A 115,343-nucleotide genomic window follows, 5' to 3' on the forward strand; every position below is an offset into this window, starting at 1 on the left:
ATGTAGTGCCAGCGATTATTTCACCAACACTGGTACGGAGATGCCGGAGTACTGCCCTGGCGAGCGATAAACGCGTTGCGTCGCTTTTTGGAAATCGTCAGGATTTGCCTTAGGAATATCCATAAATTTTTGTGGATTTAAGTCAATCAACGGGAACCATGAGCTTTGTACCTGCACCATGATCCTGTGCCCACGGCGAAACGTGTGGTTGATATCCGGCATACGATAGCTCACTGTATCGACTTTACCCGGCGCAAACGGCATAGGTTTTTCAAAACCGTGACGGAACTTTCCACGCAAAGGCTCGCCACGGACTAATTGCTGATAACCAGCCATTTTTATCGACGGAGGCGGCACATCACTACCTCGATCACGCGGCGCTTGTCGCTCAGGATAATCATCAGGATAAACATCAATCAGCTTCACGACCCAGTCAGCATCGGTACCGGATGTCGAGACAAATAAACGGGGACTGACCGGCCCCGCAATCGTCACATCTTCTTCCAACACATCAGTCTGATACACCAGCACATCGGGGCGGGTAGAAGCAAAACGTTGATCTGACACCATATACTCACGCGGCACACCCGTTGCCACATACGAGATAAACGGCACAGGCTTTTTCGGGTCGCTGATATATTCGTCAAAGGTGTTGAACTCTTCCTGTGGCTCTTTCCAACTCAGCTTCCCATTCGCAGAAAAATACAAAGTACGATTTTGTGCCTGCTGTGGCGGCCAACTGGCGTATTCGCGCCAGATATTCGTTCCGGTTTCAAACACGGTCGCTTCCGCCCGTGCTTTGCCCTTCTCGCCTTTCAGATGCTGCTCAAAAAACGGAAACAGAATATTTTTACGGTAATACTCGCCGGTCTTCACATCAAAGCTGACATTGCCTAATGACTTACCTTCTGCGCCAGCCCATCCGCCATGCGCCCACGGCCCCATCACGATGCCATTAAAACTGCCTTTATTATTCGCTTTGATCGCCTGATAGGTTGTGAACGGGCCCTGCGCATCCTCGGCGTCATACCAACCGCCAACCGTGAGTACCGGCGTTTTAACGTTTTTCAGATGCGCCGCAATATTGCGCGACTTCCAGAAATCATCGTAACTGGTATGGGCAATTGTCGGCATCAGTAATTCGCGCTGTTTGTCGCTGAGTTGTGCCGTGATATTTCCCAGTGTCAGATGTTGCAGAAAATACTGATAACTATCCTGCGTTCCATAGTCAAACTGACTCCAGGTTTTAGGTAGTCGGGTCGGATTTTTTTCTGCCGTGAAATTGGAATAAAAATCAAAATTTGCCGATAACATAAAGGCGCCACCATGATAAGAATCATCGCCCATATATAAATCTGTTACTGGCGCCTGCGGTGATGCCGCCTTGATTGCCGGATGCGAATCGATGACGCTGGCAGAGGTATAAAAACCGGGATATGAAATACCCCAGATGCCAAGCTTACCGTTATTACCACGTACGTTCTTTAACAGCCATTCCACGGTGTCATACATATCCTGGCTTTCATTGCCTTCGCCGGGAGCACGGTCAGATTTCGCATGGGGCGTCATCTCCTGCCACTTTCCCTCGGACATGTAGCGCCCACGCACATCCTGATTCACGAAAATATAGCCGCTGTTTTCAAACTCCTTTGATGGACCGACAGAACGCGGGTAAAAATCCACACCATAATGCGACTCTTCACCGTCATGCACACCGCTACCGTAAGGCGTTCTGACCATCAGAAACGGATACGCTTTAGATGTATCTTTGGGAACATAGACCACGGTAAACAGGTGCACACCATCACGCATAGGAATCTGGTATTCATATTTGGTGTACAGCTCACGCACCGAGGGCTTGCTGTCAGCTTTTTCCGTTGCATCTGCTGCAGCCTGCGCAGAACTAAGCGGATTAAACGCCAGCAGCGACGCGCATAACAATGCAGAAAGTTTTAAACGAGTCATCACAGATCCTTTTTCTTATCGGTTTTTCACGGAACATCATTTCTTTTGACTGCCATTTACACGCATATTCTGTTATTTCTAATTTAAAAAGCACGCTTCATCGTGCAACATAAGGAAACAATAGATTTTCAGAATACTGCTAATATGCAGTATATGAACATGACAGATCATAGTTATCTGTTACTGAGTGTTTTTTTTGCATTAAGTTTCGGAATTTTACTGAAACAGCCATTTATATGCTGAAGGTTGACATCATGAAGGTATTTAAGCTGCTTTGCGTAACCGGATTTGCTCTTTGTTTTTCCGCCAATGTGCTGGCGCAATCGCACTCCAGCCCGGTCAGCTCTGTTCGCCACGGCTACTACGCCGGACGCCCATTCCCCGGATACACTTATCATAGTCCCCGCCCTTATTACGGCAACCATGGCTATTACCGGGGGCATTACTCTTATTTTCCGGAGGTTCTTCTGGGCTCAGTAGTCGTGGGTGCCATGCTCAGTGCGCCATCTGTCGTGTATAGCAACCAGACGTACACAACGTATGCGCCCTACCCATCATACGCAACGACATATAGCACCTACTCCAGTCCAGCGTATATCAGCGAACCGGTGACCAGTTATACCTATTCCGATCCCATCCCGGTAACAAGCAATAACGGCGACTGGCTGTACTGTAATCAGCCAGACGGCTTTTATCCTGCAATTAAAGATTGTCCGGGCGGCTGGAGAAAAGTCCCCGCGCAAGGATGCTAACTTTATTAGCCATGTTCAATTCCAAGGTAGCGACATCGGTCACGATATAAAGACGATATAAAAAAAAGGACGCCAACCCGGCGTCCTTTTTACATAGCAAACAAGCGCTGACTTACTATTTATTTTTCAAAATTTTCCTGATTGCTGCTGCCAACTCTTCTGCGACAAACTTGGCGACATAGGCATCTGCTCCAACGCTCTTAATGTGCTCTTCGTTCGTGGAACCGGAGAGAGATGAGTGGATAATCACGGGCAAATTCTTATAACGGTCATCCTGCTTGATCTTACGTGTCAGGGTAAAACCATCCATTTCAGGCATTTCCAGATCGGTGAGTATCATCGCCACTTTGTCGCTGGCAGGTTTTCCATCCGCAAGCGAGGCTGCCGTCATTGATTGCAATTTATCCCAGGCCTCTTTACCCGTTTTAGTCATGATAAACGGCGCACCTATCGCATTCAGCGCCTGTTCGATCAAGCTGCGAGCTACGCCAGAATCATCCGCCGCCAGAATGACGGCGCCTTCTTTCATCAGCAACTTATCGCCAATCGTATCCGGGTCAACATCTTTCGTGTCGGATGGCGTAATCTCACGCAGGATCTGCTCCACATCGAGCACCTGAGCCAGACGGGTATTCTCAACATCACCGTCAAGACGTGCAATGCTTGTTACCATGCCACCTACAGCACTGTTTTCTGCTGACAGTACCTGACTCCAGTCAAGCCGCACGATTTCCTCAACAGATTCCACTGCGAATCCCTGAGTGGTGCGCGCATATTCAGTGACCAGCATAATATTCAGGCCAGTTTTCGGCGTACATCCGACAACCGCAGGCAAATCAATCACTGGAATTATTTGCCCGCGCAAGTTCACCACACCCAGCATATGGGGAAGAGAGCCAGCAACAGCAGTAATCGCAGGCATCGCAACGATTTCGCGCACTTTAAACACGTTGATACCAAACAATTCAGAACGATCGCCATTTGTATCGCCACCCAATCTGAACAGCAGCAATTCAAATTTATTCGAACCGGTGAGATTGGTACGCTCATCCACTTCCTGCTGTACTGTACTCATAGATATTTCCTTCTAAATTAAAGAGAACTGGTTCGATGGTATGTTACCAATTTCAACGGATAAGCCAAACAAATTTATCTTTCAAGACGGGGAATTCACATCTTTTTGCAGTTCCTGAACAAAAATAAGACGATAAAAGCGCAAGTCCCCCGCATCTGCTTTATTTGATAATCCGATAACAAGGAGTGTACGCTTTCCCCGGCAATTTCATACGATTTTGTGCAACAAATGAGCTTAATAAAGCATCCATGGATTCCATGATGGCGGGGTCACCACAGATTTCAAAATTCCCATATTGTTCTATCGCCCTGATTCCCTGATTCTTCACATTACCGGCAACCACCCCAGAAAATGCACGGCGCAGGTTGGCGGCCAGTATGTGCTGCGGCTGATTTTTATGAATTGCCAGATTGCGCATATTTTCATGACTGGGTTCAAATGGTCGCTGAAACTCTTCATCGATCTTCAACATCCAGTTGAAATAATAAGCATCGCCCTTTTGCTTTCTGAATTCTCGTACCTGCTTTATAGCTAGCTCAACTGCACTGGCAACAGCAACGGGATCATTGACGATAATCTGATAAAGCTTTTGCGCCTGCGAACCCAAAGTGCTGGCGATAAACTGATCAATCTGATGAAAGTAATCAGCCGCACCATCAGGGCCTGTAAAAATCAGAGGGAACGGAATTCCTTCATTCTCAGGATGCAGCAAAATACCGAGCAAGTAGAGAATCTCTTCAGCCGTGCCAGCGCCACCTGGAAAGACGATAACCGCATGCCCGATACGAACAAAAGCTTCGAGCCGCTTTTCGATATCGGGCAAAATCACCAGATCATTAACGATAGGATTCGGCGCCTCGGCGGCGATAATTCCCGGCTCGGTCAAACCTATGTAGCGGCTATGCGCAATACGTTGCTTCGCATGACCTATCGTCGCTCCCTTCATCGGTCCCTTCATCGCACCTGGGCCGCAACCGGTGCAAATATCCAGGTTACGCAAGCCAAGCTGATAACCGACTTGCTTGGTGTAGTCATACTCATGACCAGAAATAGAGTGACCGCCCCAGCACACCACCAGATTCGGGTTCACCTGAGGGCGTAACAAATTCGCGTTACGCAAAATATGGAACACCGCGTCAGTGATTCCCTCGCTGGAATTCAGATTGAATTTATTTCTGTCTGCAATTCCAGTCGTGGTGCTGTTCTCCATTTCTGCATTCATGAACAAAATATCGCGCAATACGGCAAACAGATGCTCTTGAATTCCTTTGATCATGACGCCGTTGACAAAAGCCAGAGCAGGTGCGCCTTTGATATCCAGTTTAATTCCACGCTCACGCTGAACAATGCTGATATCAAAATTCTTATAACGTTCCAGCAATTCCTTGCCATCATCCAGACCGCTGCCGCAATTCAATACCGCTAACGCACAACTACGAAACACCTGATACAAACCACCATGGCTGTTATCAAGCAACTTACTGACTTCCGCCTTAGACAATACTTCCATGCGACCTTCCGGTGCAATCTGACTATCAATCACTTCATATTCCATCACTGCTTTTCTCCGCATCAATCAAATTAATCCCGCACATCAAACTCTCGACACAATGTTATTTCAGTACTAGCCTTCATACGTTCCCCATTATGCCTCGCAGTAAACCATTTATATCTTGCACATGATTTTAATCATTGAATTTCGACCAGCAACAACTTTACGGAGCTCGCGGAATTTATTTTCATTGCGCACTTGTATATGGGCCACTTGCCATGTATCATTCGCCCTCTTCAGACGCGGGGTGGAGCAGTCTGGCAGCTCGTCGGGCTCATAACCCGAAGGTCGTAGGTTCAAATCCTGCCCCCGCAACCAATCAGCCTATCTCAGACCTGTCGAACCGACAGTTACTCGATTCAATCGAAAAATCCCTGTCCAATCTTAGTCTGAGATATTCGGTACGCAACAGCATTGTTCTGGTGTATCACTTGTTTTTATAAATATCCTATTAAAAAATCAGGGCAGTCATTCGTTTATCAATGCGGCATTCCTTGGTACAGCTGATTATTTTTAAAAAAACTGACGCTACTGATTCAGACGAAGTCCGATGAAAGATTATAAAGATAACGCGACAATGGAATTACCCGGATTTGGTGAGCCTGCGTTTGAGGCTCCGGAGGTCAGAAAGGGAAATACCAAATCCCGACAAGGAAAGAACATCCGGCAGGAACAACTTGATTTGCTTGCGGCGCTGGGCCCGACAGATATCAGTGGACTGCCGGCTTGGGTAAATGATGAAAATACCGACCTGACGGGTCTTCCTATCTGGCGCTGAAGACACTCAACGAACCAATGCCTTGATCAACGGCCATTGGCGTCTTGAGATAGGCAGGCGTTCAACAGAACCAGCGACGATCACCTGCCAATTTTCACTTACCTTCTCGTTTTCGCCATCCATATCGACAATGTGAGTCGCTCGCTCGACACCTGCAATCGCCGCTTTCGCAACCAACGCATTTCTGTGGATGCGTACAAATTTATCTTTTAACTCTGCTTCTAATGAAGTCAGGGATTCCTCCAGCAAAAATTCCTTTTGCGACGTATATAAAGTCACGTATTTCTGCTCCGCCTTCAAAAATAAAACATCACGAACCGGAACCAGCAAAATACGTCCACGCTCAGGAACAGAAAAATTCTCGCGGCAAACATGCGCAGGTACCTGCTCAATGGTCGCGTTCACAGACATTGCCATCGGAAGGCGATTCGCTACCCGGGTAACTGCATCAGCCAGACGATTCGCCCTCACCGGTTTAAGGAGATAATCTACTGCTTGCACACCAAAAGCAGGGAATGCAAACTCATCATAGGCCGTGATAAAAATAATTGCCGGCACTCCGGAAACGACTGCGTGATCGCGCAAATACTGGGCCATTTCCATTCCACTCATTTCCGGCATCTGCACGTCCAGCAAAATAATATCCGGCCGCAATTCTGCAATCTTTTCGAGACCCGACTTTGCATCGGATGCTTCACCGACAAGCTGATGCGGGCATTCGGCCTGTATATCAGACAATAAAGTCGTCAACCGCTCCCTAGCAGGAGCTTCGTCATCAACAATAAAAATGGTTGGAATACTCATCTTTGAGCCGGGAAATGTAATATCACTTCAAAACTATCATCTGATTTTCTGATACTTAATTGCGCCTCAACGTCATACAATAATTTTAAGCGCTGCCGGATATTATCGAGCGCCATTTGATTTCCGGAAGATAATCTGGCGTCCCGATGTACAGAATTCCGCACACGGATTTCGATTTTATCCAATCCTTTCTGAATGTCGATGAAAATCGTTGCCGCTCCGGACGATGGCTCGACACCGTAGTGAACCGCATTTTCCAGTATCGGTTGCAGTAACAGCACAGGAATTTGTATCTGGCGCATATCTTCGTCCGTCAACTGCTCTGTGTTCCAGGCTAACTGCAGACGCTCCCCAAGTCGCAAAGACTCAATTGCCAGATATTGTCTGCAAAGATGCAACTCGTCATGCAAACTTGTCATGGTTCGGGTATCGCGCATCAGTACCCGAAACAAATCAGATAAGTCCTCTATCACCGATTCAGCCCGACGCGGGTCTTTCCGTATCAACGACAACGCGGTATTCAAACTGTTAAACAAAAAATGCGGTCGTATCCGCGCCTGTAACGCCTGCAAGCGCGCCTCACCTAATGCAGGCGAAAAAGCACGGGTACGCAGCTCAAAATACTGTTGCAGGCAAAATCCTGAAACAGCAGTGAAGATAAGAATGAAACCCGTGTTCAGGCGTGGAAAAGCAAGCAAAAACCATTCAAACTGACCGAAGAAGGCGAGCAGAAAAATACTGACAGCAGCGGGAATCAATACGCAGGCCAGCCGCTGTAGCCAGACTGGGGAGGCATGTGAATAGGCATAGCGGCGACAAGCACATAACAGGAAAAGCGAAAGCAGACAAATCGCTTCTATCAGCATCGACGCTTCAATGAAATTCTCCAAAACCAGCGCCCAACCATCGCCACGCGAGGCCAATCCCAGCAAAACAACTACACTGACACTCACCAGCACACGGAAAATCACGCCGATATTGCAGCAATCGGGAATCACAGGTTCATTCTTTGGGACAGATAAAACAGTCGTCATCGTGGTTTTGCTCGGGGAAAAGTGGTGCGGTGTTTTATAATCGGAGAATATTTATCGCTAACCGCAGCCAAAACGGCAATCAATCCATTATGACATCACAATTCAATAAAAAAAGCGAGGCATGGTCTGCCCGTTTCTCCGAGCCAGTTTCCGATCTCGTCAAGCGCTACACCGCTTCGGTATTTTTTGATAATCGCATGGCGGCGGTGGACATTCAGGGTTCTCTCGCGCATGCGGAGATGCTGAGTGCACAAAATATTATCAGCGCTCAGGATTACGCTGATATTCAACGCGGCATGGCACAAATTCAGTCAGAAATTGAATCGGGCAAATTTGAATGGTTACTGGATCTAGAAGACGTGCATCTGAACATAGAAAAACGCCTGACCGAGCTGGTCGGTGACGCAGGGAAACGACTGCATACCGGACGCTCACGTAACGACCAGGTTGCCACCGACATCCGCCTTTACATGCGCTCTGCGATTGATAATATCGTCGCCCTGCTGCGTGCGCTGCGTAGCGCGTTGATCGATCTGGCAGAAAAAAATGCAGCGACGATTTTGCCGGGTTTTACGCACATGCAAGTCGCACAACCGATCACGTTCGGGCACCACATTCTCGCTTACGTAGAAATGTTCGGACGTGATACCGAGCGTATGCTGGATTGCCGCAAGCGCGTCAATCGTCTGCCATTGGGCGCCGCAGCACTGGCAGGCACCACCTTCCCGATCGACCGTGAACGTGTTGCTAAAACACTGGGCTTTGATGAAGTCTGCTACAACTCCCTGGATGCAGTTTCTGACCGCGACTTCGCGATTGAGTTCTGCGCCGCTGCCGCGCTGGTGATGACACATATCTCACGCATGTCTGAAGAACTGGTGATCTGGATGAGCCCGCGGGTCGGCTTTATCGATATTGCCGACCGTTTCTGCACCGGCTCATCAATCATGCCGCAAAAGAAAAATCCAGACGTGCCAGAACTTGCCCGTGGCAAGACAGGCCGCGTCAATGGTCATTTGATTGCGTTGCTGACGCTGATGAAGGGTCAGCCGCTGGCTTATAACAAAGATAATCAGGAAGACAAAGAGCCGCTTTTTGATACGGTCGATACCCTGATCGACACACTGCGCATTTTTGCCGATATGGCGACTGGCATCAGCGTCAAACCTGAAGCCATGCGTGCCGCTGCTTTGCAAGGCTATGCAACTGCAACCGATCTCGCCGATTATCTGGTGAAAAAAGGTTTGCCGTTCCGTGATGCGCATGAAGCTGTTGCACACGCCGTCAAAACTTGCGTGGAAAAAGGCTGCGACCTCAGCGAAATGTCGCTTGAAGAATTACGCGGCTACTCTGCATTGATTGAACAGGATATTTTCCAGGTGCTGACACTGGAAGGTTCTGTTGCTGCACGCGATCACATCGGCGGCACTGCACCAAATCAGGTGCGGGCAGCAATTGCACGTGCACGCCAGTCGCTCGCATAAACTCTCGTATTAACAACAAGCATCAGGCGCAGCCCAAGTCCATATTAGGGCTGCACCTTCCCACCTCAAGACCCACTCCCACCCCAGCTCTGCCGATGCTATAAGTAATTCTACTTAAGCAGCGGATATTGCACCGCAACACCATGTTATATTGCCCTTCTGCTTGGCAGCCAATACAATATTTGGCGAAAATAAATATTTATCTAATAAAAATTCTACGGCGATTATTCTGGGCCGCCAGTTAATAGAGACGCATGCTATTTCACGCTATCGGTGACCAGTAAATCCTTTTCATCACATTCTTTCAGGAACCCTTTATGTCACACCAACTAAAACTGATGGTTGCAAGTGCCTTGCTCGGATGGACTGTCATCGGCAATGCCGCCGATATCAAAGTCGGCATTGCCGAAGCACTGACTGGCCCGGCGGCGAAATACGGCGTAGCAATTAAAAACGGGTTCACTCTGGCAGCCGATGGCATCAACGCAAAAGGTGGCGTCAACGGAAACAAAATCGCTCTGGTTGTGGAAGACGAACAAGGTAAGAAAGAAGAAGCGATCAATGTTTTCAAAAAACTGATCTTCCAGGAAAAAGTTTTACTGGTTTTCGGCCCTACTTTATCCAATTCTGCATTTGCTGCCGATCCTATCGCCAATGCAACTAAAACCGTGGTTTTTGGCACCAGCAATACTGCTGATGGTATTACCAATATGGGCCCTTTCACTTTCCGTAACTCTGTGATGGAGGCCGACGTCTTGCCAGTCACCACTCGTGCGGCAGTAAAAAAATTCAATATCAAAAAAGTTGCGGTGTTGTATGGCAATGACGATGCCTTTACGAAGAGCGGCTACGACGTTTTCAAGTCAGCACTCGCAGATCAGAAAATCAGTGTCACCGATACCGAAACCTATGCGAAGGGCGACGTTGATTTCAAGGCGCAACTGACCAAAATCAAAGCGTCGAATCCTGATGCGATTGTTTGCTCCTGCCTGGCAGAAGAGGCCGCCAATATTATTCTGCAAACCCGCTCACTGGGCATGAAACAGCCGTTTATCGGTGGTAATGGATTCAACTCACCTAAGCTGTTTGAAATCGCCAAAGACGCCGCTGACGACACTTTGATGGGCAGCCCATGGTCGATAGAAAATACTTCTGCAACAAACAAAAAATTCATCGCCGATTACAAAGCAAAATTCGGCAATGAACCTGATCAGTTTGCGGCACAGGCTTTTGACGCACTCAATATCGTTGCCGAAGCATTGAAAACAGTAAAACTGACCGGCAGCATCGATAAAGACCGTATCGCCTTGCGCAATGCCCTGCCTGCGATTAAATTTGAAGGTGCTACCGGCAAATTTGCTTTCCGCCGCGCTGCTGCAAAAGATGGAAAAGAAGCAGGTTACGATGCACAGCAAGAAGCCATTGTGAATATTGCTAAGGGCGGTAAATTTATACTGCTGAAATGATATTCTTCTTTAAAACACAGCGGTTCCGCTACCGATAGCGCGAACCGCTGATGTATTTCTAAGGAATGAATTTTTATTCTGTGTGAGTTTTCTTTTTTTCAGCAGATTTTTTCCTGCTTAGCATCTGTGTTTTTTGATCTGAACTTTCTCTCATTTCCTTAAAACGCTTTTCTGACAAAACTGATACGCAACTCAACAGCGGCAAGAGTTGCAACGGTTTTTCGCCTGGATCATCATGTTTGAACAACAACTTATCAATGCCCTTTCACTCGGTAGCGTGTATGCATTGTTCGCCCTCGGTTTTACTCTCGTCTTTGGCGTGCTGGGCGTCATCAATCTCGCTCATGGCGCAATATTCATGCTGGGCAGCTATGTAGCCTTATTGCTGGTCAATCAATTTCAGATGTCCTTGTGGCTGGCCATGCTGATCGCGATGCTGACCTGCGGTGTGATTGGCGTGATTGTCGATTTCCTTGTACTTCGACCTTTGCGTAAACGAAATGCCCCGCATCTGGCACCGATGATCGCCACCATCGGCGTCGCCATCATGATTACGAATGTGGCACAGGGTTTCTTTGGCGCAGAAAACAAACGCTTCCCGTTTGGCACGATACCGGAAGAAAGTTTTACTGTAGGTAATCTGCACCTGACCGCCGTGCAATTGGCCATCGTCCTGATTTCATTTGCGCTGATGGTCGTGCTGCTGATCATTATGCGTCGCACACAACTGGGCAGAGCCTTGCGGGCCATCGCAGAATCACCTAAAGCTGCGTATCTGCTCGGCATTAATGTTGAGGGTCTGTTCCTGTTCACCTCTTTTGCTGCGGCAGCACTCGGCGGCGCAGCAGGTGTGCTGGTCGGTCTGTCTTTCAACGCGATTTCACCATTCATGGGACAACCCATGCTGCACAAAGGTATTGCAGTGATTATTCTGGGCGGTATGGGCGATATCCGTGGTGCACTCATCGGTGGTTTATTTCTTGGTTTTGCCGAAGTCATGAGCGTTGCGTATTTATCCAGTGACTTCCGTGATGCCGTGGCATTTGGTTTATTGTTTGTGATCTTGTTGGTTCGTCCTTCCGGCATGTTTGGCAAGATTTTAGAAAGAAAGGCATAAGATCATGCTCGAATGGTGGGATGGTTTCTGGGCTATTTACAGCACTGTTATTTTTGGTATTGGCATCAACGCGATGCTGGCACTGTCAATTTATCTGACCCTGTCGTGCGGCTTGCTGTCGCTTGCCAACGCAGCGTTCATGGGCATAGGCGCGTATGCCGCGTCGATGATCAGCATGCAGACCGAGCTTGCGTTCCCGGTCGCCTTGCTTGCAGCGGCTGTGGTTCCCGCACTCGTTGCCCTCGTGATCGGGATTCCGACCCTGCGTCTGTCGGGTGTTTATCTGGCAATGGCGACACTTGGTTTCGGTGAAGTCGTCCGCGTCATCGTCCTGAATATGGAAATCACCGGTGGCCCTATGGGTCTGAACGGCATTCCACTTAAAACAGAGTGGTGGCACATCGTTGTTATTTTAGGCATCACCTTATTTGTGCTGGCGAGATTGCGTCGCTCGAAAACCGGACGTGCATTTGAAGCGATTAAGGAAGATGAAATCGCGGCGCGCTTAATGGGTGTCAACGTTGCGGGCTACAAACTGCTGGCGTTTGTGCTCGGCGCAGTGATCGCCGGTGTCGCAGGCGGTCTGAACGCCCATTACACCTTCACGATAGGCCCGGGAAATTATGCGTTTGAAAATGCCGTCGAGATTCTCACCATGGCTGTCTTTGGTGGCACCAGCAATCTGATTGGCCCGGTGCTTGGCAGCACCATCCTGACATTGCTGCCTGAAGTGATGCGTTCGCTGAAGGACTACCGACTCGCCGCGAATGGCCTGATTCTGATCATCGTGATTCTGTACCTGCCTAAAGGCATCTGGGATCCGGCTAAAATCCGCGCGCTGCGCCGCAAATTCACATCCAGCAAGTCTGAAGAGGTTGCTTAAATGTTGCAGTTACAAGCTATCAGTAAAAATTTCGGCGGCTTGCAGGTCTTGCAGGACGTCAGCTTCACCATGCCTGAAGGCAGTATTTTCGGGTTGATAGGTCCTAATGGTGCAGGCAAAACCACCATCGTGAATCTGATCACAGGTCTGTTGCGCCCATCTAGCGGAGAGATACGTTTTAACGATCAGGATCTGAGCGTGGTGGAACCCCACAAAATTACGCAGCTCGGCATCGCCCGCACGTTTCAGAATATCCGCATTTTCAAGGAAATGAGTTTGCTGGAAAACGTCGTCGTTGGCATGCATGAGCACCTCAATTACAGCATCGGCAGCATGTTGTTTAATCTTGCCTCGTTTAAAAATGCAGAAGCGAAAGCGCGTGAACGTGCGCATGAATTGCTGACCTGGGTAAGACTCGATCACAAAGCACACATGCTGGCCGACAATTTATCGTATGGCGAACAACGCAAGCTGGAATTCGCGCGAGCACTCGCGACGCAGCCTAAACTATTGCTGCTCGACGAGCCGGTCGCCGGCATGAATCCCGCAGAAAAAACAGAGCTGATGGCAGAAATTAAAAATATCCGCCAACGTGGATTCTCGATTTTTATGATTGAACACGACATGCGCTTTGTAATGGAACTCTGTGATCGCGTCGCGGTACTCAATTTCGGCAAAATCATCGCAGAAGGAACACCGGATGAGGTGCGAGCCAATCCTGACGTCATCGAAGCCTATCTCGGTAAGGAGGATGCGGCATGAGCGCTATATTAAGCATCCAGAACCTCAGCGTATCGTATGGCCACATCCGCGCCGTCAAAGACATACAACTGGAACTCAACGCCGGCGAAATCACTGCCCTCGTCGGTGCCAATGGCGCGGGCAAGAGTACCTCATTACTGGCGGTATCCGGCCTGATCAAAGCGAATGCAGGAAAAATCCTGTTTGAGGGCGAAGATCTGACCACACTCTCGCCGCATCAGATCGTGCAAAAAGGTGTGGTACAAGTGGCCGAAGGACGCGCCATTCTGACCACATTAACAGTGCAGGAAAATCTTGATCTCGGCGCTTACACCCGCAAAGATAAAGCGCAGATCAACAAGGATCTGGACTACGTATTTCATCTGTTTCCGGTGCTGAAAAACCGCGCTTCCGGACTCGCAGGTAACTTATCTGGTGGCGAACAACAAATGCTCGCAATTGGCCGCGCCCTCATGGCTAAACCCAAAGTGCTGCTGCTGGACGAGCCGTCGATGGGGCTCGCACCGCTAATGGTGCAGGAAATTTTCCGCGTACTGAAAGAGATCAACCAGACCGGACTGACGATTTTGCTGGTAGAACAAAACGTCAGGCAAGCACTGAAAATCGCCCAACGCGGTTACGTTCTTGAAAATGGCGAAATTGTGTTGCAAGACAGCGGTCAGAATCTGCTGAACAACCCTAGAGTAATCGAAGCTTACTTAGGCGCTTAACTTTCGCTGGCAACATCCGGGCTGCACAGAAAATATTCTCAGCATAAAAAAACGACCATCTGTGATGGTCGTTTTTATTTGCGCAGTCAGTGAACTGATCAGTTGCCCGCTATCGTCATGCTCTCTATCAGTATCGAGCCAGTCTGCTTGGTGCCGCGTACCAGCGTATCCGCACCAACCGCGACGATTTGCGTGAACATGTCGCGCATATTGCCTGCGATGGTGATTTCTTCGACCGGATATTGAATCACACCGTTTTCCACCCAGTAACCAGATGCGCCGCGTGAATAATCCCCCGTCACGTAATTCACACCCTGCCCCATCAGCTCGGTCACCAGCAAGCCAGTGCCCATTTTTTTGAGCATGGCGGCAAAATGATCGCTCTTTTTTGTATTGGATGACAGCAAACTCAGATTATGCGAGCCACCCGCATTGCCGGTTGTTTGCATCCCCAGCTTACGCGCCGAATAGGTCGACAGAAAATAACCCTGCAACACGCCATTGCTGACCACATCACGGCGCTGGGTGCGGACACCTTCATCATCAAATGGCGACGAACCAACCGCGCCCGGCACATGCGGATCTTCGAGCACCTGAATATGTTCAGGGAAAATCTGCGTCCCCAGTGAATCGAGTAAAAATGAGGATTTACGATACAAAGCACCGCCGGAAACCGCCTGCACAAACGATCCCAGCAAGCCTGCTGCCAATGGCGCTTCAAACAGAACCGGGCATTTACGGGTAGTCAGTTTGCGCGCATTCAAACGCGCCAGAGCGCGTTCAGCGGCATAACTGCCGATGGCTTCAGGCTGGGCGAGTTTTTTCGGATTGCGTTGCGATGAATACCAGTCGTCACGCTGCATCTTAGCGCCCTTACCTGCAATCGGTGCCACAGCGATCGTATGACGCGACAGCGGGTAACCACCAATAAAGCCACGCGAGTTCGCAGAAACGAAATGCGATTGCTGCACATGGACGCTGGCACCTTCACTATTCGTAATCCGTTTATCGACGGCAAACGCCGCCGCTTCGGTGCGCTTGGCAATATCGATCGCCTCTTCTGCGCTGATATGCCACGGATAGCACAGCTTCAGATCAAGCGGCGCCATTTCAAACAGTTCCGCATCGGCCAAACCAGCGCAATCGTCTTCTGCCGTAAACCGGGCAATGTTGTAAGCCGCATCAACCGTATCTTTCAGTGCCTGACGGGAAAAATCCGAAGTGCTGGCATTGCCGCGTTTCTGTCCGATATAAACAGTAATACCAATACCTTTATCGCGGTTCTGCTCTATCGTTTCCACCTTGCCTTTGCGCACGCTGATCGATAAACCTTCACCTTCGCTGATTTCGACGGCCGCGTCGGAAGCGCCTTTTTCTTTAGCAAAAAGCAACATATCCTGCGCAATTTGTTTCAGTTGATCTTGGGAATGGGTAAAAACTGGCTTGCTCATAGATGAGGTTTCTTTGGAGACGGAACTAAAACGGTTATCATATCAGCCGTTTCATTAAGTTTATAGTAAAGGCGCAGAATTATGCCAAATCCAAACCGGGGCTCATGTGGCTACCAATCGAGCGAATTTGAAGAGGAATACGAACGCCCTTCAAAATCTCAGCTCAAACGCGAAATGACCGCGTTGCAAAAACTGGGACAAGAACTGGTCGAACAGGCGCGTGACCGCGTCAAACGCGTTCCTATGCCGGAAGATGTGCGCGACGCGATTCTCGAATGTCAGCAAATCACGAACCATGAAGGTCGTCGCCGTCAGATGCAATTTGTCGGCAAAAAAATGCGCACACTGGATGAAGCTGAAATCGCGCTGATCCAGAAAACCATCGACAGCTGGAAAGGCTCATCGAAAGCGGAAACTGCGGCGATGCATGCACTCGAACGCCGTCGTGACAAACTGCTGACGGATGACAATGCGCTGACAGAGTTACTGTCTGAACATCCGCATCTCGATGTGCAGCAATTGCGCACCCTGATCCGCAACGCGCGTAAGGAACAGGCAGAAAACAAACCGCCAAAAGCCTACCGCGAGATTTTCCAGATTCTGAAACAATTGCAGAAAGCGCCTGCGGGCGGTGACGCATTGGATGAAGAGGATGCAGAAGATCAAGAGGATGAGGACAATGAGTAATACGGATACAGCCGACCGCGCATTGCGCATAGGCCTGGTCTCCATCTCTGACCGCGCATCAGCCGGTGTCTATCAGGATCAGGGTTTGCCCGCGTTGCAGGAATGGTTCAGCACTGCCATGGCGAGCAATTGGGTGATGGAAACCCGCCTGATTCCAGATGAACGTCAGGCGATAGAACAAGCGCTGACTGAACTGGTGGACGTGGCACGCTGCAATCTGGTGATTACTACTGGCGGCACCGGCCCTGCGCGGCGCGATGTGACGCCGGAAGCCACGCTGGCGGTCGCCACCAAAGAGATGCCGGGATTCGGCGAGCAGATGCGTCAGATCAGCCTGCAATTTGTGCCAACCGCGATCTTGTCGCGGCAAGTGGCTGTGATACGTGAAACCGCTGATCACGCCGCATTGATTCTGAATTTGCCGGGGCAACCGAAGTCGATTAAAGAAACGCTGGAAGGCTTGAAAGATGCGGATGGCAAACAAATTGTCTCTGGTATTTTTGCAGCGATTCCTTATTGCATCGACCTGATCGGCGGGCCTTACATAGAAACGCACGAATCCGTGTGCAAAGTCTTCCGCCCTAAATCGGCGTTACGACAAAAATCCTGATTGTCTCTGTTAAATCGGGTCGCCAGCAATGTACGCAGACAGATGAACAAAGCAGATTTTCCGCCATCAGCAAGACGATTATGGATTACTGCTTTGCTCGGCACCTCAACGCTGTGCTTGCTCGATAAGACCTTTGCTGCAACTGTGAACGCAGTGAATGCAATCACTCCAGGTGCAGGCAAGAAACAACAGAAATCATCCGACATCCGCAATTCCCCTTCAACCAAGAAAAATACTCCGTCAGCCATGAGCAATTACCTCGACACCGTAGAAATTGAAAGCGCCACCAATCCCAGCGTCGCCATTATCTGGATGCATGGTCTGGGCGCAGATGCCAATGATTTCGTTCCTATCGTTCAGGAACTCAATCTGAGCGGCTTACCCGGCATACGCTTCGTGTTCCCGAACGCGCCAACGATGCCGGTGACGATCAACAATGGCTACGTGATGCGCGCCTGGTATGACATTCTGGGCACCGACATCGCCCGCCGCGAAGATGAAAAAGGCTTACGCGCATCGCAAGTGGAAATTGAAAAACTGATCGCGCGCGAAGTCGCACGCGGCATTCCGGCTAATAAAATTTTCCTCGCGGGCTTCTCGCAAGGTTGCGCGATGACCTTGCAAACCGGCTTACGCTATCCGCAAAAACTGGCAGGCTTGCTGTGTTTATCCGGCTATGTGCCATTGCGTGATGTGGTTGCTGCCGAACGCAGTGCGGCGAATCAGGAGACACCGGTGTTTCTGGTGCATGGTCGCGCCGATCCTGTGATTCACATTCAACGCGCAGAGCAATCGCGCGATTTGCTGAAAGAGCTGGGCTATCAGGTTGAATGGCATGAATACATGATGCCGCATTCGGTCTGCGCCGAAGAAATCCGCGATATCGGGCTGTGGTTGCGCAAGGTGTTGGCAGCGTAAATTTGCGTTTGTTGCCCGTTGCAAGAGGCAAAAACGCCTTAAATATACTCCCCCCAGTATTTTAAAACGTCCTTATTTTCTGCCGAGAATAAGGCGTTTTTTGCATATACTCCCCGTTTTTCGTCATTTCTTTATAAAATCAAAGCGCAAAACTGAGGCTTGCCTGAGTTCAGCAGCAATGGCGATCAGCGCATCAGAACGACCGCACCATGCCCACATTCACTGATTGCGATGTATAGTACGCGCACATCCTGAGCAGCAAAAAAGTATGACGAAAGGAAAAGCGTCGACCCTCTTTTTTTACATATCGATATACGCAAAAAATGTAAGGAAGCACGCTTGATAAAGATCAATCACGCGGCATCACCTGACTCGTAGTATCCATACACCCAACTTCTGAGAGACCATCATGGCACTTTATTTGAACAACGCAGATTCCATCGGACGCACACCATTGATTCGCCTCAACCGCATCACCGCCGGTGCAGGCGCAACGGTGCTGGTGAAAGTCGAAGGCCGCAATCCCGCCTACTCCGTCAAATGCCGTATCGGCGCGGCGATGATCGCTGACGCCGAAGAACGCGGATTGCTTGGCGCTGGCAAAGAACTGATAGAATCCACCAGCGGCAACACCGGTATCGCGCTCGCTTTCGTCGCAGCAGCCAAAGGCATACCGCTGACATTGACGATGCCGGAAACCATGAGCATAGAACGCCGGAAATTACTCGCTGCCTTCGGCGCGAAGCTGGTACTGACCGAAGGGCCTAAAGGCATGAATGGCGCGATCGCCAAAGCCGAAGAAATCCGCGCCAGCGACCCGGATCGTTATGTCTTGTTGCAGCAGTTTAAAAATCCGGCGAATCCGGCAGTACATGAACGCACGACAGGCCCGGAAATCTGGGAAGACACCAAGGGCAACATCGATATTTTTGTCGCTGGCGTCGGCACCGGCGGCACCATTACCGGCGTTTCCCGTTACCTGAAAAAGACGCAAGGCAAAGCACTGCACACCGTTGCGGTAGAGCCGACTTCCAGCCCGATACTGACGCAGCAACGCGCAGGCCTGCCTTTGCAACCAGGTCCACATAAAATTCAAGGCATAGGCGCTGGCTTTGTGCCTGATGTACTGGATTTATCGTTGATCGATCAGATTGAACAAGTCAGCAACGAAGACGCGGTGCTGTTCGCGCAGCGACTCGCCAAAGAAGAAGGCATACTGGCCGGTATCTCCTGTGGTGCAGCGGTCGCCGCCGCAAGCCGACTCGCGTTTTTGCCTGAAAATGCAGGCAAAACCATCGTCGCGATTTTGCCGGATTCAGGCGAGCGTTATTTAAGCTCCGTCCTGTTTGAAGGTTATTTTGATGCTGCGGGTGTGGCTGTATAAGAAAGTCGTCGCATCAATGTAAAAACGGCTTGCGGAAAAACAGAGTTGTCTCTGCTTTTATCCGCAAGCCGTTTTTTTATGTAAACAATTAAAAAAAATAGATCAGCCAAAATCCTTCAGCATTTCCAGATCGATCTGCACCGAGGCGTCGCCTGCCGACATCCAGATTTGCCCGTCCTGTATCGTGCATTGCAATTGCATGGATCGTTGTGCGAGTTTTTCCAGCGCCTGACTTTGTGCTGACGGCACATTCATCACCTTCAGATTTTTTGCGCGATCGAGGCGGCTGTTCATCTGCTTCCACCAGATATCGCTGGCACTGGCAAAGCTGTAGACGATCACCTTCTCTGAGCGGCCGCAGGCCTTCAGCAAACGGCGGTCATCGGGTTGACCGACTTCCACCCACAGTTGTATCGCGTCGGTATAGTCTTTTTCCCACAGATCCGGCTCTTCCGTATCGGAAATGCCTTTGCCGAATTCCAGACGCTCAGCGGCGTGAATGGCAAACGCCAGCACGCGTATCATCATGCGTTCATCGGTTTCCGATGGATGGCGGGCAATCGTCAGACTATGGTCGGCGTAATAGCCACGATCCATATCAGAGATATTCAGATCGGCTTTGTAGATAATCGATTTCAAGGCCATTATTTGAACACCACTGTTTTGTGACCATTCAGCAAAATGCGGTGTTCAACAAACCATTTCACGGCACGTGCCAGCACCACGCATTCAACATCACGACCGATGGCTGTCAGTGTTTCCGGTTCCATCGCATGATCAACGCGCTCAACATCCTGCTCAATGATAGGGCCTTCATCCAGATCGCCAGTGACAAAGTGCGCAGTCGCACCGATCAGTTTCACGCCGCGTTCATGCGCCTGATAATAGGGTTTCGCGCCTTTAAAGCTGGGCAAGAAAGAGTGATGGATGTTGATCGCTTTACCTTTGAGTGCATCACACATCTGCGGCGATAAAATCTGCATATAGCGCGCCAGCACCACCAGATCAGCGTGATTAGCGGCGACGATTTCCAATACTTTTTCTTCCTGCGCACGCTTGGCCTCAGCGGAAGCACCTGCCGCTAACGGTAAGTGGTGGAAAGGAATATTGTAGCTGGCCGCAAGCTGATAAAAATCGGTGTGATTGGAAACGATGGCTTTAATTTCCACCGGCAATAAACCACTCTTGTAGCGGAACAGCAAATCATTCAGGCAATGACCGATTTTTGAAACCATCAGTATCACGGCAGGTTTGTGGTGCGCGTCATTGAGCTTCCAGCTCATTTGCATGCCGTGAGCGAGTTCCGCAAATTCTTCGCGTAATGCTGTCTCTTTGACGCCCGCATCTTCAACAGCGAAATGCACACGCATAAAAAACGTGGCGGATTGTTCATCGCCAAACTGCGCAGAATCGATGATATTGCAGCCATGATTGGCTAAAAATCCTGAAACGCTGTGTACGATACCGCGTTGATCAGGACAAGAAAGGGTGAGAATATATTCTGGTCGTATGGTCATCATGTTATTTTTTCGCCCGAATACACATGACATTCGGGGGTGAGGCAAATTTAATTTGGAATAACCCGCAATTTTAAAGCAAAACAAAGCTAAAAACCGTAACTGACTATTGTCGCACGTTCATCGCAGGTACGTCGCGCATCGGTGCCAGATTAGCGAGAATCCGCCCTGAATTTCACAGCGTTTTAAAATAGCGGCAACAAAAAGCACGTACGTTCTATTTCGTGTATATTAAGGCTGGCGCAAAAACAGCGATAGCCACCATCCGTAAGACGTAAGACATCACCAAAAACACAGGAGACACTATGAGCAGCTTCAGCAATCAACAATACCGCCTCGCCGCCCGTCCGGTCGGCACACCGAAACACAGCGACTGGAAATTCACCACCGAACAAGTCAGAGAGATCAACGATGGTGAAATCGTCGTCCAAACGATCTACATTTCGCTGGACCCTGCGATGCGCGGCTGGATGAATGAAGGCAAATCCTATATCCGCCCGGTCGCGATTGATGAAGTCATGCGCGCTGGCGGTGTCGGCAAGGTGGTGGCATCGAAATCGCCTTTATTTGCGGTCGGCGATTATGTTTCCGGCGGCACCGGCGTGCAGCAATACTGGGTTGGCGCGGCGAACGATAAAACAGCAGCCTTCTACAAAATTAATCCAGCACTCGCACCTTTACCGAAATATCTGAACGCGCTCGGCATGCCTGGCATGACTGCGTATTTTGGCTTGCTCGATGTCGGTCAGCCGAAAGCGGGCGAAACCGTCGTCGTTTCTGGTGCGGCGGGTGCGGTCGGTCAAACGGTCGGTCAGCTTGCCAAACAAAAAGGCTGCCGCGTCGTTGGCATCGCTGGCGGTAAAGACAAATGCGATTTCGTGGTGAATGAGCTCGGCTTTGATGCCTGCATCGATTACAAAACCGGCTCGGTACGTGATGGACTGAAAGAACATTGCCCGAATGGCGTAGACGTGTATTTTGATAACGTTGGTGGCGACATTCTCGATACCGTGCTGACCCGCATCAATATGAAAGCGCGCATCATCATCTGCGGTGCGATCTCTCAATACAACAACACGACACCGGTTAAGGGGCCAGCGAATTATTTATCGCTGCTGGTCAATCGTGCGCGCATGGAAGGTATCGTCGTTTTTGATTACGCAGCACGTTATGGCGAAGCGGTCGCAGAAATGAGCAAGTGGATGGCAGAAGGCAAATTCCACACCCGCGAAGATATCGTCAAAGGCATAGAAACTTTCCCTGACACGCTGATGATGCTGTTCGATGGAAAAAATTTCGGCAAGCTGATACTGCAAGTCGCAGACGAGTAATTTTTCATCTGAACTGACACAAAAAAACGGCCTGAGAAAAACACAGGCCGTTTTTTTATTCTGCTTACCGACGATGAAATGAAGACGCCATCAGCGGAGAATTACATCGTCGGGCTATTTCGATCACACTCGCCGCGCGATACGGAAGCGATTTACTTTGCAGCCTGCCAGGGTCTGATCCAAGCCAAGCCTTCTGAGGTTCCCGCTCGTGGCCGGTATTCGCAACCTATCCAGCCGTCATAGCCCAAATCATCCAGCAGTTGAAACAGATACGGGTAATTTACTTCGCCTTCGGATGGTTCATGGCGATCCGGCACACCGGCGATCTGTATATGGCCGATGCCGGCCTGCGGCCGGCGCATATCCCGCTGCAACTTGCGTGTGATATCGCCTTCCATAATCTGGCAGTGATACATATCGAACTGCACTTGCAAATGGCTGACGCCAATTTCTTCGCAGATTTCCTGCGCCATATTTTGCTCAGATAAAAAATATCCCGGCATATCACGGGTATTGATAGGTTCAATTAATACCGTCAGATTTTCACGCGAGGCCAGCAATGCCGCATACGCCAGATTACCCAGATAGACTGCGCGATGACGCGCCCTATCCTGCTCAGGCTGTATCAGCCCTGCCATCACATGAATATGGCGGTTGCCCAGCACGCGGGCGTATTCCAGCGCCTGATCAAAGCTACGCTTAAATTCGTCTTCGCGCCCCGGCAACGACGCCAGGCCACGTTCACCGGTTGCCCAGTTCCCCGGTGGCGCATTGAACAACACTTGCTGTAAATTATTCGCGTCCAGCAATTCACGTAATTGTAGTGCCGGATAATCGTAAGGAAACAGATATTCCACTCCAGTGAAACCATCTTTTGCCGCAGCAGCAAAACGTGCAGGAAAATCGACTTCGGCATACATCATGCTGAGATTGGCAGCAAAACGAGGCATGTATTTCTCCTTAAAAAACCCAGCATTCAGGCAGGCCTGACATTGACCGGATTCTGTTGATTTTTATTTTGGTCTATTTGCGTAGCGTTGCGCCAGTACGGCGCAGACCATCAGTTGCAGTTGATGGAACAGCATCACGGGTAACAACACCATGCCGACGGAACCGCTGGAAAATAAGACTTTCGCCATCGGTACACCGCTGGCCAGACTCTTTTTAGAACCACAAAAAACAATGGTGATTTCGTCTTCCTTACTAAAGCCAAGACGACGGCTGATCAGGGTAGTAAAACCCATCACCAATGCCAGTATCACCGCACTGATCAGTAGCAGGCCCAATAACATCAGCGTTGGCACCTGATGCCATAATCCTTGCACGACCGCTTCACTGAACGCCACGAATACCACCAGCAGAATCGAGCTCTGATCGACCATTTTTAATACGCTCGCATGTTTAGTGATCCATGCCTGTAAATACGGGCGCATGATCTGTCCAGCCACAAACGGTAACAGCAATTGATAAACGATCTTCAGCATCGCATCGGCAGACGAATGTCCATCACTGTTGGCTTTAATCAGCAGGCTGACCAATAAAGGCGTGATGAAGATGCCGAGCAGGTTACTCGCAGAAGCGCTGCAGACGGCGGCAGGAACATTACCACGCGCAACCGAGGTGAAAGCAATCGATGATTGCACCGTCGATGGCAGCAGACACAAATACAAAATTCCCAGATATAAATCCGGGGTTAATATGGTCAGCAAAGCTGGCTTGAGCAGCATCCCCAGCAAAGGAAATAAGGCGAATGTCACTCCCAGCACCAGCAAATGCAAACGCCAGTGCGTCATTCCTGCCACCACCGCCTCACGCGATAATTTAGCGCCGTGCATAAAGAACAGCAGCGCAATCATCAGTGTCGACAGATGATCAACGCTGACTGCAAGTTCTCCTTTTACCGGGAAAAAACTGGCGATCAGAATCACGCCCAGCAAAAGTAAAGTCATGTTGTCAGGTAAAAAGCGGGGGCGTTTCATAGGCGGCAATAGAAATAAAAACGAGCTTCATTGTACTTGAATCATCTGAAAATATTCCCCTCATCAAAATGCAATTCTGCTGTTCGCAAAACTATGACAGTCAAACTGCACCCAAGTACAACGCCGGGCACAAAAAATTGCGTTTTCAAATCAGAAAAAGGGAAATCTAAATCGTATAAAAAATAGTCAAACGAAGCAAAACCAGAAGATTCTCCGGAATTGCACGGGTTTTATCAAATCTGTGATTCATCTGCCTGTTACCTGAATTCATGCAATAGATTTACCTGTATATTTTTGCTTTTATCGCATCAACTATCACATTGTTCGTTACATCGTTTGTGATTACCTTTACCGGCTTTTGCCGGCAATACTCAACACCGGAGACTCTATGCAAAAACATCTGATCGCCAGCTTACTGGCACTCGCATTTGCCTTTCCTGCCAGCGGCTTTGCAGCGCACAACAACGACACTGAAGCGCAACGCTGGAATCTTACCGATCTGTATGCCAATCGCGCTGCATGGAACGCTGATGCAAAAAATCTGGAAACACAGTTAGTCCAGCTGCAAAAATGCAGCGGTCATCTGGGCGACAAGATCAGCAGCTTTAAATCCTGTCTCGATCTGAATGCGGATATTCTGAAACGTTATGCACGCCTGGCGACCTATGCGTCGCAATTCCGCGATCAGGATACCGGTGACAACGAGGGACAAGACATTGCGCAAAATGCGGATATCATCGGCAGCAAGCTCGAAGAAGCGAGTTCTTTCTTCCGTCCGGAGATACTGAAGCTGGGGCAAAAGAAAATCGATGCGTATCTGAATCAGGACAAATCACTCGCCGCCTACCGCTTTGGCCTGCACGACATACTGCGCGGCGCGCAACACACGCTGGATAAAAAAGGGGAAGAACTGATCGCAAGCTTTGGCATGGCAATGAATGCTCCCGCTGCTGTCTACTCAACATTGTCTAATGCAGAAATGCCGTGGCCAAAAGTCACGCTGTCGGATGGTCAGCAAGTCACCATCGATCAGGCCGCTTATACCAAATACCGCGCTTCACCGAACCGTGCTGACCGCAAGCTGGTGTTTGATGCGTTCTGGGGCAAATGGAAAGAGTTTGAACGCAGCTACGGCGTCACGTTTTACGAACAACTCAAGCGCGACGCCGTGTATGCCAAAGTGCGCAATTATCCTGATTCACTGACCCATGCGCTGGATGGCAACAATATACCGCGCGCTGTATATGACACGCTGGTCGATCAGACCCGCGCCAATTTACCTACACTGCATCGCTACTTCAAATTACGCGCGAAAATGCTCGGCGTACAAGATCTGCGCTATTTCGATATTTACCCGCAACTGGTTTCCGGCAATTTCACTTACAGCATCGACGACGGTGTGAAACTGATGCTGAGTTCAGTCAAACCGCTTGGCGACGATTACGTCAATGCGATTACCAAAGCGAGCACTGCGCGCTGGATGGACGTCTACCCTCGCCCACGCAAGCGTTCAGGTGCCTACATGTCTGGCGTCGCGTATGACGTACACCCATACATACTGCTGAATTACAACGACGATTACGAGTCAGTCTCTACACTCACGCATGAATGGGGCCATGCGATGCATTCGTATCTCGCCAATAAAAATCAGCCTTTCAGCACCGCTGACTACCCTATTTTCACCGCTGAAATTGCCTCGACCACCAACGAAGTATTATTGCTTGATCACATGCTGAAAATCGCGAAGAGCGACGATGAGCGTCTGCTGTATCTGGGTTCCGCACTGGAAAATTTGCGCGGCACATTCTTCCGTCAGGCCATGTTTGCTGACTTTGAACGCGAAGTGCATGCGCGTGTGGACAAAGGTGAATCACTGACTGGTGAGGGCCTCACTAAAATCTACGGCGACACCCTGAAGCGCTATCACGGCGATAAAGAAGGCGTCATGAAAATCGATGATGTCTATGCCACAGAATGGGCTTACATCCCGCATTTCTATAATCGCTTTTATGTCTTCCAGTATGCGACCTCGATTGCTGCCGGTTCTATGTTTGCCGATGAAATCCTGAAATCGCAAGCAGGCGCACGCGACAATTATCTGAATATCCTGAAAGCTGGTGGCTCTGCTTACCCTTACGATCTCGTAAAAAAAGCCGGGGTCGATCTGGCATCGCCAGCGCCATATCAAGCAGTGTTTAAACGCATGAACAGCATCATGGATCAGATTGAAGCCATCGTTGCAAAACGCTGAAACGCTGAGAAAGCGTAGTCAGTCAACCTCGTTCCCTGCTAATGGGAACGAGGTTTTTTTATATAAACAGGGCAATAAAAAATACTCATCAAACGAGCATAAGTGGAGAGTAAAACAAGAGCCGAATGCGGACGCGAACACCGATCAACCTAAAAAATCAGCGGAAGTCAACGAAATCCGTTGGTACGTCTCGCTTTATTTGATCGGCATCAAACAGCGAATAAGGTGCACAGAGTACAGTATAAAAAAATTCTGCGGAGACCGTTATGTGCGCCAGAAACTTCCATCCAATATCCATCGATATCATTCAGCAAGAACATCAGCATTTGTCTGCCGTCATACAGACCATGCTGGAATTTGTGCGTTCGACAGATAAAGGAGACGCGCCACCTGATCTTAAATTATTCCGCGCCATTCTTTTTTACATCAGCGAATATCCGGAAAAAGTACATCATCCTAAAGAAGACAAATTTCTGTTTTCCAAGATTAAAGAGCGTACACACCAGCTCGACAATGTGCTGGATGCGTTGATCGAACAACATGGCAACGGCGAATGTCTGGTACGCAATCTGCACAATGCGTTGCTGAAATACGAGTTTTGCGGAGCCCCGGCTTTTCGGCATTTCAGAGATCTGGCGGAGCAATATGCTCTTTTCTATTACGCGCACATGCACGCTGAGGAAAATGATGTGTTACCGGTCGCCAAACTGGTATTGAATGTCACCGATTGGCAGGAAGTCGATCAGGCATTTATGGAAAATCGCCATCAGCTTGACGACACAGGTGAACGTTATCGCTACGAACAATTGTTTTCCTACATCGTCAGTAACGGCTCTATCGCTGCGGGCGCTCCTGACCCACTGTAAAACACAGCTAATCTGCAAGGCGACGTCAACGTCTAGAAGATAAAACGATACCGGCAACAATCAGCAAAAACGCTACCGCATGAAACAGTTGTGGCGTCTCACCTAAAAATAACGATGACAGCAAAGCGGCAAACAAGGGCGTCAGGTTACTGAAAAACGCAGCGATACTTGGTCCGACCCGTTGTACGCCCATGCCCCAGCAGCGAAAGGCGATCAGCGCCGGACCGACTGCGACAAAAATGATCGCAGCGATCAGCGCACCGCTCCAGTGAATCACAGGAGCAACAAGCATCCATTCACCCGCCGCAAACAAACCCGACCACACCAGCCCGAAGCTGACCTGCGCCAATAAAAAATGTGACCAGTGATCACGCAACTCACCGTCGCCGCCACGTGTCAGCAGCCAGCTGTAAAGTGACCAGCAAATCGCTGCCAGCAGCATCAGCATATCGCCGGGAACCAGACGCAGCGCCATTAAATGCTGAAGCTCACCGCGACACAGCACCAGCAATACCCCAGCTATCGAGACGACCACACCGGCTACAGCAGAGCGGGAAATCGGCGCATGAAAAAATAAGCGCCCGATCAATAACATCCACACCGGCATGCTCGCTGCCACCAGCGTCACATTGATCGGCGTCGAACTTTGTAAAGCAAGATATTGCAAGGCGTTGTACATACCCACACCGAGCAGCCCGAGTAATGCGTAGCGATACCAGCGAAACCAGAATATGCTGCCACGTTTAAAAATACTGGCGGCCATCGTCAGCAAAATCAGAAAAGCGATTGCCCAGCGAAAGAAATTCAAGGTCACCGGCGGCACCATCGTATGTATCATACGTCCGACAACCGCATTACCTGCCCATAGCAGTGGTGCCAATACCAGTAAAAAAATGGTGCCGGGGGTCAGTTTATGATTCATACAAAATCGGAACAGGAAAGAAATGGCGGTCAGCAAAGTCCGACAGCATACCACCCTGACACAGGCCGCGGCGACCAGCATGATGGCTGCAATATGTCCGATTCACATCTAAAATACCGGCAGACGCTGCCATCGCTAAGTTGATGGCACAGCAAAAAGAGAGAAGGTGAAAAGTGAAATTATTAATTCTGGGCGGTACCGGCTTAGTGGGGCAGCAATTAATTGCGCAAGCCCTGGCGCACAATGATGTAACTCAAGTGATCGCGCCGACGCGCACCGCGTTGGCGCCGCATCCTAAACTACACAACCCCATCGTTGACTATGCCCACTTGCCACAGGATGCAGACTGGTGGCAGGCAGATGCGGTCTTATGTGCGCTCGGCACGACGATCAAGATCGCCGGATCAAAAGCCGCATTTTCCCGTATCGATCACGACTATGTAATAGCCGCTGCCAGCCTTGCCAAAGCCGCAGGTACACGGCATTTTGTGTATAACTCGGCACTCGGCGCGAATGCAGATGCCGGTTCCTTTTATTTACAGGTTAAAGGCCAAGTGGAAAATGATTTGCGTGCTTTGGGATTTTCAGCGCTGACAATAGTACGTCCATCACTGCTTAGCGGCGGCACCAGAAAAGATAAACGCCCGGCAGAAGCCTTTGCGATCTTCTTATCCCGCCTATTTGGCTCGCTGATACCGCGCCGTTACCGCGCGGTAGATGTCGCTGATGTTGCAGCCGCGATGCTGCATGCAACCATGAATGCAAGCTTTACTGCAACCGATGGCGTCGCGATTCTGGAGTCAGATCAATTGCAAGGTGCGCTGACACGCAAGACAGAAAAATCTAGGCAAGTCCAATAAAAATATGCCTCTCCAGCCAAAAAGCACTGGAAAGGCACGTATTTATTCAGGTATTCACTGCAATTTCCACAGCAATTAACGCTGCATACTTTCCCAGACTTTCTGCAAGCGCTTCACCGACACCGGCATCGGCGTGCGCAACTCCTGCGCAAACAAGGACACCCGCAACTCTTCCAGCAACCAGCGGAATTCCAGCAACTTAGGATCAGCATCGGCTCCCGTTTTGCGTGGCACGCGCTGCCAAGGCTGGGCAACGCTGTTCCACTCGGCCATCAATTTAGCGTCACGCGCCGGATCGGCACGCAGCTTATCCATACGTATCGTGATCGCTTTCAGATAACGCGGAAAATGCGCCAGCTGGCTGAAATCCGTCTCGGCGATAAAGCGTTTAGTGATCAGCATCTGCAACTGATTCTGGATATCGGCTGCTGCTTGCGCGTGGGCTTTGATGCCTTGAATTTTCTTCGGCAGGCTGTGATATTCCGCCAGAATCTGCCCCGCCATGCGGGCGATTTCATTCGCCAGTAAATTCAGACGCGCCTTTCCTTCCTCGCGGCGGATATTGAATTCACCCGAATTGCCTGGCAGCGGCTGCTGCAGACACGCGCGTTCAATCGCCGTCTGGATAATCTGTTCGCGCAATTCTTCCTGCGAGCCCAGCGCCATAAATTGCATGCCCATTTGCTGAAGGCCGGGAATATTTTTCTCAAGGAACTTCACCTGCTCTTTGAGTTGCAAGGCAAACAGACGGCGCAAGCCTATGCGGTGCACCCGCGCTGCTTCGTCAGGATCGTCAAATACCTCGATATGACAATGCGTGAGCTTGTCCACCAATGCCGGGTACCCGATCAGGGTTTGCTTACCCTGCTGTACTTCCAGCAATTCCGGCAAGCTGTCAAAAGTCCAGCCAGTGAAATTTTCCTGCTTCAGCGCTGGCATTGCGCCTGCAGACGCTGCGCTTCCATTTTTATTCGCTGCGGAGGCGCGTGAGGTCTCTGCCGCTGCGGACGCTTTACCCTGATTTGCACCACGCACATTTGCTGCCTGTGCATCCAACAGCGCCAGCTTTTCTGCACTCGCAATCTTCTGGAAACTTTCACGCGCCTGCCCGCCAAATTCAGCGCGCAGATTCGCCAGATTCCGCCCCATTTCTAACTGGCGACCATGTTCATCCACCACTTTAAAATTCATCGTCAGATGCACAGGCACGGTTTCAAATTTAAAATCCGTGGTTTTGCACAGCAAACCTTTTTGCTCGCGGATATCGGCAATCACGGCATCCAGAAAATTGCCCTTACCAAAGTCATTGCGCTCACAAAATCCTGCCGCATATTCCGGCAAAGGCACGCAATGACGGCGTATTTTTTGCGGCAATGATTTGATCAGCAAATGCACTTTTTCTTTCAGCATACCGGGCACCAGCCACTCACAGCGTTCTGCCGACACCTGATTCAGCGAAAACAAAGGCACAGTCAGCGTCACACCATCACGTGGGCTGCCGGGTTCAAAATGGTAGCTGAGTTGCAGCGCCACACCGGATACCTGCATGGTTTTCGGGAATAAATCCGTCGTCACGCCTGCTGCCTCGTGGCGCATCAGATCGTCTTTATTCAGATGCAGCAGTTTGGGATTGGCTTTGATCGCTTCTTTATGCCATTCTTCAAACAGCACTGCGTTATACACGTCAGGCGGAATCAGCTTGTCGTAAAACGCGACGATCAGTTCAGCATCGACCAGCACATCGAGGCGGCGCGATTTGTGTTCCAGATTTTCAATCTCACGCACCAGTTTCTGGTTGTGGGCAAAAAACGGCGCACGCGTCTCGAACTCACCTTCCACCAATGCTTCACGGATAAAAATCTCACGCGCCTCGACCGGGTGATACAAACCATACTGAATCCGGCGCTGGCTGTAGACGACCAATCCATACAGGGTCGCTCGTTCAAACGCCGACACCTGACCCGTCCGCTTTTCCCAACGCGGCTCGCCATAGGATTTTTTCAGTAAATGACCGCCGATTTTTTCCAGCCATTCCGGCTGTATCTGGGCGATGCAACGGCCATACAAGCGCGTCGTATCGACCAGCTCTGCCGCCATAATCCAGCGTCCGGCTTTTTTCGCCAGACTGGAGCCGGGCCAGATATAAAATTTGATACTACGGGCACCGAGGTAATGCGCTTCTTCCTCGGATTTATAACCGATATTCCCGAGTAAGCCAGTCAGTAAAGACAAATGCAGTTGTTCATAAGTGGCCGCAGTTTCATTTAGGCGCCAACCCTGCTCTTTCACGATGGTCAGCAATTGCGAATGCACCTCGCGCCATTCGCGCAGACGCATCTGGCTCAGGAAATTGCTACGGCAATTATCCTGCAACTGACGGTTCGTTTTTTTGTGCTCTATCGCGTCTTCAAACCATTTCCAGATTTTCAGATACGAGATGAATTCAGATTTTTCATCGGCAAATTTCTTATGCGCCTGATCGGCAGCCGCCTGCGCGTCCATCGGCCGGTCGCGTGGGTCTTGCACCGATAAAGCGGCAGCAATGATCAGCACTTCCTGCAATGCCTGATTATCACGCGCTGCGAGGATCATGCGCCCGACTCGCGGGTCCAACGGCAACTTTGCTAATTGCCGCCCGACTGCTGTGAGCTGATTGGTATCGTCCATCGCCCCCAACTCTTGCAAGAGCTGATAGCCATCGGCAATCGCCCTGCCCGGCGGTGGTTCAATAAACGGGAAAGTTTCCACATCGGTGAGTCGCAAAGACTTCATCCGCAAAATAACGGCAGCCAGCGAAGAACGCAAAATCTCCGGTTCAGTAAACCGGATACGCTGATTAAATTCCTGCTCGTCAAACAGGCGTATGCAAACACCGGCTGATACACGTCCGCAACGACCTGCACGCTGGTTCGCCGCCGATTGCGCAATCGATTCAACCTGTAACTGCTCTACCTTGTTCCGGTAGCTGTAACGCTTGACGCGCGCCAGGCCGGTATCAACCACAAAACGGATGCCCGGCACTGTCAGCGAAGTTTCAGCCACATTCGTCGCTAGCACGATACGGCGTGAATTCGATACCTTGAACACCCGCTCCTGCTCTTGTGCCGACAAGCGTGCAAATAAAGGCAGTATCTCGACATGTGGCGGATGATGTTTGCGTAAGGCTTCCGCCGCATCGCGGATTTCGCGCTCGCCCGGCAAAAACACCAGCACATCACCAGAACCGATACGACACAACTCATCGACAGCATCGGTGATCGCAGTCATCAGATCGCGCTCTTTATCTTTATCGGTGTCTTGTACCGGGCGATAACGCAATTCCACCGGATACAGCCGCCCCGATACTTCTATGACCGGCGCAGGTTTAGGTTCTGCTCCACGCGGATTGCCAGCATCGTCGGCAAAATGCTTGGCAAAGCGTTGCGCATCAATCGTCGCGGACGTGATAATGATCTTCAGATCGCGGCGCTTCGGCAGCAATTGCTTGAGGTAACCCAGCAGGAAATCAATATTCAGGCTGCGTTCATGCGCCTCATCAATAATGATGGTGTCGTACTGGCGCAGCAAGGGGTCGGTCTGCGTTTCTGCCAGCAAAATACCGTCGGTCATCAGCTTGACCGACGCACCTTTGCTCAGGGTATCGGTAAAACGCACTTTAAAACCGACATGCTCGCCGAGTGGTGAATTCAGTTCCTGCGCAATCCGTTTGGCCGTCGAGGATGCCGCAATCCGGCGCGGCTGGGTATGACCGATCAAGCCTTTGCGCCCACGCCCGAGTTCCAGGCATATTTTTGGCAACTGCGTGGTTTTACCGGAACCGGTTTCGCCGCAGACGATGATCACCTGATGCTTTTGCAAAGCTTCTGCAATCTCGGCACGCTTACCGGACACAGGTAATTCTTCCGGAAACGTAATGACCGGCAGAGGGTTGCGGAAAGGCAGACTGCTTTCATCAGCTACTACAGCAGCCGTGGCAGCGCTAGCAGCTTTAGCATTGGCGGGCTTCGCGCCAACACGCACCGGCGACTGCCCGGCAGGCTTAGCTGCGGCTCGCTGAGAACGCCCACGCTGATCTGGCGATGATGCTGACGACGCCGACGATGCTGATGACGCTGCTTGTCGCACCTGCGCGACCGGCGGCTTCGCTGCCGGCGTTGCCGGTTTTTCTGCCACTGGTGCAGCTTGCCGCAATTGTTGACGTAGCTCACGCAACCCCGACAAACCATCTATCGTGGTGGACGTTGCTTTTTTTTGGGAATTTTTAGGTGTTTTATTTGAAGACATAGCGCTGCGCATTATCCCTGATTTTTACGCTGCACAGGAAATGTTGCACTGCTCACCACAACACTGCGGTTTCACCCCGATCAAAACAAAATTGTGAATCGATACGTATCAGACTTGCAACAAGCATCAAATCATATAAATAAATCCTTGCATTATTTCTTTGCCTATAATGAAGAAAACAAAAATTTGAGACCATCACCTTACGTCTACGACCCATTTTGCGTAGCTATTTCGCAATCCAAAGTAGCCTAGATTGCTGTCTAAATGAAGAACCTGTTTCATCAACAAAATTGAAATGTGTTTCAGTCAAAATACAGACGCGTGAGGATTAAAATGAAAACTTGGATTATTCTGCTCTTCGCCAGTTTGCTGAGCGCCTGCGCCAGCCAACCCAACCAAAAATTAAGTAACCTACAACTTCACGATCAGGGCTTTGGCCCGGCACCGACATCCATCAATGCAGAAGATGTCATGGCGGTCAGCAACGAAATGCATACGTACATAAAAAATGAAATTGCTACCCAGCTACGTGGAAAATCCCCACAAAAAGCCCTGTTTGAAGCACTTTCCACCAAAGGCCAGATCAAGCTTGAATACGATGCGGAAATGACCCGCAATGCGGCACAGGCCTTCAACGCCCGCTCCGGAAATTGCCTGTCGCTGGTGTTGATGACTGCAGCACTGGCAAAAGAACTGGGCATGAGTGTGCAATTTCAAAATGTCATGATGAATGAATCCTGGAGCCGCAACAAAGATATTTATTTTGCGGTAGGACATGTGAATATCGTACTGGGAAACAAATCGGTATTTAGGAACTCCGCGCAGGAATATAGTCAATCCATGGTGATAGATTTTCTCCCTCCCAAGGATCTGCGTGGTCAGCGTGCGGAACTGATAGCTGAAGCCACCGTCATTGCCATGTATTTCAACAACCGCGCCGCTGAATCGCTGGCACAACATCAGGTCAACGACGCTTACTGGTTTGCCCGTGCCGCACTGATGAGCGACCCTGATTTCATGGCCGCCTACAATACCCTTGGCGTGGTATATCACCAGCATGGAGATCTGGCGTTATCTGAAACTGTCTTCAAGCAGATTCTAAGCAAAGAAAAAGAAAACACGATGGCGCTCAGCAATCTGATCGAAGTATTGCGCAAAGTCGACCGCCAGTCTGAAGCACAGGTATATGCCGACAGGCTGGCAAACCTGCAACCGAATGCTCCCTTCCACTACTTTAACCGTGGCATGGCGGCCATGGATCGTGGTGAATACGCCGAAGCCAAAGCCCTGTTCAAACGGGAAATAAAACGCGACCCAAATTATGACGAATTCCATTTATGGCTTGCACTGGCACATTTAAAACTGGGTGAAACCAAGGACGCGATAGAAGAACTTACACTGGCACAGGCCAACAGCACCACGCGCAAGGCCCGGAATTTATATGCAGGCAAACTGGAAAGGATTAAAGCCACGTACCATTAAGCCATTCAAATATTAGCGATCAGGCACTTACCGATACGAGATCCGGCGTCTGATTGACAACAATGTGGAAATTCGACCACGTTGCAAGGTCATCTGCTTTCTCGTCTAAGATTATAATTGGCGGATGGAAAATCCTGTTCAATTCGTTCAATGGCTGCGCTCAGTCGCGCCGTATATTCACGCCTTTCGTGGCAAAACCTTTGTGGTCGCCTTTCCCGGCGAACTGGTCATGGCAGGTGCACTGCCCGTGCTGGCACAGGATTTGTCTTTATTGCACGCACTTGGCATCAAAATTGTCATCGTCCACGGCTCTCGCCCACAGGTCGCTGAACAACTCGCCTTGCGTAACGTGGAAGGTCGTTTTCACAATGGTATCCGGATTACCGATATCGCCGCACTCGAATGCTCGAAAGAGGCCGCTGGCGAATTGCGTCTCGATATCGAAGCAGCATTCAGTCAGGGCTTGCCTAACACCCCGATGGCGCACGCCGCCATACGCCTGATTTCCGGTAATTTCGTCACTGCTAAACCGATAGGCATCGTTGATGGCATAGACTTCGGCCTGACAGGCACCGCGCGCAAAGTCGCTTACGACACCATAGGCCGTATTCTGGATGGTGGCAGCCTGGTTTTGCTGGGGCCACTCGGTTTCTCTCCTACCGGCGAAGCATTCAACCTGACGATGGAAGATGTCGCCGTCTCAGCCGCCAGTGCGCTGCGCGCCGACAAGCTGATTTTCATTTCAGAAACGCCGATGATGATGGATCGCGAAGGCGCTGAAATCCGCGAGCTCTCCTTCATTCAGGCAGAAAAAGAATTAGCTGCCAATTACCTGCCGCCGGATTCTGCGTTTTATCTGGAGCATGCAGTCAAAGCCTCGCGCGGCGGCGTGCCGCGTATTCATATCGTGCCGTATGAAATGGACGGCTCCGCATTGCTGGAACTGTTTACGCATGATGGCGTCGGCACGATGGTATCGTCAGAAAATCTGGAAAGTCTGCGCGAAGCGACGATTGAAGATGTCGGCGGCATTATTAAACTGATAGAACCGCTCGAAGCCGACGGCACGCTGGTGAAACGTGGCCGCGAACTGATAGAGCGCGAAATCAATTACTTCTCGGTGATTGAACATGATGGCGTGATTTTCGGCTGCGCTGCCTTATATCCATTCCCGTTTGAAAAAATGGGCGAAATGGCCTGCCTGACGGTCAATCCGGACGTACAGAGTCAGGGCGACGGTGAACGTATTCTGAAACACATAGAAAAACGTGCACGCCGCGCTGGCTTTCATTCACTGTTTGTGCTGACAACCCGTACCGAACACTGGTTCCTGAAACGCGGTTTTGTCAAAGCAACCGTTGATGATTTGCCGAAAGACCGGCAAAAAATGTACAACTGGCAGCGCAAGTCATTGGTGCTGATCAAGCAGCTCTGATCACTTGGCTTTATAATCCACGGCGATTGAATTACTGTGACGTCCGCTGTGTTTTGACGAATTACTAAGGAGTATTACTATGGCCCGTATGGTCCACTGCATCAAACTGAACAAAGAAGCCGAAGGCCTGGATTTCCCGCCATATCCGGGTGAGCTGGGTAAAAAGATCTATGAAAGCGTATCCAAAGAAGCCTGGGCTGGTTGGATGAAACATCAGACCATGCTGGTCAATGAAAACCGCCTGAACCTTGCCGACACCCGCGCCCGTAAATATCTGGCGACGCAGATGGAAAAACATTTCTTTGGTGACGGTGCCGATGCCGCTGCCGGTTATGTACCTCCAACGGAATAATCACCTTCCGCTCAGATAAAAAGCCCGCAACCCGCGGGCTTTTTTCTTAGTAACGCATAAAAATCAGCACGCAACGTATCGATATCGGCATGATGGTATTTCGTCATACCAAAGAATCACAGTTATTTAAAAAGTCAGTTTTTGCTGTTTTTATGGGAAACCTGTGCATTTTTGTGTTTTCTTAAGATTTTGTTCAGAAATGCCATCTATGCTGAGCATTCTCACTGATATTTCTATTCCAAAATGCACCTAACCCTGGGTTCAACGATGAACATCTACAAAAAACGGGCAGCACTCAGGATAGGACTGGTCAGTCTGCTGCTGGCGATACTTGGCAGCCCTCTGGCCTGGCTGATTTCACGCGAAAATGCCGAAGAAGAAGTCGTTTTGTTTGCCATCGAAGAAAGTCGCCGCCCGCTAGCGTTTCTGAACGATGCAAGCAAATCTGATACCGATAACGCCAGACAAGCACAAAATGGCGCAAACATTCTGACCAGCGGCATATTCGACATTGCCGAAGTCTACGATGCGCAAGGCAAAAAATTAGCTGAACAAATGACACCGACCGGAAGTCTGGTTGAAAACCAGTTGCCACATCATGCACGCCCAAACTATCAGGATACGCACTACGAAAATAATGCGATCAGTCTGGAAGGAGAAAAAAGAACGGCCATCCGCGTGTTCGTTCCGCTGTTTGACAAGCAAAAGAAACTGAGTGGCTATTTTGAAGGTGTGCGCGTGATACCCGAATGGCAAATGCAGCAAATTTCTGCCGATGCCAGCATCGTTGCGCTGATGGTGGCGATTGCGTCATTGCTGTGCGGGACGACGATTTACCCGGTGGTCACCTACCTCGCGAAAGAAAACGAACGCAAAACGCTGCAGATCTATGAATCGCACATTTCGATGATGGAAGCGCTCGGGCGCGCCATCGCAAAACGGGATTCAGATACCGGCGCGCACAATTATCGGGTTGCCTGGATGTCGGCGCTGATGGGCGAGAAGCGTGGCTTGAGCGGCGAACACATGCAAGGCCTGATCATCGGCAGTTTTTTGCACGATGTCGGCAAAATCGGTATTCCGGATGCGATCCTGTTAAAGCCGGGAAAACATACGCCGGAAGAAATGCAGATTATGCGCACCCATGTTGAACATGGCGAACAGATCGTCAAAGGAGCAGGCTGGTTACTCAGCGTAGCCGCCGTGGTCGCGGCCCATCATGAAAAATGGGATGGCCAGGGTTATCCGCGTGGGCTACAGGGCGACGCCATTCCTTTGGAAGCCAGGATATTTGCGATTGTGGATGTATTTGATGCCTTGTGCTCAAAACGTCCGTACAAAGAACCGTTCAGCTACGAGCAAGCAATAGCGATTTTACGGGAAGGCGCAGGCAGCCATTTCGACCCAGATCTGCTGGCACAATTTCTCGACATCGCCAGTTCAGTCTACAACACGATCTCGTCCATGAACGAAGAACAAATACACGCATTACTCAGAGAAACCATGACACGCCACTTCGTCATCACTGCATGAGCGGCGTCAAAACTCTGCTTCATCTTACAGATGCGGTGAGTGTCGTATCAGTGCAACCTCAGCCAGCATTTCAATGTCAGCACAATCGAGAATGCTAAAATATTAAGCACGATTTGTTCTGACAAGGTTGACATCATGTACCGGACTATCCTCACCGCTCTCAGCCGCTTGTTCAGCATTTTCATGTTACTGGCACTCGTTTCCTGTGGATCAGGCGACACCTCTGCAAATAAAGAAACGGTCGCACCAGTTGCCGGCATTCGTGCCATCACGGCAAGTGGTGCGGTCAGCGACACAATCTATGTTTTGCCCGAAACAGGCTGGTACTGGAACCCGGCAGAAGGCGGTCGTGGCTTTGCGATTGAACGTCAGGGAGACAAGATATTTTTGTCTGGTTTTCTGTACGAAAGCAATGGCCATCCGACCTGGTATGTCACCACGATGGAAATGCAGTCGAACAAACAATTTATAGGATCGCTGGCGCGTTTTGCCGGCGGGCAGAGTCTGAGTGGCGACTATAAAGGTGCGACGCAGAGTCAGGTTGGATATGCAGTACTCTCGTTTACGTCCGCGACTGAAGGTACGCTGTATGTCACGCCGGATACCGGTGAAAACGCGATTACGGTCAAACTGCAGCGGTTTCCGATTTCCACTCCGACGCCGTTTCAGGCTTCGGCAGCCAGTTTTCAGAATGGCTGGTGGTGGAGCGACAAAGAAGGCGGGCGCGGCTATTTTATTGAAGTACAGGGCAATCAGGCCTTTATCGGCAGCTTCATGTACGACAACGCTGGCGAACCGACCTGGTACGTCAGTTCCGCCACATTATCCGCACCGAACAAACTCAGCGGATCACTGCAGGAATATGCTGGCGGTCAGACCTTAATCGGCGGCTACAAATCAGCGGGACTAAAAGCCAATGCAGGTGATATGAGCTTCAACTTCACTGCCGCCGATGCCGCGACGATGACACTGCCAAACGGAAAGCCGGTACAACTCAGCCGTTTTGGATTCAGCACCTCAACCAGTTCTGCACCGCCGTCAGTCAATTGCACCTCACCGCAAATACTGCAAAATGGCAATTGCGTCACCGCCACCGCGCCGGTTCCGATTCGTCCTGTGTTTTATTTCACCATCACTCCGGTTCAAAGCGGAAACTATTACGGTGTCATGCTCTGCTATGCAGGCCCTTACGATTGCGACACACTGGTCAATTCCATTTTTGTCAGCAATGAAGAGTTACAAGACCCGGATACCGCCGAAGCCTTAATTTATGCCAAAAGCGTTGCGGAAGAATTCCGCCAGATCATCGACCGGCTGTGGCGGGCAAAAACCTACCCGAGCAATACAGCCCTGGCAACGGCCTTCCGCACAGCGATACAAAACAATCTCGCAAACCGTGGTAAAACCGCTGTCAATGACGCGACCAATTATCTGATGACGGCTGGCTATCCGGCCGCTTCCACCGCAACCCCAGTCACGCCAACCTGCTATGCACCACAAATACCGCAGAATGGTGTGTGCGTCACGCCGCCGACACCAGTGACCTGCAAAGCGCCACAAATACTCTCTAACGGTTCCTGCGTCACGCCACTACCTTTGGATGTGAGACCAATATACGGCGCCTACGGCATCGCTACGCCGCAAAATCATAAACAGTTTTCAGATGCAATTTGCGATAGCTGGCAAGTCATCGGCGCGCCCGTGGTGCTCAGCACTTGCACGACCAAATCGGGTTACTGGGGCTATGAAGTCATCGAAAACCGCAGCGCCACAACGGCCAGAATTTGCTACAAAGCGTATTTCCATAGTGGTGCAGCGCCAGATAAAGGCTGTTACTCCTACATGAAATCGATGGAAATAATGACGCCATATTGCCCTGACTGCGCCAGCAAAAAAGGAGGCGCAAGACAAATCGACTTAACCGAATTCACACCGCAGTAACATGGTCACCCCAACCTCATGCCTGCGGCATGCCAAAAGGATGCCTGGAAGCTTAAAATATACTCCCCCCAGTATATAAAACAGCCCTTTGTTTATAAGGAGATGATGGTGGTTTTATTAAATTATTGGGGGAGTATGCAAAAATGGCTGTCATTGACAGCCATTTTTATGTTCACCGATCTGTTTGAGTCCATTGCGAATCAATTGCAAATCAGTCGCAGGTCTGTCGTGAAAATTACCGCATTTCACTCAGAATGAGCACTCAGAATGAGCACTCAGAATGAGCACTCAGAATGAGCACTCAGAACGCGTGCTCAGAATTGCAGTGTTTTCACGCCTTCTGCCGTTCCCAGCAGGCAGACATTCGCGCCTTGCTGCGCAAACAAACCCACCGTCACGACACCCACGATGTTATTGATCGTCGCTTCCAGTGCCACCGGATCAACGATCTGCAGGCCATGCACATCAAGAATCATATTGCCGTTATCCGTCAGCAAAGGTTTGCCGTCTTTCAAGCGCAAACGTGCCTCACCACCCAGCGCATTGAGCTTACGCGTCACCACTGCATGCGACATCGGAATCACCTCAACCGGCAACGGAAACTTGCCCAGTTGATCAACGAGTTTAGAGCCATCGGCGATACAGACGAATTTATCAGCCACGGAAGCCACAATTTTTTCGCGGGTCAGCGCAGCGCCACCGCCTTTAATCATCGCGCCTTGCGGCGTAATCTCGTCTGCACCGTCGATATACACGGGCATGGATATCACCTCATTCAGATCGAGTACGGTGATGCCGTGATCACGCAAGCGTTGCGCAGTGGCTTCCGACGACGCGACGGCCGCCTTGATTTTATGCTTCATTTTTGCCAGTTCATCGATAAAGAAATTGGCAGTCGAGCCTGTGCCGACGCCGACAATCTCATTTTCAACAACATAGGCAACCGCTGCCTGGGCAACAGCGCGTTTCAGTTCATCCTGGGTCATGTGATTTCCAATCAAGCGTGGACTTTAGTATTGCAGTCCAAAAGTTCAAAAAATTTGCGCTATTTTACCGGACAGCAGAGCAGTACATAGTAAAGCTCAGACCGGCCACAATGGCGCGTCATCCATCAGCGCAATCTGCTCGCGCAATTCGAGTATGCGATCCTGCCAGTAACGTTGACTGTTAAACCACGGGAACGCCGCCGGAAACGCCGGATCGTCCCAGCGTTGCGCCAGCCACGCCGAATAATGCAGCAGACGTAGGGTACGCAGCGCTTCAATCAGATGCAGCTGGCGCGGATCAAAGTCAAAGAAATCTTCATAGCCAACCAGAATATCGGTCAACTGGCTCTGCATCTCGGCACGGCTACCGGACAACAGCATCCACAAATCCTGTATGCCTGGCCCCATGCGGCTATCGTCAAAATCGACAAAATGCGGCCCGGCCTGCTCGCCAGATTCCAGCCACAAGACATTGCCCATGTGGCAGTCACCATGCAAACGCAGCATCTGCACATCCCCTGCCCGCTCGTAACAGCGCGCAATACCATCGAGCGCCTGTTGCGATACCGAGGCATACGCCTGCAGCAAATCTGGCGGAATGAAATCATGTTCCAGCAACCATTGCCGCGGTGCGATACCAAAGGTGTGCTGATCAATTGCGGGTCGGTGACAATACGTCTGCATTGCGCCAACGGCGTGTATGCGTCCGATAAAGCGCCCCAACCATTCCAGCGTGGCGGCATCGCCGATTTCCGGCGCCCGTCCGCTCTGACGTGGGAACAAGGCAAAACGATAGCCGTGATACTGATGCAGACTGTCGCCAGCTGCATTCACGATCGCAGGCACAACGGGTATCTCTTGCTCAACCAGCTCGCGCACAAACTGGTGCTCTTCGAGAATCGCCGCATCACTCCAGCGCTGTGGCCGGTAAAACTTAGCGATCACAGCAGGCGCGTCATCCAGCGCAAGCTGATACACGCGGTTTTCATAGCTATTGAGCGCCAATAAACGCCCATCACAATGCAAGCCGCAACTGTCAACGGCATCAAGCACCAGATCGGGCGTCAGGTCGGCGAAGGAAACGGCCAAAGTTACGGGGGAAATTTGTTCTGTCATAGCCGAATTGTACGTGCTTATCCAGCATAGGCTTTGATTTACGCGCCTCTGAGAACGATTTAATTCCACGGAAAAACGCAGAAAACACCTGCACAGCCTGACGACAAAGCGCTACACTTCCGGTATTTTCATCACACCAACAGGTAACACCATGCATCTCGACGAACCGCTCAGCGACAAAGAATTCAATGAACTCGATAAATTTCTCATGTCCGATAAGGTAGGCGATGAAGGTATGACGATGGACGCCTTGCACGGCTATCTGACAGCGATTGCCCTTGGGCCTGAAATGATACCGATGGCGGAATGGCTGCCGAAAGTCTGGGGGCTGCCGGAACAGGGCGAACCTAAGTTCAAAAACGAAAAAGAAATGCAGCGCATCACGCAACTGATCGCGCGCTTCATGAATGAAATACAAATCACGTTTGAAGTCGCACCGCAGGAATATGAACCTTTATTCTGCGTGATGGAACAAAACGGCAAAGAACTCATTGACGGCGAAACCTGGGCCTGGGGCTTCTGGGAAGGCATGCAGTTACGCGAAGAAGCCTGGGAAGCCGCCTGGGAATCCGAAGAAATCGGCCCTTTGCTGCAACCTATCTATTTGCTCGGTGCTGAAGAAATCGAAGAAGAAGAAATGCGCTTCGTTGACACACCAGAAAAATGCCACGAACTGGCGCTGACGCTGGAAGCTTCGATTCCCGCGATACGCCGCTTCTGGGTGCCTTTGCGCAAATCCGGTGTCACAACCGTAAAACGCGAAACAGCGAAAGTCGGTCGCAACGATCCTTGCCCTTGCGGCAGCGGTAAAAAATATAAAGTCTGCTGCGGTGCTGAACCAACTATCCATTAATTCGGGTTCACGATAACAGACAGGCATCAGGAAGAAAATATTGTGTTTGTTTTCTTCCTGAAAGCGACCAAACCGCTAGTCAATACTGAACCCAGCTTCACTCCTAACGCAGCAACGACGAAGCAAATACTTGAAAGGCCGCCATGGGCATAGAATATTCGATAGAATTTTCCTTTACTGATGCACATCGCGTCGCCAGTTTATTCGCCGCCATCGGTGCGTTAACCGTCACATTACCCACTGGTGCCCGTTACGATTTTCAATCCGCTGTCTCCGGAAGAATGCCGGATGGCACCGCAAAAATAACAGAGTCAGGCGTGATTTTTTATTCGCACGGTGGCCAAGGCGAAGAATATTTAGGTAAAGTCGTCGCTTCGCTGGTCAGGGAGTTCGGTAGTGTCAACGTACGGAAAACTCAGTAAATTATCGTCCCTGATTCAACTGGTGCCGATCCAGTACTAAGGTCATCTTGCTGGAAGGAACCCTCTAGCAGTAATGCTGGCGAACACATCTTCAGCGTGCTATTTTTTGCGCTTTCGTTTAAAGACCGCCGGAGACCCGCATGAGCTTGCAAGAACAATTCAACCAGGCATTGGCAGATTCTAAAAATTTGCCGGAACGTCCTGACAATATGACGCTGTTAAAAATCTATGCTTTGTATAAGCAAGGCAGCACCGGTGACGCAACTGGCGATCGCCCGGGCATGACGGACTTTGTCGGTCGCGCCAAGTTTGATGCGTGGGCTGGCCTGAAAGGCACCACGCAGGAAGCCGCGATGCAACAGTACATTGATCTGATTAACTCACTGAAATAAACAATAAAAACGCAATTAAAAAAAAGCCCTGATCTGGGCTTTTTTTGCGTCATTTTGTGGCAACCAGCGTCAGAGTTTCAGCAAGTTCGGCGGCACCTGCCCGCTCAGACCGGCAATCAGATTATTGGCAGCACAATTCGCCATTGCCAGACGTGTTTTTTCTGAAGCACTGGCGATATGCGGGGTCAGTACGACATTGTCGAGCGTCAGAAAATCCGGGTGAAACTTCGGTTCGTTTTCAAACACATCCAGCCCGGCAGCAGCGATACGTTTTTCGCGCAGCGCTGCAATCAGCGCCACATCGTCCACAATGCCGCCACGTGCCAGATTAGTCAGCGTTGCGGTCGGCTTCATCATTGCCAATTCAGCCGCCGCAATCGTGTGGCGGGAAGCCGGTGAATACGGCAACACCAGCATCACATGATCGGCCTGGCGTAAAAGCTCTTCTTTGCTGACATAACTGGCGTTATTCGCCTGCGCTTCCAGCTCTGGTGTAATCCGTGAACGATTGTGATAAATCACCCGCATATTAAATCCAGTGGAACGGCGCGCAATCGCCTGTCCGATACGTCCCATACCGATAATTCCCAGGGTGGAACCGTGCAGATCCGGCCCCAGGAAATAGTCGTAACGCCATTTATTCCATTTCCCTGCCCGCAGCCAGTGTTCTGATTCGGTAATACGCCGCGCTGTCGCCATCATCAGCGCCCAGCCAAAATCGGCAGTCGTTTCATTCAGCACGTCAGGTGTATTACTCGCCATCACGCCATGCGCAGAGCAAGCCGGCAAATCAATATTGTCGTAACCGACCGCCATATTCGCGACCATTTTCAACTCCGGCACTTGCTGCAACAAAGCAGCATCGATGCGCGCGCTTCCTGTCGCCAGTATCCCTGCTTTGCCAGCCAGACGCTGCGCCAACTCTGCAGGCGTGAAAATCACATCATCCTGATTCGACTCAACCTCAAAATGCTGATGCAAACGGCTCAATACTTCTGGAAATATCGCTCTGGCAACCAAAATCGCTGGTTTCATAGTTAACAACTTTCTTTACATTAAAGGCGGGTAGTTGCTTATCTTAACCTCGAAAAAGAAGTTTTTCCGGGTTCCTCTGCGTCCTTAAAAACTTTCATCTCAGCAATGAATGATATAGATGATTTTCATCGATAGTGACCCATATCAATAACAATGACCGTGAATCCACTTAAAATAAGATTTTGCGTTTCCGCTGACAAAAGCGCACTTCCAGAATCGCTTTTAATCCCTGTTCGCATTTGCTTATGCGCAAACGATATAAGTGCAGTTTGTGAGAACTCTTAAATTGCCTTAAAATACAAGGCTTTGCAGCCTAAGCATGTGTTTTTCTGCGATCTGGCTGCGCCAACATCCCGAATTTTTTAGATTGGACTGTTATGACCCACGTTGTGACCGAATCCTGCATCCGCTGCCGTTATACCGATTGCGTGGATGTCTGCCCAGTGGACTGCTTCCGTGCTGGCCCGAATTTCCTGGTTATTGATCCGGACGAATGCATTGATTGCGCCGTTTGCGTTGCAGAATGCCCGGCAAATGCAATTTATGCTGAAGAAGACGTACCGTCTGACCAGCAACAATTCATCAAGATCAATGCGGATCTGACACGCAACTGGCCTTCCATCACCAAAACAGTGGCACCGCTCACTGATGCGGATGACTGGAAAGATGTCAAAGACAAACTGCAATATCTGGAGCGCTAATCTGGCGCGGATAACTCCGCCCAGCTTATCCACGTAATTTTAAGCAATATCAGGAACTATCTAGTCGTATGGAAAACAAACAAACTACCCAGGTAAATGGCGTTATTGAAGCAGATGCCGTCATCATTGGCGCAGGTCCGGTTGGCCTGTTTCAGGTGTTCGAATTAGGCCTGCTCGAAATCAAAGCCCACGTCATTGATTCTCTGCCAGTAGTTGGCGGTCAATGCGTAGAGTTATATCCTGATAAACCGATTTATGACATCCCTGCTGTTCCTGTCTGCACAGGCCAGGAATTAACTGACAATCTGCTCAAGCAAATCGAACCGTTTGAACCTACTTTCCATCTGGGTCAGGAAGTCACGCTGGTTGCGCGTCGTGAAGATGGTCGCTTCGACCTCGAAACATCGACAGGCACCCGCTTTATCACCAAAACGATTTTTATTGCGGCAGGCGTTGGCTCATTCCAGCCTCGTACCTTAAAAGTCGATGGCATAGAAGCGTTTGAAGGCAAACAGGTGTTCTACCGCGTCAAAGATCCTAGCCAGTTCCACGGCAAAAATCTGGTCATCTGCGGCGGCGGCGATTCCGCGCTAGACTGGGCATTGAATCTGGTGGGCAAAGCAGAATCCATCGTGCTTCTGCATCGTCGCGACGATTTCCGCGCAGCGCCTGCCTCTGTCGCCAAAATGAAGGAGCTGTGCGACAACTATGAAATGCAACTGACTATCGGTCAGGTTACCGGCATTGAAACCAAAGATGACCTGTTATCAGAAATCAAAGTGACAGGTGCAGACGGCGTCACACGCCGCATGCCGCTGGATAATTTGCTGGTGTTCTTCGGCCTCTCACCAAAACTCGGCCCTATCGCTGAGTGGGGTCTGGAAATCGAACGCAAGCAATTGAAAGTCATGGACACTGAGAAGTTTGAAACCAATGTTCCGGGTATTTTCGCGGTGGGTGATATCAACACTTATCCAGGTAAGAAAAAACTGATTTTGTCTGGCTTCCATGAAGCGGCGCTGGCGGCTTTCGGTGCAGCACCGTATATTTTCCCTGAAAAGAAAATTCACATGCAATACACGACAACATCGCCAAAACTGCACAAGATTCTGGGTGTGGATACACCGACATTCGACTAAGTCGTATCGTTTCTAAAAAAAGCGCAAAGGTAAAAACTTTGCGCTTTTTTATTGGAAAAAAATGATCGAATCATACTTATTCGGCAATAAATTTATATCCTGATCACGTTTGTAACATTAATTTGCACACGAACGATCAGCAGCAGCAACAGAAAAACCAAAAAATTCAAAACTGGTTTATGATGCAATGCAATATCCCTATAAAAATACTGCCATAAGCAGAGAGAACTTTTCCTAAAATCCAATCAGTTGTAAGAAAACGGACTATCCGTCTTTGACCAGAAAGATGTCATCATGCTCTATCAACTTCACGAACTTAATCGCGCTTTCCTGACCCCGCTCACTCAATGGGCAGAAGCATCATCCAAGTTATTCACTAACCCGGTTTCTCCCCTTGCGCATACACCTTACGCGCAAAGAGTTGCCGCTGGTTACGAGTTAATGTTTCGCTTAGGAAAAGATTACGAGAAACCAGAGTTTGGCATCACATCAACGACCATCAACAAACAAGTCGTTGAAATTACTCAGGAAACGGCGGTCATTAAACCTTTCTGCAAGCTGCTGCACTTTAAAAAAGTATTACCAACAAAAGATCTGCAAAAATTAAAGCAGCCGACAGTATTGCTGGTTGCGCCACTCTCCGGGCACCATTCAACCCTGCTGCGCGATACGGTTCGTGGCTTATTGCCGCTTCATGATGTCTACATCACCGACTGGACAGACGCCCGCATGGTGCCACTGTCGGAAGGCCGCTTCCATTTACATGACTACATCTACTACGTGCAGGAATTTATCCGCACTTTAGGCCCGGACGTACACGTTATTTCTGTATGCCAGCCTACTGTGCCGGTACTGGCAGCGATTTCCCTGATGGCGACGGATAACGATCCACATTTACCGAAAACAATGACGATGATGGGTGGGCCGATAGACCCGCGCAAATCGCCGACACAAGTCAATAACCTCGCCACCGAAAAGAAATTCTCGTGGTTTGAAAATACGGTTATTTACAGCGTACCGGCAAACTACCCGGGCTACGGTCGCAAAGTCTATCCGGGCTTTTTGCAACACACTGGTTTTGTTGCCATGAATCCGGATCGCCACGCGCAAAGCCACTGGGATTTTTACCAGCATCTGGTGAAAGGCGACGACGAATCTGCCGAACAGCATCGCAAGTTTTACGACGAATACAATGCGGTGTTGGACATGCCGGCCGATTACTACCTCGAAACCATTAAAACCGTGTTTCAGGAATTCCATTTACCTAAAGGAACCTGGGAAGTCGAAGGCAAGCCAGTGCGTCCGCAGGACATCAAAACGGTGGCTTTATTCACTGTTGAGGGTGAGCTCGATGATATTTCCGGCGCGGGGCAAACCCAGGCCGCACACGAGCTTTGCAGTAGCATCCCGGCAAACATGAAACAGGATTTCGTCGCACCCGGCTGTGGACATTACGGTATTTTTTCAGGACGTCGCTGGCGCGAAATCATCGCGCCAAAAATTGCTGAATTTATTCAGAAACACGCCTGATTTGATTGCCATTCACAAGGCGTCAGGACTGCGAATCAGCAGCCACTATTCTCACGGATAGTGGCTTTTTCCATTGTTGTTCCTGAAATTTGCGTAGATAATCTCAGCTTCGCACAACGTATTTATTTGTTTACTTCATTTCCCGTGTCCACTTCCATCGCAGCACAAATCGAAGATCTGCTTCCACAGACGCAATGCACCAAATGTGGCTATCCATCCTGCCACCTTTACGCCACCGCAATTGCCTCTGGCGAAGCCAGCTACAACCAATGCCCTCCGGGTGGTCAACAAGGTGTGGAACGTCTGGCACACTTGCTGGGTCAGCCCGTGATCGCACTCGACGTCAGCCGAGGTGCTGAACGGGAACGCCCGGTTGCGGTCATTGATGAAGCCTACTGCATAGGTTGCACGCTTTGCATACAAGCATGCCCCGTCGATGCGATTATTGGTGCGCCTAAGCAGATGCATACCGTGATCGCCAACCTGTGCACAGGCTGCGATCTCTGCGTTGCCCCCTGCCCTGTCGATTGCATCGCGATGTTACCGGCGACTGCGGGAAAAACCGGTTGGGAGGCATGGAGTCAGGAACAGGCAAATAGCGCGCGTCAGCAATTCGAATTCAGAACCATGCGTTTAGCGCGTGAAAAGCGTGAAAATGACGAGCGCCTGGCGGCCAAGGCCGCAGCAAAACTAAAGGCGCTGGAATTGGAACCTGCGCTGAGCGAGGAAGAAATACGCAGCAAAGAACGTAAAAAGGCGGTGATTGCCGCCGCAATGGAACGCGCCAGATTAAAAAAAATTGCAGCAGAAGCGGAGCAAAATAAATCATGAATGCAGAAAAACGGCATGCCATTTTTACGCGTCTGCAAAAAGAAAACCCGCATCCAACAACAGAACTTGAATACAAAACGCCTTTCGAGCTACTGATTGCGGTCTTATTATCGGCTCAGGCAACCGATGTTTCCGTCAACAAGGCTACCCGCGTGCTGTATGCAGTCGCCAACACCCCTGAAGCAATTTACGCTCTCGGTGTTGATGGATTAATTCCGTATATTCAGACGATAGGCTTGTTCAGGACCAAAGCAAAAAATGTGATAGCGACCTGTCACCTGCTGATGACGGAGCATCATAGCGAAGTGCCGCGTAACCGCGAAGCGTTGGAAGCCTTGCCCGGTGTCGGCAGAAAAACCGCCAACGTGGTGATGAATACTGCGTTTGACGAACCAACCATCGCGGTCGATACGCACATTTTCAGAGTATCAAATCGTACCGGCCTCGCGCCTGGCAAGAATGTCGATATTGTCGAACAAAAACTGATGAAATTCGTACCAAAAGAATTCCGTCAGGACGCCCATCACTGGCTGATCCTGCATGGACGATATACCTGTATCGCCAGAAAACCCAAATGCTGGAATTGTATGATCGCTGACTTATGCGAGTACAAACAAAAAACGCCCTTACCCGACAAAGTGTAAAAAATAAGGGCGCAGTGAATAGTTAAACGATTTTGCAGGCTTCTTCAAAACTGAGACGTGGCGAACGTGGAAATAATTTCTCTGCATCGCCATAACCCAGATTACAGATAAAATTAACTTTCACTTCCGTTCCAGCAAAAAAACTTTGATCGATCTTCTCTGCATCAAAGCCAGACATAGGCCCACAATCGAGACCAATCGCTCGTGCCGCCAGCATCAGATAAGCGCCTTGCAATGACGAATTACGAAATGCCGTCGACTCAATCGCCGCCTGATTCCCGACGAACCATGAACGCGCATCGGTATGCGGGAAGAGTTTAGGCAATTGTTCATAAAACGCCATATCCATACCGATAATGGCAGTCACCGGTGCAGTTTTTACCTTATCGACATTGCCCGCAGAGACGCAGGCTGCTAACTTTTCCTTTTCAGCGTCCGACTTTACAAAGACTATGCGCGCCGGCGTTGAATTCGCCGCAGTCGCGCCCCACTTCATCAATTCATAAATCTGATACAACTGCGCGTCGCTGACTGGCTTGGCGAGCCAGACATTATGCGTGCGGGCGTGGGAAAATAGAGTGTCGAGAGCGTCTTGATTCAGCATTGTTTTTCCTTTTTACTGTGGCAGATGAATAAATGAAGTCTGAAAATGTTCAGGCTTCAAAGCGATAAATGAAAAATCCCCTACAATAGCAAACTTCAAATTTAAGCTCCGGTATCAATGTTATGTTTAACCCCAGCCAACAAGATGTCAGACGTTTTTTTTGCGAAACCTACAGAAAAAACCAGGCACGTGAGATTCTGACACCACTGGAAGCGATTGCTTCAGACTGGATCAGGCAACACCCTGAATACGATGAGACTTTACACGATGCAGAAGAAGCGCTGCAGGCGAATTACAGCGTCGATCAGGGGCAAACTAATCCTTTCCTGCATTTATCGATGCATCTGTCGATTTCAGAGCAAATCTCTGTCGATCAGCCACGCGGCGTAAAAGCAGCATTTCAGACTCTCGCCAACAAATATAACTCCGAACATGAAGCGCACCATCAGATCATGGAATGTCTGGGTGAGATGATCTGGAATTCCCAACGAACCGGGCTGCCGCCGGATGGTCAGGCCTATATTGAGGCATTACAACAACGATGCCGATAAAAAAAGCCACGTTCTACGTGGCTTTTTATCTTTTTACGCTTTGCACTCAATGAACGACTGTTGTTCTGGCTTATTTTTTCAGTACCAGACTGCCAGGCAAACTGTGCAGGTAAGCGGCGATATTCTGAATATCGGTATTTGACAAGGCTTTTGCCTGTCCGCCCATAATCGCGTTACCACGACCATTCGGGCCATCCGCACCGCGCTGATACGCTTTCAATGCCTGCACAAGATAATCCACATGTTGCCCGGCCAGTTTAGGGTAAGCAGGATCAATCGGCGAGTTGTAATCTTTACCGTGGCAAGACGCGCAGTTATTTTTTTCAGTGGCAGCTTTGCCCGCCTCAATATTCCCTGCGGCAAAAGCAGAAACAGAACAGAGCGAAAGCAGCAACGCCAGTAATTTGACTTTTTTCATCTTGATCTCCGACTCTTATTTTTGTTGTGAATAGTAAGCAGCTAAATCAGCGATATCCTGATCACTCAGGCTGCCGGCAATACCGCGCATAGACGGATGTTTGCGTTCACCCTTTTGGTATGCTTTCAGCGCACTTTCTATATATTTCGCAGACTGGCCACCGATCATCGGGACTTGAAAAACTTCAGGATAAGTTGCCTTGTATCCGGGGATGGCATGGCAACCTATGCACATGGCGATTTTTTTATCAGCAGCATCTTTAGCATTGCCAACAACTTCAGCCGCTGCTGCAGCTTGAGCGAGACTCGTGAAAACGAGGAGTGCGAACAGTTTTTTCATATGAGCTTTAATAAGAATTATACAAACTGAAAAATGAAGACAACACCTTGATGTAGCTCAGCATTCTATATGATCAAAATCAATTTTGCGTAAAAAAAAGTCAGCAACAACCCACAATTTGCACAACTATGCAGCAGTTTGTTGTTCTGAGGTTTTGCTCCGCGTTGTGTCCTTACACAAAACTATTATTGTCGATTCTGAAAAACGCACATCCGTTCACAAAATTACAGATTCTCGCTTATACTCGATAAGCTTATTTAACTCCACTGACTTAACTCTTCTGATACCACCATGACGCTGGAAACCACGACTCTCCGTTTTGATGGTGCCGACAACTACGTCGCCACCGATGATTTAAAACTTGCCGTCAACGCTGCGTTAAAACTGCAACGTCCGTTACTGATCAAAGGCGAACCCGGCACCGGTAAAACCATGCTGGCAGAAGAAGTCGCAGCAGCGCTGAATATGCCCTTACTGCAGTGGCACATTAAATCCACCACCAAAGCCCAGCAAGGCCTTTACGAATACGATGCCGTCTCCCGCTTGCGCGATTCCCAGCTTGGCGATGAGCGCGTCAAAGACATCCACAACTACATCGTCAAAGGCGTTTTATGGCAGGCGTTTACAGCTGATCAGCCGGTCGTGCTGTTGATCGATGAAATTGATAAAGCTGATATCGAATTCCCGAATGATTTGCTGCGCGAACTTGATCGCATGGAATTCTACGTCTACGAAACACGCGAAATGGTGCGCGCCAAACATCGGCCACTGGTCATCATCACATCCAATAATGAAAAAGAATTGCCGGATGCATTTTTGCGCCGCTGCTTTTTCCATTACATTAAATTCCCGGATAAAGAGACAATGCAGAAAATTGTCGATGTCCATTTCCCCAAACTCAAGGCAGATCTGCTGACGCACGCATTACAGACATTTTATGAAGTGCGCGACGTGGCGGGTCTGAAGAAAAAACCTTCTACATCCGAATTCATCGACTGGCTGAAACTCTTGCTGGCAGAAGATATTCCAGCCGACGCCCTGCGCAGCAAAGACAACAAAGCCATCGTGCCACCGCTGCATGGCGCCCTGCTGAAAAACGAACAAGACGTACACTTATTTGAACGCCTGATCTTCATGTCCCGCAACAATCGCTAAGACCCCCACGTCAACGCGCAGTCGCTTGAATCAATCAAGCTCTGCGCAAATCCGCAAGAAAATCCCCCATCAAAACTACTTTGACAATGAATGAAACCAGGTGTACAGCGCCAAGAGCATGCAGTATCGGCGGCTGCGCACATCAATAAAAAAACGGCATCACCATTCAGGTAATGCCGTTTTTTCTGAGTAGAAAAACCGTCGTTTATTCAACGGCTAAGTAAATTACTGCGCTTCTTTCAACTGATCGAGAATGGCCGGATTTTCCAGTGTCGATACGTCTTGCGTGATGGTTTCGCCTTTTGCCAGAACGCGCAATAAGCGGCGCATGATTTTGCCGGAGCGGGTTTTAGGCAAGTTATCACCGAAGCGAATTTCTTTTGGTTTGGCAATCGGGCCGATTTCTTTAGCGACCCAGTTACGCAGTTCTGTCGCAATTTGTTTGGCTTCATCGCCGATCGGACGGCTGCGTTTAAGCACAACGAATGCGCAAATTGCTTCACCTGTGGTGTCATCAGGCTTACCAACCACAGCAGCTTCTGCGACCAGCGGATGTGCCACCAGTGCCGATTCAATTTCCATCGTTCCCATGCGGTGACCAGACACATTCAACACATCATCGATACGACCGGTAATGGTGAAGTAGCCGGTATCTTTATTGCGTATTGCACCGTCACCGGCAAGATAAATCTTGCCGCCGAATTCCTCTGGGAAATAGCCTTTTTTAAAGCGCTCTGGGTCGCCCCAGATGGTGCGTATCATCGCTGGCCATGGACGTTTAACAACCAGAATACCGCCCTGCCCGTTCGGTAAATCATGGCCAGTTTCATCCACAATGGCCGACATAATTCCGGGCAAAGGCAAGGTGCAGGAACCCGGTACGAGCGGCGTTGCGCCTGGCAATGGTGTCATCATGTGACCACCGGTTTCCGTCTGCCAGAATGTATCAACGATAGGGCAATTACCACGCCCGATATTGTTGTAGTACCACATCCACGCTTCCGGATTAATCGGCTCGCCCACCGAGCCCAGCAAGCGCAGGGACGACAGATCAAATTTTCCCGGGTGCACATTGGCATCCGCATCGGCGGCTTTGATCAGTGAACGGATTGCAGTTGGCGCAGTATAGAAAATGGTCGCTTTATGTTTTTCTATCATGTCCCAGAAACGTCCTGCATTCGGGAAGGTTGGAATACCTTCGAATACAATTTCTGTCGCACCGACTGCCAGCGGGCCATAGGTAATGTAGGTGTGTCCTGTCACCCAGCCGATATCGGCAGTACACCAAAATACATCGGACGGTTTGATATCGAACGTCCACTTCATTGTGAGAATCGCCCACAACAAGTAACCGCCGGAGGAGTGCTGCACGCCTTTTGGCTTGCCAGTGGAGCCAGAAGTGTAAAGAATAAACAGCGGATGCTCGGCGCTGACCCATTCAGGTTCGCAGACAGCAGACTGATTTGCAACCAGATCATGCATCCACAGATCGCGTCCGGCAGTCAGATTAATTGCACCGCCAGTGCGTTTGTAGATCACCACGTTTTTAACTTTTTCGCAGTCGCCCAGCGTCAGCGCTTCATCCACGATCACTTTCAGTGGCAGATGTTTACCACCGCGTACCTGTTCGTCTGCGGTGATGACGGCGACTGCGCCCACATCAACGATACGTTCATGCAAGGATTTTGCAGAAAAGCCGCCGAACACGACGGAATGTGTTGCGCCGATACGGGCGCAGGCTTGCATGGCGACCACGCCTTCCACAGACATCGGCATGTAAATCACAACGCGATCACCTTTAGTGATGCCGAGCGACTTCAGTCCATTCGCAAACTGGCAGACCTTGTGATGCAATTCTTTGTAAGTCACTTTGGTGACCTCACCGCCATCTGCCTCGAAAATGACCGCGACTTTATCGCCATTCCCTTTTTGCAGATTCACGTCCAGACAGTTGTAGGACACGTTCATCAGACCGTCTTCAAACCATTTGTAAAACGGCGAATCGGTTTCATCAAGCACCGTTTCAAATGGCTTGTGCCAATGCAGATTTTCACGCGCAAGTTTGGCCCAGAAACCTTCGTAATCGGTTTCTGCTTCCTTGCACATCGCGTGGTAAGCATCCATGCCGGAAATCGTTGCATTCGCAGCGAAAGCGGCTGGCGGAGGGAAAATCCGGGATTCGGCTTTTACATCTGACGCTGAATTTTGGGCGGTATTAAGGTCTGACATACGTGTCTCCAATTTTTATAGTTTGATTGAAATCATCAACGAAGTAATAGGCAAACCTTAAACTTGGAGACTTACTCAAGCCTTACGGTTTGCAAGCACAAGCAATACCAAAACAATACCAATTTACTACAGCAGATCTGCAGTAAAATTCTGCCACTCATACAATACAACAATCACAACGAGAACAGCAGTGGCATCGCCAATGCTATGCCGTGCCGATCTGCTGCCGCACTCTGTTGCCACACAAAAATAAACCGCTTCAACAAATCCAGCGTTCTCACACGATCAGTCAGTGCCCATGTAAAATACCGCCTGCATTCATGTCAACCTGGCATATAAAGACAGGGCTTACGCAAAGTTGTACCGGCAAGGCATGGCGACGAGGACAGTACGAATAGGTCGGCCAGGAGCCATAACGCCACTGGGGCAGCTTTGCGTAAGCCCTAAAGAGACGAAGAGAACACCACATGTCAACACCAGAAACCCATAGCAAACTATCGCCACTCGCTAACCTGATATTTTTCAGCCGCTGGTTGCAACTACCACTGTATCTCGGGTTGATCCTTGCGCAATGCGTTTATGTCTTTCATTTCTGGGTAGAACTGGTTGACCTGATCGGTGCTGCACTTGGCAATCAAGCTGCGCTGCAACACATTCTTGATGCGGTTTCCACTGGCGGTGATCGTCCGACCAAACTGACAGAAACCACGATCATGCTAGTGGTGTTGGGATTAATTGACGTGGTGATGATTTCCAACCTGTTAATCATGGTGATTATCGGCGGCTATGAAACATTTGTTTCCCGTCTCGGGCTGGACGGTCACCCGGATCAGCCGGAATGGCTGTCGCACGTCAATGCTTCGGTACTGAAAGTGAAGCTGGCAATGGCGATCATCGGCATTTCCTCTATTCATTTGCTGAAAACATTTATCAATGCCGGCAATTACAAATCAGAAGTGATCATCGCGCAAACGGCAATACACATTGCGTTTCTGCTGTCCGCGATGGCAATCGCCTACTGCGATCAGATTATGACCAAGACACAGCAAGCCGCTGCTAAACATTAATAACAACGCACAAACTCAAACCAATCATGTACCCTGCCTCCCAATATTCATGCGGACTTCCTGAGCAGTCATCCGGACACCCGCATCTTTATTGGGGTTCCGCCACATCACTGGTTGATACCCGCGCCAATATTCGCTGTGCCAATATCGGCACAGCAAAGATACAGCGCAAAGAACCCTCGCTTTTTTCATTCACCTAGCCAAGAGCCACATCATGACAGTCATTAAACAAGACGACCTGATCGAATCCGTTGCTGCAGCCCTGCAATTCATCAGTTACTACCATCCTGCTGATTACATTGCCCATCTGGCGCGTGCTTATGAAGCAGAACAAAGCCCTGCCGCGAAAGATGCGATTGCGCAGATCCTGACAAACTCGCGCATGTGCGCTGAAGGCCACCGCCCTATCTGCCAGGACACCGGCATCGTCAACGTGTTCCTGAAAATCGGTATGGGCGTGCGTTTTGAAGGTTTTTCCGGCTCCATCATTGATGCCGTGAACGAAGGCGTGCGTCAAGGCTACAACAATGCCGATAACAAGCTGCGCGCATCCATCGTTGCCGATCCGCAGTTTGAACGTAAGAACACCAAAGACAACACACCAGCCGTGGTACACATGGAACTGGTGCCGGGCAATACCGTTGATGTCAAAGTCGCAGCAAAAGGCGGCGGCTCCGAAAACAAAACAAAATTTGTGATGCTGAACCCATCTGATTCACTGATCGACTGGGTCATGAAAACCGTGCCGACCATGGGCGCAGGCTGGTGTCCGCCAGGTATGCTGGGCATCGGTATCGGTGGTACTGCAGAAAAAGCTATGCTGATGGCGAAAGAATCCCTGATGGATGACATCGACATGTACGAGCTGAAAAAGCGCGGCCCACAAAACAAACTGGAAGAATTGCGTATCGAGTTGTGCGACAAGGTCAATGCTCTCGGCATAGGCGCACAAGGTCTGGGTGGTCTGACGACAGTGCTCGACGTCAAGATCAATATGTATCCGACGCACGCTGCATCTAAGCCAGTTGCGATGATTCCTAACTGTGCGGCAACACGTCATGCGCACTTCGTACTCGACGGTTCTGGCCCGACTTATATAGAACCACCGAAACTGTCTGACTGGCCCGATGTTCACTGGACACCGGACACAGAAAAATCCAAGCGCGTTGATCTGAACACGCTGACAAAAGCGGAAGTCGCTTCATGGAAACCAGGTCAGACCTTGCTCTTGAACGGCAAAATGCTGACCGGCCGCGATGCAGCGCATAAGCGTATTCAGGATATGCTGGCCAAAGGTGAATCGCTGCCAGTTGATTTCACCAACCGTGTGATTTACTACGTTGGCCCGGTTGATCCTGTGCGTGATGAAGTAGTTGGCCCGGCTGGCCCGACCACGGCCACCCGCATGGATAAATTCACCGACATGATGCTGGAAAAAACCGGTCTGATCTCGATGATCGGTAAAGCAGAACGTGGCCCGGTTGCGATTGAATCGATCAAAAAACATCAGTCGGCGTATCTGATGGCAGTGGGTGGTGCGGCTTATCTGGTCTCGAAAGCGATCAAATCTGCGAAAGTGGTTGGCTTCGCCGATCTGGGTATGGAAGCGATCTATGAATTCGATGTCGTCGATATGCCAGTGACCGTTGCTGTTGATTCAAACGGCACCTCGGTACACAATACCGGCCCGAAAGAATGGCAGGCAAAAATCGGTATCATTCCGGTGCAGTAATCCCCGCCTGTTTCCCGGTTCATCACCACGGAAAGAGGCAGCGCAAAGCCGGTATTTTGTATCCGGCATTGCTCTGCCTTTTTCCTCTCATCATAAAATGACGATGCGATTTTCCCCTGATGCACCGATAGGCGTTTTTGATTCCGGTGTTGGCGGCTTATCGGTGTTACAGCACATTCGTCAGACGCTGCCGCACGAATCCCTGATGTATTTTGCCGATTCGGGCTTTGCTCCTTACGGCGAAAAATCTGAATCAGTGATTATTGAACGCAGTTTTGCGATCACTGATTTTCTCTTGCAGCATCACATCAAAGCACTGGTAGTCGCCTGCAACACAGCGACTGCAGCGGCGATACAATTACTGCGTCAGCGCCACCCTGATCTGATCATCGTCGGCATTGAACCCGGCTTGAAGCCCGCGGCAGCTCTGAGTCAATCCGGCATCATCGGTGTCCTCGCGACGCAAAGCACCTTACACAGTAAAAAATTTCAGGATCTGCGCGATCATCTGACGCAGACGACCGGCGTTAAAGTAGAACAGCAAGCCTGTATCGGACTGGCCAGCCAGATAGAGAAAGGCGAACTGCATTCTGGTGTCACCTACTCGCTGGTGCAGAAATACGTCACACCTTTATTGCACGCAGGTGCAGATGCCATAGTGCTGGGCTGCACGCATTACCCGTTCGTGATCCCACTCATCAATGAGGTGATTGCGCAAACCTCGGCACCGGGCAGGCAAATGCACATCATCGATACGGGACTGGCCGTCGCTCAGCAATTAAAACGGCGGCTCATCAAAACGGATTTGCTGACACATAGCAGTGACGCCGCCGATGTCACCGCTTGGACTACGGGCAGCCAGTCCAGCCTGAATACGGCGTTCACGCAGTTATTGAAAATGCCAGCTACCACGATACACACCTTAGCCACGCAACACATACCGGCAGACAAATAAAAACGGCGCTCAACAGCGCTGTTTTTTACGCATATCACTGAATAATCAGTGATATGCGAAACCGGGCTACCCCGGGTATAACATCGCGTGATTAACTCAGCACTGCCGCAATCGCCTTCGCTGTTGCTTCGACATTGCCCGTATTCAGACCTGCGACGCACATGCGGCCCGAACGCACCAGATACACGCCGAACTCGTCTTTCAGACGATCACATTGTTCTGCAGTCAGGCCGGTGTAGCTGAACATACCGCGTTGCGTCAGGAAGTAACTGAAATCGCGGCCCGGTAATTTCGCACTGAGCACATCGTGCAACTGACGGCGCATTAACTGAATACGGTCACGCATCGCAACTACCTCTGCTTCCCACATCGGGCGCAACTCTGGATCTGTCAACACGCGCGCCACTAATTGGCCAACATGCAAAGGCGGATTCGAATAATTGCGACGTATCGTTGCCTTCATCTGACCGAGCACGTTCACCGCCTGCGCCGCATCCGGGCAAACCACGCTCAACGCGCCACAACGCTCGCCATACAGACTCATGCTCTTGGAGAAGGAATTCGCAACAAAGAAACTTAAGCCTTCATCAGCCAGCAAACGCACCGCATATGCATCTTCCTCTATACCATCGCCATAACCCTGATATGCCAGATCAAGGAAAGGAATTAGTTCGCGCTCTTTCAGCACTGGCACCAATGCCTGCCATTGCGCCTGCATCAGATCAACGCCGGTCGGGTTGTGGCAGCAAGCATGTAACAACACAATGCTTTTCTTTTCTGCCGCTTTGAACGCTTCCAGCATCGCATCAAAACGCAGGCCACCAGTCGCAGCGTCATAGTACGGATATGTTTTAACTGTGATTCCCGAGCCCTCAAACACAGCGCGATGATTGTCCCAGGTCGGGTCACTCACCAGCATTACAGAACCGGGAAAATAACGATGTATAAAATCGCCGCCGACTTTCAGACCACCGCTGGAACCCACTGTCTGCAAGGTCACAATGCGACCAGCCTTGACCGCCGCATGCTCGGCACCAAACAACAAATGCTGAACCGCTGTACGGAAATTCGCCGCGCCTTCCATCGGCAAATAAGGACGTGCCCCCGCCTCAGCCACTACTTTCAGCTCCGCAGCACGCACTGATGGCAACATCGGGATTTTTCCTGCATCGTCGAAATAAATACCAATGGATAAATTAATTTTATTTGGCCGCGGATCTTTACCAAATGCTTCATTCAAAGATAAGATAGGATCGCCAGGATAGGCTTCAACGTGCTGAAACATGGTATGACTCCGGATAGTTATCAATAAGTAAGACATTGCATTGATGCGGTTGCGCAACACAAAACAATGCAGTCAGGCGTCATTTTGACATACATGCGTCGCGAAACAGGATACACATAGTGTTTTTACGAGGGAAAACTGTATCTGTGAGTATGCATTCTGCCATCTGTCCGCATACCACCTGTGAGGCGCATCAAAGATATGCTTCATCCCCCATTCTATAGAACGACATCCTCCTAACGACGTATAGCTGCAGCAATCACTTTGCTTTACTCTGAGATTCGGCTGGATCAGACCGGTAACCATTCCGGACAGTACTTTTTATACCAACACCGATGTCGACACCAGTTTTCCAGAGCAATACAGAAATGGCAGCTCCCCGGAAAATTTTGCAGCACGTCCCATCATCATTTGAGAGGTATTTATATGAAGCTCATAATTAAAACGGCTTGTGCAATGCTGGCAATGGTCACCACCCTGATCACCGCCCCTGTCGCCAGTGCTGCAGGTAATGTTAAAGCTGCTGCAAAATCCACCGGTGATTTTGGCGCACCGCAGGGTATGCCTATTCAGGCTATATTAACCAGCCCGCCGAATGTTCCGCCACCGATTAAAAGAAAATATCCGGCAAAAGTGATTGTCAATCTGGAAGTCATCGAGAAAGAAATGCCCATTTCTGAAGGGGTGAGCTACACCTTCTGGACATTTGGCGGCACGGTTCCGGGGAGCTTTATCCGCGTTCGTCAGGGCGACACCGTTGAATTTCACCTGAAGAATCATCCTGCCAACAAAATGCCGCATAATATCGACCTGCACGGCGTGACAGGCCCTGGCGGCGGCGCAGCGTCCAGCTTCACTGCACCTGGACATGAATCCCAATTCTCTTTCAAAGCCCTCAATGAAGGCATTTACGTCTATCACTGCGCAACGGCTCCGGTCGGGATGCACATCGGCAACGGTATGTATGGTTTGATCTTAGTAGAACCACCAGAAGGATTACCTGCTGTCGATCACGAGTACTACGTCATGCAAGGTGACTTCTACACCACCGGCAAATACCGTGAAAAAGGCCTGCAACCATTCGACATGGAAAAAGCCATCGACGAAAGACCAACTTACGTTCTGTTCAATGGGGCTGAAGGCGCGCTGACTGGCGACAAGGCACTCAAAGCTAAAACCAATGAAAAAATCCGTCTGTTCGTCGGTAATGGTGGCCCCAATCTGGTGTCAAGCTTCCATGTGATCGGTGCGATTTTCGACAAGGTACGTTTTGAAGGCGGTACTAATTTCCAGAAAAATGTACAAACTACGCTGATCCCGGCTGGTGGTGCTGCGGTCGTGGAATATACAACCAAAGTTCCGGGCAGCTTCGTGATGGTGGATCACTCCATCTTCCGTGCATTCAACAAGGGTGCGCTGGCCATTATCAAAGTGGATGGGCCTGAAAATAAAGCCATCTATTCCGGTAAAGAGGTCGATGCGGTTTACCTGGGTGACCGTGCCGGCCCTAACCTGGCTGCCGTCACCAAAGCGACAGCCAATGCAGCCAGCGGCACGCTGACATTGCAAGATCAGGTGCTGGCAGGAAAAGCCCTGTTTGAAGGCACCTGCTCAGTCTGTCATCAATCCAATGGTGCTGGTTTGCCGGGCGTTTTTCCTCCTCTGACAAAATCAGATTACCTGAACGCCGATCATCAGCGTGCGATCAAAGTAGTACTACAGGGACTCAGTGGCAAAGTCACAGTCAATGGCAGCGAATTTAACTCTGTGATGCCACCGATGAATCAGTTAAATGATGATGAAGTCGCCAATATCCTGACGTATATCCTCAACAGCTGGGATAACAAAGGCGGCCAGATCAAGAGCGATGATGTAAAGGCCATCCGTGCGAAAACCCCGGTAAAAGCATCGGCGGAACACTGATCGCCAATACCAGGCAGATATTGCGCATAGATTGAATAGCTACTGAACTTGATTTACTTTCCACCGGAGAACCCGTTGAGTACTTTGTCCAGACCAGGTAATACCTCCACACTGCTGGCAAGCTTACGGGTTTCCTTCGGAATTCCCTTGCTGATCGTAGCGTCACTGCTATCAATCAGAGGGATAGCACAGGCAGCATCGACAGAAAATTATCAGACCATTCCGGCAGGCAGCATCGATAGTGTGCTGTCTGCCGGACGCGGCCTCAGCAATCTTCCCGTCAAAATCAATGCGTTTTATCTGCGCACGCAACCAGTCACAACGGCAGAGTTTTTTGCATTTACCAAAGCACACCCTGAATGGGAAAAAGCCAATATCCCCAGTATTTTTGCGGATGAGAGTTACCTCAGCCAGATACCTGACACCGGCCCCGAAGCCAGTCAGGCGGACACTCCGGTAACACAAGTCAGCTGGTTTGCCGCCCAGGCATACTGCGAATCTGAAGGCGGACGGCTTCCTTCCTGGTACGAATGGGAATATGTCGCAGCGGCCGACGAAACTCACGCCGATGCGCGCAAAGATCCGAAATGGCGGGCAAAAATTCTGTCCTGGTATTCCCAACCCGGCAGTTCCAGCCCAGTCAAAGTCGGTGGTGTCGCCAACTATTACGGCGTGCGCGATATGCATGGCCTGATCTGGGAATGGGTGGACAACTTCAATGCCTTGCTGGTCAGTGCAGACAGCCGCAATCAGGGCGACCCTGATCAATTACAGTACTGCGGAGCCGGAGCAATCAGCCTGCAGGATAGAGATAACTTTGCCATACTCATGCGCGTTGCCTTGCTGTCCGCCATGAATGGCGCCAACACTACGCGACAACTGGGTTTTCGCTGTGCGAAAAACCTACCTCAGGAAAAACCATGAAACGACTGAACTCATTGACTACCGGTCTGCTGTTCTCGGCAAGCTGTCTTTTGCTGGCATCAGCCACATCCGTGCTGGCACAAACAGCTGACGGTTCCGCTTCCAGTAGCAGCGCCAGCGTCACCGCCACAGCAAATGCCACCGCAAATGCCAAACCCCTGCCCGGTAATTCGGTTTATAAGATTGCTGCCACACTGAGCAATCAGAATAACGAATCCTTCACACTGGCAGACAAGCGTGGCAAACCTGTGTTGGTCAGCATGTTTTATAACTCATGTGAATTCGTCTGCCCTATGCTGATCGAATCGATGCGTCTGGTGGAAAAAGACCTGACCCCGGCAGAGCGCGACAATCTGTCCATGATGCTGATCACCTTCGATCCGGCACGCGACGATATCCAGGCACTGCAATCGGTCGCCAGCAAACATGAACTTAATCCAAAATACTGGACCATTGCCCGTACCGACCCTGCCAGCGTCCGCAAGATTGCGGCTGCACTGGGCATTCAATACCGTCTGCTGGAAGATGGGGAATTCAATCACACCACAGCCATGATACTGCTGGATGGCAATGGCAAAATTGTTGGGCGCACACAGAAAATCGGCACGTCTGATCCGGCTTTCCTGAAGCAAGTCAGAAAAGCCCTGCAAAATCCGTAACGGCACAAGCGCTCAATACGCTCAATACACATCGTAAAAAAAGCCCTGCATCAGCTGTCTGATGCAGGGCTTTTTTCTTTTGTCGGCAGGCTGACAGACACGTCAGACGACGCGCTTCGGGTAGCCAATTGCGTCAGCCTCAGCATAGACTGCACTTAAATCAGCATCGGGATTCAGCGCCAGAATGAGGACATCATCAAGCGGCTGATGAGAAAACAGCGCCTCTACCGCAGCGAGTGACACAGCAACTTCGTAGTATTCTTCCGCCCATGCTTGATAAGCGGCGGGCGACGACACGATCAGCGCAAGCATATCGTCGGAACCGTCATGACTTAAACTGCTGCTGACCTTACTCCAGCTCACATCGTCCGTTTGTCGCCAGTAACAAAAAGTTGCGCATTCCATAGAAAATGCCGGCTCCTGCAAAAATGACGCAAAATTCGCCGGCACCTTTGCCTGAATGGCTTGAGGAAGCCCGGCATCATCAGCCAGTTCGTGTGCGCACCCCTTGAGCGCCGCCCCGGCAGCATCCAGCAGCAAGAACCAGTCATCGCCGCAACCATTCCGCATCGATGCCATTTCTTCACCCTGCCCCCAATGGCGATCAAAGCTGTAATAGCGATATTCCCATTCCGGACAAAGTATCGCATCCAGCATCGCAAGCGATTGCGTGACCCGGCGTATTTTTGGAATGGATGGCAGTAAATCAGGTGACATGATTGGTACTTAACGTTCGACGTAAGGGGCGGCTTGCGGCTTGGCGCAAGACGTCCCCTTGACGGAGGGGTGAGGTTTACCCGACGCACGGAGCGCCAGGCGCCAGCATTGTTGCGACGAAGATTGAGCCGCCATAGACAATTAGCACAAGCTCCCGCCGATTGATGAAGGACGGGACCTACCGGGGAGGTAGAACCATTGACCTGTACGTATGGACTGAAGCAATGTACCGATCCCAAAGAGCAAGAACCCGGCAAGCGTGAAATAGAACTGGCGAGAGCGGGACCTGCACTCTGTTTCTGTGGATATCCACTTCCCCTCCGAATAGAGGACCGCAGTCGTGTTTCCCTCGGCACTGACATACCTCTCTTTGATGTCTTCACGCAGCCGCTCCTTGGAGGCCAGGTCGTATTCTGCCGGGGCGTGCTCGGCGCTAGTGGGCTGGAACGAGCCTTTGGCAACGTAGCCTGCGCCAGGAGCGAGGAGTTGAGGGCGCTCTACCCTCTCGAAATACCACTGGGTAATGCTGGCCGAAAAGAAGACGAGCGTCAGGAGTGCAGGCAACGGGACGAAGATGAGCCAGCGATGACGCATAGAAGTAAACCTAACGTTGTAAGTAAGGGGCGGCCCGCTTGCGGGACGTCCAGCGGAGGCCGCAGGCCGTAGCGGCCTTGACCGCAATGTTAGGTGTTGCCATAGCCCTCGCCCCATGGTTTTTGCTGAAGAAGTGACATTTCATTTGCTTGGAGCAACTGCCATAACTCAAGCGCAACGTTTCGTGGCACTGCATGCATGTGCTTTGGGCCTTCACCTATTTCAATATTCTCGAATACGACGAGGCCACTTTCAAACACTGAAAGAGACCAACCTTCTTCTGTATTGAGTGAACAATCAGGATGCTCTTGGTCGTTTTGGGATAGCTCGTTGAGTGCGCTTGCGAGATCGCCGGGTTGTGGATTTTGAATAGTTCCGCCCCAGCGTTTTGTGAGATAGCAGTTCAGCATGATTGAAGACACCTAACGTTTGACGTGAGGGGCCGCCGGAGCGGCGAAGCCGCGAAGGGAACCCGCAAGCGCAGCTTGTGGGCAGTCCCTCTCGACGGAATGGTTAGACAATGCTGCGCTCATAGATCTCACGATCCAGCACCCTGTCTGCAGATAAGCCTGCGATGACTCTGCTTTCGGTAGGCAGTGACTGAACAAATTTCACCACATCTGAAGGTGGTGTCATGTAATTCAAGCTGATTGAGCCATCTCCGTTCTGCGTCCCATGCTTAAGCAGAACCGGAAGCGCCTCATTCCATGCAACGAATGTTGTGTCTTCCTTCTTACGGAAAAACTTTGTAGGCGCGAGTTCTTTGCGGGGGACGCAAAGATAGTCAACGCGTGTAACGACCACAGGAATGCCATCAGGCCAGACGGCTGCCGTTACGGTTGTCCCACCCAGGTTCATAAACATGATACAGGGCACGAATTTTGACTCGCCAACACGTGCCTGTACTTGAGTGCGTGACCAGTTCCACCGCCACGCGTTGTGAAGCTGTTCGGCGGGAAGGTGAGAAATGCCGCTTCTGTTGTTTTCATCTTTCAGGATGGATGTGTATCCGAATTCGTTTCCGCAATTCCACCCGGACAAGAGTTTTTCTGCGTTGTATTCACCGTCACCCATGCCTTCCATTTGTGGGTCTGAGACGAGAAGATCGAAGTGTTTGACGAACGCAGTTACCTCGGGCTCTGCTTCGAAAATGAAGTAACTTGGCCGCAGGTAGTTGATGTTTAGCGCGACAGGAAAATGCTCAAGCAGCTCATCGTCATCTTCTTCAGGCAGTTGCTCTGTCTGAAGTTCGAACACGAAATAGACCCCAGTATCTTCATTGCCGTACCACGCCTGAGACCCCTCGCATTTGTAGTTTGGCCTTTCGCGAAAGTAGGCATGAAAGAGTTCTTCACTGAAAGAACCGTTTCGAGGCTTGAAGTACAGGTCGTAGCTCATATCGGTAATGTCTAACTTGTTTTAAAGTGCAAATTGGCAAAATATCAGATAGATGAAAAATAAGCAACAAGTTCCAATGCCTCGCAAGACCTTATCTGGTATAGCTTTTTTTCATTACACTGATTAAAAGCACAGTATAACAACAGGAACCTGCCTACGTTTGTCGCATGCTCAAATACGTCGGGGCATCACATCAGTTAGGCGCGCAGACGCATGCACCCGAACCCGCGGGGAAAACGCTCTTATTGTACATACTCCCCCCTGTTTTTTATAAAACACCTCAAATCTCAGCATAAACATTGGGCTTATAAATATACCCCGGGGAGTATATTTTCGGGGTTTGAAGGGCTGAAAAAGGGTTTGGGAAGCACCTGAGACCGAAAGACAACTCGTGAGCACAAAAATCAGAGGCAGGCAATCGGGCGATTTGCCTGCACTCGGGAAGGATTAGCTCTGAAAGTCGTTTAATCCAGCGGTCGGCACAGCGACAGCACATGCCCCTGATCCGGGCGGGCGGCGCCGCTCAGCATGGCTTCATAAACCTGACGCACATCGGCTTCGCCGTCACCGTGGCTGATCTGCATCCACGGTTTTTCAGCCGCCATGACGGGTTGCATGAAGGCTTGCCATGCGTCTGCAAGGCGTTTCTGTACGCCACCCGGGCCCCAGTCTGTCATGCGTTTTTTGATTTGTACCGGAGCAAAAAACAGGGTTGGTCTGGCACCCGGCAAACCGGCTGCACCGCTGAGTTCATCCCAGTGCGTGCCGCCGACGGCACAGCTGTATTTCATGTTGTCGCCGAAATGATGATGCAACTGGCTGCGCAACTGCCCGTTGCCCGCCATATCGACATACACCACGGCCTGATCAGCCGCCAGTGTGGCGACCTGATCATAGCTGATGACCTGATCATAAATTCCCATATTGCGGACGAAGTCCAGATTCGCCGCCGAGGTCAGACCGATCACCTTGCAGGTTTTGTCCTTGCGCTGCGACAGCATAAACGCGAGGCCATACGCCGTTTTGCTGGAAGCGCTGGAAATCAGCACCGATTGCGCACCGAAAAACTGGTTGTCATCCAGAAAATCATCGATCATGAAGGATGTGATAAACAGCGGCCGCAGTAGCACCTGTACATCTTCCGATTCTTTGGTGTAGCCAGGGTCCGTCGTGGTTCTGACGTAATGGTTGTACAAACCGTGCATCGCCTGACGGTGTTCTGCGCCATCCATAAAACCAGCGTCTGAGACGCGGGTAGCATTCACGGTCAAATGCGTCGCCATCGGGTAGTAGCCGTAGAAACGTTCACCGACTTGCACACCATCGGCTTTGGACGCGATGACATCGGCAAAACCCCAGACCGGGATATTGCCCCAGCCCTTTTCTGTGGGAAAGAAATTCCAGTATTGCATGGCCTCGCCAAAAGCGGCATAGGTAACGTTATTGGATGTAAAGGCAAAACGGTCTATCTGCAGCAACACCTGTCCGTCTTGCAGCTCGCCCAGCGTTGGTAAACGCAAAGGGACAAATCTGGATTCAGGCAAGTGGCTTTTGTTGACGATGAATTCTTTAGGCTGGATGCTCATGTCTCGTTATCTGTTTTATTAAAAAATGCAGTATTGCATGTTTTTTGACATCTTTTTTCCCCGGTCACCGTTGTGATTCAAAAAATGCGCCTCGTCACTATCGATGATCGTGCGTCTTCTCATCGGCAACGCCACCGATGCCATTGTTTATCCAGACCAGACTACAAAAGGCGTAATGACGGGCAAATTTGACACACTTCACAAAAAACCAGCGTAGCGGCAAAAACACAGGCAACAAAATAAAAGCACAGAACGCACCAAAATGGACATCGAATATTCCATCCAAATACAAGATAAGAAATTAAAGTCGGAATGCACCAATCTGAACACTACTTTGGTGCGCCGCAATAAAATAAGAAAAATCAGGCGCTCACAAGCTCTGATTTTACAAACAAAGAAATTCACTGGCGAAAAAAAAGCCCGCATTTGCGGGCTTAAATCCAAAACCTGAGAGGTGTTGGAGGAGACAGTTCCAATATACTGCATTGCAGCAAAAATATCTACCTCAATGACAAAAAAAGACCATTATTTTTTTATTTTCCAAAATTAAGGACTCTTCAAAGCAAACTAGTTGCTTCAAACATACACATTGCATGCAACACAATAATTATATTTGCGACAACAATGTTAAAAATGTAAAATGTTTATTGGCGTTTATTTAATGAAATTGACTTGAATCAACGTCAGATTCCGGTGATGTCAGATACGTTCAGGCACATCACTTACTTATCCCTATAAAAAAAATTTTACACATGATTAAGAAAAATATTATCGCTGCAGCTCTGCTCGCCACTGGTTTTGCTATGAGCGCAAGCGCGTCAGCACAGGCTTATGTTGGCGGTACAGTTGGTCAGGCAAAATGGAATGCAGACTGCCAAGGCACAACACAATGCGACACATCAGACACAGCGTTTAAATTACTGGGCGGACTGGATCTGTACCCTAACATCGCTGTAGAAGCCAGCTACTTCTCTCTGGGCAAAGCAACTGCCAATGTCAGTGGTATCAAGGCCGAATTCAAAGCAAGCGGCGTTGACCTCGTTGGCGTATTCAAAACTACACCAGTCAATGGTTTCGTTGGCTTTGCTAAATTGGGTGTCGGCTACATCAAAGGCGAAACCTCTGTCTCCGTCGGTAGTCTGGCAGGTTCAACTTCCAAAAACTCCGCTCAAGCAGTTGCAGGCTTGGGTGTGACTTATCAACTCACAAACAATGTCAGCCTGCGCGCTGAATACGAACGTCGCGATGCAAAAGTTGCTGACGTCGACGGCGCAAAAGTAACGATTTCCAACTTCTCCGTTGGTGCTCAATACGCATTCTGATGCATTGATTGCCTTGTGCAATCCATTATAAAAAAAGCATGCTCAGGCATGCTTTTTTTATTGAAAAATACGCACGCTATATTGATCCTCCCAGACCGTACTCTGACTCAGCGATGATCTTCACGAGAAGATCGTCACGACCTATCGTTCATATCACATCACTTGCAGGAATACACCGCTGTTTAATGGCACAGCAAATTTCAGATATGATCGCCCTTCCGAATCATTATCTGAAAGTACACAAGCATGTCGAATTCCTTTTTATCCAAAGACCAGCCAGACAGATTAAGTAAAACCAGCCGCGTATTGCATTGGCTGATCGCACTCGGTATGGTCGCGCTGCTTTGCGTGGGCATCATCATGACGAAAAATGAGCTGTGGAATCTCTACGACCTGCATAAATCGATAGGCTTACTGCTGTCGGTGTTGATTATTTTTCGTGTGATCTGGAGAGCGGTGAATGGCTGGCCGCATCCGGCTGGGCACTATCGTCCAGTTGAGAAATTTTTAGGAAAAATCACGCACTGGGGTTTAATCATCGGCAGCGTTCTGATTCCCGTGTTCGGTATGATGCACTCGGGTTTCAGCGGACATGGCTTTGGAATTTTCGGGCTGGAAATCGTGAAGGAAAATCCAGACCCGCAACGCCTCAATGAAGTTCTCCCTATCTGGGAAGCCGGATATAAATTTGGTCAGGCAGGCCATCAGTACATCAGCTATCTGCTGATATGTCTTTTGGTTTTACATATTGCGGGCGCACTCAAACATCACATTGTCGATAAAGATAAAACCTTGCTGCGTATGCTGGGAAAATAAATCTCAAAAAAAAGCCGGTGTATTTGCAACACCGGCTTTTTTTCCCTTCTTTCGCTGCCTGGAATGCCTTTCATTCATTGCATTCAATTTTTACGAAACTACAGCTTATTCTTCTGCATGATTATGTGAATAATCATTGGCTTCCACCGGCACGTTCACACCGTTGATTCCTTCAAAGAAGAATGGCTTGCGGGCTTTTTTGCTTGCACCGGTTTCGTTCATGCTGGCGGTATCGTATAAGCGGCCATTGATCATCACCTGAGTTATGCGGTCAGACTGACGAATGTCTTTCAGCACATCGCCATCGATCACCATCAGATCGGCCAGTTTGCCCGGTTCCAGCGAGCCCACATCTTTATCCAGACCGAGGTAGCGCGCGCCGTTAATCGTCGCGCTACGGATCGCTTCGATTGGTGTCATGCCGCCGCGCACCAGCGTCCACATTTCCCAATGCGCCGCCAGACCTTCACGCTGACCATGCGCCCCCAGATTCACAGGTACACCGGCTTTTTGCAGCGCCACGGCGGTTTCCGCGGTACGGAACACATTGAAATCCTCTTCCGGTGCGGTCACACGACGCACGCTGCGCGGTTGCAATACCGAGCGCGGCACGTATTTAGACAAGAGTGGATGCTTCCAGACATCAGTACGCGCATACCAGTAATGCTCGCCATCCAGCCCGCCATAAGCAACGCCGAGTGTCGGGGTGTAACCGACCTTGGTCTGCGACCATAACTGCTTCACATCATCGTAAACTTTTTCCACTGGCAGCGCATGCTCGACACCGGTATGACCATCAACCACCATCGTCATATTGTGCTGAAACAGCGAGCCGCCTTCGGGCACCACCATCATGCCGGTCTGCCGTGCGGCTTCCAGAATTTGCTGACGCTGTTCGCGGCGTGGCTGGTTATAGCTTTTCACCGAGATCGCGCCTGCTGCTTTCAGGCGTTTCAGATGCGTCATCGCATCATCCAGACTATTCACCACAGCGCTGAAATTGCCTTTTGCGCCGTACAGAATTGTGCCGGTAGAAAAAATACGCGGCGCCACCACTTCTCCGGCTTTCTGCAATTCGCTGTGGGTGAAAATATCATTGGTGTCGTTCGACGGATCATGAATCGTCGTCACACCGAAAGCGAGCGACGCGTAATCGATCCAGCTTTGTTGCGGAATAATGCCGCCCTCACCCATGCCGCCATGCCAATGCACATCCACAATCCCCGGCAATATGGTTTTGCCTTTCGCATCAATCACGGTGGCACCGGCAGGCGTCGCCACCTCTGACGTTTTGCCTATCTGCACAATGCGATTGTCTTTGATGACGATGCGGCCATCGTCTATCACTTCATCGCCTTTCATGGTCGCGATTTTTGCGCCGGAAATCACCGTCACCCCGGTTGGTTTATCAGCCTTTTGCGCAAAGCCTATCTTCATGCCGTTTTCACTGAATTTCGGCAATTCCTTCGGCGCACCGGGCACGAAAGCAAAGGCGTCTTTCAGATCGCGGGTGAACAATTCATCGCCCAGCGCAAAATGAATTTTCTTGCTATCACCCGACCAGTGCAGATATTGGCCAGCATTCACATCCAGCTGTTTGACTGGCAGCGCATCCATTTTCTGGCCTATCGTGATTGGCTTGCCCGCCAGCGGCAGCGGCGTCACGTACGCATGGAAACGCTCGCCGAATGCCAGCCATTCGCCATCAGGCGAGATCGCAAACTCACCGGCAAATTCACTCTTTGCCACCGCCTGTTCCGGTGATTTATCCAAAGGTACACGTACCAGCGATGTTGTCCAATCGACTTCGCCGGTGTATTTGGTGCGGCTCACATACACCGCGCTGCCATCTTTACCAAACTGCGGTGCGCTGCCGTCATCAGTCACCAGCACCGGCGCAGATTTACCGTCGGCATTCGCGATATACACGCCCGTTTCGACCGCATACCACGGCGTGGTCAGGTAACCGCCTTTGGCCTTGACGAAAACGACTTGCTTACCATCGGGTGAAAAACGGGCCTGCACATATTTACCCGGTGCTTTCGTGATCAACGTCTCTTTGCCCGAGGCGATATCCAGCACCTTCACCGTACCGAGTTTCTGATCATTCCAGGTGGTGTAAACCACGCTTTTGCCATCACGGGAAAAGCTGGGGAAATATTCAAAATTCTCGGTTTGTTTCGTCAGTCGACGTGGTGTGCCATTCGGTAAATCGCGGACATATAAATGACCCAGCGCCGAGTAAATCACTTTGTCGCCCGCAGGTGCAACATTCACCCAGCGCAGTTGATGCACATCGAACTGATCCGGCGCGACCTCATGCGCGAAGCGCAATGCCGGACGAATTTCACGCGTATCTTTGACATGGAAAGCAATCTCAGTTGCTTTGCCTGCAAACGGATCAAGACGCCATAATTTACCCTTGGCCCAGACCACAATTTCTTTACTGCCCGGCATCCACGCAAACGCAGGATACACGCCGTGGATCGCCCAGGCTTCCTGCATATCGCGTTCCAATTCGGGCCAGGCGGCAGTTTCAGCGCCGGTGTCGAGATTTTTCAGGAACAAGGTGGATTGATTGCGCACACGACGCACGAAGGCAAGGTATTTGCCGTCCGGCGAAGGCACGGGACGCACCGCACCGCCGGGGCCGCTGACAATGGCTTTGACTTTACCATCCTGTAAATCTTTGCGGAAAATCTGATAGATCTGCCCATTCGAATCTTTGTTGTATTCAAACGAGGTGCCGCCAGTCGTGTCTTGCGAATAATAAACATAACGGCCATCCGGCGAGAACGCGGGTTCGCCCAGATCTTTTTGCCAGTTCGGCTTTTCGTTCAGTTGTATGCCTGCACCACCGCTGGTGTGATACATCCAGATTTCACCGGACCCCAGTGAACGCGTGCCGCTGTAATGTTTGCGGGCGGCGATGTAATTTCCATCCGGATGCCAGACCGGATTATTCAACAGGCGGAAATCTTCTTTGGACACCGCACGCGGGTTGCTGCCATCCGCATCCATGACCCAGACATTATCGCCACCACCGGCGTCCGACATAAACGCAATGTGTTTGCCATCAGGCGAAAAACGCGGCTGCATTTCCCAGGCGAGCGAATGAGTCAGCGCTTTTGCTTCGCCACCGCTGACCGGCAAGCTGTAAATATCGCCCAGCAAATCAAACACCACTTGCTTGCCATCAGGGCTGACATCGACGCTCATCCAGGTGCCGCTGCGGGTATCGATATTCACCGTTTGTTTTTCGCCGGGTGGATTATTCACATCCCATTTTTTCTTGTCGGCGTCGGGCTTCTTGTCCGCGCTGGCATTGGCTGCCAAGGGCTTGACCGCATCAGCTGCGAAAGACACCGCCGGAAAACACATCATGACTGCCAGTGCACCCGGCAAAAATCTGGAAACACGCATCAATTTTCTCCCTGTTGATTTTTTTCAGTTCACCTTCGTCCACCGTTGTTTCGCACAAATGCAGAAACCGGCTGAGCGCAGATGATATTTGGCGTCTATCGGATACGGGAAACAGGAAAATAGTTCCCGTTGTACGCGCATTTAGTTACTGTTTAGTTGCAGTTTCATTTCAATTTCACGATGGCGGGCGTCGCGTCTTGCGCGGTGACGAAGAATATTCTGGAACCGCCTGAAGAGACCGCAGATTCTGTCGTCCAAAATCAGCCATAGAGAAACTCATCAACCCTAGGGACACCAGTAGCGCAAGCCAGCACAAGGGGGAATTTGCCTGCATACCATCTGTAAAACGTCAAAAACGACTTAAATATACTCCCCCCAGTATATTTTAAAGCCCTTTATTGATAAGGAGATGAAGGCGAAAATGGCAGATACTCCCTTTTTTTCTTCATTTCCCGGGTATTTTTGGAGGTCACACGACAGCCGGACCAGCGTTCAAATCAGCTCGCGCTTGTTACCGAGTTGTTTGGCGCAACACCCCAATCACGCAGAATGTCCTGGCTGTGCTGCCCGGGCTGCGCAGGTGGCTGCGGCACATCCGGCACGCTGCGGCTGAAGCGTGGTGCTGGTGCTGGTTGCGTCACGCCATCGACCTCAATAAAATTCTGCCGCGCCAGATTATGCGGATGCTGCGGTGCCTCGGCCATGTCGAGCACAGGCGCAAAACAGATGTCGGTGCCTTCCATGATCGCGCACCATTCGGCCCGGGTTTTCGTCAGGAAAACCGCCGCTAATTTTTGTTTCAACTCCGGCCATGCTGGCGTGTGCATTTGCTGCTGGAACGCGGGATCGGTGATGCCTGCGTGCTGCAGCAATAACTGATAAAACTGCGGTTCTATCGCACCGACCGAAACGAATTTACCATCCGCGCAGGCATAGGTATCGTAAAAATGCGCGCCGCCATCCAGCATATTGGTGCCGCGCTGATCATTCCACGCGCCGTAAGCACGGAAGCCATACAGCATCGCGCCGAGCAAAGATGCACCATCGACCATCGCCGCATCAACAACCTGCCCGCGCCCGGATGTTTTCGCTTCCAATAAAGCGCACACCACGCCGAACGCCAGCATCATCGCGCCGCCGCCAAAATCACCGACCAGATTCAGCGGCGGTGCCGGTGGCGTATCGGGGCGACCCATCGCGTGCAGCATACCGCTCAAGGCGATGTAATTCAGATCGTGCCCTGCCACTTGCGCTAAGGGACCATCTTGTCCCCAGCCTGTCATGCGGCCAAACACCAGACGCGGATTTTTCTGCAGGCAGACATCCGACCCCAGCCCCAGCCTTTCCATCACGCCGGGGCGAAATCCTTCTATCAACGCATCGGCTTTGCCGACCAGTTCCAGCAAAATTGCGCGGTCTTGCGGTTGCTTCAGATCCAGCGCCAGCGAACGCCTGCCGCGCGCCATCACATCATATTTCGTGCCCAGCATGGGAAATGGATTCGCCGCACCGGGCACCGGCGGGCGATCTATGCGTATGACCTCTGCTCCCATGTCGGCGAACATCATCGCCGCAAACGGGCAAGGCCCCAGCCCTACCATTTCTATAATGCGCAAACCGCTTAATGGACCACTCATACTGCCTCCGGAGAATATTTATCTGATGCAGGGTGCGCCACGATTTTCGCCACAGCATCGTCGTGTCAACGCAGTACACGACGATCTGTCAGAACGACACCCTCTGACAGCTTTGTAGTGCAAGCGCTTACAGGCCGCGGGCGATGATTTCTTTCATGATCTCATTCGCGCCGCCATAAATGCGTTGCACCCGCGCATCGACATACATCTGCGCAATTGGATATTCCAGCATATAGCCATAACCGCCGAACAGTTGCAGACATTGATCGATCACTTTGCATTGCAGATCGGAGATCCAGTATTTCGCCATCGACGCCAGCTCCGTATCCATGCAGCCTTCGAGCATATCGACGATGCAACGATCGATGAAGGTACGGGCAATCGTAGCTTCAGTTTTGATTTCCGCCAGCACGAAACGGGTATTCTGCATTTCTATCAAAGCTTGTCCGAAAGCCTTGCGCTGTTTCGCGTGCTCCACCGTCAAGCGCAAAGCGCGCTCAATTGCGGCGACACCCGAGACACCGAGTATCGTGCGTTCATACGGTAACTCTGTCATCAATTGTGCAAACCCGCTGCCTTCGACGCCACCGAGCACCGCATCGGCGGGCACGCGCACATCGTCAAAAAACAGCTCGCAGGTATCCTGCCCTTTCTGACCGATTTTTTCTAGAATACGACCGACTTTAAAACCGGGGCAATCTCTGGTTTCCAGCAACATCAGCGAAACGCCTTTGGCGCCGACATCCGGGTTGGTCTTGGCGACCACGACAATCAGATCAGCCAGATAGCCATTCGAGATAAAAATTTTAGAGCCATTAATGCGGTAACCATCTGCATCCGGCAAGGCGGTAGTGCGTATGCCTTTCAGATCAGAACCGGCACCGGGTTCGGACATCGCAATCGCGGCGACCATTTCTCCGCTCGCCAGCAATGGCAGATATTTTTTCTTTTGCGCTTCCGTGCCCTGATTCAGAATATAGTGCGCCACTATTGCATGCACATGAATGCCGAACGCCATGTCACCGGCATAAGTCAGTTCTTCAAACACGATCGCCTGATGCGCAAAGCTGCCGCCGGAACCGCCGTATTCTTCCGGGATATCTGCCAGCAACATGCCCATCTCGCCACCCTTGCGCCATAAGTCGCGATCGACGTGCTGCTGTTTGGCCCAACGTTCCTGATGCGGCACCACTTCACTCTCAACAAAACGGCGAATCGCGTCGCGGAAACCGTCCAGCTCAGCTGTCATCCAGAGGGATGTATATTGCATATTATTTTCCTCTCTGCCTCAGGATTGACGATACATCGTCACCACACATGCACCGCCCAGCCCCAGGTTATGCTGCAGCGCTGTCCGCGCATTGGTGACCTGTCTGGCACCGGCATTACCACGTAATTGCTGAGTCAGCTCGAAACATTGCGCGAGCCCGGTGGCGCCCAGCGGGTGCCCTTTCGATAGCAAGCCGCCAGACGGATTGGTCACGACTTTACCGCCGTACGTATTGTCGCCATCGTCAATGAATTTTTCCGCGCCGCCTTCGGGGCATAAACCCAGTGCTTCGTAAGTGATCAGTTCGTTGTGCGCAAAGCAGTCGTGCAATTCAACGACATCCAGATCTTCCGGCCCTATGCCAGCCTGGGCATAGACTTTTGCCGCTGCACTCTGGCTCATGTCGTAACCCACTACGCGCATCATGTCACCGGAATTAAAGGTGCTCAGCGTATCGGTGGTCATGGCTTGTGCGGCAATGTAGACCTGCGTATTCAAGCCACGCGCTTTGGCAAATTTTTCAGAAACCAGGACTGCCGCAGCAGCGCCGCAGGTCGGCGGACATGCCATCAGTTTCGTCATCACGCCGGGCCAGATCATGGTGGAATTCAGCACATCTTCCGGTGTCACTTCCTGACGGAACAAGGCCAGCGGATTATTCACCGCATGGCGGCTGGCTTTGGCGCGGATCTTTGCAAACGACGCCAGCGGGGTGCCGTATTTCTGTATGTGTGCCAGCCCGGCACCACCAAAATAACGCAGCGCCAGCGGAATCTGCGGCATGCCGACCAACTGATCGGTCACGGCATCAAACGCATCAAACGGACTCGGTCTGTCCTGAAATACTGAGCCCAGAGCACCCGGGCTCATCTGCTCAAACCCCAGCACCAGCACGCAATCAACGGCGCCGCTGGCAATCGCCTGACGCGCAAGAAACAAGGCGCTGGAACCAGTCGAACAATTATTATTCACGTTCACAATCGGTATGCCGGACATACCGATCTGATACAAAGCCTTTTGCCCTGCCGTTGAATCGCCATAGACATAACCAACATACGCCTGTTCGATATCATCGTAGCTGATGCCTGCATCAGCGAGTGCCAGACGGCCGGCTGTCATTCCCATCTGATCGTAACTCGCGCTGGTGCCTGGCTTGACGAAAGGGATCATCCCTACGCCGGATACGTATACCCGCTGATTCATGTGTGTCTCCTGATTATTTTTATGATTGATAGATAATGTAAAACTGCGCTTAAGCAAAGCTGCGCAATCTCGTTAACAGCTTTGCAGCTTTGCCGCATCGTCCGCAGAACAGCCGGGCTGAAGCGGGCAATAAAATAGGTCAAACGACCAATTAAACAAAAATTATAGGTCAGTCGTACTATTTGTCAATCGTTATGGGATAATTTTGCCTCACACGTATTCACCCTATCGGTTATCTCCACACATTATTCATGCCTGACGCACTGCACACCTCGTTGAAAAGCAAACCTTCCGGTACCACAGAAAAAGGCATGGAGCGGGTGCATGCGATTCTGAGTGTTGCGCGGGCGATTTTTGCGACCGAGGGTTACGCTGGTTTATCGATGCGCAAAGTCGCCTCGCAGGCAGGCATCAGCCTCAGCAACGTGCAGCACTATTATCAGAGCAAGGATTTACTGATCGAAGCCGTGCTGCTGATGACCATGAATACGTTTCAGGAAAAACTCGATCACATCACCGCAACAAAGGGCAAACTGTCGCGCATAGAGCAGCTCAACAGCGCGATTGATATGTTTCTGGAAGAATTGAATGACCCGCTGACGCACGGATTGTTTTTTGAACTATGGGCGCTGGCGGCGCGAAACGCATTCGCGTCGGCGCTGATGGATACAATGATTTTGCGCGAACGCAAGACCATCTATAAATTGATACGCGGCATGCACCCGGATGTCAGCGATGCCGAGTACATGTTGCGCGCCGTCCTGATCGTCGCGCAGGTGGAAGGTCTGATGTTGTTCCGCTATCACAAGCACAGGCAAAAGACAGAAATGCAGGCGGTGCATGCGGCCTTAAAGAAGAACATCATCCAGCTTGCCACCACCGTATAACGCCTGCATCCTTTTCATAAAAATCAGGCCATCGCGGACACAAAGAACAGCCCGCTCAGCGCAATGCCGGCACCGGCGATGCGGCTGAGTTTTGCGCTGAATTTTGTACTGAGTAAGCGGTTTGCGGTGATCGTCGCGAATAAGCCGCTCAGATGTAACAAGGCAGTCGCGACAACAAAACCGGCACCGAACGACCATACCTTACTATCGGCAGGCATTTCAACTCCATGCGCATAACCATGCGCGACGGCGAATACCGCGATCAGCGCCGTGCTGGCAGCCAGCGGCAATCTCACAGCACCCGCGATCAGCAAACCGAGTATCAAGACAGAGGCGGCAATGCCTGCTTCCACGCCCGGAAGGATGACGCTACTCATGCCCAGCGCTGCACCTGCCGTCATCATCAGCGGAAATGCCAGTGGCAAAAGCCAGTAAGCCGGGCGCTGATGTTGCGCGGCCCAGATGCCCACCGCCAGCATCGCCAATAAATGATCTGCACCCATCAATGGATGCAGAAAACCAGACAGAAAGCCACTGCCTCCGGCGATGGAATGCATCACGCTGACGTGGGCAAACGCTGGCGTTGTGGCGAGCAGCGTTGCGCTCAGCAAGCTCAACAAGCTCAGTAAATGGCGGGATTTAACGGTGACTGATTTCATGATTTTTTCCTTCAGCTTGGATGAATACGAATAAATAATTTTCAGAAAAATATCGAGGGATTTCCACAACACTGCATCTCACCGCTGGGGCAATTTTGCGTCATTCCTCGTACGTACTTATGGTCTGACTTCATCCAGCATGCCCTGCTCACGAATGAAACTCACCACCGTTTCCAGCCCGTCACCAGTGCGCAGATTCGTGAACACAAACGGGCGTGTGCCGCGCATGCGTTTAGCATCCTGCGCCATGATGTCGAGGTTCGCGCCGACATGCGGTGCCAGATCGGTTTTATTGATGATCAGCAGATCAGAACGTGTGATGCCGGGGCCGCCTTTTCGCGGGATTTTTTCACCGCCTGCCACGTCGATCACATAGATCGTCAGATCGGATAATTCAGGGCTGAAGGTCGCCGCCAGATTATCGCCACCGGACTCCACCAGAATCAAATCGAGATCAGGAAAATCTGCGCTCATACGCGCAATCGCTTCCAGATTAATTGAGGCATCTTCGCGAATCGCAGTATGCGGGCAACCACCGGTTTCCACACCCATCAGTCTTTCCGCTGGCAGTGCATCAGCACGCAGCAGAATTTCCATGTCTTCTTTGGTGTAAATATCATTCGTGATGACTGCCATTTCATAGTCATCGCGCATACGTTTGCACAGCATTTCGCACAGGGCTGTTTTGCCGGAACCAACCGGGCCACCAATGCCGACACGTAATGGATTTGGTTCGCTTTTGCTGGTTGTTGCACTGATATCTGCTGCGTTTATATTTTCTGTATTCATATTCATTCTGTTCCTGTTGTTCTCATGTTGAGGCGACAAACATCATCTTTAACTTCCATCTGTAAAACACGTCAGGAGCGGTAAAGACGGCTGTACTGCACTTCATGCTGCATAGACAATAGCGACAAACCCGGCGACCAGTTCGATAACTGATGGTCTTCCAGATGTTCGGCCAGCGTCGCTGCGGCTTCCAGATCTGCGCGCAACGACAGCAACAAACGCTGTCCTGCGACCTGCCCCAGCGGTATCGACTTCACACACACCAGCGCCTGATTTTCTGCCCAGGTAAATAACATGCCGAGCAAAGCTGCTGTCGCTGGCACCTCCAGCGCAACGGCGGCACAAGCCAGTGCGGTCGGCAATGGCAACTCGCTTTGCGCCTGCAAGATCGTCAGCAACGCCGCATCGGCAATCTGCAAATCACCCACCAGCTTGCCCAGCGAATATCCCATTTGTATGGTTTCTGCGCGAAACTCTGCGGTATCGCGGGCGGCTATAAATAACTCATTCCAGTAAGTGACTGCGGCCTGATCTCTGCGCTGAAATGCCGTCATCAGGCGCCACAATACCGGCGCTTCAAAGCGGGCAACGACTTCGCGCAAATACGTGGCAATCCACACCCGCGCTGTCGCTTCATTCTTTACCGTGCCATTCTCTATCGCCGCTTCCAGTCCTTGCGAATAGCTGTAAGCCCCGATAGGCAACGACGGGCTGGCAAGCTGTAACAGATGAAGTAAGGCGGCGGATTGCATATGCTTATTGTTATGGCTTATTGTTTATCCGAAGGACGATGTATACGTTGCCGCAACGGGATCGGTGCGAGCGGATTATGCGGATGCATGTCATCGCCACCATGATGATGACCACCGCCATAAGCACCGGCTTCCGGCTCGAAACTCGCCTGCTCTTCAGTCACAACAGCATTCAGACCTTCCAGCATTTCTTTCAGTACAGGGTCTTTGCGGATACGCAAAAAGCCATCGCCCAATTGCGCCTGCGTGTGCCGGTTTCCCAGATGGAATGCACAACGCAGCAATGCAAACGCATTCGCACATTCGACTTTGTAGGTAGGCTCAGCCGCGGCCAGCACCTGAATAATGCGGCCATCATTTGCCAGCATCAGATCGCCATCCCGCATCACGGTGCCGCGCACGGTGAATACGGCCACGTCTTCACCGCTTTGCAGCGTCGCACGCAAACGTGATTTTTCACGCAATTCATATGGCAGGATGAGTTGGCCGTCGATCTGAGGCGCATTCTCACTGCGTTCAATTTTGGTTTGGAGTGTCAGCATCATGTCAGAATAAAAAATAGCGCTGTGCCATCGGTAAAATTTTTGCCGGTTCACACACCAGCAATTCACCATTCGCACGCACTTCATAGGTTTCGGGGTCCACTTCCATCTTCGGCGTGAGCCCGTTCAGGATCATGTCTTGTTTGCGTATCGTGCGCGTGTTCTTTACCGGAATCAGGGTTTTACTGAGTTTCAGTTGTTCCGCCAGACCAGCATCAAATGCCGCCTGCGAGACAAAGGTAAACGACTTTTTCAGGCCGCCACCAAACGCACCAAACATCATGCGGTAATGCACAGGCTGCGGCGTGGGAATCGACGCATTCGGGTCACCCATCTGCGCCGCGGCGATCATGCCGCCTTTCAGTATCATCGATGGCTTCACGCCGAAGAACGCGGGTTTCCACAACACGATATCAGCAATTTTGCCGACTTCCAGCGAGCCCACCGCATGCGAAATGCCATGCGTGATCGCCGGATTAATCGTGTATTTAGCGATGTAACGTCGGGCGCGGAAATTATCGTTATGGCGACTGTCTTCCGGTAATGCACCGCGCTGTTGTTTCATCTTGTCGGCGGTTTGCCAGGTGCGCATGATCACTTCACCAACGCGCCCCATCGCCTGCGAATCTGACGACATCATCGAGATCGCGCCGATGTCATGCAAAATATCTTCGGCAGCAATCGTCTCACGGCGTATGCGCGATTCGGCAAACGCGATGTCTTCTGCAATCGCCGGATCAAGGTGATGGCAGACCATCAGCATATCCAGATGTTCATCCAGCGTATTGACGGTGTAGGGTCGGGTCGGATTGGTTGACGACGGCAGTACATTGCCCTCGCCGACTGCGGCGATGATGTCCGGCGCATGGCCGCCACCCGCACCCTCGGTGTGGAAAGTATGTATCGTACGGTCTTTGAATGCAGCCAGCGTGTGCTCTAAAAAACCGCCTTCATTCAAGGTGTCGCTATGAATAGCGACCTGCACATCCATGTTGTCGGCCACACTCAGGCAATTATCGATGGCCTGTGGCGTTGTGCCCCAGTCTTCATGCAGTTTCAGGCCTATCGCACCGGCGCGGATCTGCTCTTCCAGCGGCAATGGCAGGCTGACATTGCCTTTACCTAAAAAACCTAAATTCATAGGAAACGCATCTGCCGCCATGATCATGGAATGCAAATGCCACGGCCCCGGTGTACAGGTCGTTGCCGCAGTACCGACCGCTGGCCCGGTGCCACCGCCAAGCATGGTCGTCACGCCGCTCATCAGCGCTTCTTCTATCTGTTGCGGACAAATGAAATGGATATGCGAATCAATGCCACCGGCGGTGACGATCATGCCTTCGCCCGCAATGATTTCGGTCGCACCACCAATCGCCATATCCACGCCGGGCTGAATATCAGGGTTGCCCGCCTTGCCTATGCAGGCGATCAGGCCGTTTTTCAAGCCGATATCCGCTTTGACTATGCCCCAGTGATCGAGAATCACCGCATTCGTGATCACGGTATCCATGACGTCTGCATGCGCGCGCTGCGATTGCCCCATGCCATCGCGTATGACTTTGCCGCCACCAAATTTGACTTCTTCGCCATAGATCGCAAAGTCTTTTTCGATCTCAATAAATAAACCGGTATCGGCTAGACGAATACGATCGCCCGTGGTCGGGCCAAACATTTCGGCATACGCCTGACGCGAAATTTTCATGCGTTTTTCTCCTTCGCATCCAGTGCGCCCATGACCTTGCCGCTGAAACCAAACACCCGCCGTTCACCCGCCAGCGCCATCAGCTCAACCTTGCGTTGCTGCCCCGGCTCAAAGCGCACCGCCGTGCCCGCAGCAATATTCAGGCGCATGCCATACGCCGCCTGCCGCTCAAATTGCAGCGCCGGATTGGTTTCAAAAAAATGAAAATGCGAGCCCACCTGAATTGGCCGGTCACCGCTATTAGCCACCGTCAGTGACGTCGTCTGCCGTCCCACATTCAACTCGATATCGCCGTCGGCGATCAGCATTTCTCCCGGAATCATGTGGCCTCCTATGGGATCGGATGATGAACGGTCACCAGCTTGGTGCCATCCGGAAAAGTCGCCTCGACCTGAATATCAGGAATCATTTCAGGGATTCCCTCCATCACATCGGCGCGGCTCAATATCTGCGTGCCTTCGGACATCAATTCCGCCACGCTTTTGCCATCACGCGCACCTTCCATAATCGCAGCAGTAATCAGCGCCACCGCTTCCGGATAATTCAATTTCAGGCCACGCGCCTTGCGTCTTTCTGCCAGCAGCGCCGCCGTAAAAATGAGTAATTTGTCTTTTTCTCTCGGGCTCAAATCCATCGTTCGCTTTCCTCATCTGCATACGCAATGTGTTGTTGACAGAAACAGCAAGAATCAAACCAGCCAGAACGCACCAAGGTTTACAGGCAACGCACCGCCGAGAAATGGCGGGCGCATCAAATAAGTGCAGGCTGATTGATTTTGGTGCGATTGGAAATTCGGGCGGGAATTTCCTTGGTGACCGAGACAGAATGGTACCGTTGGCTATCACGGTGTTATCACAGGCGATGCGACTGAAAATATCAGAGCATTTGAGTAAATCCCATAAGTTATGCGGGCTTTCGGGAAACGGAATTACTAAATAATATTAAAATAATAAATACCAAGATTGCATCGTGGTATAAAAAGACACTAGCGAATGGAGTGTCGAAAACTTCCAATCAATTCGAAAACTCAATCAGTGAGGTTGCAGTGAAAATTAAAGCAGAAGAGCGCGGTATCGCGATTGGCGGAATCGGTTTCTTTTGCTGCTTATTGGGATTTGGAGTTTCCCTAATAGGAGCCGATACTCTAGGAGTATGGATTATGTGGGCTTCTTGGGCTGTGATTATTTGGGGAATGCTGTTGCATTTTCGGATTATGAGTAAGAGAAAATAATTCGTGGAAAAGCCACACAACACAACCGCTGCTTAACGGCAACAAACACTTGCATTAGTCGCAGTTAAAACAGCACAAAGCCGTTAAAAAATCAGCTGTTCAGGTATTCCAGATGCGCGGTATGCGTGCAGGTTGTCTGGCGACGACGGGGCGTAGGTGTTGCCAGACCAATTGCATCCATGCGCGGGCGACTTCGCTGGAATTGCCGAGATAACGCGCCACCAGCACTGACTTCATTTGCGTGACGCCGCACAAAGCCTGGGGCTCACGCGCATCCAGTAAGGCGCGGCTTTCTTCGCGTAATTGCAGAAGCTGTGCACTGCTGAGCATGGCACCTGCCGCCAGCACCATGCCACTGACGGAGCGACCAGCAAGCCCCAACGGACTTTGCATGGACTCACCATCGCCCTCCAGGCAACCTTGCTCAAACCAGATCAGTTTGCCGTCACGATAGATGCGGCTGTGTTGCCAGATGCTGCCACTGGTGTAGGTTTCACCGGCAGCGGTGCGGCCAAAACACAGAATATCGGACGCAATGACGGCGGCATTGCCGCTGAGGTGGATGTCCTGATGCAAGGATACACAGGCGTCATCAAAAAATATGGTTTCTTGCGGCAGCCATTCCATGACCGCGCCGTCAGCGACATGCAGCACCACAGCTTGCTTAGATGTGTAACCGTTGCCGCGATACCACTTGGCGGCACCGGGCGTGGTGATCAGAGCGTGGGCTCCCTCACTCAGCGTTGCGCTGATCTGTAACTGGTCGCCGCCGACCACGCCACCGGGAGGATGAATAATGATCGCGTGGCAAATCTCTGCACCTTCGGGATACAAAGGCTTTTGCACTCGCAGCGGGCCGCTGTGCTGGCGCTCAGTCAGGCGTGTGGTTGCCGCATCTTTGCTAAACCCCAGTTGCAAACGTGCCTGCCAGTGGCTTTTCTCTGGGGCTGATGGTGCAGATACTGCAGCAGATTCAGAGATAGGTTCAGCAACAGGCGCAGTAACAGTGATGGGCAGACTCATGCAGGCTCACAACAAAAAACAAGAACCACACTATACCGCCAGATGGCGTTTGATATCGTCGCCATCCATTAAATCCTGTGTGCCGGACGCCACGACTTCACCGCGTGACAAGACCACAAACTGATCGGCCAGTTCACGTGCAAAATCAAAATACTGCTCGCACAGCAGAATGCCCATATCACCACGTTCACGTAAGAGCCGGATCACACGACCGATGTCTTTGATAATCGATGGCTGTATGCCCTCGGTAGGTTCATCGAGAATAATCAGCTTGGGTTCGGCCAGCAAAGCACGGGCGATCGCGAGTTGCTGTTGCTGACCGCCAGACAAATCGCCGCCGCGCCGGTGCAGCATTTCCTTCAACACAGGGAATAATTCATACACCTCGCCTTTGATCGTCTTGGCGCGTTTCGCGGGCAGCGTGGCCATGCCCATCAAGAGATTATCTTCCACCGTCAGACGGGCAAATATCTCGCGCCCTTGCGGCACATAAGCGATACCGGCTCTCGCCCGCTCATGCGGAGCCAGCTTATTGATATTGCGCCCTTCAAACACCACTTCGCCTTGCGACGCAGGCAGCACGCCCATCAGGCATTTGAGCAAGGTGGTTTTACCGACGCCGTTACGCCCCAGCAAGGTCAGGCATTCGCCTTTTTTCAGCGACAGGGAAATGCCGCGCAGCGTATGACTGGAGCCGTAATATTGATGCAGTTGATTAACTTCTAGCATGATTTTCCCGATTTAAACGGCGGCTGTAGGCTGCCTGACATCATCTTATTTTCAGCGCCCCAGATAGACTTCGATCACACGTTCATCCGCCTGCACCTGCTGCATCGTGCCCTCTGCCAGTACGGCACCTTCGTGCAATACCGTGACCTTGCCTTGCTGCGCAATCTCAGTCACAAATCCCATGTCATGTTCCACCACCATGATCGAGTGTTTGCCGCGCAATTCATTCAGCAATTCGGCGGTGCGTGCGGTCTCGGCATCGGACATACCTGCCACCGGCTCGTCCAGCAAAATCAGTTGCGGCTCCTGTATCAGCAACATGCCGATTTCCAGCCATTGTTTCTGCCCGTGCGACAACAAACCTGCGAGCCGTTTTTCTTCACCCTGCAAACGTATCAGTTGCAATATCGCCGCGATCTTGTCGCGCTGCTCGCTATTCAGGCGGGCAAATAAAGTGGTCTTGACCCGCTTATCCATTTTCATGGCGAGTTCCAGATTCTCGAATACGGTGTGCTGCTCAAACACCGTGGGGCGCTGAAATTTGCGACCGATACCGGCATGCGCAATTTCGACTTCATTCATTTTGCTCAGATCCATGGTCTGACCAAAAAATGCGGTGCCCGATGCAGGCCGGGTTTTGCCGGTAATCACATCCATCATGGTGGTTTTACCGGCACCGTTCGGGCCGATGATGCAGCGTAATTCACCGACAGAAATATCCAGCGTCAGATGATTGATCGCTTTAAAACCGTCAAAGGAAACAACAATATCTTCCAGATAAAGAATCGCGCCATGTGTGGTATCGACACCTTGCTGCCGGACTCTGCCATAGGAAACACCCTGATCGCCGGTCGCCGATGCGTATTGCTGGCCGGGACGCAATACGCCGCTCATCACGCCGTTCATCAAGTAAGTCATGCGGACTCCCCACGTTTGCGCAATTTACCGGCTAAACCCAATATGCCTTGTTGCATGAATAGCGTCACCAGAATAAACAATAAGCCCAGTGCATACAGCCAGAGATCGGGAAACGCCGCCGTAAACCAGCTCTTCAACCCATTCACAGTGAACGCCCCGATAATCGGGCCAAGCAAGGTGCCGCGCCCGCCAACAGCGGCCCAGATCACCATCTCGATTGAATTTCCCGGCGACATTTCAGACGGATTAATAATACCGACCTGCGGCACATACAAAGCCCCGGCAATGCCGCACAAGACCGCAGATAAGGTCCAGATAAACAGCTTGAACCATAAGGGATCGTAGCCGATGAACATCAGGCGGGATTCGGAATCCCTGACTGCCTGCAACACACGCCCGAGTTTGGACTGCACGATCCAGCGGCATAAAAATAAGGCGGCCAGCAAAATCACTAAGGTCATCAGATACAGCACAGCTTTGGTGCCCGGCGCGGTGATGCTGAAACCGAGTATGCGTTTAAAGTCAGTAAAGCCGTTATTGCCGCCAAAGCCTGTGTTATTGCGGAAAAACAGCAGCATGAAGGCAAAGGTCATGGCTTGCGTGATGATGGAAAAATACACGCCTTTGATTCTGGAACGGAAAGCGAAATAGCCAAAGATAAACGCCAGCACACCGGGCACCAGCACCACCAGCGCCATGCAATACCAGAAATGATCCGTCAGCGACCAATACCACGGATAAGTTTTCCAGTCGAGGAACACCATGAAATCGGGTAAGTCGCTTTGATACACACCGTCACGGCCAATCGCGCGCATCAGATACATGCCATGCGCATAAGCACCGAGCGCAAAAAATACGCCGTGACCCAAAGACAAAATACCGGTATAGCCCCATACCAGATCCAGCGCCATCGCCGCCAGCGCGTAACACATGAACTTGGCAACGATACCGATCACATACGACGACACATGCAAGGCATGGCCTTCAGGGAACACCAGATAGCACAGCGGCAGCAGCGCTGCGATCAGCGCCAGTACGACGATGCCCGTCCATGCCGGACGTGAAAATAAATGGCGCATCAGTCGACACTCCTTCCCTTGAGTGCAAACAAGCCCTGCGGTCTGCGTTGAATAAAGATGATGATGAACACCAGAATCACAATTTTGGCCATCACCGCACCTGCCACCGGCTCCAGAAATTTATTCACTTCACCGAGGCCGAATGCCGCAATCACGGTACCCGCCAGCTGGCCGACACCGCCCAGCACTACCACCATAAATGAATCGACGATATAGCTCTGCCCCAGATCAGGGCCGACATTCCCCAACTGAGACAAAGCAACGCCACCCAGACCCGCAATACCGGAGCCCAGACCAAAGGTCAGCATATCGATCTTGCCGGTCGCTACGCCGACACAATCGGCCATGCGGCGGTTTTGCGTCACGGCACGCACAAATAAACCCATGCGGGTTTTATTCAGGATCAGCCAAACCGCAAACACCACGGCCAGCGAAAAGAAAATAATGATGATGCGGTTGTAAGACAGCACCAGCGAGCCCATCACCGTGACGCCGCCAGACATCCAGGCAGGATTGGCCACCTCGACGTTTTGCGCGCCGAACACCGAACGCACGCCCTGCATCAGCATCAGGCTGATACCCCAGGTACAAAGCAGGGTTTCCAAAGGGCGACCATAGAGCCAGCGAATCACCGTGCGCTCGAGCACGATACCGACCATGCCCGAGACCAGAAACGCGGCTGGCACGGCCAGCAATAAATAAGCGTCAATCGCTTCCGGAAAAAAATGCCGGAACAGTGACTGACAAACATAAGTCGTGTAAGCACCTATCATCAGCAATTCGCCATGCGCCATATTGATGATGCCCATCAGTCCAAACGTGATCGCCAGCCCCAGTGCTGCCAGCAACAACACGCTGCCGAGCGAGATGCCATAAAACAGGTTACCGACAAATTCGGTACGGGCAATGCGGTTGTCAATCGCATTCAGGGTGGCCACCGCTGCGACACGTATGCTTTCGTCCGGCTCGGCATAACTGCCATCCGGACGTTGAGTGATCATTTCCTGCAATGCAGGTTTCAGATTCGCATTCGCACTGGTGACGAGTGTTTTGACCGCCGCTTTACGAATGGCGGGATCTTCTGCATGCAGATTCACAGTCGCGATCAGCATTTGCAGCAATGCGCCGATTTCAGGATCTTTTTCTTTGACATACGCCTTGTTCAGTAAAGGCAGTTGTTCCGGCGTCGCTTCTTTTTGCAGCGCATGCGCCGCCGCCAGACGGACTGCGCGCTCCGGGGCAAACAGCTTCAGACCAGATAAGGCGCTGTCGACTGCAGCACGCAAGCGATTGTTAATCGCAATGACATCAGCACCATCAGGCAAAGCGACTTTTTTGCCATCGGCTAAAGCGATGAACTGCTCACCATCAGGCAGAAAAACCTGATCGTCTTTGAAATATAGTTCTTCATTTTTAAGTGCAGTCAACACTTTCGCGGCTTCATCATTCGCCAGCGCGGCTATCGTATTGACGGCAGCGATACGCGCATCCGGATCATCGCCCGCCAGCGCTTTAAGCTGACTCGCGTCGATCGCTGCATGCGCTGTTGCCGGTAGCAACACAGCGAACAAGACGCCGAACAAGATGCCACGTAATCTGCCACATAAGATGTCACGTAATCTGCCAAGTAAGATGCCGGGGATAGTGACAAGCAGTCGTGCCAACGTTTTCTGGAATGTCATAGTTCTGCAGACGCATTCATTCGTGGAAATTTCTTGAAATTCTGTTGTAGGCGGAAACGGGAACATGCCGCTTCCGCATTGGCAGACCAAAATTGGCAGATCAAAGCCAGGCAACATTCCCCATACGCGCGAGCAACGACCTGGTCAGTCGGGAAAACACCAGGAAGTGCTCACGCAAGGAGGAAACTGTCGCGCTGCTTACAGCTTTTGCTTACCTTCATTGCCCTTGATATACGGGCTCCATGGTTGCGCACGGATAGGCGCTTTGGTTTTGTAGACGACGCTGAACTGGCCGTCTGCTTTAATCTCACCGATCATGACGGGTTTATGCAGATGATGATTCGTAGCGTCCATGGTCAGTTCAAAGCCGGATGGCGCTTTGAAAGTCTGCCCGCCCATCGCTGCGATCACTTTATCGGTATCCGTGGATTTGGCTTTTTCCACCGCTTGCTTCCACATATAAATGCCGACGTAGGTTGCTTCCATCGGGTCATTCGTCACCACGGTGGCAGCATTCGGCAATTTTTTCGCGACCGCATACGCCTTCCATTTTTTGATGAATTCCGCATTCACCGGATTTTTGACGGACTCAAAGTAATTCCATGCTGCCAGATGGCCGACTAGTGGTTTGGTATCGACACCGCGCAATTCTTCTTCACCAACCGAGAACGCCACGACAGGCACATCGGTCGCTTTCAGACCGGCATTACCAAGCTCCTTGTAAAACGGCACATTCGAATCGCCGTTGATAGTCGAGATCACAGCAGTTTTTCCACCGGCAGAAAATTTCTTGATATTCGCAACGATGGTCTGGTAATCAGAATGACCAAACGGTGTGTAGACTTCATCGATATCACTGTCTTTCACGCCTTTGCTATGCAGGAAAGCGCGCAGGATTTTGTTGGTCGTGCGTGGATAGACATAATCCGTGCCCAGCAACACGAAACGTTTTGCCGCGCCGCCTTCTTTCGACATCAGGTATTCTGTCGCCGGTATCGCTTGCTGATTCGGTGCAGCACCGGTGTAAAACACGTTTTTCTCCAGCTCTTCGCCTTCATATTGCACAGGGTAAAACAGCAGGCTGTTCAATTCTTTAAAGACCGGCAACACCGATTTGCGTGATACCGATGTCCAGCAACCAAACACCACCGACACTTTATCCTGCGACACTAACTGCCGTGCTTTCTCAGCAAACAAAGGCCAGTTGGATGCCGGATCAACGACAACGGCTTCCAGTTTTTTACCCATCACGCCGCCCTTGGCATTGATTTCATCAATCGTCATCAGCGCCACGTCTTTCAGCGATGTTTCGGAAATCGCCATCGTGCCTGAGAGGGAATGCAAAATGCCAACCTTGATCGTATCTGCTGCCAGTGCCTGAGCCATCCAGCCCGATGTAGCGAGCGCCATTGCGCCAATTGCTGTTGCTTTCAAAACCGTACGACGTGTCATGATTTCTCCTGAAGGTGGTGGGTAACAAAGAAACTGCAAGCTTCACCAGCCTATGAGCAGATAGCGTGCCACGTTCGCAAAAAGCCTGAAAAATCTGCCAGCGCATCCTGAAATAGAGAGAATTTGGGGGAGTATATGCAGAAAACAGCCTTATCTCCTTATGAATATTGGGCTGTTTTACATACTGGGGGGAGTATATTTAGTGCTTGCGGAGGCGTTTTTTCGGCCTGGCGAGGCTCCGTCGCTGTGCGGGGTGCGCCAGCTTGAGATAATTTGCGGCGCGAATGCCCCGCAATGTCTCAGTGCGGACGCAGTTGTGATTTCAGATCTGTGCGTGATTCGGTCAGACAGGCATCTGCCTGAACCAGAACGGGGCGAAAAGTATCTGGATCTGAAACGCGATGCGCTTTCTGTCTTTTTCGGTGCAGCCCTGCATTCGCATTGTGCGCAATGAATAAAAGCAACGCGCAAAAAAAATACGGAGACTGTCTGTTCAGTCTCCGTACCCTTGTTCTGGACGGTGGCCAACCCGCTATCTGCTGATCCGGCACACCTTGTTACCGTCATACATATCAGTTGTATGTACAGTAACTGAGATGAATCATACCAAGAAATTGTGTCATTGCCATGACATACATCAAAAGAATTGTGCTTGCCTGGCGCCGCACTGTTTTTATACCTTACCGCATTTACTTCGTACGGCCATAGGTGTCTTCAAAACGGACGATATCGTCCTCACCCAGATAACTGCCGGACTGCACTTCGATGATTTCCAGCGGTATCGCGCCCGGATTCGCCAGCCGGTGCACCTCACCCAGCGGAATATAAGTGGATTGATTTTCCGTCAGCAGCATGACTTTATCGCCGCAAGTGACTTCGGCCGTTCCTCTGACCACGACCCAGTGTTCAGCGCGGTGATGATGCTTTTGCAGGCTCAGGCTGGCACCGGGCTTGACCTGTATGCGTTTGACCTTGAAGCGTTCCTCTTCATCAATGCTGTCATACCAGCCCCATGGGCGATACACCTTGCGGTGCAAAGTATGTTCGTGCCGCCCCTGCTGCGTTAATTGCGCCACAATCGCCTTCACATCCTGACTCTGGCGACGGTCGGCCACCAGCACGGCATCCGGCGTTTCGACGACCACCAGATGATCAATGCCAACGGTGCTGACGAGGCGGCTGGACGAATAAATCAGGCTATTACTGGAATTGGTCTGTATCACATCGCCATAGGTCACGTTCGCCCGCGCATCCTGTTTGCCGACCTGCCAGACCGCATCCCACGCGCCGAGATCGTTCCAACCGGCGGCCAGCGGAATCATGCGTATGTCAAAAGCTGACCCCGGGCATTTTTCCATCACGGCATAATCGATAGAGTCTGCAGGAATCTTGACAAAAGCGGCCGCGTCGGGGCGGATGAATTGAGCATCACTGGTTTTCTCAGACCAGGATAATCTGGCTGACTCAGCAATATCAGGCCGGAATTGCGCCAGCGCTTTCAACCAGGTGCTGGCTCTGAGCACAAACATGCCGCTATTCCAAAGGTACTCGCCGCTGTCCAGATATTGCTGCGCCGTCGCTGCATCGGGCTTTTCGGCAAACTGCGCGACTGCAGATTCGCCAAATGATGCGGCCTGCCCGGTTCTGCGGATATAGCCGTAGCCAGTTTCAGGGCGATCAGGCGTAATGCCTAAAATAATAATCGCGCCATCGCTGGCGGCACGCACGCTCTGCTGTAATGCGCTGGTGAACGCGGCGTCATTTTGTATGGTCTGATCTGCCGGCGTCACCACCAAGACTGGATCATCGCCGTTGGCGGTAGCTTCGAGCGCCGCCAGCGTCAATGCCGGTGCGGTATTTTTCCCGGCGGGTTCCAGTAACAGACTGGCCTGAACCGACTTCATTTCACGCAATTGATCGAGTGCCAGAAAACGGTGCTCTTCATTGGTCACGATCAGTGTAGGACTGACCTGAATATCGGCATCAGCAATTGCATTCACGCGTTGCACAGCCTGCTGAAACAGGCTGGTCGTGCCAGACAACACCAGAAACTGTTTAGGAAAACCAGCGCGTGACAAGGGCCACAGGCGGGTGCCTGAACCTCCACATAAAATTACCGGAACAATTTTAGTCATTGATAATTCCCGCCTGCATTACTTCAATCATTAGCGCTTATTCGCGCTTCATCCTGGAATTCGCCTGCTGCTTTACTCGGCGGATTCCAGCAACTGTTCGCTGGTTCTGCCGAAACGACGTTCGCGCTTCTGGAACGAGGCGATCGCTTCATCCAGCGATTTGCCATCGAAATCCGGCCAGTAGGTATCGGTAAAGAAAAATTCGGAATAAGCCATTTGCCACAGCAGGAAATTCGATATGCGCGCCTCGCCACCGGTGCGTATCAGCATATCTGGTGGCGGCGCATACGCCATAGACAATTTTGATGACAGCATTTCTTCGGTAATGCTGTCCTGATCCAGCCCTTCACGAATCAAGGCATTACAGGCATTGACGATATCCCAGCGACCACCGTAATTGGCGCAGATCGTCAGCGTCAGCCCGGTATTGGCGGCGGTTTTTTCTTCTGCGTTGCGGATCAGCTCTTTGAGTTCGGTGTCAAACTTGCTCAGATCACCAATGATTTTCAGACGGATATTGTTCTGGCACATATTATTAATCTCAAGTACCAGCACTTTCCGGAACAACTTCATGAGCAGTGAGACTTCCTCCGGTGGACGACGCCAGTTTTCTGAGCTGAACGCAAACAAAGTCAGATAGCGCACGCCGCGATTACAACACGCTTCCACCACTTTATTGACGGCATTCACCCCTTTGGTATGACCGGCAAAACGGGGCAACAATCGTTGCTTCGCCCATCTGCCGTTACCATCCATAATGATTGCGATATGTTCGGGGATGTTTCCTGATTCAGCCTTGGCGGGCTTACTTAAGTCTTTACTCATACAATTTACATTCTTTATTTAACACGTCTATCCAAGATAACAACCTCCAAGAATGTCACAACGTTGATACGAGCACATCAATTTCGAAGGTATCAGTCATCAGTCCACGTTCCGGGCGACTTATCTGGTACGCGGGGGATTATAAAAGACTTCACCGGAAACCAAAGGATTAATCTGCAATTCAACTCTGAATTTATTTTCAATTAAACAATATTTAACTCTTCTTGCAAGCCACTCGCCCGCAGCGTCAGACGCCCGATTGCATGGCTCAGCACACCGGATACCGGCGTCAGCAGGCTGAAATTCTGCTTTGCCCGCGTAATACCGGTATAAATCAGCTCGCGGGTAATCACTGGCGACGCTTCGGCCGGCAATACCATCACCGTATGCTGAAATTCAGACCCTTGGGATTTATGCACGGTCATTGCGAACGCGGTTTCAACATGGCGCAAACGTGAGGTCAGCACGTGGCGCAATTTATCGCCATCCAGAAAATAAACCCGTTGTACCTTGTCTTTACTGAAGTCAGGCAAGGTCATACCGATGTCGCCGTTAAAAACACCGGTACCGTAATCGTTACGGGTAATCATCACCGGACGCCCGCTATACCATTCATTACGGCTGTTGATGTGTCCCAGTTGATGCAGGTGTCGTTCGATGGCCTGATTCAAACCACTGACGCCCCAATCGCCTTCCCGGACGGCGCACAGAATACGGAATGATTCGAATGCTTTCAGAACAGCAATCACCCATAGATGAAACTGCGCTTCATCGCCACCCTGCGGCCTTTGTGCCAGCAATTGCAGATAAGTGAAATAACCGCCCCCTGCGCCAGCCCTGCCATACAAAGCCATTTGCAATAGCGTTTTTTGCTGGGCAGATTCGGCCCAGAACAGGACTTGCTCATCCGCGCGGCGCAAACAATCAATCGCAAGGTCTGTCTGCCCGCTGTTCACAGCCAGTGCCAGCGTGCCGATGGCACCGCTGAACCTACGGCTTTTTCTGAGCATCACGGTCTGCTGCGCAATCACGCTGCCATCGGCAATGAACTCTGCCGGAATCTGTTTGCCGCAGGCGCTGGCAATATAGCGCGCCGTGGCAGGCGAGTAATTTCCAGATTCGGCGCGATCGCACAAATCGCCCAACACCGCCCCCGCCTCTACCGATGCCAACTGGTCTTTATCGCCCAGCAAAATCAACATGGTGGAATCTGGCAGCGCCGCTAACAGCGAGGCCATCATTTCCAGATGTACCATCGATGCCTCATCCACGATCAGCACGTCAATATCCAGCAGATTTCCCGCATGATGCCGAAATGCCCGCGTATCAGGGCGAGCGCCCAGCAAACTATGCAGCGTACGCGCGGCACCGATACGGTTGGTCAATTCCGCCAGCGGCAGCGCAGGGCCGATTTTTTCTGCGAGTTCCGACAAAGCATGATCAATCGCCTGCTTCAGGCGCGCTGCAGCTTTACCGGTCGGCGCGGCCAGTGCGATGCGCAAACGTTCGGGCTGTGCGGACAAGGCAAACAACAAGGCCAGCAGCCGCGCCACGGTGTAGGTTTTCCCCGTACCAGGCCCGCCGGTAATGACAGAAAAATGGCTGCGGACAGCAATCGCACAAGCGGTCTTTTGCCAGTCAATCTCGTCGGAAGCGTTGAACAAGATATCCAGCCAGCGCGACACTGCTGCCACATCGACAGGCATCAAGGCAGATGCGCGCTGTCTGACGGCATTGGCAATCGCCATTTCATGTCGCCAGTAACGACGCAGATACAGGCTGTCTCTGTGCAACACCAGCGGTTGCTGCTGATCGTCCTGACTTTCCATGTCAGCGGCATAAATTTGTGCGGAACTACCGAGTACATCCAGCCAACCGACCACGTCGGCAGGCAATTCCATATCAGCGATCAGCGTTTCCCACAGCGACACATCCCATCCCAACAAAGCACAAGGATCAGTCACCAAGGCGTCGAGTTTGATACAACTATGACCAAGCGCTTCAAGTTCACATAACAAGCCAACTATCAGCATCTGGCGCTGGTCCTGCATGCCGAGGCTGTGCATAAAGCGAACAAAAGCAACGGACAAAAGACGGACATGGCCACGCTCTGCATATTGTTTTAGCCGTTCCAGCACTGGCGGTGTCGCTACCATCATGATGGGAATTCCTTTGTATCATTAACCGATCTATGATCATCGCGCATCATCTGATCGAGTCTGGCGAGAAATTCCGAGTCTGATTCAAGATGGTAACAACCATGCGTCTCTTCGTTGGCAACGCCGCGCATAAAGAAAAAAATCGCACCGCCAAGATGGATGTCAGGGTCGTAAGCCTCACCGATACGCAACTGCAACAAGCGGTGTAAGGCCAGCATATAGATCGCTCCCTGCACATCATATCGATGCGCCGCCATGGCAGAGGCGAGACCCGCTTTGTGATAACTCAGATCGTCAACACCAACAACATTCGACTTGTAATCCAGCACCCAGTACTTTCCTTCATATTCAAACACCAGATCGGCAAAACCCATCAGCAAACCATGCAACTCGCGTTCACCCAGGGCATCGCATGGTATGCCGTCCAGAAAAAATTCCTGACATAAGCGATCTATCTTCTGCGCATTCACCCGCTCACACGGAAACCAGAATTCCATCTCGGGCAAAAACGTCGATAGCCCTATCAGGCTGGCATTCGCTGGCAATAAGGGGGTCGTGACGATGCGCCTTAGCCAGACGATGATATCGTCCAGATGATTATCCCAGCCTGCGCGCTGACAACGGGAAGTCAGTCTGGCATCAAAGCTGTCGGACTCTATGAAATCAAAGCCCTCGCCCGCCATCCATTCGAGCTGCTCATGTAAAAATTGTCCCGGCATCGCACCACGCGGAAAACGATGCCAAGCGCTGTTGCCCGATGCCGACACAGGTGCGGTGTCATCGTCTTCCAGCAGCTTGCTGTCCTGCACCCGGGTCATACTGCTGGTGGACGTCATACCGCGTGTCAGCGAGGTAAAACTACCAACCGCCCAGTCGCGTTCAAATTCGTGTTTGTACTCAGGCATTTCCACCAGGCTTTGTTTCGTTTCCTGGCGCTTGTAGATATTAACGTCCGGTAACTCTGTAACGTCAATGATAGCGATATCGTTGCAATCATCGCGCATTTTTTGCAAAGCATCGTACAGGGCGTCAGCCTCCAGTGTCGTTTCCCCCGCCAGCAGATAGCCAAACGCAGACTCGTGTATTTTGTCCTGATTCGAGGAGATACCCAGCCACAGCGCATGCACGGCGCGGGTGACCGCCACATAAAACAGGCGGATGTCCTCTTCTTTTCTGGCACGGTTCACTGCATCCAGCGCTGCCTGCGATAAAGCAAAATCAATTTTCCGCACACCGGATTCATCGACGTAATCAAAGAAACTGCGGTTCATCCGGGTCGTCACCCGGGTCGATACGGCAAATGGCAGATACACCAACGGATATTGCAAGCCCTTGGATTTATGTATCGTAATCACCTTGACTAGTTTTGCGTCGCTTTCCAGTCGCAAGATGTGTTCATCGCTGTGCTGACTATCGTCCGACATTTGCTCTGCCAGCCAGCGAACCAGCGATTGTTCGCCATCCAGTTGCATGCTGGCCGTTTCAAGCAATTCAGCCAGATGCAGGATATTGGTTAAACTTCGTTCGCCGCCGACTTCGCTGAGTAGTTTTGCCGGTAATTCCAGCATGTGAATAAAACGCCGGATCGCAGCAAGTGCGCCCTGCCGTTGCCAGACAGAGTGCAGTTCTTTTAATTGCCCGGTACAGTTTTCCCACGCCTCATCGTCGGACGCCAGCGTGACCAGTTGCGCGATGCTGAGTTTCGCTGTTTTGGTGGCAAACGCAGCACGACCGATAGTGTCATCCAGCGGATTCGCGAATGCATGCAGCCAACGCAAGACATCTCTGGCCTCGTCGCTATTGAGTACCGAATCTTTATCTGACAAATACACGCTGGCGATATTTCGCTTTTGCAGTGCGCTGCGAACGGCTTCGGCTTCAAATTTATCCCGCACCAGAATCGCGATATCCGCCGCCTGCAATCGCTGCATTCCCTGTGCGCCCTGAAAACCCGTCCGCGGGCTATTCAGTTGCATCACAATATGCTCGGCACAGTGTTCCGCAAAAAAATAAAGATACTCGTCTTTTTTCATATCCGGATTCGCCGATGCCCACAGATTCAGCGCTTTGACTTCACCATCGGCATTGACGAATTTTTCTGCCCGGCCATGTGCGGCGACCGCTTCAAATGGCATGGGATCGGATGCCGCGCGCCGGAACCGGAAAGCACCGGCGGCAAACGCGGCATCGTCATTTGTTTCCGCGTGCAGAAACACATGATTCACCGCATGCACCAGCGCATGGGTGGAACGGAAGTTGGTGCCCAGCAGATAATGGCGACCCGTGGTCGCTTCGCGGGCAGCCAGATAACTTTGTATATCAGCACCGCGAAAACCGTAAATCGATTGTTTAGGATCGCCAATCAGAAACAAGCCCTGCGTCGCCGCGTTCTCGTTAATACGATAAATCGCGTCAAAAATCGCATACTGATCTGGCGAGGTATCCTGAAATTCATCAACCATCGCCACCGGATATTGCTGACGGATACGCAGATTCAGTGCCGCCGCATTCGGCCCGCTGACTGCTGCACGCAAGCGTTGCAACATATCGTTAAAACCAAACTGGCGACTGCTACGCTTGAGCAAATCCGCACGGGCAACGATGACAGAAACGGCATGCCGATACAGCGCATGTTTCATCGGTTCGATCTCCCGCAGCATTGCAGCGAGCGGTGCTACGTCGTTAAATACGGCGGGAATAACCGGTTCATATCCTTTATTACATGCGCTCAGTAAGGCATCCGGTGTCAGCTTTTCTGCGGCGGTGTCAAAGCCATCCGGCCATACCAGCGAAGGTGTCTGCGCCCAGACTTTCAGACCTGCCAGCCACTTATCCAGCGAGGCGGGTTTTAATTTGGTCGCACTGAATTGTTTCGGTGACGCCTCTCTTTGCGCGGCAAACCATTGCATCATCTGATCGGCTTTCTCTACCCAGCCTGCTTTCAGACCGACCAGAATTTTTTCCTGCTCCGCCAATGTCTGCGCAATAAAAACGGATAAAGGCTGCGTGATACGCTCACCAAGCAAACCGGCAAACGGCACCAGCTTCAATACAGCAGCTGAAAGTGCAGGTGCATCATTCCAGAACGAGGTCACCAGTGAAAACCCATCGCTATCAAGCGGATACACCTGCTGCCGCCAGTAATCCAGCGCGGCATTTTCGAGTAAGGAAGACTCGCTGGCGATCAGCTCTTCATCGAACAGACAAGCACTATCAAACGCATGCTCTTTGAGCATACGCTGACACCATGCATCGATCGTAAAAATCGCCGCTTCATCCATAGCCTGCGCCGCCATACTGAGTCGATACGCCGCCTGTTGTTGCAATTCCTGCGTAGGATAAGCCTGTATCAATTCGCTGATGAAATGATCATTCGCGGGCACCTCGCCAGACCTGAAGTAGCCAGCAGCTTCAGTCAGCCGCTGCCGTATGCGATCCGACAATTCTCTGGTTGCGGCACGCGTGAACGTCATCACCAGAATTTCTGAGGGATGTAAAGCGCGTTGAAACGCATGCTCACCGCCATGCCCCAGCACCAGACGCAAATACAATGCGGCGATGGTCCAGGTTTTTCCGGTTCCAGCACTCGCCTCAATCAGGCGACTGCCATGTAAAGGAAAGCTTAATGGATGCAGTAGATGGCTCATTCTGATTCTCCCGTCTCTGTCGTCGCACTCAGAGGCGTTACCTGAATCTCACGCGCCCATTGGAATAAGGGCTCATACAATGTTCTGGCGACGTTTTCCCAATCAGGCTCGGCACTTAATGCAGAAAAATCAGGCCACATCCTCGCCAGATAAGGGCTTTCTACTTCGCCGCTCATGTTATAGCCACCGTCATAGGTTTGTTGTGGGTTATCACCTGCAATCAGCGCCAGCGCGGTCTTACAGGCGACCGGCAAAATACCATCAAGACCCGCGCGCCATAATGCAATCAGCGTTTCCAGTGTTGCTGTCGCGGCAGCCTGCGCCAAAGGCGGCATGCACAGGCTGGCATCGCGTGCGACCAGATAAAAAGTCACAGGATAATTCAGGCTCGCGGCGACTAATTGCCTGATCCAGATATCAATCACTTTATCTGCACGTAATTCGCCCTTGGCATTGCACACTTTGCTAGCGATCTGCATGATGGAAACGGTTTGCTCACCATCAGTACGCAGGTTTTCCAGCCAATCCGAGATACTGATATTCTTACTGATATTCTGACAGTGAAACTGCACCGGCAACTTCGCTGCAGGATCAGGGAATAATTCACATAATTTCAGCCACGCTGTTTGCACCGGCATCATTTCAGCCACCAGCAGACGCTGCCATTTTTTCCCCATAAAGCCTACCGGCAACAGCCCCTCACGTGAAAGCTGCGCAGATTTTTCGGTCAGTTTTGTTTCAAGCTCAACGATATTGCCCGGTACATCACCGCTATTGATCAGCCTGTCATTCAGAAAATACTCTTGTAAAGCATCGAGATTGAAAGGTTCCTCAGTGCCGGTCATTTGCTCTTCATCAGCAAATTGCACCCCTAAGCGCTGTTGAAAAAAATGGGCAACGGGCTGACGGACGAAGCGACTCAATTCTCTGAGTTTCAGACTCAGATCGGCATCATCTCCCATGACAGGAACACTATGATCAGCCGCAAACTGTTGCGCTTGCTGTTGTGTTTGTAGCTGCGTTTGCAAATACGCGGCCCCCCATTCACGCGCATACGTCAGCGGCCGGTCCGGCCCTGCAAAAAAATACGCGCGGCTGAACGCCTGCATAGGATATTCATGTGTGTGCTCTTGCAAATCAATATCCCAGCCCGCATTCAGATAATCACGCAGCTGAGATACCAACACAGACGGCGGCTGTTCAGAATTATCACGAATATTTTTTCCTACCCAACTGACGTAAAGCCTGGATCGTGCAGCCAGAATCGCCTCCAGCATCAGATACCTGTCATCGTCACGCCGCGAACGGTCACCGGGTCGCGCCATTCCTTGCAGGGCCAGCAAATCAAAATCGACCTGACTCGTTCTGCGCGGGAAATCACCTTCATTCATGCCTAACAGACAGACCAGTTGGAACGGCATCGAGCGCATGGGCATGAAGGTACAGAAAGTCACGCCACCAGAAATAAAACGATGATTCAGCGTTGCCTCGTCAATTGACGCCAGCCATGGTTCGCGGAAAACCGCCAGCGGAATCGCTTCGTCAAAATGCGCCTGCTCACACGCATTCAGATACTTGTCGAGTGACTCATGCAACCGTGCCAGCAACACCCTGTCGCTCTCGCCTGAGGCGGCAAAAAAATCAGTCAGTAATTGCCGCGCCTGCTCGGCCCAGACCAACGGTGTCTGCGGTAATGCCAGTCTGTTTTGCCATGCAATCAGCGCTTCGACAAATTCGGCAAGACAGCCCGCCAGTGCAGATGACAGCCCGCCAACTTCAGCGTATGGCTCTATGTCTTGATAGTGCTGCTGAGCGCCATTCGCATAACCAAGCAACATACGGCGAATGCCGAAAATCCAGGAATTCTGCTCACCAGTCGCGCCCAGCCCCAAGCCGTCCCTATGCTGTTGATTTAAGCCCCAACGGATTCCGGCACCATTAATCCAGGTTTTCAGTACCGGTAAATCTTCTTCATCCAGACCAAAGCGCGCCGCAATCGCGGGAACTTCCAGTAAATCCACAACTTCATTCTGCTGACAGCGCTGCTGCGGCAGGCGTAATAACCAGTCGAGTGCCACCATCACCGGATTCGTTTTACGATCAGAGACGTCGCCTATCTCATACGGAATATAACGTTGATCCGTCCGTTTATATTGGCCGAACACGGCGCGTATTGACGGTGTGAACTGTGCAATATCCGGCACCATAACCACCACATCACGCGGACGAATTGTATTGTCCGCTTCTGCAAAAACCCCTAACAGACGGTCATGCAGAATCTCAACTTCCCTCTGGACACTATGCGCCAGATGAAACTCTATCGAAGTATCTGTCGGGGCAACTGGCGAACGGGGATGTTCCGCTAACGGCAGCAAATCGCGTATCGCCGCCTGCACTTGCGTCAGCAAAGAGTGTCCTGCTTCTTCTGAAAATAAATCAATTTTTAAACCGGCAAAACCTGTGCGCGCCAATTCAGCCTGATCAAACTCATCGAGCATGCGGACGAAGTCGCGCCCCAGACGCCCCCAGCCAGCCAGCAAAGGATGGGCGTGGGCATGTAATTCTTCAATCGGGATCAGGGATAAATCAGTTTGATTTCGCAATTGTTGCCGCTTGAACTGCGCCCTGAACAACTCGCGCCCCTCAATAATATCGCCCCAGAAATACTGACAGGGATTGGGCACGGCGAGTATGACTTGCGTATGATGGGCCAACGCAGATAATGCTTCCAGTGTCTGCCGCGGCAACGCAGAGACGCCGAATAAAACGACCCGGCGCGGCAATGGTGTGGCTGGCGCAACACCGCCGGAGGCCGCGTCCACAAAGCGCCGGTGCACATTCACGCGCCCCAGCAAACGCTCTGCCTCAGGTAAATCAGCCAGAATCGCTCGCCATAATTTGGCCTGCCAGCGCTGATCTGCCGGCAATGGTACGAGCTCGCCGTTCGCGCGACGCAACTGATCCAGCCCCAGACTCCAGTCCTGTAACCAGTCAGTCCGGTACACCTGATATAAATCGATCAGATCTGCCAATCTGGACACCAGTTGATAGCGCCGTTCGGCATCGCCATCGGCCAGAAAATGTTTTAACGGAGAAAAATCACTATCCTGCAACAACGAGGGAATCAGGCGCATCAGCCGCCAGGTCAGGGGCATTTTATCGAGTGACGATGTTGAGGGTATCTCTGCTTTACCGAGCATGGAACGATAGATTGTCCACAAGAAACGACCAGGCAGTTCGATACGATTCGCCGCGCTGATGTCGAAATTCTCTGCCAGCGATATTTTGAGCCACTCAGCCACGCCGTTTGACTGCACCAGGAAAATATCTTTTTCCAGCGGCGACAAGGGGTTGCGTCGTATCCACTCAAATACGGCCGCACTCAACTGCTCCAACTGATTACTGTGCAAAATAATCAGCCCTGGCTTGATCATTGAAGGCATAAAAATAGGCGAGAACTGTTATGGGATAGTAGAAACAGGAATGTCCGGCTCAGCTGTCTGCTGTTTAAAACGGAACCGATGCAAGCGTACCGGCACAGACGAAACTGTCCGGTATTTTTACATAAGTCACTCAGGGAGATATTAAAATTTTACCGCTGGTGCGTATGTTCCGCAGCGTATGAACACTCAGCAATACCATCCCGCAGATGGGACAGAACAAAGACATCAATCGGACCGGGTTAATGCTGATTCACAAATACCCTGACGGATAATCCGCATATCATTTCACGCGCTGCTTACTGAGCTTACGTGCCAAAGTGCGTCTGTGCATACCCAGACGTCGCGCTGCTTCGGAGATATTGAACTCGGATTCCACCAGCACTTCGTGTATGCGTTCCCACTCCAGCGTTTTAATTGAGGTCGGACGATTCGTCAGCTCCAGATCGGTGACACCGGCGACATGGCCGAAAGCGGCTTCGATATCATCGGTATTCGATGGTTTTGCCAGATACTGACAAGCACCCAGTTTCACGGCTTCCACGGCAGTCGCAATGCTGGCAAAGCCGGTCAGCACCACAATTTGCATGGACGGTACTTGCTGATGCAACATCTGCACACAGGCAAGCCCGGAAGCATTGCCGTTTAATTTCAGGTCAACGACCGCAAACTGCGGAGAGTGTGACTTGAGTATTTCTTCTGCCGCTTCCAGACTTTCTGCATGCAATACGGTATAAGCACGTCGCTCAAACGAACGACACAGGGTACGCGCGAATGCAGTATCGTCCTCGACAATCAGCAACAGACGACTTTCTGACATATTCAAACCTTTTTTATAGCATTAACGCTGACAGTGGCAGCTCTATTTTGACAACGGCACCACCATCCTGCCGGTTACGGGCAATCACAGAGCCGCCTAATTTACGAACAACATTCACCACAAAGTAAATACCCAGACCACTGCCCGGACGCCCTTTGGTCGATTGATAAGGCTGCCCCAGATTTTCCAGTATCGAGGGTAAAAAACCCGGACCGGTATCGGTCACAACGATGACCAGCACATCTGCGTCTCTCGATACTGTCAGGGCAAGCCATGCAGGTGAAGCTTCAAGCGCATTATCTAACACATTGCATATCATCTGCTTGAGAGCAGAATCAAACACGACAGGAACATCCTGCTGAATCTGATTTTCAAAGATGAATGTCTGTACCGGACGCGTCGTACGGAAATCGTCGACCAGTTGTTTGAGAAAGGTATTGATCGTCGTTTTGACAGAAGATTCGCCACGCGCTTCTCCGGCGGACAATAAAATACTGCTGAGTGTCGTTTTACAGCGTTGCAACTGCCTTTGCATTTCACTCAGGTCTTCGATTAAATCAGGATTATTGCTGAATTCGGGCATCCTCCTCCAGTCGCCCAGAATGACGGACATCGTTGCTAAAGGTGTACCCAGTTCATGCGCCGCGCCAGACGCCAGCAAGCCCATTTTCACTATGTGTTCTTCCTCGGTGGATCTCTGGCGGGCATCTGCCAGCTGTGCATCACGCACTTTTAAATTGCCGCTGATGCGCGTCAGAAAAAACACCAGCAAGCCAGCGTTCAGTAAAAAACAAATGATCATGCCATCGATATATAACTCTGGCATGCCACCGTTGTTATCTGAGGGCAAAAGTAAGGGGTGAGAAAATTTCGATAAACCGAGCAGGCAAAGACCACTGATCGCCACGATCAGCCAGGTTGACCATACTTCCAGCAAAACGGCGCTGAGTATGACCTGCAACAGATATAAAAAAATGAAGGGATTGGAGGTACCACCGCTCAGATACAGCTGCGCCGTCAGAATAGCGACATCGACCAGCAGCGCAAAAAATAATGCCCGGTTGGATACTTTCGTTTCCTCGTGCCAGCGCAAATGACTGGCGATATTGAAAGCAATTAACACCGCCAGCACAAACGCCATCGACAATACCGGCAAACGTATGCCGAATCCGCCGACAACCAGTGCGATCGTCGCAATCTGACCAAACACGGCCAGCCACCGCAGATGAATCAGTTGCAACATATTTTTGTGGCCAGCTGAACTCTCGTATTCTTCGGCGATGCTGGCTACGATATCCCGGTGATTTTCAGTCTTGCCGAACATCCTGATGTCCCCCATTTTCACTATGACGCTGCATCTTATTCAGACGACGGCGGTCTTCGCGGATAACCAGATAATATCCGCCCGCCACCATCAAAGCGAGAGCATACCAAGTAAGTGCATAGACCAAGTGATTGTTATGAAATGAGATAACGGTTAAACCGGCAACCGGTGCCTGATGTTCGTTTGCCAGCAAGGATTTGTAGCCTGAATCTGACTGACTGCCGGTAGCATCGGCGTCGATAAAATAAGGAGCAATCGGCGACAAGTTATGTTTTTTACCGATCGCAGCAACGTCACGCGAATACCAGCGGTCAGCCGCAGCATCGTTTTTACGTAAGAATCCGCCATCGGGCTCACTCATACGCAATAATCCTGTGATACTCACGGTCTGCCGCTGTTCCGGATGTGGTGCGGCTTTCGTTTTATTCAGTGCGGGAACAAAGCCACGGTTCAGCAGCACAACACTGCCATCAGCCTGGCGCAACGGCGTCAGCACCCAGTAGCCGCTACCGAGTACCGTCGATGCCTGCACATAACTGGTCTGCTCAGACAATAACAGCCCACTGACCTGCACATGTCGGTATTCGTCGTTCGCGGCATTCACTCCCGACCAAAGCTGTTGATCAGGAGCGGCTATTGCCGTTGCATGCACACGTTGCCCGACGCGGGCGATCAGATCGAGTTTCCATTGCAAGCGATAAATCTGCCATGTACCGAGAAAAGCAAAGCACAAAAAAAATACCCCCGCGCACATCGCAAGAGCACGTCTTACGAATAATGAACGGGGGATGTCTGTTGCTGCAACCGGGGGCTGCGCCCCGGCATTCAGATCACTCATGGCATATTGCGCATGTTGTGCATTTCATTTGGATTTTCAGTATGTTTCAGTGATTCAGGTGTTGTTTCATGCTGCATGCCTGGCATCATATTGTTATTCAGATGATACATGACCCACAGTGAGCCGCTCATCAGAATCACCACCACCATGCCGGTAAACACCAGTGCCAGCATATTCCAACCACCTTCCGAACGTGCATTCATGTGCAGGAAATACACCATGTGCACCACCACCTGCACCGCAGCCAGTGCCAGCAAGACAAAACCTGTCGTGCCGGAATTGCTGAAGACTTTGCCCATTACCAGCCAGAATGGAATGACAGTCAGAATGACTGCCAGCACAAAACCGATGACATAGGTTTTCAGGCTGCCATGATCCGCGTGATCGTCATGAGCGTGATGTCCATGATGACCGTGGTCCGCATCATGTGTTGTATGTTCGTGATGTGCACTCATGGCAAAACTCCCATCAGGTAGACAAAGGTAAATACACCGATCCAGATCACATCCAGGAAATGCCAGAACATGGACAGGCACATCAGGCGACGATTGTTTTCAGTCGTCAAACCATGACGTTTTAATTGGAACAGCAAAGTGACCAGCCAGACGATACCAAAAGTCACGTGCAGACCGTGCGTTGCCACCAGAGCAAAGAACGAAGTCAAAAAGCCACTGCGTTGAGGGCCCGCACCTTCATGAATCAGATGGATGAATTCATATAATTCCAGGCCGATAAAACAAGCACCCAGCAAGCCAGTAACCACCAGCCAGATCAGCGTGTTGTTCAGACGTTTTTTCTGCGCTTCCAGCATCGCAAAACCATAGGTAATCGATGACAGCAACAGTAAAGACGTGTTAATTGCCACCAAGGGCAGATCAAACAATTCGGCACCGGTCGGGCCGCCTGCGTAGTTACGACCGAGTACGGCATACGCGGCAAACAGACACGCAAAAATCAGGCAATCGCTCATCAGATACAGCCAGAAGCCAAGCAGCGTGCCGTTTTCCGGATGATGTTCGAGAACGAAATAGCGCGAACCAGAAGCCTGGCTCATCGCATCATGAGTAGAAATAGATTTATCAGACATGGCTAGCTAACAAACGTGTGCGTTCATTTTCGGTACGGACAACTTCGTCCGCAGGAATGTAGTAATCGCGGTTGTAATTAAAAGTATGGATGATGATGGCGGCCATCATGACGATAAAACCCAGACCTGCCAGCAGCCACATTTGCCAGATCAGTGCAAAGCCACAAGCCGCGCTGAGACCAGCGATGATGATGCCGGCTGCCGTATTTTTCGGCATATGAATTGCCAGGAATCCGGAAGTCGGGCGAGTGTAACCATTCGCTTTCATATCAACCCAGGCATCGTTGTCATGTATGCGTGGTGTGAATGCGAAATTGTATGCAGGTGGCGGAGACGATGTTGCCCACTCCAGAGTACGGCCACCCCATGGATCACCAGTCACATCGCGCAACTGTTCGCGACGCAGATAACTGACCACCAGTTGAATAACGAAACAGGCAATACCGATCGCGATCAGAACCGCGCCGGCGGCAGCGATCTGGAACCATATCTGCAATGACGGATCTTCAAAATGGCTCAGACGACGTGTCACACCCATCAGACCTAATACATACAATGGCATGAACGCGAAGTAGAAACCGATAGTCCAGAACCAGAATGAGCATTTACCCCAGAAGCTGTCGAGCTTATAGCCAAACGCTTTAGGGAACCAGTAGTTAATCGCCGCAAACACACCAAATACGACGCCACCGATAATCACATTATGGAAGTGAGCAATCAGGAACAGACTGTTGTGCAGAACAAAGTCAGCAGGTGGAACTGCCAGCAATACACCCGTCATACCACCGATCACAAATGTCACCATGAAACCCATGGTCCATAACATCGGCACTTCAAAACGGATACGTCCGCGATACATCGTAAACAACCAGTTAAACATCTTCGCACCGGTTGGAATCGAGATAATCATCGTGGTGATACCGAAGAACGAGTTGACACTCGCACCGGAACCCATCGTGAAAAAGTGATGCAGCCAGACCAGATAAGACAAGATCGTGATCACGACCGTTGCGTACACCATCGATGTGTAGCCAAACAGACGCTTGGAACAGAAAGTCGAGACGATTTCGGAATACACACCGAAGCAAGGCAGAATCAGGATGTAAACTTCAGGATGACCCCAGATCCAGATCAGATTCACGTACATCATGGAATTGCCGCCCATGTCGTTCGTGAAGAAGTTGGTACCGAAAACACGATCCAGCGACAACATTGCCAGCACCGCAGTCAACACCGGGAAAGCAGCAACGATCAGCACGTTAGTGCACAACGCAGTCCAGGTGAACACTGGCATCTTCATCATCGTCATGCCAGGAGCACGCATCTTGACGATAGTCACAATCAGGTTCACACCGGAGAGTAAGGTACCGACACCGGCAATCTGTAACGACCAGATGTAGTAATCCACCCCGACATCCGGGCTGCCTAAAATACCCGACAGTGGCGGATATGCAAGCCAGCCGGTACGCGCAAACTCGCCGACGAATAAGGATGCCATCACCAGCAATGCACCGAACGTTGTCATCCAGAAGCTGAAGTTATTCAGGAAAGGAAAAGCAACGTCACGGGCACCGATTTGCAGCGGTACAACGTAGTTCATCAACCCGGTAACGAAAGGCATCGCCACGAAGAAAATCATGATCACGCCATGCGCTGTGAACACCTGATCATAGTGATGCGGTGGCAAAAAGCCGGCCGAGTCACCGAATGCCATCGCCTGCTGCGCACGCATCATCAGCGCATCAGCAAAACCACGCAACAGCATGACCAGACCGAGGATCATGTACATGATACCGATACGCTTGTGATCAATACTTGTCAGCCATTCACGCCACAAGGCTCCCCAGACGCGGAAGTAAGTCAATGCGCCCAGCAATGCCAAGCCACCGAAAGCGACACCAGCGAAGGTAGCAAGAAGAATCGGCTCATGCAAAGGAATCGCTTCCCAGCTGAGACGGCCGAATATCAGCTTAGTCAAATCAATTTGGTCTAACATCTTTATTTTCCAATAGTAACTGGTGGTGTGGTACACACTTCAGCATCCGACCCGCGTGCAGCCTGCTGATTCTGAGCGAGCATAGAAACAACTTTTTCGTTCGCTTTTGATACTGGCTTCACATTCACATCCATAGACATCAATTTATCCATGCAAATCTGATCAGCCCCTACACAGCGATTGAGAATGGCATGAAACAGATCGGCGTCGACGGAACCATAACGACGCACAGGATCTTTGATACTTGGTTTTTCAACCTCCAGATAAGCAGCACGATTCAGATTCAGTTTTTCAGCCTTAGTGGTCTGTACCCACTGATTGAAATTTTCCTGCGTCATCCCATGGAATTTGAAGCGCATGTCAGAAAAGCCTGCACCGCTATAGTTAGCAGAAAAGCCATCATATGTGCCTGCCTTGTTGATCACGGCATTCAATTGCGTTTCCATACCTGGCATCGCATAGATCTGACCAGCCAGCGCTGGAACATAAAATGAATTCATGACAGTGGATGCAGTGATTCTGAAATGAACCGGCACATCGACTGGCGCAATTAATTCATTCACCGTTGCCACACCTTGTTCTGGATAAATGAACAACCATTTCCAGTCCAGAGCAACGACTTCCACGACCAGCGGTTTGACGTTGGCAGAAAGCGGACGATTTTCATCTAATCGTGACAACTTTCGATATGGATCAAGAGTATGTGTAGAAATCCATGTCAACATTCCCAAAACGATGATAATTAACAAAGGGGCTCCCCAGATAATTAATTCGAGTTTGGTTGAATGATCCCACTCAGGATCGTACTTTGCACTGGTATTACTCTGTCTGTAGCGCCATGCAAAAAACAAGGTCAGGAAAATGACAGGAATAATGATGATTAACATCAGGAGAGTAGAAATGACAATCAGCTTGCTCTGCTGAGCGGCGATATCGCCTGAAGGATTTAACACAATAGTGTCACATCCAGCCAACAGTGCAACGCATAGGAGTATTAGTCCGCGCCGAGCTAGTAGGGAAATCATGCAGGAAAGTCCAAGGTAAAGGATAAATCGTGGTAATGTACACGGACTGACTAGCATTAGCGATTGGACGTTTTGTCCCACCCTGCCATAGCTATATCGGGCAGGGCTTCAGGCGTCCGTCGATAAAAACACTACTACGAGAGACGACTATGCCAAGTATCAGCCACAATGGTGAGCAACTCACCAATATTCCTGTACGTCCTGACCTCCTCCCAGCTCCCAGAAACAGTCACGCTGACCATACTTCGATTTCCCCCGGAGAAATCGCCATTGGCGTCGTCATCGGTCGGGCTTCTGAATATTTTGATTTTTTTGTCTACGCCATTGCATCAGTATTAGTGTTTCCTGCAGTTTTCTTTCCATTCGAACAAAGACTGGAAGCCACACTTTATTCATTTGTCATTTTTTCTTTTGCCTTCATCGCGAGGCCGATAGGCACAGTGGCGTTTATGGCGATTCAACGTCATCTGGGGCGGGAAGCAAAACTCACGATTGCTCTGGTCTTACTTGGCATATCTACTGCAGGCATCGCATTCCTGCCCACGTTTTCACATCTTGGCTACGCGTCGATCGTCATTCTTGCGTCGTTGCGTATCGGTCAGGGGCTGGCAATGGGCGGCTCGTGGGATGGATTACCATCTTTACTGGCACTGAATGCACCACAACATAAGCGTGGCTGGTATGCCATGCTGGGGCAGCTCGGCGCCCCGGTCGGCTTCATGATCGCCGGCAGTCTGTTTGCTTATTTACTCTCCAACCTGTCTCCAGAAGATTTTCTGGATTGGGGCTGGCGCTACCCGTTCTATGTTGCCTTCGCGATTAATGTTGTTGCCTTATTTGCCCGTCTGCGCCTGGTTTCTACCAATGAATATGCGCATCTGCTGGACGAACGCGAACTTGAACCGACTAAGATTGTTGAGATGAGCGGCTCTCAAGGACGAAATGTCTTGATCGGCGCATTGGCCGCGTTAGCCAGCTATGCCTTATTCCATCTGGTCACCGTATTTCCCTTGTCATGGCTGACGCTGTACTCCACACGCTCACTGACAGATGTACTTTATATACAAGTAACTGGCGCAGGATTAATGACCTTAGGTGTGATCGTGTCTGGTTTAATCGCTGATCGCTACGGTCGCCGCAATACACTGGGAACCTTCGCGCTGTTCATTGCAATTCTGAGTGTATTTGTACCAAGCCTGCTTGACGGCAGCGAGTCTGCCCAGAATACATTTATTCTAGTGGGGTTTGCCTTACTGGGTTTATCTTACGGCCAGGCGGCAGGGGCTGTGACTGCCAACTTTTCAGCGAAATACCGTTATACCGGTGCAGCCTTGACGTCCGATCTTTCATGGCTGGTCGGTGCCGGTTTCGCACCGCTGGTCGCACTAGGGCTGTCAGCCCACTTCGGCCTCGCCTATGTCAGTCTCTATCTACTCTCAGGCGCAGCTTGCTCAATCGCGGCATTGAGCCTGAACCGGGCGCTGGAAATCAAAGACTAGCTCTGCATCCAAGATAAAAATCTCTGCAACACGATAAGAAATCGCTTGCTGCAGAGATTTTTTACATTTGCCACCTATTTTTAACGCAAGTAGCCGCGCAGCCTAACTCCAGATAAATCAGACGTTGACGTCAATATTGCCAGCAGTCTGAAGATTCATAGATACATCCGCAGGATTTTCAACATTTTTTGCTTGTGCGTGTTTTTTATTTCCCGCAGCTTCACTTGCACCTTGCTGACTGGCATGCTGCTTTAAATCCATAGCCACAGGTGGAATTTCATTACCGAAAACAATTTCATCCGTTTCACCCTGATCATCGCCGGATCGCTGATGTTCAATTGCGTCACCCATCTTATACGCAGCGACGGCCGCCGAGATCGCGGGATTCACGCCACCGGGTAACGGTAATAATGTCGCGGCAACGCCACTTGCATTGTTTATTGCTTCTACCGTTACAGCCGTTGTGGCTGCTGTGGCCGTTGCAGTTCCGCTTAATCCTGTGGATGCGGCAAGTTCAGATGCTACCGCATTTGCATTATTGATCAGAGTATCTTCAACACTGACATTGTTCAGACCATAGGTCGAACCTGTCACATCAGACACTTTCACTGATACCGGATTAGCAATCGCCGCTTCGCTACTGGCAGCAGTATTGACAGCTCCCGCATTGATCCGATCTGAAACAGCATCGATAGCCGCTTGCGAGGAACTCACTGAGCTCAGTACATTATCAACTGACGCTGACGATAAAGAATTTGCTGTCACACCATAGCTGCCAATTTCTGCAATATCCGCCAACCCAGTCTGGATAAAATTGGTGTCGCTCACAAGCAAAGCCCCCAGAACCTCATCCGATAATAAAGTCTGCGCTTGCGCTGCCATCGTGGATGCATTATCAGAAGCAATCACTGAGTTCATCGCCAACGAATCAACAGCAGGATGATCAAGCGCAGCACTCGCCTGCGTAGCAGCAGCGCTGCTTGTAACATTAAATGCAGTCGTATTCAATGCAGAAGGCGGGATATTGACAGCCTCTGATGGTACAGACATATGCTGATCTGCCGTCTTGGCGTTCACTGTTTCCTGCACGAGCAAATGAGTAGAGGCGACGGGTTCCGCAACAGACGTGACCACACCAGCCGCCGTTGCCGCCACATTTGCAAACGAAGTGCTGCTGACGGAATTATCCACAACAGCGTTGCTGGTCTCTGCACTTGTCAGACTTTGGTTCTGCGCAATCAGCGTGGTTTCGATCTGTGCCAACGCCTGTAAAGCCTGGGTCAGTAAGGTCGCCGTGGCAAGCGGCGCACTGGCGTATGCCTTTTGCAAAACGACAGTATCCAGACTGAACTGAGTGTTATCTGCACTAAGGGATGTATCAAGCGTAATGCCTATCTTCGACAAGCTTTCCAGTAAATTGTTGCCACTATCAGCCAGCACGCCGCCCATTGCGTCCAGCAGACTGTTATCCAGAAAAGATGTCAGAGGATTCTGAATACTGTTGACGTTACCGCTTTGAAAGGTATTGAATGCCTTGACGAACATGTTCGCCAGAGATGCCGTTGTCGCAAAATTTGTTGCAGCATCACCAATTGGAGCAGCGCTGCCACTTGTCGCAATCGTTTTCATTTGCTGTCCAAGTAAAGCGATTGTCGTAGCCAATGTCTGACTCAGTGAAGAAACATCGACCACACTTGCCGTACCACTGACATTGCCTTCGACCGCCGTTGCGACCGGTACAGCACTGACTGCCGACAAGGCAGAAAGTCTGACGGGGGTTACAGCAGCAATTGCATCCGTTGAAATCACCATGATCAGTTCACTTTCCTGATAAATACCGACAACGGGTTCAGTGTAGGACGAATGAAAAATACCGTCAGTATTTTTACAAAAACAGATTGAACTTCTGACCCGATTTAAGGAAAAAGCCCACAGGTATATTTTATTGATCGTGCCACAAACCTACAACGCAGCCACGCGGACGCAACACCACAAAAACGACAATAGCAAGTAAGGAAAGCACTGCTGCAAGAATGAACACCATCTCTGGCGCGACAATCCATAAAGCACCGGCGACCAGTGAGGCCGGCAGATACAGCACGCCGGTGACGAAATTATACAAACCGACTGCTGTTGCCCTGCGCTCAGGCTCAAGGTCGGCGATGAAGGCCTTGCTCTGCGATTCGTCTATTGCATAAAAAAGGCCATAGATAGCAAATATCGCCACGACTTCCCATTGGCTGGCAGCGAAAATCAACCAGAAATTAATCAAGGCATAGACAGCGTAGCCAAGCACGATGATGCGCGCACGCCCTACCTTGTCGCCAAGCTTGCCAATCAGGGGTGCCGCGAATACGCAAGTCGCGTTGAATAAGGCATACAGCAAAACCGCATTGGTCACGCTGAAGCCTAGCAAATGCGCCTTCAACAATATAAAACCGAGACTGAAATACGCCAGTGAAAATACGCCTGCCGGAATCAGAAATCGCTTAAATTCCTGGCTTAGTTGTTGCCAGTTTTCCTGTAAATTTTCACGTTCATGCGCAACGCCCTTGTGCTCTGGAATACGGGTCAGCACCAGCACGCTGATCACCGCTGGTATAAATGCAAGCAGAAACAGCGTTGCGTATGTACTGCGAGACTCACCCAGCCACGAGAGTAAGCCGTAAGCAGCCAAAGGCCCCAGTACTGCACCCGCCTTATCCAGCGCCTTATGTACGCCAAACGCATAACCGCGAGACTCGCTGACTGCAATTGACGACAGCCAGGCATCTCTGGGCGGCCCGCGAAATCCCTTACCCAGGCGCTCAATCACACGAAAAATACTTAAACCCGCAACAGAGGTCGAGATCAGCAATATCAGTTTCGCGATGGTCGAAAAAGCATAGCCAGCGGTGGCAAACCACTTTCGCCTTCCGCTGCGATCCGATAACCAGCCCGCCAGATAATTCAGCGAGGACGCTGAGAAATCGGCCAAGCCCTCGATTAAACCCAGCAGGGCACTCGAAGCACCAGCCACGGTGGTGAAGAAAATCGCAAATACGGAAAAAATCATTTCCGAACTGAGGTCCGTAAGAAAACTCACTAAACCAAGCTTGAGTATATCGGGGTGAAGTCGCCGCTTTTTATTCACGTCTGGTTGAGTCATGAAAATTCATCTTCCGGTAAAAATTATCAGCAACATTTGAAATAAGCTTTTCGTCTAAAAAAATCGATAACACAAATTCTGTTCTCACGTGCAAAACAACTGGTGCAGACACCACAAAATCAGCAATAAAGCTGCTGCCTTTTGATGTAACACAAACCCCGATGGGCTTCCGCAACTTCTTGACAGCGGTCAAGGATTTCAGATGGGTGGTGGCGTAGCCTCTGATACAACAATTCAGCTCAGATTCTTCATCAGTATTCCTCACTTAATAAAAGGAAATAAAAATGAAATCATCCCGTCGCAACACCACGATA

General features: G+C 50.9%; 97 protein-coding genes and 1 tRNA gene. 43 read left to right on the forward strand and 55 right to left on the reverse strand.

Features of this window, described 5'->3' with window-relative positions; all coding sequences use genetic code 11:
• Positions 1–15: 15 nt before the first annotated feature.
• Positions 16–1,965 carry a CocE/NonD family hydrolase gene (locus H8K29_RS14245; RefSeq protein WP_186898119.1) on the reverse strand — a complete coding sequence of 650 codons (1,950 nt, stop codon included), beginning with the start codon at positions 1,963–1,965 and terminating at the stop codon, positions 16–18.
• 254 nt (positions 1,966–2,219) lie between these two features.
• Here H8K29_RS14245 and H8K29_RS14250 point away from each other — a divergent pair, with 254 nt between their 5' ends.
• On the forward strand, positions 2,220–2,717 hold the full coding sequence (locus H8K29_RS14250; protein WP_186898120.1) for a hypothetical protein: 498 nt from the start codon (positions 2,220–2,222) through the stop codon (positions 2,715–2,717).
• Between the two features lie 115 nt (positions 2,718–2,832).
• Here the strand turns inward: H8K29_RS14250 and H8K29_RS14255 are convergent, their stop codons facing one another.
• Complete coding sequence (locus H8K29_RS14255; protein ID WP_186885827.1) at positions 2,833–3,792, reverse strand: chemotaxis protein; 960 nt, start codon at positions 3,790–3,792, stop codon at positions 2,833–2,835.
• Positions 3,793–3,952: 160 nt separating this feature from the next.
• Positions 3,953–5,347 (reverse strand): nucleotide 5'-monophosphate nucleosidase PpnN, encoded by a 1,395-nt coding sequence (gene ppnN, locus H8K29_RS14260; protein ID WP_222611499.1) that lies wholly within the window; start codon positions 5,345–5,347, stop codon positions 3,953–3,955.
• A 238-nt stretch (positions 5,348–5,585) separates the two neighbouring features.
• Between ppnN and H8K29_RS14265 the strand changes: the two genes are divergently transcribed.
• Together H8K29_RS14265 and H8K29_RS14270 are read left to right on the forward strand one after the other, a co-directional pair.
• Positions 5,586–5,662, forward strand: a tRNA-Met gene (locus H8K29_RS14265).
• Between the two features lie 232 nt (positions 5,663–5,894).
• Complete coding sequence (locus H8K29_RS14270) at positions 5,895–6,122, forward strand: hypothetical protein (RefSeq protein WP_186885826.1); 228 nt, start codon at positions 5,895–5,897, stop codon at positions 6,120–6,122.
• 6 nt (positions 6,123–6,128) lie between these two features.
• Here H8K29_RS14270 and H8K29_RS14275 read toward each other — a convergent pair whose 3' ends face one another.
• Together H8K29_RS14275 and H8K29_RS14280 are read right to left on the reverse strand one after the other, a co-directional pair.
• Positions 6,129–6,926, reverse strand: a complete 798-nt coding sequence (locus H8K29_RS14275; protein WP_186898121.1) for a LytTR family DNA-binding domain-containing protein — start codon at positions 6,924–6,926, stop codon at positions 6,129–6,131.
• Positions 6,923–7,960 (reverse strand): sensor histidine kinase, encoded by a 1,038-nt coding sequence (locus H8K29_RS14280; RefSeq protein WP_222611495.1) that lies wholly within the window; start codon positions 7,958–7,960, stop codon positions 6,923–6,925. Before H8K29_RS14280 ends, H8K29_RS14275 begins: the two co-directional genes overlap by 4 nt.
• Positions 7,961–8,049: 89 nt before the next feature.
• Here H8K29_RS14280 and argH point away from each other — a divergent pair, with 89 nt between their 5' ends.
• From argH to H8K29_RS14310, 6 genes are all read left to right on the forward strand, one after another.
• Positions 8,050–9,444 carry an argininosuccinate lyase gene (gene argH / locus H8K29_RS14285; RefSeq protein ID WP_186898122.1) on the forward strand — a complete coding sequence of 465 codons (1,395 nt, stop codon included), beginning with the start codon at positions 8,050–8,052 and terminating at the stop codon, positions 9,442–9,444.
• A 338-nt stretch (positions 9,445–9,782) separates the two neighbouring features.
• Positions 9,783–10,910, forward strand: a complete 1,128-nt coding sequence (locus H8K29_RS14290) for an ABC transporter substrate-binding protein (protein ID WP_255423403.1) — start codon at positions 9,783–9,785, stop codon at positions 10,908–10,910.
• A 235-nt stretch (positions 10,911–11,145) separates the two neighbouring features.
• On the forward strand, positions 11,146–12,027 hold the full coding sequence (locus H8K29_RS14295) for a branched-chain amino acid ABC transporter permease (RefSeq protein ID WP_186885821.1): 882 nt from the start codon (positions 11,146–11,148) through the stop codon (positions 12,025–12,027).
• A 4-nt stretch (positions 12,028–12,031) separates the two neighbouring features.
• Positions 12,032–12,910, forward strand: a complete 879-nt coding sequence (locus H8K29_RS14300; protein ID WP_186898124.1) for a branched-chain amino acid ABC transporter permease — start codon at positions 12,032–12,034, stop codon at positions 12,908–12,910.
• Positions 12,911–13,672: an ABC transporter ATP-binding protein gene (locus tag H8K29_RS14305; RefSeq protein ID WP_186898125.1), complete on the forward strand. Its 762-nt coding sequence runs from the start codon at positions 12,911–12,913 to the stop codon at positions 13,670–13,672. It begins immediately after the preceding gene.
• Positions 13,669–14,382, forward strand: a complete 714-nt coding sequence (locus tag H8K29_RS14310) for an ABC transporter ATP-binding protein (protein WP_186898126.1) — start codon at positions 13,669–13,671, stop codon at positions 14,380–14,382. Before H8K29_RS14305 ends, H8K29_RS14310 begins: the two co-directional genes overlap by 4 nt.
• Positions 14,383–14,480: 98 nt before the next feature.
• Here the strand turns inward: H8K29_RS14310 and pmbA are convergent, their stop codons facing one another.
• Positions 14,481–15,833, reverse strand: a complete 1,353-nt coding sequence (gene pmbA, locus H8K29_RS14315; RefSeq protein WP_186898127.1) for a metalloprotease PmbA — start codon at positions 15,831–15,833, stop codon at positions 14,481–14,483.
• A gap of 81 nt (positions 15,834–15,914) precedes the next feature.
• Here pmbA and yjgA point away from each other — a divergent pair, with 81 nt between their 5' ends.
• From yjgA to cysK, 4 genes are all read left to right on the forward strand, one after another.
• Entirely contained in the window at positions 15,915–16,520 is a 606-nt protein-coding gene (gene yjgA / locus H8K29_RS14320; protein ID WP_186898128.1) for a ribosome biogenesis factor YjgA, read from the forward strand.
• Positions 16,504–17,130, forward strand: coding sequence for a molybdopterin adenylyltransferase (gene mog, locus H8K29_RS14325; RefSeq protein WP_186898129.1), 627 nt, complete (start codon positions 16,504–16,506; stop codon positions 17,128–17,130). Before yjgA ends, mog begins: the two co-directional genes overlap by 17 nt.
• Positions 17,131–17,376: 246 nt before the next feature.
• Entirely contained in the window at positions 17,377–18,048 is a 672-nt protein-coding gene (locus H8K29_RS14330) for an alpha/beta hydrolase (protein WP_186898280.1), read from the forward strand.
• 409 nt (positions 18,049–18,457) lie between these two features.
• Complete coding sequence (gene cysK / locus H8K29_RS14335) at positions 18,458–19,432, forward strand: cysteine synthase A (RefSeq protein ID WP_186898130.1); 975 nt, start codon at positions 18,458–18,460, stop codon at positions 19,430–19,432.
• A 102-nt stretch (positions 19,433–19,534) separates the two neighbouring features.
• Here the strand turns inward: cysK and H8K29_RS14340 are convergent, their stop codons facing one another.
• Together H8K29_RS14340 and purU are read right to left on the reverse strand one after the other, a co-directional pair.
• Positions 19,535–20,077: a YaeQ family protein gene (locus H8K29_RS14340; protein ID WP_186885812.1), complete on the reverse strand. Its 543-nt coding sequence runs from the start codon at positions 20,075–20,077 to the stop codon at positions 19,535–19,537.
• Positions 20,077–20,952: a formyltetrahydrofolate deformylase gene (gene purU, locus H8K29_RS14345; protein WP_370527200.1), complete on the reverse strand. Its 876-nt coding sequence runs from the start codon at positions 20,950–20,952 to the stop codon at positions 20,077–20,079. The genes H8K29_RS14340 and purU overlap by 1 nt, the downstream gene beginning before the upstream one ends.
• Before the next feature lie 302 nt (positions 20,953–21,254).
• Between purU and H8K29_RS14350 the strand changes: the two genes are divergently transcribed.
• Positions 21,255–22,280 (forward strand): NADP-dependent oxidoreductase, encoded by a 1,026-nt coding sequence (locus tag H8K29_RS14350; RefSeq protein WP_186898131.1) that lies wholly within the window; start codon positions 21,255–21,257, stop codon positions 22,278–22,280.
• 152 nt (positions 22,281–22,432) lie between these two features.
• Here H8K29_RS14350 and otnI read toward each other — a convergent pair whose 3' ends face one another.
• A complete protein-coding gene (gene otnI, locus H8K29_RS14355; RefSeq protein WP_186898132.1) occupies positions 22,433–23,230 on the reverse strand; it encodes a 2-oxo-tetronate isomerase in 798 nt (265 codons plus the stop codon).
• A gap of 63 nt (positions 23,231–23,293) precedes the next feature.
• The gene (locus H8K29_RS14360; RefSeq protein ID WP_186898133.1) at positions 23,294–24,259 is read right to left on the reverse strand and encodes a bile acid:sodium symporter family protein; all 966 of its coding nucleotides are present in this window, start codon (positions 24,257–24,259) and stop codon (positions 23,294–23,296) included.
• A gap of 388 nt (positions 24,260–24,647) precedes the next feature.
• Here H8K29_RS14360 and pepF point away from each other — a divergent pair, with 388 nt between their 5' ends.
• Together pepF and H8K29_RS14370 are read left to right on the forward strand one after the other, a co-directional pair.
• A complete protein-coding gene (pepF, locus tag H8K29_RS14365; protein ID WP_186898134.1) occupies positions 24,648–26,510 on the forward strand; it encodes an oligoendopeptidase F in 1,863 nt (620 codons plus the stop codon).
• A 266-nt stretch (positions 26,511–26,776) separates the two neighbouring features.
• Entirely contained in the window at positions 26,777–27,376 is a 600-nt protein-coding gene (locus tag H8K29_RS14370; RefSeq protein WP_186898135.1) for a hemerythrin domain-containing protein, read from the forward strand.
• A gap of 25 nt (positions 27,377–27,401) precedes the next feature.
• On the opposite strand, the gene H8K29_RS14375 is transcribed toward H8K29_RS14370, so the two are convergent.
• On the reverse strand, positions 27,402–28,298 hold the full coding sequence (locus tag H8K29_RS14375; RefSeq protein WP_186898136.1) for a DMT family transporter: 897 nt from the start codon (positions 28,296–28,298) through the stop codon (positions 27,402–27,404).
• A 173-nt stretch (positions 28,299–28,471) separates the two neighbouring features.
• On the opposite strand from H8K29_RS14375, the gene H8K29_RS14380 reads away from it, so the two are divergent.
• Complete coding sequence (locus H8K29_RS14380; RefSeq protein ID WP_186898137.1) at positions 28,472–29,158, forward strand: NAD(P)H-binding protein; 687 nt, start codon at positions 28,472–28,474, stop codon at positions 29,156–29,158.
• Positions 29,159–29,233: 75 nt separating this feature from the next.
• Here H8K29_RS14380 and hrpA read toward each other — a convergent pair whose 3' ends face one another.
• Positions 29,234–33,442, reverse strand: coding sequence for an ATP-dependent RNA helicase HrpA (gene hrpA / locus H8K29_RS14385; RefSeq protein WP_186898138.1), 4,209 nt, complete (start codon positions 33,440–33,442; stop codon positions 29,234–29,236).
• A 333-nt stretch (positions 33,443–33,775) separates the two neighbouring features.
• Here hrpA and H8K29_RS14390 point away from each other — a divergent pair, with 333 nt between their 5' ends.
• The 5 genes from H8K29_RS14390 to H8K29_RS14410 all read left to right on the forward strand — a co-directional run bounded on the left by H8K29_RS14390 (position 33,776) and on the right by H8K29_RS14410 (position 40,185).
• On the forward strand, positions 33,776–34,924 hold the full coding sequence (locus H8K29_RS14390; RefSeq protein WP_186898139.1) for a tetratricopeptide repeat protein: 1,149 nt from the start codon (positions 33,776–33,778) through the stop codon (positions 34,922–34,924).
• Between the two features lie 124 nt (positions 34,925–35,048).
• A complete protein-coding gene (gene argA / locus H8K29_RS14395; protein ID WP_186898140.1) occupies positions 35,049–36,359 on the forward strand; it encodes an amino-acid N-acetyltransferase in 1,311 nt (436 codons plus the stop codon).
• A 79-nt stretch (positions 36,360–36,438) separates the two neighbouring features.
• Positions 36,439–36,711, forward strand: a complete 273-nt coding sequence (locus H8K29_RS14400) for an oxidative damage protection protein (RefSeq protein WP_186885801.1) — start codon at positions 36,439–36,441, stop codon at positions 36,709–36,711.
• Positions 36,712–36,978: 267 nt separating this feature from the next.
• Positions 36,979–38,244 (forward strand): HD-GYP domain-containing protein, encoded by a 1,266-nt coding sequence (locus tag H8K29_RS14405; RefSeq protein WP_186898141.1) that lies wholly within the window; start codon positions 36,979–36,981, stop codon positions 38,242–38,244.
• A 135-nt stretch (positions 38,245–38,379) separates the two neighbouring features.
• Complete coding sequence (locus tag H8K29_RS14410; protein WP_186898142.1) at positions 38,380–40,185, forward strand: hypothetical protein; 1,806 nt, start codon at positions 38,380–38,382, stop codon at positions 40,183–40,185.
• A gap of 314 nt (positions 40,186–40,499) precedes the next feature.
• On the opposite strand, the gene rpiA is transcribed toward H8K29_RS14410, so the two are convergent.
• The gene (rpiA, locus tag H8K29_RS14415) at positions 40,500–41,171 is read right to left on the reverse strand and encodes a ribose-5-phosphate isomerase RpiA (protein WP_186898143.1); all 672 of its coding nucleotides are present in this window, start codon (positions 41,169–41,171) and stop codon (positions 40,500–40,502) included.
• A gap of 96 nt (positions 41,172–41,267) precedes the next feature.
• Positions 41,268–42,287: a serine/threonine protein kinase gene (locus tag H8K29_RS14420; RefSeq protein WP_186898144.1), complete on the reverse strand. Its 1,020-nt coding sequence runs from the start codon at positions 42,285–42,287 to the stop codon at positions 41,268–41,270.
• A 151-nt stretch (positions 42,288–42,438) separates the two neighbouring features.
• Between H8K29_RS14420 and H8K29_RS14425 the strand changes: the two genes are divergently transcribed.
• The 3 genes from H8K29_RS14425 to H8K29_RS14435 all read left to right on the forward strand — a co-directional run bounded on the left by H8K29_RS14425 (position 42,439) and on the right by H8K29_RS14435 (position 43,954).
• On the forward strand, positions 42,439–43,140 hold the full coding sequence (locus H8K29_RS14425) for a UPF0149 family protein (RefSeq protein WP_186885796.1): 702 nt from the start codon (positions 42,439–42,441) through the stop codon (positions 43,138–43,140).
• A gap of 143 nt (positions 43,141–43,283) precedes the next feature.
• Positions 43,284–43,562 carry a hypothetical protein gene (locus H8K29_RS14430; RefSeq protein ID WP_186898145.1) on the forward strand — a complete coding sequence of 93 codons (279 nt, stop codon included), beginning with the start codon at positions 43,284–43,286 and terminating at the stop codon, positions 43,560–43,562.
• A 140-nt stretch (positions 43,563–43,702) separates the two neighbouring features.
• On the forward strand, positions 43,703–43,954 hold the full coding sequence (locus tag H8K29_RS14435) for an acyl-CoA-binding protein (RefSeq protein ID WP_186898146.1): 252 nt from the start codon (positions 43,703–43,705) through the stop codon (positions 43,952–43,954).
• 69 nt (positions 43,955–44,023) lie between these two features.
• Here H8K29_RS14435 and H8K29_RS14440 read toward each other — a convergent pair whose 3' ends face one another.
• The gene (locus H8K29_RS14440; protein ID WP_186898147.1) at positions 44,024–44,989 is read right to left on the reverse strand and encodes a D-glycerate dehydrogenase; all 966 of its coding nucleotides are present in this window, start codon (positions 44,987–44,989) and stop codon (positions 44,024–44,026) included.
• Positions 44,990–45,366: 377 nt separating this feature from the next.
• Here H8K29_RS14440 and fdxA point away from each other — a divergent pair, with 377 nt between their 5' ends.
• From fdxA to nth, 5 genes are all read left to right on the forward strand, one after another.
• The gene (fdxA, locus tag H8K29_RS14445; protein WP_186898148.1) at positions 45,367–45,690 is read left to right on the forward strand and encodes a ferredoxin FdxA; all 324 of its coding nucleotides are present in this window, start codon (positions 45,367–45,369) and stop codon (positions 45,688–45,690) included.
• A 68-nt stretch (positions 45,691–45,758) separates the two neighbouring features.
• Complete coding sequence (locus H8K29_RS14450) at positions 45,759–46,829, forward strand: NAD(P)/FAD-dependent oxidoreductase (protein ID WP_186898149.1); 1,071 nt, start codon at positions 45,759–45,761, stop codon at positions 46,827–46,829.
• 294 nt (positions 46,830–47,123) lie between these two features.
• The gene (locus tag H8K29_RS14455; RefSeq protein ID WP_186885790.1) at positions 47,124–48,359 is read left to right on the forward strand and encodes a polyhydroxyalkanoate depolymerase; all 1,236 of its coding nucleotides are present in this window, start codon (positions 47,124–47,126) and stop codon (positions 48,357–48,359) included.
• 120 nt (positions 48,360–48,479) lie between these two features.
• On the forward strand, positions 48,480–49,190 hold the full coding sequence (rsxB, locus tag H8K29_RS14460; RefSeq protein WP_370527204.1) for an electron transport complex subunit RsxB: 711 nt from the start codon (positions 48,480–48,482) through the stop codon (positions 49,188–49,190).
• Positions 49,187–49,834 carry an endonuclease III gene (nth, locus tag H8K29_RS14465; RefSeq protein WP_186898150.1) on the forward strand — a complete coding sequence of 216 codons (648 nt, stop codon included), beginning with the start codon at positions 49,187–49,189 and terminating at the stop codon, positions 49,832–49,834. Before rsxB ends, nth begins: the two co-directional genes overlap by 4 nt.
• A 22-nt stretch (positions 49,835–49,856) precedes the next feature.
• Here nth and H8K29_RS14470 read toward each other — a convergent pair whose 3' ends face one another.
• Entirely contained in the window at positions 49,857–50,438 is a 582-nt protein-coding gene (locus H8K29_RS14470) for a malonic semialdehyde reductase (protein WP_186885788.1), read from the reverse strand.
• A 122-nt stretch (positions 50,439–50,560) separates the two neighbouring features.
• Between H8K29_RS14470 and H8K29_RS14475 the strand changes: the two genes are divergently transcribed.
• Entirely contained in the window at positions 50,561–50,989 is a 429-nt protein-coding gene (locus H8K29_RS14475) for a DUF1841 family protein (RefSeq protein WP_186898151.1), read from the forward strand.
• 70 nt (positions 50,990–51,059) lie between these two features.
• Here the strand turns inward: H8K29_RS14475 and H8K29_RS14480 are convergent, their stop codons facing one another.
• Together H8K29_RS14480 and H8K29_RS14485 are read right to left on the reverse strand one after the other, a co-directional pair.
• A complete protein-coding gene (locus tag H8K29_RS14480; protein WP_186898152.1) occupies positions 51,060–51,407 on the reverse strand; it encodes a cytochrome c in 348 nt (115 codons plus the stop codon).
• A 15-nt stretch (positions 51,408–51,422) separates the two neighbouring features.
• Positions 51,423–51,746: a cytochrome c gene (locus tag H8K29_RS14485; RefSeq protein WP_186898153.1), complete on the reverse strand. Its 324-nt coding sequence runs from the start codon at positions 51,744–51,746 to the stop codon at positions 51,423–51,425.
• Positions 51,747–52,037: 291 nt separating this feature from the next.
• Here H8K29_RS14485 and H8K29_RS14490 point away from each other — a divergent pair, with 291 nt between their 5' ends.
• Complete coding sequence (locus H8K29_RS14490; protein WP_186885784.1) at positions 52,038–52,901, forward strand: MoxR family ATPase; 864 nt, start codon at positions 52,038–52,040, stop codon at positions 52,899–52,901.
• 225 nt (positions 52,902–53,126) lie between these two features.
• On the opposite strand, the gene acs is transcribed toward H8K29_RS14490, so the two are convergent.
• Positions 53,127–55,130, reverse strand: coding sequence for an acetate--CoA ligase (gene acs, locus H8K29_RS14495; RefSeq protein WP_186898154.1), 2,004 nt, complete (start codon positions 55,128–55,130; stop codon positions 53,127–53,129).
• Positions 55,131–55,597: 467 nt separating this feature from the next.
• Between acs and H8K29_RS14500 the strand changes: the two genes are divergently transcribed.
• The 3 genes from H8K29_RS14500 to murI all read left to right on the forward strand — a co-directional run bounded on the left by H8K29_RS14500 (position 55,598) and on the right by murI (position 58,884).
• Positions 55,598–56,197 (forward strand): TIGR00645 family protein, encoded by a 600-nt coding sequence (locus tag H8K29_RS14500; protein ID WP_186885782.1) that lies wholly within the window; start codon positions 55,598–55,600, stop codon positions 56,195–56,197.
• Positions 56,198–56,411: 214 nt separating this feature from the next.
• Positions 56,412–57,929, forward strand: a complete 1,518-nt coding sequence (locus tag H8K29_RS14505) for a fumarate hydratase (RefSeq protein WP_186898155.1) — start codon at positions 56,412–56,414, stop codon at positions 57,927–57,929.
• A gap of 103 nt (positions 57,930–58,032) precedes the next feature.
• Positions 58,033–58,884, forward strand: coding sequence for a glutamate racemase (murI, locus tag H8K29_RS14510; protein WP_186898156.1), 852 nt, complete (start codon positions 58,033–58,035; stop codon positions 58,882–58,884).
• A 91-nt stretch (positions 58,885–58,975) separates the two neighbouring features.
• Here murI and H8K29_RS14515 read toward each other — a convergent pair whose 3' ends face one another.
• Positions 58,976–60,169 carry an amino acid aminotransferase gene (locus H8K29_RS14515; RefSeq protein WP_186898157.1) on the reverse strand — a complete coding sequence of 398 codons (1,194 nt, stop codon included), beginning with the start codon at positions 60,167–60,169 and terminating at the stop codon, positions 58,976–58,978.
• 465 nt (positions 60,170–60,634) lie between these two features.
• Here H8K29_RS14515 and nirK point away from each other — a divergent pair, with 465 nt between their 5' ends.
• The 3 genes from nirK to H8K29_RS14530 all read left to right on the forward strand — a co-directional run bounded on the left by nirK (position 60,635) and on the right by H8K29_RS14530 (position 63,675).
• Positions 60,635–62,092: a copper-containing nitrite reductase gene (gene nirK, locus H8K29_RS14520; RefSeq protein WP_223827070.1), complete on the forward strand. Its 1,458-nt coding sequence runs from the start codon at positions 60,635–60,637 to the stop codon at positions 62,090–62,092.
• Positions 62,093–62,167: 75 nt separating this feature from the next.
• Complete coding sequence (locus H8K29_RS14525; RefSeq protein WP_255423393.1) at positions 62,168–63,016, forward strand: formylglycine-generating enzyme family protein; 849 nt, start codon at positions 62,168–62,170, stop codon at positions 63,014–63,016.
• Positions 63,013–63,675: an SCO family protein gene (locus tag H8K29_RS14530; RefSeq protein ID WP_186898158.1), complete on the forward strand. Its 663-nt coding sequence runs from the start codon at positions 63,013–63,015 to the stop codon at positions 63,673–63,675. The genes H8K29_RS14525 and H8K29_RS14530 overlap by 4 nt, the downstream gene beginning before the upstream one ends.
• A 102-nt stretch (positions 63,676–63,777) precedes the next feature.
• Here the strand turns inward: H8K29_RS14530 and H8K29_RS14535 are convergent, their stop codons facing one another.
• From H8K29_RS14535 to H8K29_RS14550, 4 genes are all read right to left on the reverse strand, one after another.
• Positions 63,778–64,392: a hypothetical protein gene (locus tag H8K29_RS14535; protein ID WP_186898159.1), complete on the reverse strand. Its 615-nt coding sequence runs from the start codon at positions 64,390–64,392 to the stop codon at positions 63,778–63,780.
• 683 nt (positions 64,393–65,075) lie between these two features.
• Positions 65,076–65,396, reverse strand: a complete 321-nt coding sequence (locus H8K29_RS14540; protein WP_186898160.1) for a hypothetical protein — start codon at positions 65,394–65,396, stop codon at positions 65,076–65,078.
• Between the two features lie 103 nt (positions 65,397–65,499).
• Positions 65,500–66,384 carry a hypothetical protein gene (locus H8K29_RS14545; protein ID WP_186885774.1) on the reverse strand — a complete coding sequence of 295 codons (885 nt, stop codon included), beginning with the start codon at positions 66,382–66,384 and terminating at the stop codon, positions 65,500–65,502.
• A gap of 464 nt (positions 66,385–66,848) precedes the next feature.
• A complete protein-coding gene (locus H8K29_RS14550) occupies positions 66,849–67,970 on the reverse strand; it encodes a DUF2855 family protein (protein WP_222611496.1) in 1,122 nt (373 codons plus the stop codon).
• A 752-nt stretch (positions 67,971–68,722) separates the two neighbouring features.
• On the opposite strand from H8K29_RS14550, the gene H8K29_RS14555 reads away from it, so the two are divergent.
• Together H8K29_RS14555 and H8K29_RS14560 are read left to right on the forward strand one after the other, a co-directional pair.
• The gene (locus H8K29_RS14555) at positions 68,723–69,292 is read left to right on the forward strand and encodes an outer membrane beta-barrel protein (protein ID WP_186898161.1); all 570 of its coding nucleotides are present in this window, start codon (positions 68,723–68,725) and stop codon (positions 69,290–69,292) included.
• Positions 69,293–69,538: 246 nt separating this feature from the next.
• The gene (locus tag H8K29_RS14560) at positions 69,539–70,108 is read left to right on the forward strand and encodes a cytochrome b (RefSeq protein WP_186898162.1); all 570 of its coding nucleotides are present in this window, start codon (positions 69,539–69,541) and stop codon (positions 70,106–70,108) included.
• A gap of 105 nt (positions 70,109–70,213) precedes the next feature.
• On the opposite strand, the gene H8K29_RS14565 is transcribed toward H8K29_RS14560, so the two are convergent.
• The 4 genes from H8K29_RS14565 to H8K29_RS14580 form a co-directional block, all read right to left on the reverse strand.
• Positions 70,214–73,531: an amidohydrolase family protein gene (locus H8K29_RS14565; protein WP_186898163.1), complete on the reverse strand. Its 3,318-nt coding sequence runs from the start codon at positions 73,529–73,531 to the stop codon at positions 70,214–70,216.
• 497 nt (positions 73,532–74,028) lie between these two features.
• Entirely contained in the window at positions 74,029–75,168 is a 1,140-nt protein-coding gene (locus H8K29_RS14570; protein WP_186898164.1) for a CaiB/BaiF CoA-transferase family protein, read from the reverse strand.
• 127 nt (positions 75,169–75,295) lie between these two features.
• Entirely contained in the window at positions 75,296–76,438 is a 1,143-nt protein-coding gene (locus tag H8K29_RS14575) for an acyl-CoA dehydrogenase family protein (RefSeq protein ID WP_255423394.1), read from the reverse strand.
• An 18-nt stretch (positions 76,439–76,456) separates the two neighbouring features.
• Positions 76,457–77,641, reverse strand: a complete 1,185-nt coding sequence (locus H8K29_RS14580) for a lipid-transfer protein (RefSeq protein ID WP_186898165.1) — start codon at positions 77,639–77,641, stop codon at positions 76,457–76,459.
• Positions 77,642–77,892: 251 nt separating this feature from the next.
• Here H8K29_RS14580 and H8K29_RS14585 point away from each other — a divergent pair, with 251 nt between their 5' ends.
• Complete coding sequence (locus tag H8K29_RS14585) at positions 77,893–78,528, forward strand: TetR/AcrR family transcriptional regulator (protein ID WP_186898166.1); 636 nt, start codon at positions 77,893–77,895, stop codon at positions 78,526–78,528.
• Positions 78,529–78,551: 23 nt separating this feature from the next.
• On the opposite strand, the gene H8K29_RS14590 is transcribed toward H8K29_RS14585, so the two are convergent.
• The 7 genes from H8K29_RS14590 to H8K29_RS14620 all read right to left on the reverse strand — a co-directional run bounded on the left by H8K29_RS14590 (position 78,552) and on the right by H8K29_RS14620 (position 83,606).
• Complete coding sequence (locus H8K29_RS14590; RefSeq protein ID WP_186898167.1) at positions 78,552–79,187, reverse strand: HupE/UreJ family protein; 636 nt, start codon at positions 79,185–79,187, stop codon at positions 78,552–78,554.
• A 117-nt stretch (positions 79,188–79,304) separates the two neighbouring features.
• Positions 79,305–79,976: an urease accessory protein UreG gene (gene ureG, locus H8K29_RS14595; protein ID WP_186898168.1), complete on the reverse strand. Its 672-nt coding sequence runs from the start codon at positions 79,974–79,976 to the stop codon at positions 79,305–79,307.
• A gap of 71 nt (positions 79,977–80,047) precedes the next feature.
• Positions 80,048–80,728, reverse strand: coding sequence for an urease accessory protein UreF (locus tag H8K29_RS14600; RefSeq protein WP_186898169.1), 681 nt, complete (start codon positions 80,726–80,728; stop codon positions 80,048–80,050).
• Between the two features lie 17 nt (positions 80,729–80,745).
• Positions 80,746–81,270 carry an urease accessory protein UreE gene (gene ureE / locus H8K29_RS14605; RefSeq protein ID WP_186898286.1) on the reverse strand — a complete coding sequence of 175 codons (525 nt, stop codon included), beginning with the start codon at positions 81,268–81,270 and terminating at the stop codon, positions 80,746–80,748.
• A 4-nt stretch (positions 81,271–81,274) separates the two neighbouring features.
• A complete protein-coding gene (gene ureC / locus H8K29_RS14610; RefSeq protein WP_186898170.1) occupies positions 81,275–82,972 on the reverse strand; it encodes an urease subunit alpha in 1,698 nt (565 codons plus the stop codon).
• Positions 82,969–83,295: an urease subunit beta gene (locus tag H8K29_RS14615; protein WP_186898171.1), complete on the reverse strand. Its 327-nt coding sequence runs from the start codon at positions 83,293–83,295 to the stop codon at positions 82,969–82,971. The genes ureC and H8K29_RS14615 overlap by 4 nt, the downstream gene beginning before the upstream one ends.
• An 8-nt stretch (positions 83,296–83,303) precedes the next feature.
• The gene (locus H8K29_RS14620; RefSeq protein ID WP_186898172.1) at positions 83,304–83,606 is read right to left on the reverse strand and encodes an urease subunit gamma; all 303 of its coding nucleotides are present in this window, start codon (positions 83,604–83,606) and stop codon (positions 83,304–83,306) included.
• A 363-nt stretch (positions 83,607–83,969) separates the two neighbouring features.
• Here H8K29_RS14620 and H8K29_RS14625 point away from each other — a divergent pair, with 363 nt between their 5' ends.
• The gene (locus tag H8K29_RS14625) at positions 83,970–84,203 is read left to right on the forward strand and encodes a hypothetical protein (protein ID WP_186898173.1); all 234 of its coding nucleotides are present in this window, start codon (positions 83,970–83,972) and stop codon (positions 84,201–84,203) included.
• Between the two features lie 99 nt (positions 84,204–84,302).
• On the opposite strand, the gene H8K29_RS14630 is transcribed toward H8K29_RS14625, so the two are convergent.
• From H8K29_RS14630 to cyoA, 18 genes are all read right to left on the reverse strand, one after another.
• On the reverse strand, positions 84,303–85,226 hold the full coding sequence (locus tag H8K29_RS14630; RefSeq protein WP_186898174.1) for an urease accessory protein UreD: 924 nt from the start codon (positions 85,224–85,226) through the stop codon (positions 84,303–84,305).
• 30 nt (positions 85,227–85,256) lie between these two features.
• On the reverse strand, positions 85,257–85,955 hold the full coding sequence (urtE, locus tag H8K29_RS14635; RefSeq protein WP_186898175.1) for an urea ABC transporter ATP-binding subunit UrtE: 699 nt from the start codon (positions 85,953–85,955) through the stop codon (positions 85,257–85,259).
• Positions 85,956–86,006: 51 nt separating this feature from the next.
• Positions 86,007–86,849 carry an urea ABC transporter ATP-binding protein UrtD gene (urtD, locus tag H8K29_RS14640; RefSeq protein WP_255423404.1) on the reverse strand — a complete coding sequence of 281 codons (843 nt, stop codon included), beginning with the start codon at positions 86,847–86,849 and terminating at the stop codon, positions 86,007–86,009.
• A gap of 20 nt (positions 86,850–86,869) precedes the next feature.
• Positions 86,870–87,952, reverse strand: a complete 1,083-nt coding sequence (gene urtC / locus H8K29_RS14645; protein WP_186898177.1) for an urea ABC transporter permease subunit UrtC — start codon at positions 87,950–87,952, stop codon at positions 86,870–86,872.
• On the reverse strand, positions 87,952–89,634 hold the full coding sequence (gene urtB, locus H8K29_RS14650; protein WP_186898178.1) for an urea ABC transporter permease subunit UrtB: 1,683 nt from the start codon (positions 89,632–89,634) through the stop codon (positions 87,952–87,954). Before urtB ends, urtC begins: the two co-directional genes overlap by 1 nt.
• A 198-nt stretch (positions 89,635–89,832) precedes the next feature.
• The gene (urtA, locus tag H8K29_RS14655; RefSeq protein WP_186898179.1) at positions 89,833–91,086 is read right to left on the reverse strand and encodes an urea ABC transporter substrate-binding protein; all 1,254 of its coding nucleotides are present in this window, start codon (positions 91,084–91,086) and stop codon (positions 89,833–89,835) included.
• A 689-nt stretch (positions 91,087–91,775) separates the two neighbouring features.
• A complete protein-coding gene (locus tag H8K29_RS14660; RefSeq protein WP_186898180.1) occupies positions 91,776–93,221 on the reverse strand; it encodes a mannose-1-phosphate guanylyltransferase/mannose-6-phosphate isomerase in 1,446 nt (481 codons plus the stop codon).
• Positions 93,222–93,293: 72 nt separating this feature from the next.
• A complete protein-coding gene (locus tag H8K29_RS14665) occupies positions 93,294–94,046 on the reverse strand; it encodes an isoprenyl transferase (RefSeq protein ID WP_186898181.1) in 753 nt (250 codons plus the stop codon).
• Between the two features lie 203 nt (positions 94,047–94,249).
• Positions 94,250–96,205: an exodeoxyribonuclease V subunit alpha gene (gene recD / locus H8K29_RS14670; protein WP_186898182.1), complete on the reverse strand. Its 1,956-nt coding sequence runs from the start codon at positions 96,203–96,205 to the stop codon at positions 94,250–94,252.
• Positions 96,202–99,852: an exodeoxyribonuclease V subunit beta gene (gene recB, locus H8K29_RS14675; protein ID WP_186898183.1), complete on the reverse strand. Its 3,651-nt coding sequence runs from the start codon at positions 99,850–99,852 to the stop codon at positions 96,202–96,204. Before recB ends, recD begins: the two co-directional genes overlap by 4 nt.
• Complete coding sequence (gene recC, locus H8K29_RS14680; RefSeq protein WP_186898184.1) at positions 99,849–103,295, reverse strand: exodeoxyribonuclease V subunit gamma; 3,447 nt, start codon at positions 103,293–103,295, stop codon at positions 99,849–99,851. The genes recB and recC overlap by 4 nt, the downstream gene beginning before the upstream one ends.
• A 280-nt stretch (positions 103,296–103,575) precedes the next feature.
• Positions 103,576–104,112: a response regulator transcription factor gene (locus H8K29_RS14685; RefSeq protein ID WP_186898185.1), complete on the reverse strand. Its 537-nt coding sequence runs from the start codon at positions 104,110–104,112 to the stop codon at positions 103,576–103,578.
• Positions 104,113–104,125: 13 nt separating this feature from the next.
• Positions 104,126–105,436: an ATP-binding protein gene (locus tag H8K29_RS14690; RefSeq protein ID WP_186898186.1), complete on the reverse strand. Its 1,311-nt coding sequence runs from the start codon at positions 105,434–105,436 to the stop codon at positions 104,126–104,128.
• Entirely contained in the window at positions 105,420–106,274 is an 855-nt protein-coding gene (locus H8K29_RS14695; protein ID WP_186898187.1) for an SURF1 family protein, read from the reverse strand. The genes H8K29_RS14690 and H8K29_RS14695 overlap by 17 nt, the downstream gene beginning before the upstream one ends.
• A complete protein-coding gene (gene cyoD / locus H8K29_RS14700) occupies positions 106,271–106,729 on the reverse strand; it encodes a cytochrome o ubiquinol oxidase subunit IV (RefSeq protein ID WP_186898188.1) in 459 nt (152 codons plus the stop codon). The genes H8K29_RS14695 and cyoD overlap by 4 nt, the downstream gene beginning before the upstream one ends.
• Entirely contained in the window at positions 106,726–107,361 is a 636-nt protein-coding gene (cyoC, locus tag H8K29_RS14705; protein WP_186885748.1) for a cytochrome o ubiquinol oxidase subunit III, read from the reverse strand. Before cyoC ends, cyoD begins: the two co-directional genes overlap by 4 nt.
• On the reverse strand, positions 107,354–109,357 hold the full coding sequence (gene cyoB, locus H8K29_RS14710; protein WP_186898189.1) for a cytochrome o ubiquinol oxidase subunit I: 2,004 nt from the start codon (positions 109,355–109,357) through the stop codon (positions 107,354–107,356). The genes cyoC and cyoB overlap by 8 nt, the downstream gene beginning before the upstream one ends.
• 2 nt (positions 109,358–109,359) lie before the next feature.
• A complete protein-coding gene (gene cyoA, locus H8K29_RS14715) occupies positions 109,360–110,382 on the reverse strand; it encodes a ubiquinol oxidase subunit II (protein ID WP_186898190.1) in 1,023 nt (340 codons plus the stop codon).
• 149 nt (positions 110,383–110,531) lie between these two features.
• On the opposite strand from cyoA, the gene H8K29_RS14720 reads away from it, so the two are divergent.
• Complete coding sequence (locus H8K29_RS14720) at positions 110,532–111,881, forward strand: MFS transporter (protein ID WP_186898191.1); 1,350 nt, start codon at positions 110,532–110,534, stop codon at positions 111,879–111,881.
• Positions 111,882–111,998: 117 nt separating this feature from the next.
• On the opposite strand, the gene H8K29_RS14725 is transcribed toward H8K29_RS14720, so the two are convergent.
• Together H8K29_RS14725 and H8K29_RS14730 are read right to left on the reverse strand one after the other, a co-directional pair.
• Complete coding sequence (locus H8K29_RS14725) at positions 111,999–113,693, reverse strand: hypothetical protein (RefSeq protein WP_186898192.1); 1,695 nt, start codon at positions 113,691–113,693, stop codon at positions 111,999–112,001.
• A 130-nt stretch (positions 113,694–113,823) separates the two neighbouring features.
• The gene (locus H8K29_RS14730; RefSeq protein ID WP_186898193.1) at positions 113,824–115,029 is read right to left on the reverse strand and encodes an MFS transporter; all 1,206 of its coding nucleotides are present in this window, start codon (positions 115,027–115,029) and stop codon (positions 113,824–113,826) included.
• Between the last annotated feature and the right edge of the window lie 314 nt (positions 115,030–115,343).

The sequence above is a fragment of the Undibacterium sp. CY21W genome (genome assembly GCF_014284265.1).
Classification (GTDB): domain Bacteria; phylum Pseudomonadota; class Gammaproteobacteria; order Burkholderiales; family Burkholderiaceae_D; genus Undibacterium; species Undibacterium aquatile.

Bases quoted from the DNA above. Each gene is read 5' to 3' on its own strand.
- H8K29_RS14245 (WP_186898119.1), bottom strand. From the start codon at position 1,965: ATGACTCGTTTAAAACTTTCTGCATTGTTATGCGCGTCGCTGCTGGCG.
- H8K29_RS14250 (WP_186898120.1), top strand. From the start codon at position 2,220: ATGAAGGTATTTAAGCTGCTTTGCGTAACCGGATTTGCTCTTTGTTTT.
- H8K29_RS14255 (WP_186885827.1), bottom strand. From the start codon at position 3,792: ATGAGTACAGTACAGCAGGAAGTGGATGAGCGTACCAATCTCACCGGT.
- ppnN (WP_222611499.1), bottom strand. From the start codon at position 5,347: ATGGAATATGAAGTGATTGATAGTCAGATTGCACCGGAAGGTCGCATG.
- H8K29_RS14270 (WP_186885826.1), top strand. From the start codon at position 5,895: ATGAAAGATTATAAAGATAACGCGACAATGGAATTACCCGGATTTGGT.
- H8K29_RS14275 (WP_186898121.1), bottom strand. From the start codon at position 6,926: ATGAGTATTCCAACCATTTTTATTGTTGATGACGAAGCTCCTGCTAGG.
- H8K29_RS14280 (WP_222611495.1), bottom strand. From the start codon at position 7,960: ATGACGACTGTTTTATCTGTCCCAAAGAATGAACCTGTGATTCCCGAT.
- argH (WP_186898122.1), top strand. From the start codon at position 8,050: ATGACATCACAATTCAATAAAAAAAGCGAGGCATGGTCTGCCCGTTTC.
- H8K29_RS14290 (WP_255423403.1), top strand. From the start codon at position 9,783: ATGGTTGCAAGTGCCTTGCTCGGATGGACTGTCATCGGCAATGCCGCC.
- H8K29_RS14295 (WP_186885821.1), top strand. From the start codon at position 11,146: ATGTTTGAACAACAACTTATCAATGCCCTTTCACTCGGTAGCGTGTAT.
- H8K29_RS14300 (WP_186898124.1), top strand. From the start codon at position 12,032: ATGCTCGAATGGTGGGATGGTTTCTGGGCTATTTACAGCACTGTTATT.
- H8K29_RS14305 (WP_186898125.1), top strand. From the start codon at position 12,911: ATGTTGCAGTTACAAGCTATCAGTAAAAATTTCGGCGGCTTGCAGGTC.
- H8K29_RS14310 (WP_186898126.1), top strand. From the start codon at position 13,669: ATGAGCGCTATATTAAGCATCCAGAACCTCAGCGTATCGTATGGCCAC.
- pmbA (WP_186898127.1), bottom strand. From the start codon at position 15,833: ATGAGCAAGCCAGTTTTTACCCATTCCCAAGATCAACTGAAACAAATT.
- yjgA (WP_186898128.1), top strand. From the start codon at position 15,915: ATGCCAAATCCAAACCGGGGCTCATGTGGCTACCAATCGAGCGAATTT.
- mog (WP_186898129.1), top strand. From the start codon at position 16,504: ATGAGGACAATGAGTAATACGGATACAGCCGACCGCGCATTGCGCATA.
- H8K29_RS14330 (WP_186898280.1), top strand. From the start codon at position 17,377: ATGAGCAATTACCTCGACACCGTAGAAATTGAAAGCGCCACCAATCCC.
- cysK (WP_186898130.1), top strand. From the start codon at position 18,458: ATGGCACTTTATTTGAACAACGCAGATTCCATCGGACGCACACCATTG.
- H8K29_RS14340 (WP_186885812.1), bottom strand. From the start codon at position 20,077: ATGGCCTTGAAATCGATTATCTACAAAGCCGATCTGAATATCTCTGAT.
- purU (WP_370527200.1), bottom strand. From the start codon at position 20,952: ATGATGACCATACGACCAGAATATATTCTCACCCTTTCTTGTCCTGAT.
- H8K29_RS14350 (WP_186898131.1), top strand. From the start codon at position 21,255: ATGAGCAGCTTCAGCAATCAACAATACCGCCTCGCCGCCCGTCCGGTC.
- otnI (WP_186898132.1), bottom strand. From the start codon at position 23,230: ATGCCTCGTTTTGCTGCCAATCTCAGCATGATGTATGCCGAAGTCGAT.
- H8K29_RS14360 (WP_186898133.1), bottom strand. From the start codon at position 24,259: ATGAAACGCCCCCGCTTTTTACCTGACAACATGACTTTACTTTTGCTG.
- pepF (WP_186898134.1), top strand. From the start codon at position 24,648: ATGCAAAAACATCTGATCGCCAGCTTACTGGCACTCGCATTTGCCTTT.
- H8K29_RS14370 (WP_186898135.1), top strand. From the start codon at position 26,777: ATGTGCGCCAGAAACTTCCATCCAATATCCATCGATATCATTCAGCAA.
- H8K29_RS14375 (WP_186898136.1), bottom strand. From the start codon at position 28,298: ATGAATCATAAACTGACCCCCGGCACCATTTTTTTACTGGTATTGGCA.
- hrpA (WP_186898138.1), bottom strand. From the start codon at position 33,442: ATGTCTTCAAATAAAACACCTAAAAATTCCCAAAAAAAAGCAACGTCC.
- H8K29_RS14390 (WP_186898139.1), top strand. From the start codon at position 33,776: ATGAAAACTTGGATTATTCTGCTCTTCGCCAGTTTGCTGAGCGCCTGC.
- argA (WP_186898140.1), top strand. From the start codon at position 35,049: ATGGAAAATCCTGTTCAATTCGTTCAATGGCTGCGCTCAGTCGCGCCG.
- H8K29_RS14400 (WP_186885801.1), top strand. From the start codon at position 36,439: ATGGCCCGTATGGTCCACTGCATCAAACTGAACAAAGAAGCCGAAGGC.
- H8K29_RS14405 (WP_186898141.1), top strand. From the start codon at position 36,979: ATGAACATCTACAAAAAACGGGCAGCACTCAGGATAGGACTGGTCAGT.
- H8K29_RS14410 (WP_186898142.1), top strand. From the start codon at position 38,380: ATGTACCGGACTATCCTCACCGCTCTCAGCCGCTTGTTCAGCATTTTC.
- rpiA (WP_186898143.1), bottom strand. From the start codon at position 41,171: ATGACCCAGGATGAACTGAAACGCGCTGTTGCCCAGGCAGCGGTTGCC.
- H8K29_RS14420 (WP_186898144.1), bottom strand. From the start codon at position 42,287: ATGACAGAACAAATTTCCCCCGTAACTTTGGCCGTTTCCTTCGCCGAC.
- H8K29_RS14425 (WP_186885796.1), top strand. From the start codon at position 42,439: ATGCATCTCGACGAACCGCTCAGCGACAAAGAATTCAATGAACTCGAT.
- H8K29_RS14430 (WP_186898145.1), top strand. From the start codon at position 43,284: ATGGGCATAGAATATTCGATAGAATTTTCCTTTACTGATGCACATCGC.
- H8K29_RS14435 (WP_186898146.1), top strand. From the start codon at position 43,703: ATGAGCTTGCAAGAACAATTCAACCAGGCATTGGCAGATTCTAAAAAT.
- H8K29_RS14440 (WP_186898147.1), bottom strand. From the start codon at position 44,989: ATGAAACCAGCGATTTTGGTTGCCAGAGCGATATTTCCAGAAGTATTG.
- fdxA (WP_186898148.1), top strand. From the start codon at position 45,367: ATGACCCACGTTGTGACCGAATCCTGCATCCGCTGCCGTTATACCGAT.
- H8K29_RS14450 (WP_186898149.1), top strand. From the start codon at position 45,759: ATGGAAAACAAACAAACTACCCAGGTAAATGGCGTTATTGAAGCAGAT.
- H8K29_RS14455 (WP_186885790.1), top strand. From the start codon at position 47,124: ATGCTCTATCAACTTCACGAACTTAATCGCGCTTTCCTGACCCCGCTC.
- nth (WP_186898150.1), top strand. From the start codon at position 49,187: ATGAATGCAGAAAAACGGCATGCCATTTTTACGCGTCTGCAAAAAGAA.
- H8K29_RS14470 (WP_186885788.1), bottom strand. From the start codon at position 50,438: ATGCTGAATCAAGACGCTCTCGACACTCTATTTTCCCACGCCCGCACG.
- H8K29_RS14475 (WP_186898151.1), top strand. From the start codon at position 50,561: ATGTTTAACCCCAGCCAACAAGATGTCAGACGTTTTTTTTGCGAAACC.
- H8K29_RS14480 (WP_186898152.1), bottom strand. From the start codon at position 51,407: ATGAAAAAAGTCAAATTACTGGCGTTGCTGCTTTCGCTCTGTTCTGTT.
- H8K29_RS14485 (WP_186898153.1), bottom strand. From the start codon at position 51,746: ATGAAAAAACTGTTCGCACTCCTCGTTTTCACGAGTCTCGCTCAAGCT.
- H8K29_RS14490 (WP_186885784.1), top strand. From the start codon at position 52,038: ATGACGCTGGAAACCACGACTCTCCGTTTTGATGGTGCCGACAACTAC.
- acs (WP_186898154.1), bottom strand. From the start codon at position 55,130: ATGTCAGACCTTAATACCGCCCAAAATTCAGCGTCAGATGTAAAAGCC.
- H8K29_RS14500 (WP_186885782.1), top strand. From the start codon at position 55,598: ATGTCAACACCAGAAACCCATAGCAAACTATCGCCACTCGCTAACCTG.
- H8K29_RS14505 (WP_186898155.1), top strand. From the start codon at position 56,412: ATGACAGTCATTAAACAAGACGACCTGATCGAATCCGTTGCTGCAGCC.
- murI (WP_186898156.1), top strand. From the start codon at position 58,033: ATGCGATTTTCCCCTGATGCACCGATAGGCGTTTTTGATTCCGGTGTT.
- H8K29_RS14515 (WP_186898157.1), bottom strand. From the start codon at position 60,169: ATGTTTCAGCACGTTGAAGCCTATCCTGGCGATCCTATCTTATCTTTG.
- nirK (WP_223827070.1), top strand. From the start codon at position 60,635: ATGGTCACCACCCTGATCACCGCCCCTGTCGCCAGTGCTGCAGGTAAT.
- H8K29_RS14530 (WP_186898158.1), top strand. From the start codon at position 63,013: ATGAAACGACTGAACTCATTGACTACCGGTCTGCTGTTCTCGGCAAGC.
- H8K29_RS14535 (WP_186898159.1), bottom strand. From the start codon at position 64,392: ATGTCACCTGATTTACTGCCATCCATTCCAAAAATACGCCGGGTCACG.
- H8K29_RS14540 (WP_186898160.1), bottom strand. From the start codon at position 65,396: ATGCTGAACTGCTATCTCACAAAACGCTGGGGCGGAACTATTCAAAAT.
- H8K29_RS14545 (WP_186885774.1), bottom strand. From the start codon at position 66,384: ATGAGCTACGACCTGTACTTCAAGCCTCGAAACGGTTCTTTCAGTGAA.
- H8K29_RS14550 (WP_222611496.1), bottom strand. From the start codon at position 67,970: ATGAGCATCCAGCCTAAAGAATTCATCGTCAACAAAAGCCACTTGCCT.
- H8K29_RS14555 (WP_186898161.1), top strand. From the start codon at position 68,723: ATGATTAAGAAAAATATTATCGCTGCAGCTCTGCTCGCCACTGGTTTT.
- H8K29_RS14560 (WP_186898162.1), top strand. From the start codon at position 69,539: ATGTCGAATTCCTTTTTATCCAAAGACCAGCCAGACAGATTAAGTAAA.
- H8K29_RS14565 (WP_186898163.1), bottom strand. From the start codon at position 73,531: ATGCGTGTTTCCAGATTTTTGCCGGGTGCACTGGCAGTCATGATGTGT.
- H8K29_RS14570 (WP_186898164.1), bottom strand. From the start codon at position 75,168: ATGAGTGGTCCATTAAGCGGTTTGCGCATTATAGAAATGGTAGGGCTG.
- H8K29_RS14575 (WP_255423394.1), bottom strand. From the start codon at position 76,438: ATGCAATATACATCCCTCTGGATGACAGCTGAGCTGGACGGTTTCCGC.
- H8K29_RS14580 (WP_186898165.1), bottom strand. From the start codon at position 77,641: ATGAATCAGCGGGTATACGTATCCGGCGTAGGGATGATCCCTTTCGTC.
- H8K29_RS14585 (WP_186898166.1), top strand. From the start codon at position 77,893: ATGCCTGACGCACTGCACACCTCGTTGAAAAGCAAACCTTCCGGTACC.
- H8K29_RS14590 (WP_186898167.1), bottom strand. From the start codon at position 79,187: ATGAAATCAGTCACCGTTAAATCCCGCCATTTACTGAGCTTGTTGAGC.
- ureG (WP_186898168.1), bottom strand. From the start codon at position 79,976: ATGAATACAGAAAATATAAACGCAGCAGATATCAGTGCAACAACCAGC.
- H8K29_RS14600 (WP_186898169.1), bottom strand. From the start codon at position 80,728: ATGCAATCCGCCGCCTTACTTCATCTGTTACAGCTTGCCAGCCCGTCG.
- ureE (WP_186898286.1), bottom strand. From the start codon at position 81,270: ATGCTGACACTCCAAACCAAAATTGAACGCAGTGAGAATGCGCCTCAG.
- ureC (WP_186898170.1), bottom strand. From the start codon at position 82,972: ATGAAAATTTCGCGTCAGGCGTATGCCGAAATGTTTGGCCCGACCACG.
- H8K29_RS14615 (WP_186898171.1), bottom strand. From the start codon at position 83,295: ATGATTCCGGGAGAAATGCTGATCGCCGACGGCGATATCGAGTTGAAT.
- H8K29_RS14620 (WP_186898172.1), bottom strand. From the start codon at position 83,606: ATGGATTTGAGCCCGAGAGAAAAAGACAAATTACTCATTTTTACGGCG.
- H8K29_RS14630 (WP_186898174.1), bottom strand. From the start codon at position 85,226: ATGAGTCTGCCCATCACTGTTACTGCGCCTGTTGCTGAACCTATCTCT.
- urtE (WP_186898175.1), bottom strand. From the start codon at position 85,955: ATGCTAGAAGTTAATCAACTGCATCAATATTACGGCTCCAGTCATACG.
- urtD (WP_255423404.1), bottom strand. From the start codon at position 86,849: ATGAGCGGCGTATTGCGTCCCGGCCAGCAATACGCATCGGCGACCGGC.
- urtC (WP_186898177.1), bottom strand. From the start codon at position 87,952: ATGCGCCATTTATTTTCACGTCCGGCATGGACGGGCATCGTCGTACTG.
- urtB (WP_186898178.1), bottom strand. From the start codon at position 89,634: ATGACATTCCAGAAAACGTTGGCACGACTGCTTGTCACTATCCCCGGC.
- urtA (WP_186898179.1), bottom strand. From the start codon at position 91,086: ATGACACGTCGTACGGTTTTGAAAGCAACAGCAATTGGCGCAATGGCG.
- H8K29_RS14660 (WP_186898180.1), bottom strand. From the start codon at position 93,221: ATGACTAAAATTGTTCCGGTAATTTTATGTGGAGGTTCAGGCACCCGC.
- H8K29_RS14665 (WP_186898181.1), bottom strand. From the start codon at position 94,046: ATGAGTAAAGACTTAAGTAAGCCCGCCAAGGCTGAATCAGGAAACATC.
- recD (WP_186898182.1), bottom strand. From the start codon at position 96,205: ATGATGGTAGCGACACCGCCAGTGCTGGAACGGCTAAAACAATATGCA.
- recB (WP_186898183.1), bottom strand. From the start codon at position 99,852: ATGAGCCATCTACTGCATCCATTAAGCTTTCCTTTACATGGCAGTCGC.
- recC (WP_186898184.1), bottom strand. From the start codon at position 103,295: ATGCCTTCAATGATCAAGCCAGGGCTGATTATTTTGCACAGTAATCAG.
- H8K29_RS14685 (WP_186898185.1), bottom strand. From the start codon at position 104,112: ATGTCAGAAAGTCGTCTGTTGCTGATTGTCGAGGACGATACTGCATTC.
- H8K29_RS14690 (WP_186898186.1), bottom strand. From the start codon at position 105,436: ATGTTCGGCAAGACTGAAAATCACCGGGATATCGTAGCCAGCATCGCC.
- H8K29_RS14695 (WP_186898187.1), bottom strand. From the start codon at position 106,274: ATGAGTGATCTGAATGCCGGGGCGCAGCCCCCGGTTGCAGCAACAGAC.
- cyoD (WP_186898188.1), bottom strand. From the start codon at position 106,729: ATGAGTGCACATCACGAACATACAACACATGATGCGGACCACGGTCAT.
- cyoC (WP_186885748.1), bottom strand. From the start codon at position 107,361: ATGTCTGATAAATCTATTTCTACTCATGATGCGATGAGCCAGGCTTCT.
- cyoB (WP_186898189.1), bottom strand. From the start codon at position 109,357: ATGTTAGACCAAATTGATTTGACTAAGCTGATATTCGGCCGTCTCAGC.
- cyoA (WP_186898190.1), bottom strand. From the start codon at position 110,382: ATGATTTCCCTACTAGCTCGGCGCGGACTAATACTCCTATGCGTTGCA.
- H8K29_RS14720 (WP_186898191.1), top strand. From the start codon at position 110,532: ATGCCAAGTATCAGCCACAATGGTGAGCAACTCACCAATATTCCTGTA.
- H8K29_RS14725 (WP_186898192.1), bottom strand. From the start codon at position 113,693: ATGGTGATTTCAACGGATGCAATTGCTGCTGTAACCCCCGTCAGACTT.
- H8K29_RS14730 (WP_186898193.1), bottom strand. From the start codon at position 115,029: ATGACTCAACCAGACGTGAATAAAAAGCGGCGACTTCACCCCGATATA.